Raw genomic sequence first — 102153 nt, 5'->3', positions numbered from 1 at the left:
TTGGTGAAGCCTTAGAAGCGTTTCGCACCGCCATATCTTTTCGCTTTTTTCAATGGTTAAAAGATAATATTGAGGTATTTACTAATTATAAAGCAAGTTTGGGCTTTGTTTGGGCATAATTTTTGTTTAAGTACCGTTAACCCTAAATGAACGTATTGGGTTAAAAGACTACTCGCTTCTACATTTTGACAACTATGTATTATTAAAAAACATACTCGTCAATAATGATGTAGAAAACGGAATAAAATCAGGAAGGACACCATCCAAGTTTAATGAACAATATTGGAATGGTGATTATGAATTTCTTACAATGCAGGACGTTGATAAATCTATTTACGTTCTAAGACCTGAATGTTCTGAAAAAATTACAGAATTTGCGATTGAGAGCGAAAAAACTTTATTTCAAGCATCAAAAGATGATTTGGTTTTTTCAAATGCAATGACCGTTGGTCTATCATTTCTAATTGATAGAGGCATATACATAAACCAAAATGTTTTTGCTTTAAAAATTGACGAAACAAAATATAACAAGACATTTTTAAAATGGTATTTTAATTTAATTTTTAAGCCCAACTTTGACAAAATTCACACATCTAAATATATTTCAAAGGGTGAAGTTGGCAAAATAAAAATACCAAGTTTTCAAATTGAAACGCTTCAATTAATTGCCCCTAAAATAGAAGCTATTGAAAAAGAAATTATTGCATTGCAAGCCACGCTTTTAGAGCCAACAATGGTAATCAATAAAGTTTTTGGAGAAGCATTTGAATTTGATTGGTCAGCGTTTGAGAATGTCAAGAAAGAGAAAATTTACACATCAAGCATTTCAAAATTTGCCAACAATATTGATTGCCGTATGGGTATTCGCTTTCACAACAAAGCAGGAGCTTATATCCAATCATTTTTAGAAAGTAAGACAAACAAGCGAATTAAAGATTTCATTACCGAGCCTATCGTTTTGGGTAAAAGTGTTTCGCCAAGCGACTATGACGAAGACGGAGAATATTTTTATATCGCAATGTCTAACATCAAAACTTGGGCATTTGACTCCGAAGACTGCAAAAAGGTTTCTGAAACTTATGCAGCCAGCAACCTAAACAAGACAGTTAAAAAAGGTGACATTCTTTTAGCACGTTCAGGAGAAGGAACTATCGGAAAAGTTGCACTCATTGAAGACGAAGAAATAAACGGAATTTTTGCAGACTTTACACAAAGAATAAGACTTACAGGCTTTGACCCTTTGTGTGCATACTACTATATGCGAAGCGACTTTTTCCAGTATTTGGTTTACACTCACAAAAAAGGACTTGGAAACAACACAAACATATTCCCAAGTCAAATCAAAGAGTTTCCAATTCCAGATTGGGACGAAAATCAGCAAGCCGAAATTGTTTTAGTAATCAAAAGTCAACTTGATGCTCAAAAAGAAATTGACCGCCAAATTCAGGAAAAGCAACAAGCAATAAATAAAATAATTGAAAACGCAATACAGACAGAATTTAATCAATAATTATTGGAAAAAGTGGGTTATTAACCCACTATCAAATTAATTAAAATTCAATTTATTGATTAACTTCCTCCTACTCTTGCCACATCTTGTGCATTAGCTTCAAAAGCAGCATTCAGCGCCTCATCACCGCTTAATCCAGAATTAATTGCCTCTTTTAATGCCTCTAAAACTCGTTTATAATCACGAGGCATTACTTTCACAAATTTACTGATATTTTCCTCCCAATTATCGAGCATTTTTTGGGCTTTTTTACTATTAGTAAATTGTTGATGTTTGACAATTAATTGTTTTAACTCGGCAATCTCTGAAGCATCATCAAGGGTTTCTAAACCAACCATCTCCGTATTGCAATGGTTCGCAAAATCCCCTGTTTCATCGAAGATATAGGCAACACCGCCACTCATTCCTGCCGCAAAGTTACGCCCAGTTTTACCGATGATAACCACTTTACCACCTGTCATGTATTCGCAACCATGATCGCCTACTCCTTCCACAACGGCAGTTACACCTGAGTTACGCACACAGAAACGCTCTCCTGCAACCCCTGAAATATAAGCCTCACCACTGGTTGCACCATATAAGGCTACGTTACCCACGATGATATTTTTATCAGCTTCAAAGGTGGCTTTTTTGTCGGGATAAACGATGATTTTACCCCCGCTTAACCCTTTACCGATATAGTCGTTAGCGTCTCCTTCTAACTCAAGAGTGACTCCTTTGGGTACAAAAGCACCTAAACTTTGCCCTGCACTACCGACAAAATGCAAATGCACGGTATCTTCAGGTAAGCCTTCCCAGTGTTTCTTGGTAATCTCGTTACCTAAAATTGTGCCAACCACACGGTTAATGTTTTTAATGGGTAAGGTGGCTTTGACTTTTTCGCCATGCTCGATCGCACCTTTGCATAAATCAAGTAAAGTAGTGATATCGAGGGACTGTTCTAGACCGTGATCTTGTTTGATGGTACAATGACGAGGCATATTCGGATCAACATTGGGTTGATAAAGGATAGGAGAAATATCGATACCTTTAGCTTTCCAATGATCGATTGCACTTTTAGGTTCTAATACATCAGTACGTCCTACCATCTCATCAATAGTGCGGAAGCCTAACTCTGCCATAATTTCTCGCATTTCTTCAGCGATAAACTTCATGAAATTGACGGTATAAGCAGGATCACCTGTAAATTTAGCACGAAGTTCGGGGTTTTGGGTAGCAACTCCCACAGGACAAGTGTTCATATGGCATACACGCATCATGATACAACCGAGAGTAATCAAGGGTGCAGTGGCAAAACCAAACTCTTCAGCACCAAGTAAGGCAGCAATTACCACATCTCGCCCTGTTTTCATTTGCCCGTCAGTTTCTACCACAATGCGACTGCGGAGGTTATTTAATAACAAGGTTTGGTGAGTTTCGGCTAATCCCAATTCCCAAGGTAGTCCTGCGTGTTTAATTGATGTGCGAGGAGAAGCCCCTGTGCCTCCGTCATAGCCTGAGATTAAAACAACATCGGCTTTAGCTTTAGCAACTCCAGATGCGATCGTACCTACTCCCACTTCACTAACAAGTTTCACGTTAATACGGGCTTTGCGGTTAGCGTTTTTCAAGTCGTGGATTAATTCCGCTAAGTCTTCAATGGAGTAAATATCATGGTGAGGAGGAGGAGAAATTAAACCCACGCCGGGGGTAGAGTAACGCACCTTAGCAATCCAAGGATAGACTTTTTTACCCGGTAATTGTCCACCTTCTCCCGGTTTTGCACCTTGTGCCATTTTAATTTGAATCTCTTTGGCTTGGGAAAGGTATAAACTATTAACGCCAAAACGTCCACTAGCTACTTGTTTAATGGCACTATTTTTCGAGTCTCCCTGCTCATTAGTCCAAGTATAGCGCTCTGGGTCTTCTCCTCCTTCCCCTGTGTTAGATTTGCCACCAATGCGATTCATGGCGATCGCCAAAGACTCATGGGTTTCTTGAGAAATCGAACCGTAACTCATTGCGCCTGTTTTAAAGCGCTTCATGATGTTTTCAATAGGCTCAACTTCTTCAATAGGTATAGATTCCCGTTGTTTAAACTCCAATAAGTCACGAAGACGGAAGTAATGTTTACCATGATCATTAATCATCTGGGAATACTTCTTAAATAGTTGATAATCTCCCAGTTGCACTGCTTGTTGTAAGGTGTGGATAGTTTGAGGGTTAAATAGGTGAGATTCACCATCTTTACGCCATTGATATTCACCGCCCACATCAAGGGTATGCCCGTTAACTTGTCTATTAGGGAAAGCGTGGCTATGACGCATGATCGTTTCTTGGGCGATGACTTCTAAATCAACTCCTTGTAAACGAGAAGCGGTACGAGTGAAATATTTATTTATAACACTTTGATTTAAGCCCACTGCCTCGAAAATTTGCGCACCTCGATAGCTTTGGATGGTAGAAATACCAATCTTGGCGGCGATTTTAATTACTCCTTTGGTGATAGATTTGATGTAATTATAAATAGCGGTATCATAGTCAACTCCCGTTAACAAATTCTCCTCAATCATCTGATTAATAGTTTCATAGGCGAGGTAGGGATTGATTGCACCGCAACCATAGCCTAATAACAAGGCAAAATGATGTACTTCTTTTGGCTCGGCAGATTCTAAGATTAAACCTACAAGGGTGCGTGTGCCGTTACGAATTAGATGATGATGTAACCCTGCTACGGCGAGTAATGCGGGTATAGGTGCGTTATTAAAGTCCACTCCTCGATCGCTCAAAATCAGGTGGGTACATCCTTCTTTAATTGCTTGATCAGCTTGGGAAAAAATCGCTTCTAAGGCTTCTTCTAACCCTTTTACTCCATCTTTGGGGTTAAACAGAATTGAGATAGTATGAGCTTTGAACTGGTGATTTAAACCCCCGTCTTCGACTCCCCCCTTATTAAGGGGGGTTAGGGGGGTGAGACTTTTCAGTTTTGCCAATTCTTCGTTAGTGAGAATGGGAGTTTTGAGGGCGATAAGATGACAACTTTCGGGTTGGGGATTGAGTAAGTTTCCTTCTCTACCAATAGTAGTTTCGGCGGAAGTGATAATCGCTTCCCTGATGGAGTCGATGGGAGGGTTGGTAACTTGTGCAAAAAGTTGTTTAAAATAATCATACAATAATTTTGGGCGATCGCTCAACACAGCTAGAGGAGTATCAATGCCCATTGCACCCACTGATTCAACTCCCGTTTGTGCCATCGGTAATAGTAACATCCGCAAGTCTTCAAAGGTATAACCAAAGGCTTGTTGCAAGGGCATTAGATCATTATACAGGCTAGAAGCCTTTTCTACAGAAGGGGTTGGAGGTGAGGGCAATTTATCTAAACTGTATAAATGTTCATCTAACCATTGTTGATAAGGTTTTTGGGTGATGATAGGTTGCTTGACTTCTTCATCGGCAACGATGCGCCCGGCTTCCATATCCACTAAAAACATTTCTCCGGGTTGCAGTCTTCCTTTAGATTCTACCCTTTCTGGCTCAATGGGCAAGACTCCTGCTTCTGATGCCATGATAACTAATCCATCTTTGGTGACGATGTAGCGTGATGGACGTAAACCGTTTCGATCAAGTGTAGCACCAATTTGCTTCCCGTCAGTAAATGCGATGGAAGCTGGACCATCCCAAGGCTCAATTAAACAAGAATGGTATTGATAGAATGCTTTTTTCTCTGCACTCATGGATTCATGTCCACTCCAAGGCTCAGGAATCATCATCATGACGGCATGGGGTAACGAGCGCCCACTTAATACCAACATCTCTAAGGCGTTATCGAAGATGAGGGAATCACTACCTTCCATGTTAATGATAGGCTGAATTTTTGCCATGTCATCCCCGAATAAGTCGGATTGAAATAGGGCTTGACGCGCCTGCATCCAGTTAGTATTGCCTCGTAAAGTATTGATTTCGCCGTTATGGGTGATGTAGCGGTAAGGGTGCGCTCTTTCCCAACTGGGGAATGTGTTTGTACTAAAACGAGAATGTACTAAAGACAGGGCAGTTTCCAACTCAGGGTTGCTCAAATCGAGGTAATATTTGCCTACTTGCTCAGGGCGTAACATTCCTTTATAGACAATCGTGCGACTAGAAATAGTGGCAGGATACCAATATTCATCAATTTTAGGAGCTTTAATTAATGAGTGCGATCGCTTTCTAATAACAAACAATTTACGCTCAAAGGTTAGATTATCGGTAATGTCAGGATTTTTAGCGATGAAAACCTGTTGTACAAAAGGCTCACAAATCAAGGCACTTTTACCTAAATCAGAGTTATCCGTAGGCACATCACGCCAACCTAAGACTTTTTGCCCTTCTTCCGTCACAACCTGCTCAAATAAACTTCTAGCTTTCAATCTAGCGGTTTCATCAGGGGAAGTAAAAATCATTCCTACGGCATAACTACCGACTTCGGGTAAAGTAATCCCCAATTTTTGAGCTTCCTTACTCATAAATTCGTGGGGTAACTGCATCAAAATTCCTGCACCATCCCCAGTGTTAGGCTCTGCACCACAACCGCCTCTATGATCTAAATTGATTAAAATAGTTAAGGCTTGTTGTACTATCTCATGGGATTTTTTCCCGTATTTATTCACCACGAAACCCACACCACAGGCATCGTGTTCATTTTGTGGATCGTATAATCCTTGTTTTTCTGGTATTAAACTATAAGTCATGATTGCTTCCTAAAAATGGTGTTTATGTCTGAAATATAAAGAAATTATTAAGTCTAGCTTGGTTTCTCTTTACTTGTTTATTTCACATTATAGGAAGATTTAAGGAATTAACTCGTTTTTTTTGTCAGAAAGTTAATATAAGATTAAGTTTTTTAAAGTTTGAAGAGCTGAGGTTCGATAAATTATCAATTAATAAATTCTTTTATTGTGATAATACCTGATTTTCAATAAAAAACAACTCAAAGATATATTCTACCTATTTTTTAATTTTGCCCCGACTTTGAAAACACCCTGTTATCCAATGGGTTTTTCCTACCCCAAAGTTACCCATTACCACCGTTATTATATTTTTTTTCTGAAAATTATATTTTATAAAATTACTAATTACTCATTAATTAAGCATTGTTTGAGTTTCTCTTTTAATTTATTTTCGTCCAGATTTCGCCCTATCATTACTAACTGATTTTTAGGAGGATTTTGCCATTCTTCGGTATCAATATCATAGCGTTTTCCGCTTAGTTGAAAAATATGTTTTAATTGACTTTCAGCAAACCATAATATTCCCTTTGCTCTAAATACTTGATTCATGATATTATCGGTAATAAAGTTCTGAAATTTGTCCACATGAAAGGCTCGATCAAACTCTACAGAAATAGACATAAAACCATCAACTTCTAAATGATTAGAGTGATGATGATCATGGTTATGATGGTGATCATGTTCATCATGATGGTGGTGATGATCATGAGAATTAGTAACAGATTCCGAAGGATAATTAGTGGGTTTACTTATATCAATATCCAAAATTAAAGGTAAGGGTACTTTACCATATTCAGTATGTAAAATATTAGCACCTTGTTTAATACAATAAATATCTTTTTCTAACTCTTTAATCTTCTTTTCAGTTACTAAATCAACCTTATTTAATAAAATAATATCCCCATAAATTACCTGTTTTAAAGCCGCATTACTTTCAAAATGTTCAGCCGTAAAATTTTCTGCATCAATTAAAGTTAACACAGAATCAAGACGAATTAAATCTCGTAATTCTGGACTTAAAAAAGTTAAAACTATGGGTAAAGGATCAGCTACTCCCGTAGTTTCCACAATTAAATAATCAATTTTTTTATCACTTTCTAAAACTTGATAAACTGTATCTAATAAATCATCATTAATGGTGCAACAAATACAACCATTACTAAGACTTAACATATTTTCTTCCACCGATATTAATAACTGACTATCAATATCAATATCACCAAATTCATTAACTAAAATTGCTACTTTTAAATCTTGATTATTCGTAAGAATATGATTAAGTAAAGTGGTTTTGCCACTACCTAAAAAACCCGTAATAATCGTAACTGGTAAACCCCTTTTCGGTAAAACGAAATTATCCATATATAGAATTAAGAATAAAAAATATCTCTAACACTCTCGATTATGATTCTACATTTCGACTACGCTCAATAGTGATATGGCATTACATTGAGCGTAGATACCTTAACCCTCCAACACCTTACCACAATTAATTATTAAAAGTGGGTCGATGTTGAATTAAATTCATAAATTCTTGACGAGTTTTTGCGTCATCATTAAAAATACCTCGTAACGCACTTGTAGAAGTCCAAGAGCCGGGTTTCTGTACTCCACGCATCACCATGCACATATGAGTAGCTTCGATAACTACTGCCACTCCTTGAGGTTGCAATAAACCTTGTAAAGCATCGGCAATTTGGGCAGTTAAACGTTCTTGTACTTGCAATCTTCTAGCGTACATTTCACAAATACGGGCGATTTTCGATAACCCAATGACTTTACCGTTAGGAATATAAGCCACATGGGCGCGCCCTAAAATTGGTAGTATATGATGTTCACAGGAGCTAAATAAATCAATATCTCTAACTAACACCATTTCATTGGCATTCTCATGAAAAACTGCGCCATTTAACAATTCATCGAGGGATTGATTATAACCAGAGGTAAGAAACTTTAAGGCTTTAACTACTCGTTTAGGCGTGTCTCTTAATCCTTCTCTGTCCGGATTTTCCCCTAATCCTAGTAATAATGTTCTAACAGCTTTCACCATATCTGCTTCGGTGACAGAAGGTTGAGATTCCGTCACGAGGTTAGGCAAGGAATTATTACGGTGAGTATCTTTGATGATAGAAGATTCTGTGTATGTCATATTTTTAGATGATGAGACTATTCAAAATGATAATCGTTATCATTTGTTTTGACAAGAGGTTAGTAATTATATCTTTTTCACTAATTTTCACTAAAAAGTGTTTTAATAGTTGTTGAGAAATGATGAAAAAAAATTACACTGTTGTAATAGTATTAATCACGATCTTACTTTTAATCGTCTTTTGGTATCATGTCCATAAACCTCAAGGAATTGATGATGAAAATATTAGAGAAATGGGCGTTGCTGATTTTGAGTATGATTGATATTTATTGGCGTGTAGCTTTGCTGTGCCAGAGACATCGCTAAACTATAAAATAGTAAGTATTCCAGATTGTTGAGTTTGTATTTTCATACCTTGATTCAGCAACGCCAAAAATTAAATTAATAGATTATTTAAAATAAATTTAACCCATCTTTTTATCTCAAAATTTACGAGGATTTAATAATAATGTTATCAAGGTTGTCCATGCAATTCCTAATAACCATCCTCCCAGTATGTCACTAGGAAAATGTACTCCTAAATATAATCTAGTCCATGCAATAGTAAGAATATAAAATAAGGCTAAAATAGTGAATAATAAAGTCCAGCGACTACCCCAAAAAATAATTAATAATGTTAAAGCCAAACTTATGCTACCCATAGCATGGCCACTAGGAAAAAAAAAGTCAGAAGGTTGAGTATAAAAGGATTCCCATAAGTTAGGGCGAGGGCGTTGAAAAAAGATTTTAATGATAAAATTAACTATTGCACTGGTAAAAATTGAGGTAATTAAATAAGTTAACAATCTCTTTTCTTTCTTGATAAATAAGAATAATGATATAAAAAATGAAAAGAATAAAATTAACTTCAATCCTCCAAAATTAGTTAAAATTGGAGCAAGTTTATTTAACAAAGAATTTGAGTGATTATGAATGTATAAAAGAATTAATTTATCCCATAAAAATTCTCTATGAAAATAATTAATTTCTATAGCTAAAACACTAAAGATAACTAAACAAAGTATTTTAAGAAATAATAAGATTTTTGTTTTATTCAAGTTTTGATTTAATATTAAATAACTTAGAAAAAATTTACAATTTAAGTACCACTAAAAAAAAGGTAAAAATAAATTTAATAAGTTAGTTTGCCACAGAATGACCGCCATTACCGTAAAAACATTAAAAGTAACAACTCCAACCCAAATATTTTAAGTCCAATTTTGCTACTAATTAGACATCTCCATAAATTTAAAATTAAATCAATTCTTATTTATAAATTGTCAATTTTAACCTACTATTCCCGGCTACCTGAAACCTGCCTAAATCTTATTCAAAGCATTGAACTGAGGTTTTATAAAAGGGAAATAAAACTACATGAAATAATAAAAATATAAAAAAAAGATTAGAGTTTCGGTTTAGGGTCTAAGATATACTGTGTAGGAGTTAAATAATATTAAATCCTTCAGGTATTATTTGTGAAACTTTTAATTATTAATTGTAAGCCATTGTGAGTGATCCTAATTTAGATTTAAAGCTATTTGGACTTAACGCCAAACAAGGAAGATGGTTACTTATTCCTATGGGGATGATAGTTTTGCTATGTTTGGGAAGTGTTTATTCTTGGAGTATTTTTCGCAAACCTCTGGAAACTCAATTAAATATTAGTGCTACGGAAAGTTTATTGCCCTATACCATTGGTTTGTTGTTTTATTCAATTTTCATGCCCATTGCTGGGTTTTTGATCCCGAAAATCGGTGCTAGAGTAATGACGGCTACGGGGGGATTAATAGTCGGTTTAGGTTATATTTTAGCTAGTTTTGCTCCGAATATCACTTTAATTACCCTTTCTTATGGTGTTATTGCTGGTGCTGGAGTGGGTATTGCTTATGGTGTGCCCATGGCAGTGGTGGCAAGATGGTTTCCTGATAAAAAGGGGTTAGCTGTAGGTTTAACAATTATCGGTTTTGGGCTTTCTCCTCTAATTACTGCTCCTTTAGCTAGTCAATTAATTATTTCCTACGGAATAAGTATAACCTTGAGAGTTTTAGGTATTGCTTTTATTTTGATTATTTTAGCAATGTCGATCACACTTAAGTTTCCTCCAGCCCATTGGAATCCATCCCCCCTTTCTACCCGAAAAGATTCTATCCAAGAAATCAGAAATTATACTCCCATGTTAAAAAGCCCTTCTTTCTACGGCTTATGGTTTTGTTACGCCATTGGTGCATTGGTAGGGTTAACAGCCATCGGAATTTCTAGCCCTGTGGGAGTGGAAATTATCCAGATTAATCCTGAGTTTGCGGCTCGGAGTGTTTCTTTATTTGCCCTTTTTAATGGCATTAGTCGTCCTTTATTTGGCTGGTTAACGGATCGTTTTCAACCCCGTCAAGTGGCGATCGCCTCCTACACTATCATCTTAGTTGCTTGTATTTTAATGATTTCTGCTCAAGCAAGAGAAATTTTGACTTATTTAATCGCTTTTTGCTTATTTTGGTTTTGTTTAGGGGGATGGTTAGCAATGGCGCCAACAATGACACTAAAATTTTTCAACCCTGATAACTATGCGCAAAACTACGGGATTGTTTTCACTGCCTATGGAGTGGGTGCATTAGTTGGGACAGTTTTTGTGGGGCAAATACGAGACTTGTTTGGTAGCTACACCTATGGCTTTTATATCATGGGGGTGTTAGCGATAGTTGGTATTTTTATTGCTCAATTTACCCTCAAAAATCGTAATCAGTGCTGACAACAGTTAAGTATTTTTGTTCTGATACCTGAATACCTACCTAAATCTAATTATTTTATAATGAAATTTAACCTGCTTTAAGATACATATAGAATTAAAATATATCTTATACTCAACTGTGAGATCATAGCATTAGTATAAAATAAATGACAGGACAATGACAAAGAAAAAAAATCTGAGTGAAACGAATATTATTAGTTTATTGATCGAAAATTCATATTTATTTCAAGGATTAAATCAGGAAGAATTGACTTCTTTTTTACCTCCAGAAAGTCTTATTAAGGAAAAATTATTTTCTAATCGCCCTGTATTTACTGCATTTTTACCCGATGATAGTTTAGATAGTCTCTATGTGATTTTAGAAGGTGGCCCTGTTGTTACTCTTAGTAATCCACTAGATCGCATTATCTCTATAACTTATCGTGGTGGTTGTTTTGGGATGCGCAGTTTACCTTTTAGTTATGGTTTGGCTAGTAAGAGTTTTCCTAGTTTAGTGGAGGCTTACAAAACTACTTATGTCACGAAAATTCCTCTCGATGCTTTACAACTTATTTATGATCATTTTGATATTGTACGGCTACGTTATGCTAAGTTATTTGAACTGAGAGAAAAATTTACTTATCACCTTCTTAATTGTAGTAGTTATCCACCACAAGCCGTATCATCTTTATTAAGAGGGTTAATTTATCAAGAAAGAGAATTACAAAGTCAACCTAACGATAAAGGTGTTTATATTTTTGATTTATCCGTAGAAGTTATCGCTAAAGCCTGTCAGTTAAATCAACGTACTGTTGAACAAGTTTTGAAGGGAATGCAAAAAGAAGGTTTAATCAATTTAGATAAAGATAATGACACTTCTGATGATATTATTCACATTTTAAAACCAGAAGAATTAAAAGAAGTATATAGTTCTACTAGAGATAAAGTTTCATGGTGGCCTTTAAAATGATAGATTACTATAAAATATTTACTCTTATTTTTTGATTATATTATCAACAATTTTAGATAGTTCTTCAATGTTTTTTACTTTTAAAATTTCGGGTAGAAGATTAATTTTTTGTTGAGAAGATACACCATTAATTAAATTATTAATTTCTTGATAATTTTCTGGGAAACGAGTTTCTAACATTTTACTAAAAATATCTTGAATTAATTGTTTTTTATGTTCTTCCACTGAATTTAATTGTTGTTTTGCAGTCATTAAATCTCCTTGTTGTTGATTCAATAGTTCTAACATTTGTTGTAATGTTCGTGCTAAAATACCTAAATCGTCGGGGCGATCGCAAAAATCATCAAAATCAGAAGGATGAAAGTGATTATTTTCAATGGCAGATACAGCAGTGGCAGTTATAGCGTAAAGTTCTTCCAAAGACTCTACATTTTGACGATGATTAACCTCAAGGGCATCCATAACCTGATTATAACGTTGAGCGATATGTCCAATTTCAGTAAAAGATTGTACTGGCACACGCAAGGTTAAATCATGGTTTTTTGCCTGTATATCCATCACATGGAATAGTTCATAAGTATCAGTACTAGCACCATGCTCAGAAATATTTAAACCAATTTCTTCATCTTCTAGGGATACCCGTAAAGAATAATAACGATTAATAATAGTCAGTAAGATAAAAGTTAAACCAAAAGCCCATAACAAAGCAATACTTACCCCTAATAATTGCACCATAATTTGTTGTCCTCGACTATGATTAAGTAGCTCTAAATTGCCAAATAAACCTACGCAGATTGTACCCCAAACTCCAGCCCCACCATGTACTGGCACGGCATCTACTGCATCGTCAATGCCCCATCGTTTGAGGTTGAAAGATACCAAATTAGTGACACCTGCACTGGTTATGCCTATGATTAAAGCTACAGGACTTGAGACTAAATGACAACTAGCAGTAATACCTACTAACCCCGCAAGACTACCATTGATTAATTCTTCTACTTCAATGCGCTTATTTTGAAAATGACTAAGAATCATACCGCAAATCATTCCTCCAACTCCTGAAAGGATAGTATTGAGAATAATATTTGGTACTTTCTCATTTAAAGCAAAAGTGCTACCACCATTAAAACCAATCCAACCAACCCATAAAAGTAAAGCACCTAACACCGCAAAAGGTAAATTTGAGCCTTGAATCTTGTTAATTTTTCCTCCTGAAAATCGTCCATTTCTTGAGCCAATAATAACTAAAGTTGCTAAACTTACCCACGCCCCAACACTATGAACAACAGTACTTCCAGCAAAATCAACAAAACCTATTTCTTTTAACCAACCATTTTCATTCCATGCCCAATGGCCAAATAAAGGATAAATTAAGCCAGAAACTAAAATAGTTGTGATTAAATAAGCCCAAAATTGTATTCTTTCAGCAACAGCACCAGAAATAATAGTAGTGGAAGTGCCGCAAAACATGGCTTGAAAAATAAAAAAAACGACTATTGATGATTCATTGGGAGAATTAAAGAAAAAATAATTTGTGCCAACCCAACCAGTTTGAGAAATTCCAAACATTAAAGCGTAACCAAAAGCCCAAAATAGCATCACCGATACAGCAAAATCAGCAAAATTTTTTACAGCAACATTAATACTATTTTTTGAGCGAGTTAAGCCAGATTCAAGACACATAAAACCACCTTGCATTAACAACACTAAACCAGAACAAATCAATAACCAAAGTTGATCTATCATTTAACCACTAATAAACAAATTTAATACTATATTTATGACATCTTTTTAATTAATCAATTGATAAATAAGACACTTTAACTTAAATGTTTTAACCCATTTTCCTGAATTTAGAATCAAACAATCAATATCTCCCTAGAAAGAATTGATCAAAAAGAATAAACTTATAAGGATAAATTAGATACAATAACTTAAGAAGATAACTTTTTTCTTCTGTCTCTTTATCTGTTTACAAGAGAAAAATTTTATTAAGTTAAAAATAACGAATAATTTAATTATGTTTAGTAAAAATAACCCCGATAAACCATCAAATAATCCCAAAATACAAGATTTAATTATGGAGGAATCTTCTGATTATATAACAACAGAATTAGAAGAAATTGAATTACAACCAACGGTTAAATTAGTAGAAAAAATTAGCGGTATTTTATCACCTTATTTTATCGTTATTGTCGGCTTATATTTATATGATAATAACTTTTTATTTGGTTCAATTTTAATCTTAGTAGGTATTCTTTCCTTACTTAAAATTTCCTATGAAGATATTTGGCAATGGATAGAAAAAATTAAACACCTTTTTAACCAAGATAATAAACTCGGATAAAACCATCACTGTGGGCTATTTTTTGTTATTTTCGAGAAAAAAGACGCAAATTTGCCATATAATTAAAGATGTTGAGCTTGTGAGTTGTTTTAGAGGAATAAATCAATGATCGAAATGAAGGTAGCGGCTATAGCTTTAGATGCAGTAAGTCGTACACCTATTGTACTATTGAAAGATGCTTCTGAACGTCGTGCATTACCTATATATGTCGGTCAAGATCAAGCTAGATCTATTATTGGAGTACTAGAGCAACAAGAATTTCCTCGTCCTCTTACTCATGATTTAATGGTTAATGTTTTTTCTATTTGGAATTTAAAATTAGAGAAAGTGATCATTAATTCCTTACAAGATAACACTTTTTATGCTCTTTTATGTATGAAAATGGGCAAAAAAGAGAAAAATATTGATTGTCGTCCTAGTGATGCCATAGCCATTGCAGTACGCATAGGATGTCCGATTTGGGTAATGGAAGAAGTGTTATTAGATGCTTCAATTCCTGTCGATAGAGAGGCTGATGAAGAAGAAAGAGAGGCTTTTCGAGATTTTGTCGCTAATTTAAGCCCTGATGAGTTAATTCGTCGTGCCTCCAAAGGAGGAGATAACAGTTAATAATTAACAAGTTATACATTATCAATAACAAATTATAAGTATTAATTTAGTTAAATCTTTTATCGAATAAATATCTTTCAGATATAAGTAATAAAATTGAGATGAAATATCGACGTTTTGGAAAAACAAAGTTAAATTTATCGGTATTTTCTTTTGGTTTAATGAGATGTTGTTATTCTCAATCTCAGTTACTAGAAACCGTAAAAAAGGCTTTAGAATTAGGCATAAATCACTTTGAAACCGCAAGAGGTTATGGTGAAAGTGAGACGTTTTTAGGATTAGCTTTAAAACAATTAAATATTCCTCGTGAAAAGATATTTATTACTACTAAATTTACTCCTATTAATGATGTTAAAATTATTCAAAAATGGTTAGATGAATCATTATCTCGTTTAGGAGTTAATTATATTGATTGTGTCGCAATTCATGGAGTTAATACATGGCAACATTTAGATTTATTAACCCAAGAAAATAGTTTTTTAAAAGTTTTACAACGAGCAAAAAAAGAAGATAAAATCAAACATATTGGTTTTTCAACTCATGGTAATTTAGAGTTAATTTCTGCCACTATTTCTACTGGTTTTTTTGAGTTTATTAACCTTCATTATTATTACTTTTTTCAGTATAATTACCCCATTATTGAGTTAGCAAAAAAACATGATTTAGGAATTTTTATTATTTCACCAGCCGATAAAGGAGGGCGTTTATATCAACCTTCAGCTAAATTAACCCAAATTTGTCAACCTTTTTCACCTTTACTTTTAAATTATCGTTTTCTCTTAAATAACCCTCAAATTACGACTTTAAGCCTTGGTGCAAGTGATCCTGATGAGTTAATTATGCCTTTATCAGTGAGTGATGACGATGGGAAATTAACAGTTTTAGAGAGAGAAACATTAACTAAAATAGATGACAATTTGAGAGATACTTTAAACACTGATCATTGTTCACAATGTTATCAATGTTTGCCTTGTCCTGAAAATATTAATATTCCTGAAATTTTGCGATTGCGGAATTTAGGAGTAGGTTTAGACATGAAAGAATACGCTAGTTATCGTTATCAGATGTTAGAAAATGCTGGACATTGGTTTTGGGGTAAAAAAGGCGATAAATGTACAGATTGCGGTGAATGTTTACCAAAATGCCCTGAAAATCTCGATATTCCTGATTTATTAAGAGATAGTCATACTAGGTTTAATGGTAGTGCAAGGCGACGTTTATGGGAGTAATAAACTTTATTATGCTTCAATTTGCAATTTTACCTAAAAATTTTCATAATTCAAAATTTATTACTTCAAACTTAGGTTTAATCCTAATATTTGGTTTATTATTTCATCACCAAATGTTATATTAAATTAATCTTTTAATTACTTTAATTAATTTAAAAAAAATTCCCCTTAAATCATGATTGATATTAATCAACATCGACAACAATTTCTCGGTTTAAAGAATAAGTATTATTTTAACTACGGTGGGCAAGGAATTTTACCTCAATCTGCTTTACAAAAAATTATTGAAAGTTATCAGTATATTGATCAAGTTGGCCCTTTTGGGTTAAAAATAAATAGTTGGATGTATGAAAATATTGCGGCAACGAAAAAAGCTATTGCCCAAGAAATAGGGGTAACATCAAATACTATTACTTTAACGGAAAATGTGACGGCTAGTTGTAATATTCCTCTTTGGGGTATTGATTGGCAAGAAGGGGAAGAAATTTTATTAACAGATGCAGAACATCCCGGAATTATTGCTATCGTAAAAGAAATTAGTCGCCGTTTTGGGGTTAAAATTATTCCTTGTCCTATTATCGAAACTCTTAATGACGGTAATCCCCTAGAAGTCATAAAAAATCATTTAACTTCTAATACTCGGTTGGTAATTATAAGTCACATTTTGTGGAATACGGGGCAAATTTTACCGTTAAAAGAAATTGTGTCTGTATGTCATAGCTATAGTGATAGTAAAAAACAAATTCAAGTGTTAGTGGATGGCGCACAATCTGCAGGTAGTTTACCTTTAAATTTAGTAGAGTCAAGGGTTGACTTTTATGGTTGTACAGGGCATAAATGGTTATGTGGTGCTTCTGGGGTTGGCTTTCTCTATACTAGACAAGATTTAATTACTTCTCTATTTCCTACTTTTATCGGTTGGCGTGGCTTAAATTATTCAAAAACCGATTTACCTTTCACCGATGATGGTAGTCGTTTTGAGGTGGCAACTTCTGCTTATCCTTTGTTTACTGCTTTACAAGAAGCGATCGCCATACATCAACAATGGGGTACAATAGAGCAACGTTATCACCGTATTAGTGAATTAAGTAGTTATTTATGGGAAGAATTAAGAAAAATAAAAACTATTGAATGTTTAAAAAACACTTCTCCAAAATCAGGGTTAATTTCTTTCTATTTGAGAAATGGAAAAGATGCTAATAATATGGTGAAAATCTTAGAAGAAAAAGGATTTTATTTACGCACTTTAGTTAATCCTTATTGTATTCGAGCCTGTGTTCATTATTTAACTTTAGAAACAGAAATTGAGGCATTAATTAACGTGATTAAAAGTGAAAATTAGTGTAAAAGTTAAGCCTAAATCAAAACAACAAAAAATAGAGCAAAATGTTGAAGGTATTTGGATAATTAATTTAAAATCTCCACCTATTGATGGTAAAGCTAATCAAGAATTAATAAAGATTATTGCCGAAAAATTTAAGGTAAAAAAATCTCAAGTTATCATCAAATCAGGATTATCTAGTCAAAATAAAATTATTGAAATTGAAGATTAAAAATTACTTAATCAGCTTTTAGTTACTTCAAAAAAACTAATAAATAGTTAATTAGGGATTTCTTAATCTTTCTTCTAATTCTGATTTATCCTCAATTATCTCAAAAATACTTCCCATATTGGTAAGATCAAATAACATTTTAATTTGATCATTTAAAGACATTAAAAACAGTCTTCCTCCACTATTCCGAACAGTTTTTAATATTAGTACTAATGCACCTAGTCCTGAACTATCCATAAAAGTTACTTTCTTCAAATCAATTAAAACGACATTGACACCTTCATCGATTAATTCATTAATTTGTTGACGAAATTGCGCAGATTTAGCACTATCTAAAATACCTTCAGGGCGTAAAACTTTTACTTTGGGTAACATGGATAAATAAATTATTAATTTTGACTTATATTACCTGAATTCGACATTAAAAACCTATCTAAAATTTTATGTCGAACTAAGATTATATTTGTTATTTTAGCGAAAATCTACGGTCATGAGATCTTTAATTTTTTATTCCTGTAGTGCTAACTCCTTCAATAAATTGTTTTTGTCCAATTATAAACAAAATTATCACAGGAAGAGTACTGATAACCACCGCAGCCATCAATAATGACCAATTACTGGTAAACTGTTCTTGAAATGAGGACAAGGATAATTGTACGGTGGTTAAATTTGGGTTATTAGTGAAGACAAGGGGTTTAAATAAGTCATTCCATTCCCCGATAAAGGTAAATAAAGAAAGAGTGATAACCGCAGGTTTAGCTAAAGGAAACAGAATATACCAGATTATTTGTAAAGAATTTGCACCATCCAAGGCGGCTGCTTGTTCTAATTCTAGGGGAATTGTGGTAAAATATTGACGCATTAAAAATATACCAAATCCACTTGCTGCTGTCGGTAAAATTAATGCCCAATAAGTGTTAATTAAATGTCCCCATTTTAATACTAAAAAAATCGGAATTACTAATACTTGAAATGGAATCACTAAGGTAGATAAAATTAGTAATAACACTGCATTTTTTCCTTTAAAATTTAATCTTGCTAAGGCATAACCTGCTAAAGTTGATGTTATTATTTGTAGAATTGTTACGGCGATGGCCACTAAACTAGAATTACTAAAAGCAAGAATAAAATTACCTTTTTCCCATGCTTCTTGATAATAGTGAAAAGTAAAACTATGATCAGAAGTATTAGAAAAAAAAGAGGTATATAAAACAATTATTAAGGGAGATAAAACAATAATTAAACCAATCAAAAGTATCAAAAAACTAATTATTTGAGAGCGTGAATTATTAATTTTATCCATGAATTAACAAGATTTTTTTAAATTTTAATCTAATATTTTATCAGTTATTTATTTAACTAAAAATTTTATTTATCATAAGTTACTTATTACTTACTTAACCGAAGAATTTAAAAACTCAATAAAGGCTGAAAACCATGTTTAACAGAGGCTTGACCAATTTTTTCCATTTTTTCAACAGTAATTTGATTTCTCCCCCAAGAAAAATTAGTGTGCCATTGCTCAAATTCTAAAAGCATCGCTTCAGCAAAACAAGCAAACATTTGACGAGCGGGAATATCCATATTGACAATTTCCATGATTTTCCAGTCAATATCTAAACAATGTTCGACAATACCGCCATTTAACACATAAATATCAGGGTGATTAAATTTTGTGCCTAAATTTTTAGGATAACCGCCGTCAATTAATAAACAAGGTTTTTTCAGCATTTCATTATTAATTTCAACGCCCCTAGGCATACTAGCCACCCAAACAATAATATCTGCAAGGGGTAAAGCCTCTTCTAATGCCATAATTTTCCCTCTACCTAAGTCAGATTGTAGAGCTTGTAAACGCTCACGATTACGGGCAATTAGCAATAAATCCGCTACATCGGTTTTTTGATCTAACCAACGACAAACCGCACTACCAATATCTCCTGTAGCACCACAAACTGCCACTGTAGCTTTACTTAAATCAATACCTAATTTAGCTGAAGCCTGTTCAACCTGACGACAGATTACATAAGCTGTATGAGTGTTACCTGTAGTAAAGCGTTCAAATTCTAGCTCGACATTGCGCACTTGTTTATTCTCTTTGAGATTAAATTCTTCAAAAATAATCGAAGAAAAACCACCTAATGCAGTAATATCAATTTTGGTTTTTTGTGCCAATGCCATAGCATTTAATATTTTACGGATAGCCGTTTTTATGCGACGACTACTGAGCATTTCTGGTAAGAAACAAGATTCAATATAGCGCCCGTGAATTATCGCTCCCGTGACACTGGTAACTTGAAACTCATCTACTAAAATTGGTGGTGCAGAGCACCAAAATTCAAAGCCTTCTTTAGCATATTCAGCGTAACCGAGTTTATCTGCTTCTGCTTGAGCGTGTTCTAAATTGGTTAGATGACCGATGAGACCAAACATTTAATAATTAATTTAGTTTATATAAGGGTGTTTTAAATAAGAAAGTCGATAAAAGCTAAGAATAAGTTAAGACTTTTTTACCATATTACTAAAAAATGTAACAAAAAAAAGGAATTGATACTTATTTCTAGCCTTTATTGCATAGATATTTTTTTCTTTATATATTTACTGTCTCTGTGTTTTTCATCAAAAAGCCTTATTTTGTCATTTATTCAATTCTCTTCTCTCCTTCGTTATATGTGAAAGAAACCATTGAAAGTAAAGAATGGTTGCCCTAATTAACACAAAGATGTAATGTCCACTTTCTCATGGGTTTTCTTTTTCTCTCCCAAAATTTAGTTAGATTCTAATTTTTGATGGTGATTAATTTACGAAACTTTACAAAAAAAAGAAAACATGAAAATAAATTAAAATAACTGTTTTTTACATCACAAAAGTGCTAATCTATAAAATATAGAGAAAGTTTTTAGGAGGAAAGATCTACTAAATAACATAAAACTACACTTATAATATTGTGTTATTTAGAGAATGAATAAATTGTTTTAGTTGACTAAATTCTCAAACATATTTACTCAATCTATTTTTTTAATCTTATTCAAGACAAGATACTGCTTTATAGTTAAACACACTATAAACTAATTGATTTTGAGGATTAACACTAAAACTTTGGTTAATTTAAAATAAAAAAAGGTTACTAATTACCTAAGAAATGGAGTACTAATTATGAAATTTTTAATTCAAGGAAATAATATTGAAGTTACCGAATCAATCCATGATTATGTAGAGGAAAAACTAGACAAAGCTGTTAAACATTTCCAAAATTTAGCGACTAAAGTTGATGTTCATTTATCCGTTGCTCGTAATGCTCGTATTAGTAATAAACATAAAGCCGAAGTTACTATCTATGCTAATGGTACTGTAATTCGTGCTCAAGAACATAGTGAAAGTTTATATGCTAGTATTGATCTTGTCTCTGATAAAATTGCTCGTCAACTACGCAAATATAAAGAACGACAATTAGGACAAAAAACTCGCTCTCAAGTTAAAACCGTTGACTCTGTTGATTCTGTAGAGACAATTCCTTTGGATACTAATCTCATAGGCGATCGCCAACCTGAATTACCTTCAGAAGTGATTAGAATGAAATATTTTGCTTTACCAGCTATGACTATCGATGAAGCACAAGAGCAACTACAATTTGTGGATCATGATTTTTATATGTTTACAAATCAAGAAACTGGTGATGTAAATGTGATCTATAAAAGAAATCATGGAGGCTTTGGAGTCATACAACCTCGTCATAATCAGGATAAATAGAGTCCGTAAAATTTCCTGATGGGGGAATAATTTTAAGTAATAAGTAATAATATTCTAATATTGTTTAATAAAATCAATGGCTTTTTCTAAAGGTAAAGGTTGAGAGAAGAAATATCCTTGTCCATAATTGCAACCGAGCGATCGCAAAATATCTAATTGTTGTTGATTTTCGATACCTTCGGCTACCGTTGTCATCTCTAAACCCTGAGATAAATTAATTAAAGTACGACAAATAATCTCATCTTTATCATTATTTTCTAACTCTTTAACAAAACATTGATCAATTTTCATCGTATCAAATTTAAAGTTTTTGAGATAGGATAAATTAGCATAACCTGTACCGAAATCATCGATAACTAAAGGTAAACCAAAATCACGACAATTTTTTACTAAAGATAAAGCAGTTTCACCTTCAAATAAACTTCTTTCTAAAATTTCTAATTTAATTTGTTTTGGGTTAATAGAAGAATGTTTAATTTTTTCCTTAATAATATTTAAGAAATCGGGATCATAAATCTGTTTTTGCGCAACATTAATACTTAAAAATATATCACAATTAGTTTCTTTTTTTACTTGTAAAATAGCTTCTAAACTTTTTTCTAATAACCATTCACCGATAGGAATAATTAAAGAAGTTGACTCTGCTAAAGGAATAAAAACCGATGGAGAAACATTGCCTCTAGTAGGAGAAAACCATCTTAATAAAACTTCAAAACCAACAATTAAATTACTTTTTAAGTCTATAATAGGCTGATAAAAACAAACTAATTGATTTTGTTTAAAACCACTTCTAAGATCACTTTCTAATCTGATTAACTCAATAGCTTGATAAATTTTTTCTTGATACTCTTTTTTCGTATTATCTAAAAATATTTGATCTGATTCTTCTTTTGCTGATCTTAATCTACCAGTTTCTAAGCGAAAATAGTTCATCACTACCATTAATAATAACTTTAAAATGGGATCAGCATCTTCAATTCTAGTCTTAACTTGTTCACTGGTAACAATAGTTAACACCACATTAGTTTTAGCATAAGCAGCAGCAGATCGAGGACTGCCATCAACTAAAGCTAATTCCCCAAACATATCTCCAGCTTTAAGAATATTTAAAACGGTATATTTATTATTAACTAAAGTTGAAATTTCTACCTCTCCTTCATCGATAATATAAGCAAAATTACCCGTTTCTCCTTCTCTAAAAATACACTCTCCAGCTTGTAATGTTTGATTAGGAAATTTTTGTCCAAAATCATATTTTTCTGACATAATAAATAATTAAAAATCAAGAATTAAAAATTAATTTGCTAATCAGTAACTATTCATGATAATTAATTACTCTTAGAGTTTAAACTAGAAAAATATAAATTACCCACAATACCTAAAAACAAAATATAAAAGATTAATTGTACTAGATAAAGATGATCTCGATAACCTAATAAAGTTTTTAATAATATACCTGGAAATTGATTATCAGGTAAAAAATTACTTGTATTCCAAATAGGTATTCCAAGTAAACAAGAACCTTGATTAAATAAACATAAACTCTGATAGTGTACGTTAATTTGAGCGAGAATTGTTACTGCCCCATCAAAGTTTTTTAAAGCACTAACCACTAAACCAGCGACAATTAATAACAGAAAAATACCCATAACTTGAAAGAATAAACGGATATTTATTTTCACCCCCCAATAAAACAATGACCAGCCCATTAAACCTGCTAAAATTAATCCTGTTATTGCTCCTATTGTCGGACTTAAAAAGTCAGTTTGAAATTGAGCAGCAATAAATAAAACTGTTTCAAAACCCTCTCTTAATACAGCAATAAAAATTAATAAAAAAATTCCTTTTCCTGCATTTTCATTGGTTAATACAGTATTAATAGCACCCTCAACCTCACCTTTCATAGATTTAGCCTGTTTGCTCATCCAAATCAACATCCAACTTAACATCACGATAGCAGTCAAGGCAAATAAAGTTTTTAAGACTTCTTTCAAAACAGGTGCATAAAGATATTGACTAGATTCTAGTGTTTGTAAACTACTCCAAAGAAATAAACCCACAGAAACACTAGCTAAAATTCCTGCGATAACTCCTAAATAAATCCAACGATAATATTCTTGTTTTTCTGCTTTTTTTAAACAAGCAAAGACAATTCCTACCACTAATGCGGCTTCAAAACCCTCTCTCAAGGTGACAACAAAAGTAGGTAACGCACTACTGATATTCATAATCTGAATTAAAATATCCACTAATTTTTAAAATTATATCACTACAACCTCTTGTCTTCTTCAGTTTTCTTCTGGGAAGTAAATCATTTCAGAAAAAAATAGTAAAATTAGTTGACATAAGCATCTATATTTGTATATGATTGTTATTTGGATGATTTTTGTCTTTACCTTATCTTAACCTTACTATGAACACTCAAGTTTTATTACAACTCAAGAAGAAACATAAACTAGGTTTTGGATGAGATAGCAAAAAAAGTCTGTTAAAATCAATTGTCCCTATTAGCAAACACAGTATGGAGTGAGTTGACAAGAATGAACAAAGTGGGTACACATTTAGTGGTAGATGCTTGGCAAGCACCAGCAGATCTTTTGAATAATCCAGAAAGAATCCGTCAAGGCTTGTTAGATGCTATTAAGGCTGGAAAAGCTACTTTAATAGATATGTGTGTACACCAATTTAGTCCCCATGGGGTAACAGCTACCGTTACTTTAGCGGAATCTCACATTGCAATTCATACTTGGCCCGAATATGGTTATTTTGCTGCAGATTTATTTTTCTGTGGTGCTGGACAACCTAAAGAAGCCATGAAAGTATTACAAGTTGCACTTCAAGCAAAACAGGCAACCATGAGAGAAATTGATCGAGGTTTTCCTGAAGCGTTTGTAAATCAAGAAACTATAACTATGAAAGAGGAGTATATTCCCGTTCTTCAAGGTGTAGCTTAGTGATCAAAACTTGTTTTACCCTCAAATTCTCCTAAGCGTTCTCAAAAAAATCTTATCATCTTTTTATGATCTTTAATTTCCAGAACAAACCACATTTGAGGGTTATCGAATTAGTAATTAGACATCAAGAAGCATAATTTTTTATCAATCTTATGTCTAATTCAAGGATTTTTCCATTAATATCTTTTGTCTTTTGTGTTACCCGATACAATCGGTTCTTAAATAAGACTGTAACACGTCAGGTACTTTAATTGTACCGTCAGATTGTTGATAATTTTCTAAAATAGCCGCCATAGTACGCCCTACAGCTAAACCAGAACCGTTCAAAGTGTGTACATAATCAGTACCTTTTTTACCTTTATCTTTAAAGCGAATATTTGCCCGTCTAGCTTGAAAATCATGGCAATTAGAGCAACTCGAAATTTCTCGATAAGTGTTAGCAGAAGGCAACCATACTTCCAAATCGTAACATTTTGCAGCACTAAAACCAATATCCCCCGTACATAATTCCATCACCCGATAAGGTAATTTTAGAGCTTGTAAAATCGCCTCCGCATTATTTACCATTTTCTCATGTTCTTCGGCACTTGTTTCAGGGCGAACTAATTTAATTAACTCAACTTTGTTAAACTGATGTAAGCGAATTAAACCCCGCATATCTCGCCCATAACTTCCTGCCTCTCGACGAAAACAAGGAGTATAAGCACAATGATAAATAGGTAATTTTTCCCCTTCCAAAATTTCTTGACTATACAAGTTAGTCACAGGCACTTCGGCGGTAGGAGTTAACCATAAATCATCATTTTCGCACTTAAAACTTTCTTCTGCAAACTTTGGTAACTGTCCTGTACCTTTTAACGCTTCACTATTAATTAAAATAGGAGGCATAACTTCAATATAACCTGCTTCTATTTGGTGATCGAGCATAAAATTAATTAACGCCCTTTCTAAAGCTGCACCCATGCCTATTAAAGCAACAAAACGACTTTGAGCGACTTTTACCGCCCTTTGAGAATCAATAATACCTAATTTTTCGCCAATTTCCCCATGAGGAAGAATGTGACTACCATCAGGAATAAACTCATCACCCCAGCGTCTTACTTCGATATTTTCGGTTTCATTTTTACCCATAGGAGTAGTTTCTGAGGGTAAATTAGGCAATTCTAACAATAAAGCCTCTAGTTTAGCTTTTAACTCTCTTTCTTCAGGCTCTAACTGTGCTAATTTAGCTTTAACTTGATTTCCTTCTTCTTTTAAATTTTGGATTTCTTCCCTTTGAGGATTAGCGCCAACTTGGCGCATTTTTTCCCCGATGATTTTACCAATTTCATTACTTCTAGCTTGTAATTCTGTTCTCACAGATTGCATTTCTCTTTGCTGACTATCTAAATTAAGAATAGGTTGTAATTGATAATCAGTATTGCGTTGATGTAACAATTTTAAAACTTCATCAGGATTTTCTCTGATTTTTTTTAAATCTAACATATTAATGAATAATAATATAAAAAATATAAAGTAGTAGGAAAAAGTATAATATTTATTAATTCCCCGTTTCCTTTCTAATTCCTAATTCCCTGTTTTCTTTCTAATTCCTAATTTTTTTCTAGTCTTTTTTTCTTACTTGCTTCTAAGGTGTCGGCTAACACTATAAGCATTTGAGTCATTTTTTCAATATTACTACGATATAACTCTAAGTCTTTTTTAAGTTTATCAATAGGTAAATTTAATTTATCCGTTAAAGGTTTAATTAATTCAGAAAATTTAGTTTCATCTTTGACAATTTCAGAATCACTTTTTTCGAGTAAACTATAAAAACCAATGGCAAATAAACGACTATATTTAAAATTAGGATTATCTAAAGCATAACGCCAATGATCTGCGATGGCATCCATACCATAATCATTATTAGGATATAGTAACCAGTTGATTAAATCTTGAGGAGATTTTTCTGTGGCAAAATGAAGTAAAGTCTCTGATTTTTGACGATATTCGTCTGGATTATTATTAATAGATTGACATAAAGCTCTAAAAATTGATTCTTTGTCAGATTCTGGGGTGTAACCATTCATAAATTGAGTGAAACTCTGACATACACCTAAATAATAAAGAGGATCGGAACGAAAATCAACATTAACAGATAACAAGTGCATTTCTACCATTAATTCTTCCACCACTCGGCGATAAATGGAATTAATAGGGCGATTATGATGCTGATAAAAATTTCTTTTAGTATCGGAAACAGTACGAAGTTTATCCACGAAATATAATAAGTTAGTTGATGATGATGTTAACAATTCTTAATTATCTCACATCTTTATCCTTAACTCATGACTTAATCTATTTTAAGGCACGAGACAAGACAAAATCAAAAAGTTTTGCCTTTAGCCTCATGAGGTGAAATCTCTTTCACTATTAATCAAAATAAAATCGAGTAACTAATTTTCGTTGTTCGTCTGCTTCTTCGCAAGTTTGCATTAAAGTATGACTATCATGAAAAGCGAAACAAATCAACTGTTGACAACGAGAAATAATGTCACGGTTGCAAATAGCACTAGCTTCTCCTAACGGGAGATGATCATGATCTTCATTTTCCACTAAGTGAATAACTTGATTGAGTTGATCTTGTGATTCTCTCGGTTGACGAGCAAGACTTTGGGGTAGTATTACTGTCAGTAAATTAGGATCGGCACGCATTGCTCCTCGTATGGCTGCGGAATTTGTCCCAGCCGCACCTGAAGTAATGATTCTATTGCCTTCTAACACAAGGGCATAACTCATCATTTCGATTAAGTGTTGATGAGTTATTGGAACATGGCGAGAACCTAGTAGAGCTATTTTTTTCGAGCTAGTTTGCTGGATAGCTGCTAATTCTTGCGCCAAAGTATCGAGTTTAGGAATTTTTAGTGATTGACTCAAAGACTGTTAATTTATCCTTACATTTCCATGCCATTTTAGCAAATGATCGTGAATAATCTCATCTTTTTGTGGACAAAATTTTTATTCTTAGTCAAACAAATAAAGTACCTTGCGGTATTTTACTATTGAAGATATAATAGTTTACGGCTAGGACGTATAGCTCAGTTGGTTAGAGTACATCGTTGACATCGATGGGGTCGCCTGTTCGAGTCAGGCTACGTCCATAACCTACATTCCTTACTAGATCTATATTTTCGGATTTTTTTGATTATTCCTTTCCCTTGTTATTTCTCCAAATATTTTTTAGACCAAATTTAGACCAATTACATTAAGAAGATTATAAGTGTTTACTTGGGCGTTGGTGAATTAAAGTATGAATTAGAATAATTGAAGAAATAAATTAAACTTCTCTTGCTATGGTTAATCATGCAATGCCCAGAATGTAAATGCCAACATATACGTAAAAAGGGTAAAAATAAACAACATAAACAAAAATATATTTGTGTTTCTTGTTCTCGTCAATTTATTCTCGACGATAAAACACATATGACAAGAGTAAAAGGGGAGAATACAAGATTAAGACATTATCTGGCTAGACTACACAAAAAAACTCTTTGTTACTCAAAATCCCTAGAAATGTTAGGGTACTCTATTGGTTTATTGATTCATTATCTTCATTGGGAGGATGTGCCTGTTCCCTATCTTTCATAGCTTAATTCACCAACGCCTTTTTTTAATCAGTGGTATATGCCCTGAGGGGGCGACAAAGGACTCATAATGCAGATTGGATAAGGGAAATAGCCCTCATACCTTGACGATAATAGGACTGTTTCTGAGGAAATAAAGAGGTTAACTCATCTAATTGTTCTTGGAAAAAGCAGATTTCACTTAGCCATTTTATGGCATTGAAACCAATAGAAAAATCACTATATCTTTTATATCTTCTTCCTTTTTCTGTGGGACGAACTAGATATTCACTTATTCCTTTTCTTTTAATTTCTTCTCCTATAAATGTTGAATAACTATAAGATAATGTTATCAGTATAATTAAAGAAATTAGTCGTTCATTATTAACTTTTGTACTCTCTAAATTATATCCTCCCAATTTCAAGTCTCTAAACATTTCTTCTATACCCATTCTTTTGGAATAAGCAGAGATTGTTTCTGACATACTTGCTAAATTTGTGAGAATAAACCATGGCTCTTTACTAGATCGATTACCATAGTTTTTCTTCCATTTTGCTGCTAAATTAATTCCTGAAAATCCCTTTGTTTTTGTAACTTTTATTCTGAGCTAATATACCGAGAATCCTGGGGATAAACCTAATTCACTTAATCGAAACCATATATCAGTTTCTAACTCGACATATTCAGTCTTTTTTAAACGTAGAGATAAATAAACCTGTTTCTCTACTGATAACCATTTTGCTAAATCCACGGAGCAAAATTCCCTATCTCCTAAAACGATTATTTTATATTCAATTAATAAATTAATACTTGGTTCTAATACTTGTTTTTGTTCTAATAAATTACTACTTCCTTTTTTATTTAATAAGGTAAAATATACAGGAATAGCTCGTTGATTATAAACTAAACTTACCATCAATATATTAATATTTTGCCACTGTGTTCTATCAATGACTAAATAAATCACTTTTTTTGATTCCCATTGGTTAATAATCCATGATTTTAAAATCGGAAACCAGATAGTTTCAATTTTCCAATTTCCCAGACTTAGAAATCGTTGTAACTTTTTAATTCTACTTCTTAATTTAATCGGATAAGGAAAACGTTTTACCATTTCTTCTAACCTCACCGTTTTAAGATTTTGGAGTAAGTTAACTAAAAGACAAAGACTTAAATATTGAGGTAAATTAAACTGTTTTTTTAAATGATCCTGATAAAATTGAGGAAGTTGAAACATCTTTTTCTATTATTTTTAATATAAAAACTGAAAACATCTCATCTTTATCCAGATTACCATGTTCAATCCCTTATCAAATCATCTGTTTAGCTTCATTGTCCCCCCCCTCAGGATAAATACCGACTGAGTAATACTTACTTTACACAATTTTCATAATTTTAATTATGGTAAATCAAGGTCAATTAACTATAAATAAATGCCATAATCTATAAAAAACTAACTATTGCTACATTAACATTTGAGAGCCAATCAACTTCCGATAACGTCTTTCTAATTCATCTTTTAAAGAAGGAGTATCTTTTAAATATTTGTGTTGTAACAAAATCTTTTCAGCCGCTTCCCTAGCTAATACTAACACTTCTTGATCTTCCACTAAACTCGCTAAAGCAAAATCTGGTAAACCTGATTGACGACTACCTAATACTTCACCCGGTCCACGCAACCTCAAATCCATTTCGGAAATAAAGAAACCGTCTTGTGATTGCTCTAAAACACTTAATCTCTGCATAGCATCACCAGTTTTACTGCTACTGAGTAATAAACAATAAGATTTATGACTACCACGCCCTACCCTACCCCTTAACTGATGTAATTGAGATAAGCCAAAACGTTCGGCATTTTCAATTAACATAACCGTAGCGTTAGGTACGTCAACGCCTACCTCAATAACCGTCGTCGAGACAATTATCTGAGTTTTATTATCACGAAAAGCATTTAATGCCGCTTCTTTTTCCGCCGATGATAATCGCCCATGTAACAAGCCAATGTTAAAATCAGGGAAGATTTTTTCTTTAAATTTTTCATATTCTGCCACTGCGGCTTTTACGTCTAACTTTTCTGATTCTTCAATCATGGGAAAAATCACATAAGCCTGTCTTCCTTGTGCTACTTCTCGCTTAATTAAATCATAGGCGTTTTGTCGTTGTCTTCCCGTTAATGCAGTTGTCTGAATTGCTTGTCTGCCGGGAGGTAATTCGTCAATTTGACTCACATCTAAGTCACCGTGAAGGGTTAAAGCTAGAGTGCGCGGAATTGGTGTTGCCGTCATACTCAATACATGAGGTGCTTTTCCTTTCGCTAGTAGTCTCCCCCGTTGTTGCACTCCAAATCTATGTTGCTCATCAATTACAACCAACCCAAGGTTACAAAAGTTTACGGGATCTTGAATTAAAGCATGAGTACCGATTAAAAGGGGTAATTCGCCACTTTGTAGTTGTGAATGAATCCCCCGCCGCTTAGCCATTTTTGTTGATCCTGTAAGCAATTCTACAGGTAAATACAAGAGGTTAAACCACTCTACTATCTTGCGATAGTGTTGCTCTGCTAATACTTCCGTCGGCGCCATCAAAGCAGCTTGATAACCTGATTGTAAGGCGGCTAATATAGCAAAAACCGCTACGATTGTTTTACCAGATCCCACATCTCCTTGTACTAAGCGATTCATGGGAGAATCTGACTGTAAATCTGTTTCAATTTCGTTGATAACCCTTCGTTGAGCATTGGTTAATTTAAAAGGTAAAATGTGGTTAAATTCCTCAATTAGTTTTCCTTGAGGAGTAAATATTACTGCTTTACGGCTTTCTTTTTCTTGTTGTTTACGATGTAAAAAGCCTAACTGAAGATAGAAAAATTCATCGAAAATTAGTCTGCGTCTAGCTTGGCTTAGTTTATCTTGACTTTCTGGATAATGTATTTGGGCGATCGCAGTTTGTAAGTCAATTAAATTATATTGTTGTTTAAGAATAACAGGTAAAGGATCATTAATTTCTTCTAATGCGGGGATAGCTTCCACAACACTTTTACGAATAACATCGGCGGGGATACCTTCGGTAAGAGGATAAACAGGCAATAAACGTCCAATTTTGAGGGAATTAAGATTACCACCTTGAGAGTCTAAAACCTCAAATTCAGGATTATCAAGGGTAATGCCGTATTTATTTTCCTTCACCAAGCCAGAAGCAGCCAATAACGCCCCTACAGGATACATCCGCTTCAATTTTTCCTGCCAACCTCGATTACTAGAAAAATTACCAGCGAAAAAACGACTAATTTTTAATTCCCCAGTGGTATCTTGAAGAATAATGTTGAGTATAGTCAACTTTTTATTTTTTGGACTGCTAAAACAATCACATTTTTTAACTTTACCGATAACCGTAACGGTTTCTCCTGCCTCCAAATCAGAAATATTAATTTGACGAGCATAATCAATGTGATCTCTGGGATAATAAAAAAGTAAATCTCGAACTGTATAAATACCTAACTTAGCGAATAACTCCTTTTGACGATAACTAATTGTACTTAAATCCGTGACAGGTTGATCTAAGGTGATTTTTTTCGGGGTTGTCGCAGGAATAAAAGGGGTAAGATTTGCCGTTTTTAGAGGATAACTAAGAGAATTATCTTCGGTGTCATAAAAATGGAGATTACTTGCTTGTAATTCTTGAACTTCAGTTATTAATGCTTCGGTATAGCTAATTAAATCAGTTCTTTGCTGTATATTTAACTGATGATAAATAGTATATTGTTGTGCTATTTTTTGCCAACGAAAAGCAATTAACAAATTATTGACAGGAGGAATTTTCGCAAAAGTTATACACAGAAATTCATGAAAGCGATATTGTTTCCCTTGCAAATTTGAATAACCATATTCTTTTTCTACGGTTAAGGCTTTCTCGATTCTTTGCCAATCAAAGCTATTATCCTTATTGTTATTCATTGTCTGTGATAAATAAACCCATAATAGATTAGGAGATAGGAGATAGGAGATAGGAGTTAGGAGTTAGGAGTTAGGAGTTAGGAGATAGGAGATAGGAGTTAGGAGATAGGAGATAGGAGATAGGAGTTAGGAGTTAGGAGATAAGAGATAGGAGATAGGAGATAGGAGATAGGAGTTAGGAGTTAGGAGTTAGGAGATAGGAGATAGGAGATAGGAGTTAGGAGATAGGAGATAGGAGTTAGGAGTTAGGGAAATTAGGAGTTAGGAGATAGGAGATAGGAGTTAGGGAAATTAGGAGTTAGGAGTTAGGAGATAGGAGATAGGAGTTAGGAGTTAGCAAACAGGGAAGAATATTGAATAATCTATAAACTAATTATATTAAACCTGAAAACTGATACTTTTTAGCCAAAGATTCTAAGGACAAAATCTCTCACCAAGTGCATTTGAGCAGGTATAATTTCATGGGCGATGTTAAACTCGTGATATTCAACATTAACTCCCACTGCTTCCAATTTTTGTTTAGTTTCTTGGGCAGTTTTTATCGGTACAACAGTATCTAATATACCATGAGAAATAAAAGTAGGGGGAAAAGGATTTCTTTCAGCAGTAGGTTGAAAATGTAAATAACCACTAAGACTAACCACCCCAGCCACAGGTAACTGTAAACCGACATCTAAACTCATCGCACCACCTTGAGAAAAACCACCAATAATAGTTTTAGAAAGAGGAATTTCTGTGGTGTCTTCTAAGGATAACAACCATTGATAAAGTTGATCTAAACTAGCCTCAATTCCTTCATTGTCATTTTCTAAAGCATACCATGATCTACCACCAGATACTTGATAATGAGGGTAGGGTGCATTAGGAAATAAATATAAACAAGAAGGTAAATTTAACATAGATGTAAGAGCAGTTAAATCATGATAATTTGCTCCCCAACCATGTAATAAAACAAATATAAATTCTGGTTTTTGCCCGTTAACTAAAGGGCTAGAAATTACATCTAAAGCCATTTTTTCCTCCATAAATATTAGGTTAAATAGTTGATTCAGATTATGAATTATTCATCAAAAAGATTACTAAGGCGCTCAACTTCATTTTGAGTTGTGTACATAGGTGTACCAGCTAAGATACCCGTAACATTACGGAAAGGATGTCCAATGTGCATACCATTGTGATCAATCGTAAATTCTCGAATATCTTTATCATGCATTGAGCCTCGCATTTTTAATACAGTTATACCTCGACGCATTTCGCCATACATTTCTACATAACGCAGTAAAATAATTGAGTCGGTAATAGTAGAAATATGTGCTTCTGTAATAGATGAGCCTCCTAATAAAGTAGGGGTTGTCGAAGTAAATAAACCGCCTATTTCCTGTTGTTTGATAAAGGAAGTTAAACCAATAATAAATTCTCGGAAACCCTTAAGGTTAGAAACCCTTTCCAAAGCGGAAAGACTGTCTACTGCTACTCGATTAGGTTTAAATTCTTTGATAGTTTGTTTCATGTTGATTAAATGATTTTCTAAACCAGTAGTTTCAGGATAACGACAAACAACTTTTAATTTGCCTTCTTTCTCCATTTTTTGAAAATCAACACCCCAACCGGTAGCATTTCTGAACAATTGTTCTCTACTTTCTTCAAAAGCAAACACTAAACAACGCTCATTATTTTGTACTCCTCCTGCCATAAATTCTGTTACCATCAAGGTTTTTCCTGTGCCTGTTGCACCCGATACCAAAATAATCGAATCACGGAAAAAGCCTCCACCACACATTTTATCTAATTGATCACTACCTGAAGTTATACGAATGTTAGAAGAATGTTGCTCTAATTCAATAGCCGATAAAGGTATAATTACCATACCTTGACCTGGAATAATTGTAAAAGGATATTCCCCTTTTTGATGATTAGTACCACGATATTTAAGAATTTCAATAGTGCGACGACGTTTCTCATCATTTAAGACGTTACGCAAAATAACCACATTATCAGCTACAAATTCTTCTACCCCATAACGACTAATCTCACCATATTCTTGAGTACGTTCAGCCGTCATAATCGCTGTTACACCCAACTCCCTTAACGCCGAAGCCAATCTAAATAAATCATTTCTCACCTGTGCGCTATCCGCTAAATGGCTAAAAATCGCCCCTAAAGAATCTAATGATACTCGCTTTGCAGAATATTTCCGAATGGCATATTCAATTCTCGCAATTAAAGCACCTAAGTCATATTCTCCTGTAACCATCGGTCTTTCACCCGGTTGAGGAGAAGCATCTACAAAAGCCCATTGTCTGTTTTCTTCCCATTCTCTTATTTTCCACCCAAAACCTGACATATTGCTTCTAATGGCTTTAGGTGGTTCTTCAAAAGTTACAAATACACCATTTTCTCCCCTTTTAATTCCCTCTACTAAAAATTGCGAAGCAAATACAGTTTTAGAACTTCCTGCCGTGCCTGAAACGAGAGTTGCCCTACCTTTTGGTAATCCACCTTCAGCTAAAAAGTCAAATCCGGGTATTCCCGTTTCTAGTTTTTCTATATAGTCAATATCTAATTCTGCTTCTTGACTCATTCATTTTCTCTCTATAATTCGCACCAACAATATTATATTATCTAGTGTTATTTCTGGCGATGCAAGTTTATTCTTAATTAGGAAATAGGAAACGGGGAGATAGGAGATGTAAAGGAAACGGGGAGTTAGGAATTTATTTATCTTTGCCCTTTAATAGAAATTAGAAAGAAAACGAGGAGTTATCAATTATGATGAAAAATCCCATCAAAGGACTTTTGTTAGGTACAGCCGTAGGTGATTCTGTGGGTTTACCCGCCGAAGGAATATCGAGAAGACGTAATCAAAAGATTTTTCGAGGAAAATGGCATCAAAGATTAATCTTCGGTTATGGAATGATTAGCGATGATACAGAGCATACTATCTTTGTCGCTCAATGTCTTATTGCCTGTGGTGATAGGGAAGATATTTTTGTCAAAAGATTTTCTTGGTGTCTCAAATGGTGGTTATTATCATTACCTGCTGGAGTTGGTTTAGCTACTTTAAAATCGATTATTCGATTATGGTTAGGGTTTTCTCCTGATAAAAGTGGGGTATATTCCGCAGGAAATGGTGCAGCCATGCGTTGTGCCGTTATAGGTGCTTATTTTGCCCATAATTTACCTAAATTAGACATTTTTCTCACATTATCCACTAAAATAACCCACAGTGATCCTCGTGCTTTAATTGGTGCAAAAGCGATCGCCTATATTACAGCATGGATTGTTAGAGAAGATTTAAAGGAATGTCCAGATATTGACGAATTAGAAGTAATTTTAAGATTAGTTGAGGATAAAGAAGAAGAATGGCTAAATTTAACTAATCAATTGCTTTATGCCTTAAAACAAGGGTTATCCGTAGCAGAATTTGCCGAATTAATGGGACAAGAAAAAGGTATTTCTGGTTATGTATATACAACAGTTTCTATAGCAATTTATGCTTGGTATCAACATTTTGGCAATTTTAGAGATGCTTTAGAAGCAGTTTTTAATTGTGGTGGTGATACAGATACCACAGGAGCAATTACAGGCGCTTTATGTGGTGCAACCACTGGAGAATTAAATATTCCGCAACCATGGCTCAAAAAAATCTCTGATTTTCCTCGAAATAGCGAACTATTAATCAAAATTGCCGATAAATTAACAGAAAATATTAATAATCAATATCAAAAAAACACTCCCGTTAGTTATGGTTGGTGGTGGATATTGCCAAGAAATTTCGTCTTTTTAATAGTCGTTTTAATTCATGGATTTCAGCGTTTATTACCGCCTTTTTAATCATTTTCTACAAATAAATTTTACCATCTGGCATAGTTACACCATCTAAAATAGCTTCGGATAAATTTACTCCCGATAAATCCGCATCTCGCAAACTTGCACCCGTTAAGTTTGTGTTTTTCAAAATTGCACCATTAAGACAAGCACCCCATAAATAAGCACCATGTAAGTTTGCATCGGTTAAATCCGCCCCCGTCAGATTTGCTAAATTCAAATTAGAAAAGCTCAAATCCGCTCCTCTCAAATCAGTTTCAGTTAGATTACTTTTCATGAAATTTCCTTGAATAATCTGCGCCCCTCTCATTTGTACTTGTTGTAACTGAGCATTATTCAAATTAGCTTTAGTTAAAATACTTCGACGTAATATCGCATTACTTAAATTACTCCCTGAAAGATTACTATTTTGTAATTTTGCACCGCTAATTTTAGCTTCCGTTAAATCTAAAGCACTAAAATTACAACCTTGTAAATCTAAACCGTTAAGAAATGCACCTTTCAACTTAATACCTTGTAATTTTGCCCCTTGTAAGTTTGCACCGCTTAATCTAGCATGGTTTAAATTAGTCCAGTTTAAGTTTGCACCCTGTAAATTTGCCCCTCTTAAATTGATACCGTCTAAATTTGCACCACAAAGATTAACATTGGGTAAATTCGCCATATATAAGCTAACCCATGTCAAAACTGCACCGCTTAAAGTTGCACCTTCAAGATTAACTTTATGTAATTGCGCACCATGTAAATCTGCTTTCGTTAAATCGGCTTCCATTAATAAAGATTCTTTTAACTTAACAAAACTTAAATTTGCACCATATAAAAAAGCTCCTCGTAAATCGGATTTTATCAGAAAACATCGCTCTAAATTTGACCATGCTAAATGTGCATCCGTTAGTTTAGAATCTGATAAATTTGAGTTACTTAATTTCATGCCACTTAAGTTACTTTTACTGAGATTACTATGACGAAAATCTCTATCCCCTTCTCTATATCGTTTAAGTATATCATTGATTATCATGGTCTTTAATCCTAAAAATTTATTAAAAATTAACTAATTACTATTAACAATTTATGGTTAAAAAAAATTATATTTCTATATTATATTTCTTATTTTTCTTATTTTTACTAAAACTTAATAAATTATTAATAAATGTATTTAAAGTTTATGTTTGTTCATATAAATATATATTCTTTTTTTCCTAATTACCTATGACAGATTTAGTTTTTATTGGTGGTGGTCATAGTCATGCGATCGCCTTAAAGTTATGGGGCAAAAAACCATTATTAGGTATAAATATAACCTTGATTAGTAATGTTAAAAATACTCCTTATTCGGGAATGTTACCAGCTTATTTAGCAGGTTATTATAGTTATCAAGAAAGCCATATTAATTTAGAAAAACTATGTAAATTTGCTAAAATAAATTTAATTATTGATGAAGTAATAAATATAGATTGTCAAAACAAAAAAATAATGTGTAAATCGGGAGGAAAAATTAACTTTGATTTACTCTCTATTGATATTGGTAGCAATCCTAAAATTAGTAATATTGAAGGAGCAAATTTATACGGAATACCAGCGAAACCAGTTCCGTTTTTATTAGAAAAATGGCAAGAAATTATTAAAAATAGTAAAGAAAATAATTTAGAGAATTTAATTTTAACATTTATAGGAGGAGGCGCAGGAGGAGTAGAATTAGCAATTAATACCCACAAAAGATTAACTAAGATTTTATCTCCAGAAAAATTAACTATTAATTTAATACATAAAGGAAATAGAATTTTAGGAAATCATAATGAATGGGTAAGTTATAAATTAACAGACATTCTTATAAACACAAATATTAATATTTATCTAAATTCCACAGTTAAAACTATCAAAAAAGAAGAAGTAATTTTAACATCAGGAAAACAGATTATCTCAAACTATCATTTTTTAGTCACAGAAGCCACCGCACCTTTATGGTTAAAAAATAGCTCAATTATGACAGATAAAAATGGTTTTATTTTCATTAAAAATACCTTACAAAGTATCAATTATGATTTTATTTTTGCCACTGGAGATATTGCTAATATGATTAATTATCCTCACCCAAAAGCAGGAGTTTTTGCCGTCAAACAAGGATTACCTTTATATGAAAATATCTGTAATTTATTAAACCATAAATCATTAAAATGTCATTATCCCCAAAAATATTATCTAAATCTGATTGGTATTAGTGACGAAACCGCCGTTGCTAGTTGGGGTTATTTTAGCTGGGAATCCCCATTATTATGGTACTTTAAAAAATACTTAGACACTGCATTTATGAAACAATTTACCGAACTATAAAGGTGAATTAGGAAAAAATTAAAAGATTGAATCCCCTTTAATTGAGCTAGAATTAAAACCATATATTAGCTAACTAATAATAGTCTTTAATACTAAGTAAAAATACTTAACTTAAATTTAAGCGTAAACCATCAGAGGTAAGATTAGATGACTCAGACTTCACCACAACAACCAAACCAAGAAAAAAATATCGACATTAAAAACAATAATTCATCAAGTATGAATGGAGTGGCGAATAACTCTCAAAAATCATTTCCGAATAATAACGGTAAACCATCCGTAAAAAAAGATCAAGAGACAGGTGTTATTCCTTGGTGGCAAAATAAAAGTCTGAGGTTTAAAATGACTACCACCGCCATTACTTTAGGTGTAGTACCGATTATTGTAGTAGGTACAATTATATCTATTGCCGTTAATAGTTCTTTCCGTGCCAAAATTGAAAAAAGTGAAAGAGGAGAAACAAGATTTATCTCTGACACAATGGTATCAAAACTTAATGAGACTTACTTAGATGTAAAAAGCACCGCTCAGTCTTTTCCCGAATCGGCGGATTTTGTCAATAGAAACACGGCGAAATTAAAAGAACAACTTAATATTATCAAAAATACTTATCAGTTTTATGATAGTGTAGCACTATTTGACACTCAAGGAAATGTCATTGCCCAAACAGAAGGAAAACCTTTAGAAAATCATTTAAACCGTAGTTATTTTCAAGAAGCCATCAAAAACAACGGTATTAGTATTAGTCAACCTCTTATCTCTAAAGTTGATAATGTTTTTTCTATTTATGTTGTCTCAATTATTCAAAATCCCCAGACAAAAGAAAGATTAGGTTTTTTACGTTTGCGGATACCTGTAGCTAAATTAGGGCAAGTTTTGACAGATGCTTATAAAGGGGAAGGAAAATCAGTTTATTTAACCGATGGTGACAATAAATTATTTTTTTCCACTCAAGGAGAATTTCAAAACGGAAAGTTAACCAGTGGAGAAAAAGCAAATACTGATAAATCTGTCAACATCAATGAAGTTTTTAAAAACCTAAAATGGGAAAAAGAAACAGAAGAAGCACAAAGTTTTATTGATTATAATCAAATACAGAAAAAACAACAATTAATCGCTTATCAACCAGTCAAAACCGAATTAGATAAAATTAACTTAGGTTGGAATGTACTTATATCTGAAGATGTAGATATAGCATTAGCACCCGTTAACCGCATTTTAAGTTACATTTTCTTCGGTATTGTAGTTTCAGGTGCAGTGGTAGGTTATATCGCTTATCTTTTAGCACAACAACTCATCAATCCCCTAGAAAAAACCGCTAAAACCATTAAAAAAATTAGTGAAGGAGATTTAGACGTAGAAGTAGAAGTCATTGGTAACGATGAAATTGCCGTTTTAGGTAAAAATATCAACGAAATGACAACTCAATTAAGAAGCCTTGTTATTGAGCAACAATTATTTGCCAGTCAATCTACTTTATTGAAAAATATTACCTTAGAAATGACTAAGGCTTTTAACGTCAATCAAGTATTTGAAATCGCCGTCACCGAAACTCGTCAAGCCTTACAATCAGATAGAGTCATAGTTTATAGTTTTGATGAACAATGGAAAGGTACAGTTATCGCCGAATCTGTTGATAGAAACTACCCCAAAGCCCTAGGCGCACAAATTCTTGATCCTTGTTTCGCTGGTAACTATGTCGATAAATATGTAAAAGGTAGAGTACAAGCGACTCCTGACATTTATAAAGCCGGGTTAACCGACTGTCATTTACAACAATTAGAGCCTTTTGCCGTCAAAGCGAATTTAGTTGCACCCGTTATCGTTGAAGGTAAACTACTTGGTTTATTAATCGCCCATCAATGTTCATCTCCTCGTAACTGGCAAAGTGGAGAAATTGACTTTTTCATGCAAACTGCCACCCAAATGGGACCAGCCTTAGAAAGAGTAATCTTGTTACAAAATCAGCAGTTAGATAGTTTCTTATCAGGAAAATTAAAAGATATAAGTTTCAAAATTGCCGAATCTTTAACTCAAGAGAAAATTTTTGAAATAACCACAGAAATGGCTAGGGAAGCATTAAGATCTAGTCGAGTAATCATCTATCAGTTTGACGAAGATTGGAAAGGTACTATTATTGTTGAATCTGTAGATCCTCAATATCCTAAAGCATTAGGAGCAAATATCAAAGATCCTTGTTTTGCTGATAAATATGTGGACAAATATAAACAAGGTAGAGTACAAGCGACTAATAACATTTATACCGCAGGATTAACTAGCTGTCATATACAACAATTAGAGCCTTTTGCCGTTAAAGCTAATTTAGTTACTCCCATTATTGTGGAAAATAATTTATTAGGATTACTTATCTCTCATCAATGTGACGCACCCCGACAATGGACAGAATCTGAATGTACTTTCTTATCTCAACTTGCCACCCAAATTGGCCCAGCCTTAGAAAGAATACAACTATTGAGCAAACAAAGAGCATCGGAGTTAGAGCAAAGAAAAGCAAAAGAAACCATCCAACAACGAGCGTTAGAATTATTGATGCAAGTTGATCCTGTTTCTCAAGGTGATTTAACTATTCGAGCCAGTGTAACAGAAGATGAAATAGGTACGATCGCCGACTCTTACAATGCTACTATCGAAAGTTTAAGAAAAATTGTAACCCAAGTACAAGGCGGTACAAGAGCTGTAAGTGAGGTTATTATTGAGCAAGAAGGTTTTGTCGATAATTTAGCTACAGAGGTTATTCGTCAAGCGGAAGACATCAATGTCGCCCTTGAAAAGATACAAACTTTAGCCTTTAGCGCGCGTAGTGTCTTAGATAATGCAGAACAAGCAGAACAAGCAGTAAAACGAGCTAATCAAAGTGTAGAAGAAGGAGAAGTAGCCATGAATCTTACGGTGGACGGTATTCTTGCCATTCGAGAAACCGTAGCGGAAACAGCGAAAAAAGTTAAACGATTAGGAGAATCAACTCAGAAAATTTCTAAAGTAGTTAACCTCATTGGTAGTTTTGCCGATCAAACGAACCTTTTAGCGTTAAATGCTTCTATTGAGGCAGCTCACGCAGGAGAAGAAGGACGAGGTTTTGCGGTGGTAGCCGAAGAAGTTAGATCCCTTGCCCGTCAATCAGCCGACGCAACGGCGGAAATTGAAAAAGTGGTAGCTGAAATTCAGGAAGAAACTAACGAGGTAGTTAAAGCGATGGAATCTGGTACAGAACAGGTGGTAGAAGGTACAAGATTGGTAGAAGAAACCCGCGCCTCTTTGACTAATATTACCGCCGCTTCTGCTCAAATTAACCAGTTAGTTGCAGCGATCGCCACCGCAGCCGCCGAGCAGTCTCAAACCTCTGATGACATTACTGAAACTATGTCCGATGTAGCAGGAATCTCTAACGATACTTCTAACACTGTACAAAAAGTATCTCGCAGTTTCAGAAAACTGTTAAAAGTATCCGAAAACTTAGAACAAAGTGTTAGTAAATTTAAAGTCAATTAAACATCCTTATAGCCCTCAAGTTTGGAGGAATTAAAAGGAGATTCGCCCCCCAACCCCCAATTTTGGGGGAATTAAAAGGAGATTCGCCCCCAACCCCCAATTTTGGGGAGTCAATTTTAAAGATCTCATTATTGAGGATTTAGGGACAAAATTAATCAAGTTTTTCTCACCTATAAATAACCATGACAGCAGTTATTACGAAACCAAAATTATCTTTTTCTCAATTTATTAACCAATTACCCGATGAGGAAGGTTGCTACGAGTTAGTTAATGGTGAAATTATGCGCAAACAACCCACCAGAAAACATGATGATCTTGCCGATGCCATTGCTGATATTTTTAAAGAGGAAGCCAAACGCTCTAACCTAAATTATCGTATTAGTGGACGAATTCTTATTCGCACTGAAACACAAACAGGACAAGAACAAGGGCGTTATCCTGATGTAGTAGTGGTGGATAAAGATATTTGGGAGTCTAATTTAACGGCTCAATCAGTTTTATATCAAGCTCCTGAGTTAGTGGTGGAGGTTGTTTCCACTAATTGGGAAGATGACTATATCGATAAGTTAACGGAGTATCAGTTATTAGGTATTAAGGAATATTGGTTAATTGATTATCTTGCTGTAGCTGGTCGATCATGGTTAGGTAATCCTAAACAACCGACTATTTTTGTTTGTACTTTAGATGATAATAAAACTTATCAAATTAAATCTTATCAAAATAACAACGGCATAATTTCTTCTACTTTTCCCGAATTAAAATTAACCCCTTTAGAATTATTTGAAGGATGAATAAAAATAACAATCGCCCCTAAGTTTGGGGAATTTAAAGGGAGATTCGCTCCCCATCCCGCAATTTTGAGAAATTTAAACGAGAGATTCGCCCCCCAGCCCCCAAGTTTGGGGGAGTCAGTTTTAAAGATCCCATTATTGAGGATTTAGGGACAAAATTACTAATTACTAATTATCACTTATTACCATGACACAAGCACCAGAAAAACCAAAACTAAACCTTTCGCAAAATTCTTATGTAGAACAACCTTCTCTTAATATAGAGGAAGAAAAACAGAATACTCCACAACAACTTCCAACAGTTACATGGTTTTATAACCTTTCTATACGCAAAAAACAACTCGTAGTATTATTAACGGCTCAAACTATCTCCATTGTTGCATTATTAGCCGTAGGGGTAAATCAGGTTATTCAAGGCGGTAGGGAGCAACTTATTAACCAATCGACTTCAGAATTGGAAGCTACTAAAATTAATTACAGCATCAAAGTTAATCAGATGGGTTTCGGTTTTCGTGGACAATCTGATAATATTGCCATTATCAACGCTGCCTTAACTAAATTTAATGGCGGTACTTTAACACCTCAACAACGAGGTATTGTTAGACAAATTCTGCAAAACGAAATTAAAGCCCGTGATATTGAATATTCTACTTTAGTGGGTAGAGATAAAAAAATTATTGTAAATAGTAATCGAGATCGCACAGGAGAGTCTTTTGATCCTCAAGGTTTAGTATCTGAAGTGATTAATAATCCTGAACAAATAAAAATCACAGAAATCGCTTCATGGGATGATTTAAAAAGAGAATCACCGCCGATTTTACCGAAATTACCTAAAGGACAACCTGTTCTCATTCGTTATACTTTTACTCCCGTATTTAATCCTGATACCCAAGAAGTGATCGGGGTTTTAGTCTCTGGAGATGTAGTCAATCAAAAATATACCATCGTTGAACAAACTGCTAAAGAATTTGGTGGAGGTTATACCGCTATTTATAAAGTTTTAGGAGATAAATTTATTGTCGCTTCTTCTTTACACGAGACTGACGAGGGTACTAACGAAGCCTTAACCGATGAAAATCTTTTAAAACAAGCAGTTAAAAATTCAGGGGAAATTGTTTCAGCTCGATCTCAAGTTCATGATGCTATTTATACCCTGACGGCTCAAACTATTAATAACTTTAATAACGAACCCATTGCTATTCTAGTACGAGGCACATCAGAGGCAAAACTCAATGAAATTATCTCCCGCAGTTTAACGGCTCAAGGACAAACGGCTGTTCTAGTATTGATTGTCAATATATTTCTAATTTTAGTTTTAGGGAAAGTCATTGCGACTCCCATTGAATCTTTACAAATTACCGCAGAAAAATTTGCCCAAGGAAATTATCGTCTTCGTTCTAATATTAGAGGAAAAGATGAAATTGGTAAATTAGCTGATACTTTTAACTATTTAGCCGAAAATATTGAACAAACCGAATCTATTTTAACCTTAGATTCAACTAAAATCAGTCTTTTTCAAGATATTACAAGTACAACTACTCTTGATGAGAATGATGTTAATAAAGTTTTTGATCGAGCATTACCCAAAGCTAAAGAAATTTTAGAAATTGATCGCCTTGTTATTTACCGTTTTAAACCAGACTGGAGTGGTTATATTAGCAACGAAGCAGGAGATTTAGATTTACCTAGTGCGTTGAATGAAAATATCAACGATCCCTGTATTCCTTCAGAATTAAGACAGGCTTATATTAACGGGCGAGTTGTACCCACAGAAAACGTTTATACCGCAGGATTTGCTCCCGAACATGAAGACTTAATGCACCGTTTGAAAATTAAATCCAATTTAGTCGTCCCTATTGTAACTCAAGGACAATTATTTGCATTATTAATCGCCCATCATTGCCGTCGTCATCACCAATGGGAAGAAAAAGAAATTGCCTTTTTAGGTCAAATTGCCTTACGTTTTGGGGTAATTTTAGATAGGGTAAATATCCTTAAAGAGCAAATGTCAGCGGCCACAAGGGCTGAACAACTCAAAGAAATTACTCTTTCTCTAGCAGCTAGTTTAAATCGACAACAAGTATTAGATTCCGCCGTGACAGAAATTCGTTCAGCTTTAAAATGCGATCGCACTATTGTCTATGAGTTTGATGAAAATTGGAAAGGTACTATTATTGCTGAATCTGTAGCGTTAAATTGTCCTAAAGCTATCGGTGCAACCATTGCAGATCCTTGTTTTGCTGATAGATATGTAGAAAAATATACACAAGGTAGAGTTCAAGCTACTCCCGATATTTATAAAGCTGGTTTAACCCCTTGTCATATCAAACAATTAGAACCTTTTGCCGTTAGAGCAAATTTAGTAGCACCAATTTTGGTTAACCGTAAACTTATCGGCTTGTTAATCTGTCATCAATGTTATGATGTGCGTAACTGGGACGCCAAAGAAATTGAATTATATAGTCAATTATCTACCCAAGTCGGTTTAAGTATTGAAAGGGTAAAACTTCTTGAACTACAACTAAACTCCGAACAAGTACAACGAGAAGGAAAAGAATTACTCCAAAGACGAGCATTAGAACTATTGATGCAAGTTGATCCAGTATCTAGTGGTGATTTAACCATTCGTGCTACGGTAACAGAAGATGAAATTGGTACTATTGCTGACTCTTATAATGCCACCATTGAAAGTTTAAGAAAAATTGTATCTCAAGTACAAATCGCCGCTTTAGAAGTAGCTCAAACCACCATTACTAACGAAAATGATGTCAAAGTTTTACAAGAAGAAATTCAAGAACAAGTAACTAATATTTCTGAAGCAATTTTAACTGTTAAGCAGATGAGTCGTTCTAGTAACCTTGTAGCCGAAAATGCAGAATTAGCAGAAGAAGCCCTCCAAAAAGCTCAAGAAAGCGTGGAAACAGGAGACTCAGCCATGAATCGTACCGTAAAATCCATCATGGAAATTCGTTCTACCGTACAACAAGCCTCTGGGCAAGTTAAAAAGTTAGGAGAAACGACTCAAAATATTTCCACCGTAGTGGGACTTATCAGCAGATTTGCCGCTCAAACTCACCTTTTAGCGTTAAAAGCCTCCATTGAAGCAGCACGAGCAGGAGAACAAGGTACTGGTTTTGCGGTAATTGCAGAAGAGGTAAGGGCTTTAGCAACCCAATCCGCTCAAGCAACTGGTGACATTGAAAAACTGGTTAATGAAATCTTGAACGAAACTAAAGTTGTTGTCATAGCAATGGAAGAAGGTAGCGAACAAGTAATTGAGGGTAGTAAATTAGTGGAAGAAACTCGTCAAAGTTTAAACCAAATTGCGGCAGCTACTACTCAAATTAATGAATTAGTAGAAGCCATTGCTGCAGCTGCTTTTGAGCAATCAGAAAATTCTCAAGAAGTAACGGTTAAAATGGCAGATGTAGCTAAAATTGCTGAAAAAACTACCGCCTCCGTGGCACAATTATCTGATTCTTTTGTCGAATTACAACAAGTAGCTCGTACTTTAGAATCTAACGTTGCTCAGTTTAAAGTAAGTTAGTCTCTCAATCCCCAACCTTGGGGTTTATTAGATTCCTAGAAAAAAAATCTGTACTTATCATAACTGGATATGCACAAGTTGATGAGTTTGAATGGGATGATCAAAAAAATATCAAAAATCAAGAAAAACATGGGATTAGCTTTGAGGATGTTATCGAAGTCTTTGATTATCCCATGGTTACAAGAGTTGATAACAGATTTAATTATGGAGAAATTAGGCTAATAGGAATCGGTAGAGATGAAATAGCTGTAATTTATTCGATTGTCTATACTCAAAGGGAGAAAAAAGTTAGAATAATATCAGCTAGAAAAGCAAACAAAAAAGAGAAAAATATATATGACAATTATTACCGTTAAAAGAAAAGATATTCTCCCCAAAACTCCAGAAAGAATAAAAGAGATAATGGCTATAAGAGATGAAGACATCGATTATTCTGATATACCAGAATTAGATGATAATTTCTTCAAAAATGCCCAATTAGTCAATTATTCTAAAGGTGAAAAATTGAGATTGAGATCTTGTACTAAAACTTAATTGATAATTAATCAGGTTTAACAGGATCTTTCGTGAGAAAATCATAGTTTCTGTTAAGTTACTACCCGTTAAATATCCATAACTTAAATTACTCTTTTTGGAGTTAGCATAACTTAAATTACTTTCATTTAACTAATTTGATCAATCTTCCTCCTTGGTTAAATTTTCACTCATCACAAAATAATATTTTTTCCCTAACTTAAAATTAAATATCCTAAAAATACATGGAAACTAGATTAAAATGTATAAATATAATCTTTTGCTGATCAAATAAATTGTTACAATAAAGAGTATTAAAGGCAAACTGCAATAATCTTAAACCTACCACTAACTTGAGTCATGAATCCACTAAATCAAGCATATCAACTATTTATTGACGAAGTACCTGAATTATTACAAGAAATTGAAAATGGTTTGTTGAATCTCAAACAAGCTAAAATTGATGGTATGATTCGATCTACTCACTCCATAAAAGATAGTTCCGCTAGTGTTGGTTTAAAAGGGATTAAAGATATTGCTCATCAATTAGAAGATTATTTCAAAGCACTTTATAACGAAGATTTAGTTATCGACACAGAGTTAGAAAATTTATTTTTAGAAGGTTATGATTGTTTAGCAATACCTTTAACACAACAAATAGATACGGGAAATTTTGATCGTAAAGAGTCAGAAAATAGGGCAAATAAAGTATGGGAAAAATTAGAATTCAAACTAGGTAATGCCCTTAAACAAGTACAAAATTATCTTCCTTCTTCCGAAGATTTAGGTATTGATATTGTGGCTTCTCTTTTTGAAGTTGATGTTGCAGGGGAAGTCCGCCGTTTAAAAGGTGTTGTGGCTTCTCCTGAAAGTTTCGAGCCTGAACAAGAATTACGAGAATCCGTAGATATTCTCCTCGGTTTAAGTGAATTAGTCAATCTTTCTGGTTTTTCTTTGCTCACCAGTATTACTCAACAAGCCTTACACAAACATCCAGATAAAGCTGTAACTATTGCTACTTTATTGATTCAGGATTTAGAAAATAGTAGAGAATTAGTGGCACGAGGCGATCGCAAAGAAGGAGGAAGTCCTTGCTCAGGTTTACTAACTTTAGCAGAAGATACCAGCGCACAAGTTGAACTTAATCTCATTGAACAATTAACTCAAAACTATCAGATTACCTTTAATATAGAAGATCCTAGCTATCAATTCTTTTTAGCAGAAGTACCCGATTTATTACATAACCTTGAAAGTGGTTTATTGTCAGTAAAAGAAGATAAAAGTATTTCTAGGGTAAATGATATGATGCGTTCTGCTCATTCTATCAAAGGAGGGGCGGCTAGTGTTGGTTTAGATGGAATAAAAAATATATCTCATCAATTAGAAGATTATTTAAAAGCGTTATTTGATGAGAGTGTGATTGTGGATGATGAATTAGAAACTTATTTATTAGAAGGATTTGATTGTTTAAAAAATGCCCTTAACGAACAAATTGACAGAGGAAGTTATCAAATAGTATGGGAAGAAAATGCTTCGGTTACTTGGGATAAATTAAAACAAAAATTAGGACATATTCAAAATAACGATTATTTACCATCTTCGGCGGATTTAGGCATCGATATGGTACAGTCTTTGTTTGAAATAGATATAGCTCAAATTATTGAACATCTACAAAATAGTTTAGAAAATTTACCCTCTGTAGAGTTACCATCAGAAGTTATTTTACAACTAGAAATATTAGTTGGGTTTAGTGAAATGACCGATTTAAAAGGGTTAAAAGACATTGCCGAAGCCGCTTCCTTAGCTATTAATAATTATCCCCAAGACATTCAAGAAATAACTGCTCTTATAATTCAAGACGTTACTAATGCAAGAAATTTAGTTTTAAATGGCGATCGCACTCAAGGGGGTAAACCATCACAAAGATTAAAAGAATTAGCAGACATCCCTAGGAAAGAATCAACCCTTGATTTTACACAAATAGCTCCACAAGAGCAACAGAATTTATCCCATCAAGAAATTAATCAGGAAGAAGAAACGAATCAATTACTAGAATTTGCAGATTTAATGGGAGATATTTCTTCAGAATCACAGCTATACCCAGAAAATGAAGCAGAACCCTCAGAAATCCTCGAATTTGGAGACTTAATTCAAGAAAATGCGAATTTTGACCTACGGGAAGAAACCGATGATTTTGCTGATTTAATTGGGGATATGATGAACTTAAATAATGATGCTCCAAATTCTGAATTTAGTTATTTAACCGATAAAACCGATAATTTTATCCCTGAAAATGAACAAGAAAACTCCTATCATGACTTAAATTACTTAGTAGATAACTTTATTTTAGAAGAAGATATTAACGAAGAAAATGACAGTAACTCAGCTCAACAGAAAGAGTTACAAGCCCAAGCCTATGAGTTTTTCATGGAAGAAGCAGTGGACTTAATCGCTATTATTGATAACGGTTTAGAAGGTGTTTTAATTACTAGAGATATAAATGAAATTAACGAGATAGCTCGTGCTGCCCATTCCCTTAAAGGAGGTGCAAGAAGTGCTGGTTTAGAAGATTTAGGTAATATTGCCTTACGAGTGGAAAAAAGTTTCAAAGCCTTATTTAACGAAAATATACCCCTTGACGATAACTATAAAGAATATTTACGAGAGATTTATCCTTTATTACGTCAACCTTTAATGGCTAGAAGATCAGGAGAAAATTTCGATGAAAAGTCGGCATTAGAAACCATCAACGAACTTTGGGAGATGTTTGAAGGTAAATATGGCGAAGAAATTGCACAATCTGAACAATTTTTACCCTCTTCGGCGGATTTAGGCATTGATATTGCTACCTCTATATTTGAAGTAGATGTAACAGAAGGCATTAACACTCTTCAATCAACTTTAGATAATGGTAATCAAACAGAATTAGAAGATATTTTATCAATGCAAATAGAAGTATTTTCTGGTTTTGGCGAAATGTTAGTATTACCCGGATTTACTGCTATTTGTGAAACTGCGGCTAATGCTTTTTCCCTTAATCCTAGCAACCTCAATGCTATCACTCAAGCCTTTATTAATAACCTAGAAATAGCCAAAGAGCAAGTATTACAAGGAGATCGAGCTTCTGGCGGTGAACTTAGTACAGAGCTATTATCTTTAGCAGGGAAAACAACTCAAGAAAAACCTCCTCAAGTAAATATAGAACAACCTATAGATACCACAGATCAAGCCTATCATTTCTTTGTGGAAGAAGCCCCAGAATTATTAGAAATTATTGAAAATGGCTTGTTAACCTTAAAAGAAGATCGTAGTATAGCTAAAATTCATGAAATTATGAGAGCGGCTCATTCTCTCAAAGGTGGTGCAGCTAGTGTTGGTTTAGAAGCCATTAAAACTATTTCTCACCGCTTAGAAGATGTTTTTAAAGTTCTTTATGATGTTACTATTGACCTTGATACGGAATTAGAAAGCTGGATATTAGAAGGTTTTGACTGTTTACGCAATGCTTTAACTCAACAGATAGAAACGGGTAATTATAACCCTGAATCTGCTTTAGTGGTTGCCGATGAAGTATGGAAAAAAATTCAGACTAAACTAGGTGTTGCTCTTAGTCGTGCAGATGATTATATTCCTTCCTCTACAGATTTAGGAGTGGATATTGTACAATCAATGTTTGAAGTGGATGTCGCCGAAGAAATACAAAGACTTAAAGATGTGGTAAAAAATCCCACCAATCAACCTTTAGCAGGAGAATTACGAGCAACTTTAGAAGTATTTTCTGGTTTTGGCGAAATGTTAGTTTTACCCGGATTTGCGGAAATCGCCAAATTAGGTTTAATGGCTATCGAAAACAATCCTTCAAGGAGTTTAGACATTATCAAAGTAATTATTCAAGATGCCGAAAAAGCTAGAAATTTAGTTTTAGCAGGAAATCGTAGTACAGGCGGAGAACCCAGTAATGAATTAAGACGTTTTGCTACCGCGCAAATTAGTTATGGAGAATTAGAAGAAGATAATAATAATGATTTGCCATTCTTAACAAATGTTTTTAGTAGTTTAGAATCCAACACTGACGAAAATAATAATAATGATTTGCCATTCTTAACAGATGTTTTTAGTAGTTTAGAATCCAACACTGACGAAATTTTCACCATAACTTCCGAAGATAAAGAAACGCAAACCAATACACCGTCTTTAGATGATGTCTTTAATTTTAATCTCGATGATGATCAAATAGAGGCAATTCATCAAGGGATGAAAGATGATGATAATGACGAAATTCCTAACATTGAAGATATTTTTGCTTCAGAATTTAGTGAAGAAGAAATTAATCTCCTTGCTAAAGCCTCAGAATTAGCCTTAGAAGAGGATAAACAAAATACAATTCCTTCTTTAAATGAAGTTTTTGCTTATAATGAATTACCGTTAGAAGAGGAAGACAACGAAGATAATACCTTTATCCCTTCTTTGAGTCAAGTATTTTCTGAGGTTGATATGTCCGTAATTGATGATATGGAAGAACAACAAAGAGAAGATGATGAGCAAAACAATACATTTTTACCTTCTCTGAGTCAAGTATTCTCTAGTGTAGATATGTCCATTTTTGATAAAGAGGATGAGGAAGAAAATGAAGAAAACGAAGACAATACAGCTTTACCTTCTTTAAGTCAAGTATTCTCTAGTGTAGATATGTCCATTTTTGATAAAGAGGATGAGGAAGAAAATGAAGAAAACGAAGACAATACATTTTTACCTTCTCTGAGTCAAGTATTTTCTAGTGTAGATATGTCTATCTTTGATAAAGAGGATGAGGAAGAAAATGAAGAAAACGAAGACAATACATTTTTACCTTCTCTGAGTCAAGTATTTTCTAGCGTTGATATGTCTATCTTTGATAAAGAGGAGAAAAAAGAAACCGAAAATTTACCTTCTAATGAATCATTATCAGAATCTGTGGGAATAAATGACGCTACCCCATCTTTAGAAGACGTATTTAGTAACTCTAGTGAAAATGTAGAAGAAGATAATTTAATCTCATCGACTTTTGAAACTACTGGTTTAAATCCACCAAAAACTCAAAACCCTAACATTATTGAAGATAAAATAGTGTCAGAAAATGAAGAATCTTTCTCAACTACCCTAGGTATGATTGATTTTGGTAAAGAAACTTTAATGAGTATTCAAGAAGGAATAAATACTCCACAATTTACCACCCAAGAAAATCTCAATGACATTATCACTTCTATTAATGTAGAATATCAAAATTTACCCGGTTTAAAATCTCCTGAAGACATCAAAAGTAGCTTTACTAAACGAGTCAAAAAAGTTTCTGAGAAAAAACCTCAAATTGATCCTAAAGTTACGACTACGACTACATCTACTAAAACTAATTTAAGCGTAAGAGTTGATTTAGATCGTCTTGAAAGAATGAATAATTTAATCGGGGAATTATCTATTAACCGTAATGGACTGTCTCTGCAAAATGATAAACTACAAAATTCCGTTAAAGAGTTATTAGAAAGATTTATTCGTTTTCAACAAATGGCTAATAATTTACGAGATTTATCCGATAAAATGGTGGCTTCTCCTGATAAATTTCGTTCTCGTAATGGCAAAAATAGTTCTCCATTGATTTTATCTCAAGATAGTGAGTTTAGTTTAACTTCTGCTTTTGATTCCTTAGAAATGGATAGTTACGATAATATGTACTATGTCATTGAAGGTCTAATAGAACAAATGATCCAATTAGAGGAAGCAGTGGACGATATTGCCTTATTTGCAGGACAATCAGGACAAAGTGTTGATACTCAACGTCAAATGCTTAACCGCCTTCGAGATGAGTTGATGTGGGCGAGAATGTTACCTTTAGGAGAAGTTTTAAATCGTTTTCCTCGTGTTCTTCGAGATTTATCAGTAAAATACAACAAAAAAGTTAATCTCAAATTAAACGGTACAAGCGTATTAGTTGATAAGGCGGCTTTAGAGAAATTATATGATCCTTTAGTGCATTTAATTCGTAACGCTTTTGATCATGGTATTGAGACTCCCGAAATTCGTAAACAACGGGGTAAATCAGAAACAGGCATTATCGAGGTTAAGGCTTATCATCAAGGAAATCAAACTATTATTGAAATTAAAGATGATGGCGGCGGTTTAAATCTTAATAAAATAGGACAAAAAGCCCTTGAACGTAAACTCCTCACTCCTGAACAATTAGCCGTTACTAATAAAGAGAATTTACTGGAGTTAATTTTTGAACCCGGATTTTCCACCGCTTCTTCTGTTACTGAAATTTCGGGACGTGGTGTCGGTTTAGATATTGTTCGTTCTCAATTGCGATCGCTAAAAGGGACAATTTCTGTAGATTCTGAACCGGGTATAGGTACAACTTTTACCATGGGATTGCCTTTAACTCTAACCATTGATAAGTTATTAATACTCTCAAGTGATGCTCATTTTTATGCTTTACCCTCAGATAACATCGAAGAAATTATTGTACCTGAAGAATATCAATTGAAAACTTCTGGTAATAAACGCTTCTTGCATTATGAAGATAAAGTTATACCTATTTATCCTCTCATCGATTTATTAGAATATCGTTGTTATGTAGCGGAAAATTCTTCCGTAAGTCAAGCCTTAGAAGCATTACCTACCCCTGAAGAATGGCTGAAACCTTTATTATTAATGCGTTTAGGACAAGAATTATTTGCCATAGAAGTAGATAATCTCGTTAGTGAACAAGAATTAGTCATTAAACCTTTTGGTAGTGCATTAACTGCCCCCAGTTATACTTATGGATGTACTATTTTAGGTGATGGGACATTAATTCCAGTGATTAATACCACTATTTTACTGGTTAATTTCTTTGAAGCTAGTCAACCCCGTACAACCATAAACCGTAAAGGCTTTAGTGGTGGTAATGGCAGTACTATATCTGAAACTTCTTTAAGCAATGCTTTTCAAATAGCTTCTGTTTTGGTAGTAGATGATAGTGCGGCAATGAGACGAACTCTAGCCCTTTCCTTAGAAAAAGCTGGTTATCGAGTCATTCAAGCTAAAGATGGTAAAGACGCATTAGATCAACTACAACAAAATTCTCAAGTAAGTCTAGTTATTTGTGATATTGAAATGCCTAATATGAACGGATTTGAATTTTTAGGACAAAGAAGACGTTATCCTGAATTAAATAAAGTTCCCGTGGCAATGTTAACTTCTCGCAGTAATGATAAACATCGTAAATTAGCTACTCATTTAGGTGCAAATGCTTATTTTACCAAGCCATATATCGAACAAAAATTCTTACAATCCATTAAAAGTTTAATCGATCAAAAATCTCTCGTAAATGCCTAATCAAGTAAAGGTGGGCATTGCTCACAAAGCATAGTATCAGACAGCAGTCGCTTTTTCAAGGCGAATAATTACTAATCAAGTAAAGGTGGTGTAGAGCAAAGGCAAGGGGATTAAACCTGAAACCTTGCTAAATCGGATATTCAAAGCATCGAACTGAGACAATAACGACTAATTGTCTAGTATTTTTACAAAAGTTAACAAAATATAGTAGAATTATTACACCAAAAATTAAATATTATATTGAAAGAGTATGATAGCGGATCAATTTCCTTGGCTTACCGTTATAATCGCCTTCCCCCTTGTTGCGGCACTTTTAATTCCCTTTGTGCCTGATAAAGACGGTAAAACCTTAAGATGGTATGCTTTAGGAGTCGGACTAATCGATTTTATGTTAATGTGTTATGTTTTCTGGCAACATTACGATACAACTAACGCCAGTTTACAGCTTGTCGAACAATATTCTTGGATTCCCCAATTAGGCTTAAGTTGGAGTGTTTCGGTAGATGGTTTATCCATGCCTTTAGTACTTTTAGCTGGTTTAGTTACCACTTTATCTATGTTTTCAGCGTGGCAAGTAGATCGTAAACCACGTTTATTTTATTGTTTAATGTTACTGTTATATTCAGCACAAATCGGTGTATTTGTTGCTCAAGATATTTTATTATTATTTATCATGTGGGAATTAGAATTAGTTCCCGTATATTTATTAGTATCCATTTGGGGTGGACAAAAAAGACGCTACGCTGCCACAAAATTCTTACTTTATACTGCCTTAGCTTCTATTTTCATCCTCATAGCTGGTTTAGGAATGGCATTATACGGCGGTGGAGAAATTACCTTCGATATGGTGGCTTTAGGATTAAAAGAATATCCCATCGGTTTAGAAGTTTTACTCTACGGCGGTTTATTAATTGCTTTTGGTGTCAAATTAGCGGTTTTTCCCCTTCATACATGGCTACCTGATGCCCACGGTGAAGCATCCTCCCCTGTGTCGATGATATTAGCAGGAGTTTTGCTAAAAATGGGCGGTTATGGCTTAATTCGCCTCAATTTAGGATTATTACCTGAAGCTCATGTCTATTTCGCTCCCGTGTTAGTGATTTTAGGGGTTGTAAACATAGTTTATGGCGGTTTTGCCTCTTTTGGTCAAACTAACATGAAACGTCGTTTAGCTTATTCTTCTGTGTCTCACATGGGTTTTGTCTTAATCGGTATCGCTTCTTTTACAGACTTGGGCATTAGCGGAGCAATGTTACAAATGCTTTCTCATGGTTTAATTGCCGCCTTATTATTCTTCCTTGCTGGAGTTACCTATGATCGTACTCATACCATGTTCTTAGACGAAATGGGAGACATCGGCAAAGCTATGCCTAAAGTATTCGCATTATTTACCGCCGGAGTAATGGCTTCTTTAGCGTTACCCGGTATGAGTGGTTTTGTCAGTGAATTAGCTGTATTTGTCGGTTTTAGTAATAGTGATGTTTATAATTCAACCTTCCGTACAGCAACAGTATTTCTCAGTGCCGTGGGCTTAATTGTTACCCCCATTTACTTACTCTCGATGTTAAGACAACTGTTTTACGGTACAGATAAAATTCAAATGTGTACTATTGGTACTATGGAAATCAGTGAAAACCCTGACAATGATCCTGCAGTATGTTTTGGAACTAACTGTGTTCTACCCGGAGAAGCAATTTACGAAGATGCAAAACCACGAGAAGTATTCATTGCAGCTTGTTTCTTAGCTTTAATTCTTAGCGTGGGTTTATATCCCAAACTCGCCACGCAACTTTATGATGCGAAAACGGTAGCTGTAAATGCCGAAATTCGTCAATCCTATCTCGAAATTGCACAAACAAATTCTATTTCTTTAGAGTCTAAATTGGCAATTAACAATTAACTCATTTCGATGCAGAAGATTTCAGGTTTCAGGTAGCAGGTTTCAGGTTTCAGGTTTAATACCCTCGGACATTTATTTGTCAATCAAAGAATTGAAAGTAAAAAATCAGTTAAGATATATTATTTGTCCATTCTTTAACCTAATACTCAACACCTGACACCCGACACCTCAACTGAACAATTAATTATATTTTTGCCTAACATCACCTTTTAACTTATCTTCACGGAAAATTATATATAGAACTTATTTGATATTATCCACTATTTTAATAATTAGGATATGCTATTAAAAGAACTATTTTACGCAATTTTACATTTTTGAAAAAATATATCATATAATCTAAAAAGAAAATCTTAAATAAATATTAAGAATCTCAAAGATTATCATGGTGTCATCAGGAGGAATCAATGTTTATTCGATTAGCACATCAGTATCGTGAATTTGTTAAAGATTTAGTGATGAATCTTCAAGTATTAGCCATTGTTTTGGAAAAAAGAGGTTATATTGCTTCTTGTTATACTTGTGGCACGGAGTTGACAAGTGCTTCCTTTATGGTTAGCTTGGGTGATAATCACCTTATTCGCTTTCTCGTATCTGATTATGGTATTACTTGGACTGAAATGCAAGATGATAGAGAATTAATGAAGTTAGAAGGTGCAGAAGCTATCAGTCAATTAGAAGAATTAGCTAATCTGGTAAAATATCAAGTCAAATCCGTTGACAGCAAATCTCCTAATTATGATCATAGTATGTTAGTTCACTAATTTTGAGCTATGATTGATAATTGACAATACTTTTAAGATAGTTATCTCTGATATTCATCAAAAAGTAATGAGTTTTTTTCGATAATATGAGATTATTCTCAATTGTTAATTGTTCATCGTTAATTGTATTGAGCTTTGATAGAAGAAGAAACTTTCCGCTTATTAGAATGGCAGAGATTATGTCAACATCTCTCCACTTTTGCAGCTACTAAATTGGGTGTTGTGGCATCTAGTCACTTAACCATACCTTTATCTGTAGCTGATACAGAATATTTGTTAGCACAGACTAAAGAAGTTTGTGACATCGAAATGAATATTAACTCTAATTGGTCTTTTAATGGTATTCATGATATTGGCGAATCCATTGAAAGAGCAAAAATTGGCGGATTTTTAAATGGTGATGAGTTGTTAAATTTAGCCACTACTTTGTCAGGAATAAGAAAATTAAGACGAGTAATTGAAGAACAAGAAAATGCGCCAACCCTTCAAGAATTAGTTAATGATTTAAGGACTTTTCCCGAATTAGAGCAAGAAATTCACTATTGTATAGATGATCGTGGCGAAATCACAGAAAGAGCAAGTCCTCAACTAGGTGAAATTCGTCAAAAAATAAAGGCTTTAAGAAATAAAATTCAGCAAACTTTACAAAGTATTATTCAAAGAAATAGCAACGCATTACAAGAGCCAGTGGTTACTCAAAGAGGCGATCGCTTTGTGCTGCCGCTAAAAGCTAGTCATAGTGGACAAATCCAAGGTATAGTTCATGATACCTCTACCAGTGGCGTGACGTTATATTTAGAGCCTAGAGTTATTATCGAATTAGGTAATAAGTTACAAACTAGCCGAAATCAAGAGAAACGAGAAGAAGAAAAGATTTTACGGCAGTTAACGGAGAAAGTCGCCGAAGTTTGGCAAGATTTAGAACAATTATTAGCCATCGCTACATCTCTTGATTTAGCCACCGCCAAAGCTCGTTATAGTATTTGGTTAAATGGTTATCCGCCAGAATTTGTGGATTTTGAAGACGGGGAAAGCATTTCTTTAAGACAGTTACGGCATCCTTTGTTAGTATGGCAAGAAAAACAAGAAGATGGAAAAGAAGTTATCCCCATCGATGTGTTAATTAACCCTGAAACAAGGGTTGTAGCTATTACAGGACCAAATACAGGAGGTAAAACCGTCACTTTGAAAACCATCGGTATTGTGGCACTAATGGCAAAAGTAGGTTTATATATTCCTGCTAAATATCCTGCCCAAATTCCTTGGTTTAAGAGTATTTTAGCTGATATTGGTGATGAGCAATCCCTAGAGCAAAGTTTATCTACTTTCTCAGGGCATATTCGTCGCATTATTCGCATTATTGAGGCTTTATATGATGTTAATTCCTCCCAAACTCCTTTAATAACGGAAATTGATACCACTCAACTCCCCTTTATAAGAGCCAAGTCGGGGGGATCTCTTGTATTGTTAGATGAAGTTGGTGCTGGTACAGATCCTAGTGAAGGAACGGCGATCGCCATAGCTATATTAAAATACTTAGCACAACATAATTTATTAACCATCGCAACAACTCACTACGGAGAGTTAAAGAGTCTTAAATATAATGATTCCCGTTTTGAAAATGCTTCGGTGGAATTTGATGATAGTACTTTACAGCCTACTTATAGATTATTATGGGGTATTCCGGGGCGTTCAAATGCCATTACCATTGCGCAAAGATTAGGTTTACCTTTGGCTATTGTGGCTGAATCTCAAGAATTAGTTGGAGGTTTTTCCCATGATGTTAATGATTTAATTTCAGCGCTAGAAAATCAACGTCGTGAGCAGGAAAATAAACATCAACAAGCAGAAGAATTACTCTCAAAAACGGAGTTATTTTATCAACAAGTGGAAGAAAAAGCCTTCTCTTTACAAGCTAGAGAAAGAGATTTAAAGCTAAAACAAGAACAAGAGGTACAAAAATTATTATTTGACGCTAAAAGCCAAATTGCTCAAGTTATTAAGGGTTTACAGAAAAAAGGTGAACCCACTGCTCAAGACGCACATCAAGCTACGGAAACTTTAACCAAAATTGCTGATCGTTTTTTAAATCCTGTTAAAGTAATAAAATATAAACCAAAAGTGGGGGAAAGAGTCAGAATTTTGAGTATCGGGCAAACGGCAGAAGTGTTAACAGTAGATGACGATATGGAACAATTAAGCGCTCGTTTCGGTATCATGAAAATGGTAATTCCCTTTACTGATATAGAGTCTTTAGACGGCAAACGCTTTGAAAAAGTTAAAATTATTCCAGAAAAAACGAAAGTAACGGTTAATAAACAAGCGTCTCCACAAGATAATCTAAAAAAAACTGAGTCTAAGGTTATTAATATCCGAACTTCTCAAAATACTGTCGATATTCGGGGGAAACGAGTACATTTAGCCGAACCTATGTTAGAAAAAGCGATCGCTAATGCTACCGACATAGGCTCATTATGGATTATCCACGGTAAAGGTACAGGAAGCCTACGCACAGGAGTTCATGAATTTTTAAAAAATCATCCTCAAGTCAGTAAGTTTGAACTCGCAAAGCAAAATGATGGGGGGGCAGGAGTTACTTTAGTTTTACTTAAATAGTTCAGTGAAATTTGACAGTTTGTCTTTTGACATAAAAAGCATTTAATGGGTATATTTTGGTAAATCTGAATTATCTAATCAACCTTGAATGAAATTAACTTTAAAAGACAAAAAACTGATTCAAATAGGCATTGCACCCCATGACGCTATATTTTGCATCGGTATTTCACCTCACGGCTTAATTTCTATCGGTGCAATTCCTCATGGTGTGATTTCCATCGGTTTAGTGCCTATGGGAGTTTTTTCTGTAGGATTAGTTTCTATGGGAATTTTTGCTTTTGGACAAATTACTATGGGCTTAATGACTTACGGAAAGCAAGATATGAGTTTAATTCGATTAAATGTTGAACAACAAAACTCTACTCCTATGAATCATCATAATCATCATTAATTTTATGACTTTGTCCGATTCTGGCGATCGCCCCTAACATTAATAATTCCTTCTTTTAAAATAGAATTGATCGAAAATAAATACACTCTGTAATGTAGTGTGTATAAAACTGCTCATAGTCGAGAATAAATTGACCAGAACAAGAAACACAAATATATTTTTGTTTATGTTGTTTATTTTTACCCTTTTTACGTATATGTTGGCATTTACATTCTGGGCATTGCATGATTAACCATCGCAAAAGAAGTTTAATTTATTTCTTCAATTATTCTAATTCATACTTTAATTCACCAACGCCCCATAAACTTTATAAAATTCACACTATAAAAATTATAAGAATTAACCATTAAATTTGTTAGAGATTCATAGTTTGCATTTCACCTGATACCTAATATCTTGTCAATTATTTTAATCCTCCAGATCTGATAATACTTACAATTAACCATAATCCTAGTAAACTGGCAACGGCAAAAAGAATGTTACTTAATAGGATCAATTGTCCTGTAGTTGCACCTGTAGAGATAATGGCTGCACCAATAGTTAATGAACCGACTACAATACTAAAAGATAATCGATTAGCTGAGTCGTTTAAACTACGCCTTAATCCTTCCAATTCTTTGATGCGTATATTCCACAAAAATGTCTCTGAGCTTAAACGATCTAAGATTACATCTATTTGACGGGGCGATCGCAAAGAAATAGATTTTAAGTCTAAAACAGTCCTAAAAAGAGTTTGAAAAGGAGTATCTCCAAGAAATTGACGACGAAAAAGATCCGTTATAAGAGGTTTTATTTCTTCAAGGAGGTTAATATTAGGGTTAAATTGACGAGCAACACCTTCTAAATTAGCTAAACTTTTGGCAAATAATCCCATATTACCGGGGAGTTTAATTTTATTATTACGAGCAACTTCTAAGACTTCGTAAAAAACTTCACTAAAATTTAATTGAGAAAGACTGAGATTATAATATTTTCTCAACATTCTCTGATAATCATTTTCTAGTTGAGATAAGTTAGTGTTAGCTGTGTTACTATCTGATAATTCAAGGGTAAGTTGTGCGCATCTTTGGGCATCAATATCAACGATAGCTAGTAACATTTCTGTTAATAATTGTTGAGTACGAGGATCAAGTCTGCCAATCATGCCACAATCAATAATACCTAATTTATCGTCATCTAGGTAGAAAATATTACCCGGATGAGGATCAGCATGAAAGAAACCATCGATAAATATTTGTTGAAAAAAAGATCTAAATAAGAGAGTACTTACTTCTTGACGTTTATTACTAGCATCAGGAATATTAGCGGATAAAATTGGTTTACCGTCTAACCACTCCATAAATAAAACTTTATTAGTGGTATATTGCCAGTATATTTGAGGAATTACTAATTGTTCAGTATCAAACCAACTACTTTGACTTAGATTCAAGCGTAATTTTTCCGTGAAATTTCCCTCTTGACGAAAATCTAACTCAGCTAATACCGCTTTAGTGAAATCATCGGCTAGATTAATAAAATCATAATCGTTACCAAAATCCGTTAACGCAATAATTTCCGCAATACCTTTAATTAAAATAACATCTTGATTGACGATGCGATCAATATTTGGGCGTTGAACTTTGATGGCTACTTCTTCCCCCGTAATCAATGTACCACGATGGATTTGAGCAATTGATCCTGCTGCAATGGGATTTCGATCAATAATGGTAAAAATCTTATCTAAAGGTTGATTAAGTTCTTCTTTTAAAGTCTGTTCAATTAATCCCCATGCTACAGGAGGAACTTGAGCTTGTAAAGCCGTTAATGCTTCAATATATTGTGGTGGTAATAAATCAGGACGAGTACTTAATAATTGACCAAATTTAACGTAAAAAGGGCCTAACTGTACCAAAATTTTACGAAATACTTCAGGGGGAGGAAGTTGTGGTTTATCAGATTTACCAACGGTAAGAATGCCTCGCATATAATCCCAACCGTTGCCTAAAACTATTTCGATGATTTCTCTTTGTCGTGAGCTGGTTTTAGTTAATGAAAACATAGTTCAACAATTAATGATTAATTCTTCTTTATGTTAGTTGCTTATGTAATTAATTTCTAAGATTTCTGAGAATTAAACGCCACAATTTTTTGCCAATTAATTAACCCGTCATCACAAAATTCTTGCATAAAATTTAGGGTAAATTTATTAATAACTTTAGCGTAAGCAATTAAAAAGGCTTCATTTTTTTCTTTTGCTTTATATCCTAAAGGTTCAATAATATCAATATATAAATTTTCATTATTAGAAATAAATTCCCAAAATTCTTCTCCACAATATTTTAAATATTCACCTTTATCTGGGTTATTTTCTATACCATAACAACAACCATTAATAGCGATTACTTTAATCTCTTTATTTTCTGATTCTAAAATATTTTTTGCTGATTTAAAGTTATCTTTCATCTTTTTGATTTGGCTACATCTTTAGCTGTTAAAATATTTTTTGCTTTGTATAAATAGGAATTTTTTCTTTTTAAAATCGTTTTAAGATTAAGCTGTTCTAGTTTTTCAATTCTTTTTTGATGAAACTTATCTATATTTTTTTCAACATAATTAATAATGTCTTCTTTATTTAATAAATTAGTCATAATAATAAATAACTAACGGGGATAATTTCTTCTTTAATCATTTCATAATATTCTGGCAAAATTTCAATACCGATGGAATTTCTTTTCAATTTTTGTGATACCATTAGAGTAGTTCCTGAACCTGCAAAAGGATCTAAAACTGTATCACCTTCTTCGGTAAAAAGTTTAATAAACCACTCTGGCAAACTCTCAGGAAAAGCCGCACTATGATTTTTATTACTGCATTCTGTAGCTAAATGAATAACATTCGTGGGATAAACGGTTTCTTTTCCTACCCAATTAGAGACATTTTTGCCAAATCCACTACCATTTTTTGCATTATCACGAATTTTATCGGTTTCACTCAGGTTTTTTAAACGCCCTGTCGCCCAATCACCAATGGGGACTTTTACCGCATCCTGATACATATTAAATTTTTTTTGCTTGTTAAATTGTAGCAATCTTTCCCACGCATCTCGAAAACGATTTGACCATTTTCCGGGAAAACAATTCTTTTTATGCCATACAAATTCTTCTGTCCATAACCAACCTTGTTTTTTTAATTCTAAAATTAATTCTAAAACATAAGTGCTTCTTTCTCCGTCAACAATTTTCTCTTTTATGTTTAAAATAAATGTACCGCTAGGATGCAAAACACGCAATAATTCCTCACTTATAGGCAAAAACCAATCAACATAATCTTTGGGATGAATACCACCATAAGTATTTTTACGTTGATCTGCATAGGGAGGAGAAGTTATAATTAAATTGATCGAATTATCAGGTAATTGTTTTAAAATATCTTTGCAATCTCCCAAGAAAATATCAGTTTTTACCTCTAACATATTTTAATTTAATTACTTAATTGATTATTAATATAAACAGTGTTATTAGACAATTTATTAATACTGAAAACAACTATGATATTGATTAATATTATCATTTTCGATCATAATAAAAACAGAAGTCCTAGTAAAATGTTGTCATAATGAGCGAGATTGTCACCCAAAAAGCCACGAGAAACGCCCCCCATGAGGATTATCGCCCCATAAATCGAGAAGATTTAACTCCCATGTATAAGCATTATGTGGAAGTAAAAGAGCAATATCCCAATTCTCTACTACTTTATCGGGTAGGTGACTTTTTCGAGTGCTTTTTTCAGGATGCGGTGACGATTTCTCAAGAGTTAGAATTAGTCATCACCAGTAAGGAAGCTGGGCAAAATATCGGTAGAATTGCCATGACAGGTGTACCTCACCACGCCCTTGACAGATATGCTCGACAATTGGTAGAAAAAGGTTATGCAGTGATAATCTGTGATCAAGTGGAGGATGCGGCTACGGCGGCAGCGGAGAAAAGAATCGTAAAACGGGCGATAACAAAGTTATTAACGCCGGGTACAATTACCGATGATGAGATGTTACCCTCAAAACGTAACAACTTTTTAGCGGCGGTGGTAGTAGCAAAAGAATATTGGGGTTTGGCTTATGCAGACATCTCCACTGGGGAATTTTTTACCACTCAAAGTAAGGATTTAACCACTTTATCGACTGAATTACTGCGTTTACAACCTGCTGAGATACTTTTTCCTGTTAATGCTCCTGATATTAATAGTTTACTCCGTCCGGGTCAAAAATCTGACAGTTTGCCTGAGTTTCTTCCTGATTGCTTTTGTTACTCTTTGCGATCGCAAAAACCTTTTGACATCAACGAAGCCAAGCCGAAATTATTGATTGAATTTAATCTAAAATCCTTAGAAGGAGTCGGTTGTGAGCATTTACCCTTAGCCATTCGTGCGGCAGGAGGATTGTTAGAATATGTGCAAGATACCCAAAAAGCGAATCAAGTACCATTACAACTTATTCGTACTTATAATATTAGCGATTATTTAGTCTTAGATAGCACCACACGGCGAAACCTCGAAATCACAACTACAGTGCGAGATAACACCTTTCATGGCTCTTTATTGTGGGCTTTGGATAGAACTTGTACTGCTATGGGGGCAAGAGCTTTGAGACGGTGGTTATTGCAACCACTACTCAGTAAACAGGGAATTATTGTCCGTCAAGATACCATCGCCGAATTGATAGAAAATCTGCCGTTAAGAGAAGAAATTAGGCAATTATTTAAGAGTATCTACGATTTAGAAAGAATAACGGGGAGAGTGGGTGCTGGAACGGCAAATCCGAAGGAATTACTCAATTTAGGGGATTCTTTAGGGAAATTAACCTATTTAGCGGAGTTAGCAAAGGAAGGTAAATCGCCCTATTTTCAGGCTTTGCAAAATGTACCTTCGGAGTTAGAGGAGTTAGGGAAAAAAGTTTTAGATACTATTGTGGAATTTCCACCCCAACACGTCAAGGAAGGAGGAATTATTCGAGAAGCAGTCAATCAGCAGTTAGACGATATGCGCAAACTCATTGATGGTGATAGAGAATGGTTGGCAAATCTTGAAGTGACGGAAAGACAACGCACGGGTATTAGTAATTTAAAGGTGGGTTATAACAAAACCTTCGGTTATTATATCAGTATGCCTCGCTCAAAAGCTGAATTTGCTCCTGAAAATTATCAACGTAAACAAACATTATTAAATGAAGAAAGATATATTACTGCTGAGTTAAAAGAAAAAGAAAATCGTATTTTAAATGCTAAAGATGACTTAGCCAAATTTGAATATGAAATCTTTGTTAATTTACGCTCTTTATTAGCAGAAAAAACTGAAGAAATTAGAAAAGTTGCACGAGCTATTGCGGCGATGGATGTGTTAAGTGGATTAGCAGAATTATCAGTCTATCAAGATTATAACCGACCAGAGATTAGTAATGATCGAGTTATTAACATAAAAAATGGAAGGCATCCTGTGGTAGAAAAATTATTAGGTTTTGGGATGTTTGTTCCCAACTCAACTAATTTGGGTTCGGAAAAAATGCCTGATTTAATAGTATTAACAGGACCAAATGCTAGTGGTAAAAGTTGTTATTTGCGTCAAGTGGGATTGATTCAATTAATGGCACAAATAGGGAGTTTTATTCCAGCCCAAAGTGCTAAATTAAGTATTTGCGATCGCATATTTACGAGAGTAGGAGCGGTGGATGATATTGGTACAGGGCAATCAACTTTTATGGTAGAAATGAATGAGACTGCAAATATTTTGAATCACGGCACAAATAAATCTTTAGTGTTGCTAGACGAAATAGGTAGAGGTACAGCAACTTTTGATGGACTTTCTATTGCTTGGGCGGTTGCAGAGTATTTGGCTATTGAAATACAAAGTCGTACAATTTTCGCTACTCATTACCATGAATTAAACGAATTAGCCTCTATTCTCGACAACGTTGCTAACTATCAAGTAACCGTGAAAGAATTAGAAAATGATATTGTCTTTCTCCATGAAGTGAAACCCGGAGGCGCTGATAAATCTTATGGCATCGAAGCAGGAAGATTAGCTGGTTTACCAAAAGTAGTAATAAACCGTGCAAAACAAGTAATGAGTCAAATTGAAAAACATAGTAAAATTGCCATCGGATTAAGGAAAAATATCAAAAAATTAACCCCTTCTCATGAAGAAAATACAAAAGAAATAATGAGCCAATTAGACATATTTGAATAAATGAGTAAGTAGGCAAAATTAATTGTATTTATTAGTCAAAAACAAAGGGCAACAAAGATTATTAATTATTTTATTAATTTTAAAATAGACTAAGTTCAAGGTATTGGGGCAATGCAGTTAAAATCTGAGTTTGTTAAAAAATCTTAACACGGAAAATTATGGGCGGTGTATCGCCCTACATTAAAATCTTAATCAGTTAAGCCTAAAAGACAAGCCATTAAAGCCTTTTGTGCGTGCATTCTATTCTCAGCTTCATCCCATATACGAGATTGTTTACCTTCCATTACTTCTGCTGTAATCTCTTTTTCTCGATAAGCAGGAAGACAATGTAAAATAATCGCTTCTTTATCTGCCAGATTTACTAATTCTTGGTTAATTTGATAAGGCTGAAAAATAGGGATTCTTGCCGCAGTTTCTTCTTCTTGTCCCATACTTGCCCATACATCTGTATATAAAACATGAGCATTTTCAACGGCTGCTTGAGCGTCATCAGTAATTATAACTTGTTCAGGCTTCGTTGCTAAGGCTTGAGCTTGTTTGACTATATCAGGATTTGGTAAATAACCTTCAGGAGTAGCAATGCGTACATTCATCCCCATTAATACACCGCCTAATAACAGAGAATGTGCCACATTATTGCCATCTCCTAAATAAGTCATAGTAATACCGTCTAAAGTGCCAAAAGATTCTTTGATAGTTTGTAAATCCGCTAAAATTTGACAGGGATGCTCTAAATCTGTTAAGGCATTGATAATGGGAATAGTACTAAAATCTGCAAAAGTTTGTATATCTTCTTGTGCAAAAGTACGAATTGCGAGTATATCTAAATAACGATCTAAAACTCTGGCAGTATCTTCTATAGGTTCTCCTCTGCCTACTTGAGTGCGACTAGGATTTAAGTCAATAACATTGCCACCGAGTTGATACATTGCCACGCTAAAAGATACACGGGTGCGAGTTGAGGCTTTATAAAATAATAATCCTAAAGTTTTATTGGAATTAAATTGTTGTTTGCCACTTTTCAAATCAGCAGCTAAATTTAAAACCGTGTTGATTTCTTCTTTGTTTAAATCGGCAATACCTAATAAATCTCTACCTGTTAAACTACTCATAAATGAAAGATCATTTCTAAAATAATTTTCATATATTAACTTAACCTGAGTCACATCAAATCTATTGATGAGGAATAATTAACAAAGGAGAAAAGAGGTGCATCATTATTAATTGTCAATTGTTAATTGATTAAGACATTTTCGTAAAAATTTAATAGAATTATTGTACCGTAATAGTACCATTCATTCCAGCACCACGATGAGGCTCACAGTAGTAAGGATATTCTCCCGGTTCGGTAAATGTAACCTCAAAAGATTCTCCAGCAGCGAAAGCTAAACCTTTATGACTTAATTTATCGGCATTTTTTGCAGAGCTATCAAAAACTACGTTATGAGGTGCTAATTTATTATTTACCCATTTTACGGTATCTCCTGCTTGAATAGTTACCTTCGCTGGTTGAAATGCTAACATTCCACTATCTGCACCCATTTTTATTTCTACAGTTTCAGCATAAGCTGGATTTACAGCAGAGAAAATCATCGTAACAGCTAACAGTAAAGAGGATAACAGTAAACCTAATTTTTTAGACATGATTTTAATTAATTTTTTCTATTTTTTCTATCACCTATTTTACTACTAACTTTGACCAGTTGTCATTTTTCGGGGTAAAATTTTTTTTTGCTCTTAATCTTGTATTGATCTAGTTTTATCTGTTATAATTGATAATGACTTCGGACTTATGCAATCGTGACGCTCAAACCTTGTCAGGACTGGAAGGTAGCAGCAATAAGAGATGCTTATGATGGGCGTAGGCTTCGGGGTCACACAAAATTTACACTTCGTTGTTACTTTACTATCTCTACGGGTAAATTTCGGTAAACACTAGAGCCTCCCACTTGTCTTATATCGACTTCCAAAACTGAATTTCGAGCATTAACAGGCATAAAACTCCCTAATTCTATAACTATTAACACTAAACACACTGCAATAATCGTTAATATCGTATTTGTATAGTTAGTTATTTTCATAATCTGTTTCATTTGAAAAAGAAGAAAAATCTCTTTAAAACCAGTTTAAGTTAATTTTTCTAGTCTTTTTCTTTTATATTTTAGTTTTTACCTTAAGAAAATTTAATCAGTTGTTTAACGATTTCTTTAGCTGAATCTATGTTTAAGGGTTTATTACCGTTAGTGATAATTTGTCTTCCAATTACGTTCATACCGATATATGATAATTGATTCCGCATTGCTAGTAAAACATATTGCCCACCACCACCGCTATAGGTAGCGATTATTGCAGGTTTACCGTTAAAACATCCTCGCCAATCATCACCACTAACACTTAACCAAGCGATGGCATTATTTAAGGTGGGCGGAATACTGCCGTTGTATTCTGGTGCAACAAAAATCATTCCTTCAGTGTCGATGATAGTTTTTGCTAATAGTTTTATTTTTTCTGGAATACCATATTCTGCTTGAAATTTAGGAGTATAAAGAGGTAAATCTTCTTCTACTAAATCAATAATTTGACTGTTTTGTCCCATATCTGAGACAATTTGATTGAGTTGTTGTGCTAGTTTGAGATTATGATTATTACTAGCGACAAGGATAGAAATTTTCATGGTAGCAATTAATGGTTTTTTTGATGAGACTTAAATTATAATTGATCTTTCGTAACCCGTTTTTCTTAATTATTGTGTCTGTCAACAATCCTAATTTATTAATCGCCGCCAGTGGCACAGGAGGGCATTTATTTCCTGCTTTAGCTGTGGCTCAACAATTACCAGATTATAACATCTCGTGGTTAGGTGTCCCTCATCGTCTCGAAACTTCTTTAGTGCCTCAATCTTTCCCTTTATTTACCGTTGATATTGATGGTTTTCAAACTAGCTTCGGTGTTAAAACTATCTTTGTAATGTTTAAAATGATTACGGCGATCGCCAAAACTTATCAACTAATAAAATCAAAGAAAATTGACATAGTTTTTACTACGGGAGGATATATCGCTGCCCCTGCCATAATTGGAGCAAAATTAGCCAAAATTCCCGTTATTTTACATGAATCTAACTATATACCGGGGAAAGTGACTAAATTGTTTGGCAGTTGGTGTGAAGTTGTGGGTATTGGTTTTACAGGCACAAGTAAATATTTACCAAAAGTTAAAACTCAGTGGATAAGCACTCCTGTGAGGGAAGAATTTTTATCAGCACAAACATTAGAATTAGGTATCCCCGATGATATGCCTTTAATTGTAGCTGTAGGGGGTTCACAAGGGGCATTAGGGCTTAATAAATTAGTAAGACAGTCTGCACCTCTTTTACTGGAAGCGGGGGCTTATATAGTTCATTTAACGGGAAAACAAGACGAAGAAGTTGGGACATTTCACCATGATCATTATTTGGAAATGCCTTTTTATGATAACATGGCAGGGTTGCTACAAAGGGCAAATCTAGCTATAAGTAGATCTGGTGCTGGTACATTAACAGAATTAGCCATCACAAAAACTCCTTCTATATTAATACCTTATCCTTTTGCCGCCGAAGATCATCAATTTTATAACGGGCAAGAGTTTGTCAATGGCGGGGCTTCATTGCTTTTTAGACAAGATAAATTAACGGCAGATTTATTAACAAAAACAGTATTAGATTTATTAAATAATTCCGATAAATTAAAAAATATGGGGGAAAAAGCTGGGGATTTAGCATTAAAAGATAGTGCGAAAATTTTAGCAGATATTATTAAAAAATTATCAAGATAACTGATATATATTATTTTAAATTATTAGATTTTGACTTAATTAAATAATGAGTTAAAGATCCTAAAATTTGATATTCCCAACAAAAAATAGAATAACCATAACCGAATTTTTCGGCTACTGCTATTTGTTTTTGTATTTCTTCAGGATGTAAGAAATTATCGAAATTTCCTGCAAAAATACCGATACCAACGGGAATATTATCCGGTAAATAATTAATTTTTGATGTAGTAATTGCTTGTTTTACTTGAGCAGAATTAGGGCGATAAATTTGGATAACAACTTCATCAATATAACCTTTTTTTGCCCACTTTAACCAGTCTTGATTATACTTATTTAATGAAAAATTATAAGGATTTGGAGATAAACTTAAGATCATTTTTGGGTTAATTTCCTTGAGATGTTGCCTTACTTTTGCTGTAAGTTTTGTCATGGCTTGAGTTTTATTCCCAAATTCCGAAGGTGTTGACCAATGATCATCTAACTGAATCCCTGTTATATTATATTGAGCCACTTCTGAAATTATAGCTAAAATATATTTTTGTACTTCTGGATGTTCAGGATTTAGCCAAACAAAACCATTAATGATAGTTTTCCCTGAATCAGTTTTTACTAAGTATTCTGGATGTTTTAAGGCAATTTCATCTTGAGGAGATAGCATCAAACCGTATTCTAACCAAGCATATAATTTTAAATCTTGTCTTTTAGCTTCTTTTTCTGAGGCTTTTAAAACATTAGTAAAAGGTGGTACAAAAAAGAGAATACTTTTAACTTGTTTTGATGGATAAATTGTCCCTCCAAAGCCATAAGTACTTACATAAATTCGATTATATCCTGATAAAGCTAAATGATTAAAAACATTGTCTAATAAGCTAGTATGATGGAGAAAAGAAACTCCAGCATTTGTCATCCAAACTCCTCTAATTTCGTCATTTTTGTCACCATTATTTTTAAAACTAGAAACAGGTTTAAATATCAATAATAAAAATAAACTAAAAAAAGTTATAAATATATTTCTTTTATGGGAAAAAAGTTTTTTCCTTCCGCCACCACTCTTAATTGATAATTTTTTCTGCGCAGAAATTGCGTTTTTTTTATTCATATTAATTTTTATGGCATTTTCCATTAGTTGCTTTAACTGTGGGTAAGTAATACCAATTATTCTTTTCGTTTATTTTGGATTATTATGGATATATTCTAGAGTTTTATTCATTTAGAGCTATCACCCTATAAACTTAATTATTTCAGCTTATTTTCTATTTTGAGAAGTCTAATCAACTGATGGAAAAGAATTTGTCAATTTTTGGAGATGTCTAATTGTCTATTTTATTTCTTTGAGTCGTTATTGTTACTTTAGTTTTAGGATTTAAGTTCTAAGATAACACACAGTTATTACTTTTCTTGTCTTTTCCACAGGCACAAATAAAGTGTAAATGATTCAAGAAAATGAGCAAATTCCGATAAAATGGAGAGTTGTTAATTAAATAAATATTAGAAATTACCATGGAAGTAGGACAAAAAGTTAAAATTTGTCGTTTAAAAGAGAAAGTATCGCCTGAAATTATAGAAAAAGCACAACAAGGACAACAAGGTGTAATTAAATCTTTCAAAATGACTGATGGTAGCGGTATCGGTGTATTTGTACAATTTTCTGATGCTACCACTAACTGGTTTTTTGAAGATGAAATCCAAGTTGTAAGTTAGAAATTTGCAATCTGTCGGGGTGAATTGGTTTCACCCAAATAATAGTTATTAGAAATCACGGACACTTTAACTCTTTATTTTTGATACATTGATACCGTCAATTAACTATTGTTACCTTTAAAACTTATAAAAATAAATAATTTTTTCTTAAAATTTCTGAATTTTTGCATAAAATCTTAAAACGAGACTGATAAATAAATAAGGAGATTTTTGCAAAGCAGATTAGTTAATAAAATAATCTAAATTTGAAAAACTTATCTCTTGCAAATTTTACCTTCATTAAATTTACTTCGGAGTTGTTAATGAAAGAATCTCATGATTTAGATAAAGCACGTCAGGCGATCGCATGGATCATCAGTACTCGACCAGATTTAGTTCAAAAAGCCAAAGAAATAGGAGAGGGAAAAGTTCACCAATCTTCAGAAATAGAAAATCCTCCCTTGTGGAAAAAGGCGATTACAAAAATTAAAGAAATATGTGTAGTCGATCCGAAAGATTTACATGGACACGTTTACGTTACTAAAGGTTTACAAAAAAATTCAAAAATTACTGCTAATACAATCACCTTAAGTAATGTTTTAGACGCAGGATTTAACTTTCCTCTTTTTTACTTCTGTTTTCAAGGAATGAATCCTGTAATTGCTTTCATTATCGCTTTAACCTCCACTGGGTTTGTGTTTGCTTCAGGGAATGAATTAGGTGCAGCAGTAGCCAGAAATAAGCCAAGTAACCGTAGTTGGTCAATTTGGGCTTGTTTGGGCTTAATTAGTCTTAATGTATTGCAAACGGGTGCAACGGGAGTCGGTATCGAATTAATTAATAATCGGGCAGAATTAGAAGAAATTTACAGCTCAAAAATAGCTAATCAATATTTAGAAAAAAAACAGCGAAAAATAGCAGATTTATCAACCATTAAAGATCCGATATATCAAACAGTACAACAAAAATGCCAAGAAGGAGAAGCAAAATTAAATAGTTTATCTCGGAGTAATCCCCTTTGGAATACCTATTATGTTCGTTTGTATGGTTTATTTGACGAAAGAAGTAGCAACTGGGAAAAAATGCCCTATCAACAATTACCAGTATGTCGGCAAGTTACCCGTCTTGAAGATGAAAATAACCTAAAATATCAAAAAGCCTTTAACGAATATCAATTTTTATTAACGGCGCGTACCGATGGAGGATCTGATTTACAATTCTTGAAAAATCATGCCCAGAGTGCATTTGAGCAACATTTTAATAGTGAAGGGCAAATGAAATCAGGACCAATTTTAGTAGGTTTAGCTACCACTCAAGTATATACTAAATTATTTAATGGTAAATGGTCAGAATTAGGATTATCTTTATTTATCTTTGCTATCTCTGGAATTACTAGCATTGCAGCTTGTACTATGGCTATTACTCACGCTTTAAATAAAGACATCAAATTATCCTATGACGAAGAGTTAGAAAAAGAGATACATAATTATTTTTATAGTTTACGCCTTGCTTTAATGGAAGCACAAAAACAAGATACCTCTTTTTTCCCCAACCTTGACACAGACTTAGAAACCACAAAAACTATATTAGAAGAAACCCTAGAAAATGAAACCTCTGAAACTGACAGCTTTGGAAAACCTTATTCTGTTGAATCTTTACCAACATACGATGAAGAATACAGGATTGATTGATTTACATGATATTGATGTGTTAGTTAATCGTTATAAGGCAGGAGAAAGAAATTTAACGGTGATTCCTTCTTTTAAAGAAAATAAACCTTCCGTATCTTTATCATCTAGTGATACTCTTATCAAATCTAATGACGAGGAAAATAATGTTTTATCAGAAAATAATCAAAATTTAAACCCTGAAATTACACCCGAAAATAATCATCAAAATTTGAGTCAGCATAATCATCTTGAAACTTCAACTAACTATCAAAATTTTAGCCAAGATAATGATACTCAAAATCTCAACGTTAATTTTATTGATGAATCACAAAATATTGTTCTTGACAAAGAAATACCTCTGAATAAATCAGAAAAAATTAATGAGAATCAGATAGAAAAATATTCAGAAAAAATAACTTTTGATTTGGCAAGAATAATTTTAGAATTGCATTTAGAAGAAATAGCAGAAAACTTAGTAAATCCATCTAATAAAGCCTTAAATCCTGCTTTACAACCTAATTTTAAAATGTTTAAAAAATAATAAATATAAGATATTAACTAACTTTAATAATTTGTCAATAATTATAATATTTCTGATAAAGTGGTTAAGATTATGTTAAACTAATTTTATTTAAAATTCTATTAATCATTACCGTAAATTAATTATAAAAATGGCTTTTATACTCACATTCTTAGGCAAAGGTGGCATTGGTTGCACTACAACAGCCATAGCATCGGCAAAAAAATACGCTAATCTAGGCAAAAAAGTCTTATTAGTAATCCAAGATTCTACACCCTCAATTCTTTTGCAAATAGGAGTTGAATTAAAATCTACTATCACAGAAATAAGCTCAAATTTAGACGCAATTCAGTTACAAAGCAGTCAATTATTAGAAAATAGTTGGGAAGAATTGAAAAAACTTGAAGCTAAATATTTGCGATCACCCGTACTAAATAATATATTTGCCCAAGAATTAGCATTATTACCCGGTATGGATGATGCTTTAGCTTTAAATTATCTCAGAGAACAAGACGAAACAGGAAAATATGACGTTATCATTTATGACGGAAAAAGTAGTCTTAACGTGATAAGAATGTTCGGCATTCCTGAAACTCTAAGTTGGTATATCAGAAGAATGCGAAATTTATTAGAAAATTCAGACATCGTTAAAACTTTATCCCCTTTCATCCAACCTGTCACTAGCGCTGTTTTAAATGTTTCTTGGAGTGCAGATAATTTTGCACAGCAACCTAGTAATGAAGCTAATCAAATATTAGATCAAGGAAAAAATGCTGTCAATGATCCTAGTCGAGTTGCGGCTTTTGTGATTACTAACTCTACTCCAGAAGCCATAGCAACGGCGCGATATTGGTGGGGAAGTGCGCAACAAGTGGGTTTAACCGTTGGCGGTGTGTTACTCAATCAAAGAGAAATCACCCCAGAAATTGAAACCGCCTTTAATCTTTTAACCATTAATTCGATTCCTAATATAGAATCTAATAACTTAGAAGAATTATCTGCCTCTTTACCTGATTTTCAAAAACAAGCCTTAAAAGCACCAAAACCCCTAACTATTGACACGAATAACCGAGAAGTTAGGCTCTTTTTGCCCGGATTTGACAAAAGACAGGTAAAATTAAGTCAATCTGGACCAGAATTAACTATAGCCGCTGGTGATCAAAGACGTAATATATTCTTACCATCGCCATTAAAAGGGCAATCCGTCAAAGGTGCAAAATTTCAAGACGCTTATTTAATTGTATCTTTGTAAAGTAGGGTGGGCATTGCCCACAAGGCATAATCTGTAAAGGTTTTAGGATTTATTAATATAATAATTATCTCGTTTTTTGCTATAAGTATTAAAGCATTTAGGAATTATATATTTTAAAATTAATAAAAATAATTAATAACCTTTGTTGCATGAGTGCCTTTGATAAAGTAAACATACAATTAATTTTATTTACTTACTTATTAACAATTATTTTGCCCTTTTATAATTAATAATTATTTTTGCAATTCTTCTAACTTAGCTAAAACTTCTGAAGAATGAATTGCAGGGCGCACCCCTAAAAATTGAGCCACTAAAACGCCATCAGGGTTAATAATATAACTATGACGCATCGATCTTCCACTTAACCACGAACCATAAGCCTTACTAACTTTACCATCGGTATCGGCTAACAGTGGAAATCTTAACCCTTCTTCATCGCAAAATTCTTGATGAGAATTAACATCATCGACGCTTATGCCAATAATTTCTGTATTGATAGCTTGATACTTAGGTAAATCTTGTTGAAATCTTTGGGCTTCGAGGGTGCATCCGGGAGTAAAATCTTGAGGATAAAAGTATAAAACAAGCCATTTACCTTGATAATCAGTCAAAGAAATATCACCATCTCCTGTATTTGTGGATAAAGTAAATTGTGGTGCTAGTTCATTTAAGGAAGGTTGTACACCTCCTAAAGCGAAAACAGGATTAATAAAATTAGAAGAAATCGTCATAATTATACTGAAGATAATTACAATTTTTACTAAATATTTAGACATTTTTATAATTAGTAATTAAATAATTTTTGCTGAAGATAAGTAACTATTTTATTCCATATTTATCAATAATTGTTAATTGTTAATTGTTAATTGTTGGTTCTTATTTATTCAACTATCCAAGGTTTACTAACATTTTCCCATGAAACTAATTCATCTTCTTTAAACCATAAAGCAATTTCTCTCTGTGCAGTTTCAATGGCATCTGAACCATGAATCAGATTTCTACCGATATTTACCCCATAATCACCTCTAATCGTACCGGGTTCTGCCGCTAAAGGATCAGTTGCACCGATAATTTTACGAGCAGAAGCCACAACTCCTTCTCCTTGCCATACCATCGCTACCACAGGAGAAGAAACGATAAAGTCAACTAAGCCACTGAAAAAAGGTCTTTCTTTATGTACATCATAATGTTGCTCTGCTAATTCCCGAGACACCGCCATTAATTTTAAGCCAACAAGAGTAAAACCTTTCGCCTCTAACCGTTTGATAACTTCGCCTACGAGGTTTCTTTGTACCCCATCAGGTTTCACCATTAAAAAAGTACGTTCCATATTTTTTGTTTATAAATGTTAAATTTTTGTTCCCTAAAAAAGATTAACCTAAGATGTGACTTTCAACAATTAGTATTTGCTTTATTCTTGCTCTAAAATTCTTTAACGATACCATTGACTATAAGGATTTTTCGCTAAATTAGAATTATAATAACGTCCATCGTCAGTAACTTCTTTTCCTATCCATTCAGGTAAAGTAACTTCTTGATTTTCTTTCTCTAACTCCACTTCCGCTAAAATTAAACCCTGATTCTCTCCTAAAAAATTATCAACTTCCCAAGTTAATTCATCTATTTTTACCTTATATCTGACTTTTTCAATTAATGGGCGATCACATAAAATATCTAACATTTCTGTTGCTTCATTGAAGGGTATTTTATATTCAAATTCAGATCTAACATTGCCTTTAGTTTTACCTTTTAAAGTCAAATAACCCTGATTACCCGCGATTCTAAGTCTAACAGTATTACCATTTTGAGTATAAATATAACCTTGACGATACAAAACACCATTATCAGGCCATGTCCATAAAGAATCATTAACTAAAAATTTACGTTCAATTTCTAAACCCATAATATTTAACTTGCCAAAAAATATTTTTTTACGTTATTATGAAATAGTGTGAAAAAATGGCGGCGTAGCCAAGTGGTAAGGCAAGGGTCTGCAAAACCTTCATCCCCCAGTTCAAATCTGGGCGTCGCCTTTTAAAAACTATACCTTATTTATTAGTCAGAGAGAAGTTGAAAGTAAAGATTTTAGTCTTTTTTCTTCTCCTGTTATAGTGTAATTAATTAACTATCATAATTAACTATTCTGTAATAATAATATAATGATCAATGAAAATACAACAAATAACAGAGAAAGTGATTGGTATTTAGGATTAACTTATTTGTTAGAAGGAGATGAATCATCTGCGGAAAATATTTGGATGTCTTTAATTTTTGATGATTTAGAAAATAGTGATAATTTAATCCAAGATTTACTATTATTTTTAGATACTAATGGTGTTAAACAATTAACTGAAAATAATATTGATAATGCCATTAAAATTTATCAAAAAATCAAAGAAATTAATCCTAATTGTTATCCTGTATCTTTGCAACTTAATATAATTATTAATCAATGGATAAATGAAGCGATCAATTTATCAAAAAAAATCAGTTTAACGAAGCAAAAAATAAATATAACTTAATTCTTAAATTGGATTATAGTAATAGTAATTTATGGCAAAATTTAGCCTTAGTTAATTATCACTTATTAGACTATAAAAATGCTTATGAAAATATTGTCAATAATAAATATCTAAAATAGTATTCTTTTTTGATAGTTTTTCAATTAATTATTAACTATAAATTTAATTTATTCATCTTCATAAATAACTCTCTCACATTGCATACTTTAGTTAAATGTAACAAAATATTACCAAACTCTAGGGGAAAAGTCGGCGATCGCCGTAAACTAAAAGAAAAGTAATTATTAAATCGAATTATAATATTAAACTATGTTTCCCATTAATCGTCCTCGTCGTTTGCGTCAAAATTCCCAACTTAGACGTATGGTACAAGAAACCGTATTAACTGCCAATGATTTAATTTATCCTCTTTTTGCTGTACCCGGAAATGCCATCGCCAAAGAAGTTAAATCCATGCCAGGGGTATATCAATTATCTGTCGATAAAATCGTTGAAGAAGCCAAAGAAGTTTATGATTTAGGTATTCCAGCTATTATTTTATTTGGGATTCCCACCGATAAAGATAACGATGCTACGGGTGCATGGCATGATTGCGGAATAGTACAAAAAGCAGCCACCGCCGTTAAACAAGCTGTACCAGATTTGATTGTGATTGCCGATACTTGTCTTTGTGAATATACTCCCCATGGACATTGTGGCTACTTAGAAGTAGGAGATTTAACTGGAAGAGTTTTAAATGATCCTACCCTAGAATTACTCAAAAAAACCGCTGTTTCTCAAGCCAACGCTGGTGCAGATATTATCGCTCCTTCAGGTATGATGGATGGTTTTGTTACCTCCATTCGTCAGGCTTTAGACGAGGCCGGTTTTGAAAATACCCCCATTCTTTCCTATGCCGCTAAATATGCTTCTGCCTATTATGGCCCTTTTCGTGATGCCGCCGAATCTGCTCCTAGTCATGGCGATCGCCGTACTTACCAGATGAACCCTGGAAATGTGATAGAAGCCTTAAAAGAAGTAGAATTAGACATAGCAGAAGGTGCAGATATGTTAATGGTGAAACCTGCTTTATCTTATATGGATGTAATTTGGCGAGTGAAAGAAATGACCAACTTACCCGTAGCAGCCTATAACGTCTCAGGAGAATATTCTATGGTAAAAGCCGCCGCCCTTAACGGTTGGATAGACGAAAAAAAAGTAACCATCGAAACCTTAACCAGTTTTAAACGTGCTGGGGCGGACTTAATCTTAACCTATCACGCAAAAGATGCAGTACGTTGGCTTAATCAAGTTAGTTTTTAAAAATTCAAGAATAATGGACAATTAAAAATTTTCCTCCTATCTCCTAACTTTAGACAGTATTAAAAAACACAAAAAGAAATTGTAACAAATTTTAACAAACTAACTATGAAACCCCAAAAAGATTTAATCTATAACCAATGAATTAATAATGAAACTCGGTTTAAAAATAAAAATAATCAATGAGTATAAAAGCAAGTGGCGGTAGTTCTTTAGCAAAACCGCAATTATACCAAACCGTTGCTGTCTCAACTATTATTCAAGCTGAACAGCAAGATCGCTTTCTCGATAACAACGAGTTAGGTGAATTAGACAACTATTTTAAATCTGGAGCAAAAAGACTAGAAATTGCTCAAGTTTTGACCGACAACTCAGATCTAATCGTCTCTCGTGCGGCTAATCGCATTTTCACGGGGGGATCTCCCATGTCTTTCTTGGAAAAACCCCCCGTAGAAGAACCAGCCTTAGTTGGAGTTGGTGGCGGTGGTTTTGGATTACCAGCAGATATAAAAGCAGCACAACAATCAATCCAAACTTTTGTGGATGCTGGAAAAGGTAGCAATGAAGGAGGCGGTTTATTAGGCGGTATATTATCAGTATTTACTAACCCCGGTATTGGTAAAATTCCTGCTGGTTTCCGTACCATCAATATCGCTCGGTATGGTCCTAGTAACATGGCGAAATCCTTACGGGATATGTCATGGTTTTTACGTTATGTTAGCTATGCTGTAGTGGCTGGTGATCCTAACATTCTAGTGGTTAATACCAGAGGATTAAGAGAAGTTTTAGAAAATGCTTGTTCTATTGACGCTACTATTGTAGCTTTACTAGAAATGCGAGTAGCTTCTATTAGTTACTTTAAAAACGATCTCGAAGCCAAAGAAATTTTAACTCAATATTTTGAAATTCTTACTAATGAGTTAAAAGCACCTACTCCTGCGACAAAAGTACGTCAACGTCCTTCTGATGATGCTCAAGGTTTAGAATTACCTCAAAGCTACTTTAATGCTTCTGAGCGTCGTCCTAAATTTGTGATGAAACCAGGATTATCGGCTTCGGAGAAAATTTCTGTAGTCAAAGCCGCTTATCGTCAAATTTTCGAGCGAGATATTACCCGTGCCTACTCTCAATCTATTTCTTACCTTGAGTCTCAGGTGAAAAATGGGGATATTTCCATGAAGGAATTTGTTCGCCGTTTAGCAAAATCTCCTTTATATCGTCAGCAATTTTTTGAGCCTTTCATTAATTCTCGTGCATTAGAATTGGCTTTCCGTCACATTTTAGGGCGTGGACCATCTTCTCGAGAAGAAGTACAAAAATACTTTTCTATTGTATCTAATGGTGGCTTAAATGCCTTAGTTGATGCTTTAGTTGATTCTCAAGAATATTCCGATTACTTTGGTGAAGAAACTGTACCCTACCTTCGTGGTTTGGGAGTTGAAGCTCAAGAATGTCGTAACTGGGGTATGCAACAAGATCTGTTTAGCTACAGCGCACCCTTCCGCAAAGTACCTCAATTTGTGACTACTTTTGCGAAATACGATCGCCCCTTACCAGATCAGCACGTTTATGGTTCAGGAAATGATCCTTTAGAAATCCAATTTGGAGCGATTTTCCCGAAAGAAACTCGTAATCCTAGCAGTGCTCCTGCACCTTTTAGCAAAGATACTAAACGGATTTTAATTCATCGTGGACCGGGTATTAACAATCAAAATAGTAATCCTAAAGCAGTGGGAACTTATCCCGGCACATTGGGGGCAAAAGTAGTTCGTTTAAATAACCAGTTACCCGGTGCTAGTAACGGTTTAGGAGTTAAATTCGGTGAAAGTTCTACTCAAGCGGTAATTCGTGCGGCTTATCGTCAAGTTTTCGGCCGTGATGTTTATGAAGGACAAAGATTAAAAGTAGCAGAAATTAAACTCGAAAATGGTGACATCAGTCTTCGTGACTTTATCCGTATGTTAGCCAAATCTGAGATTTTCTTAAAAACTTACTGGACTCCTTTCTATGTTTGTAAAGCCATCGAATTCATTCACCGTCGTTTATTAGGTCGCCCAACCTACGGACGTAGTGAAATGAATAAATACTTTGATCTTGCATCCAAAAAAGGTTTCTATGCTTTAGTTGATGCCTTTATCGATAGCCCTGAATATAATCAAGCCTTTGGGGAAGATACTGTACCTTACGAGCGTTATGTTACCCCTAACGGGCTACAAATGCGCAATGCAAGAGTCGGTACATTAAGAGAAGACATCGGGCAAAGAGTTGATGTAGAAACTACTCCAAGATTTATTGAATTAGGACAAGTTTCTTCCTCTCGTGGTGAACATGAAGTTAAAAACCGTGTAAATCAAGGGGTTACAGTTCAAAGAGAGCAAACTAAAGTCTTTAAACTCACCAATAACTATGACAAAGTAGCAGTTAAAAACCTTATTCGTGCCGCTTATCGTCAAGTTTTCGAGCGTGATGTTGAACCTTATACCATTAGTGCTAACTTTACTAATCTTGAAAGTAAACTCAGCAACGGTGAAATTAGCGTTAAAGAGTTTATTGAAGGTTTAGGTACTTCTGAATTATATTTGAAAGAGTTTTATGCACCTTTCCCTAATACTAAAGTAATTGAATTAGGTACAAAACATTTCTTAGGCAGAGCGCCTGTTAATCAGAAAGAAATTCAGCACTATAACCGCATTTTGGCAAGTCAAGGTATTCGTGCCTTTATCAGCGCCTTAGTGGGTAGTATGGAATATGCTCAAGTATTTGGTGAAGATACCGTGCCTTATCGCCGTTTCCCCACCTTACCTGCTGCTAACTTCCCCAATACTGAAAGACTTTATAACAAGTTAACTAAACAGGATAACGAGTTAGTTGTGCCTAGTTTTAAACCCGTTGTTTAATTAATTTACTTTTTCCTAATCCCAATTCTGGGGAATCAGAATAAATACTTAAAATAAAGAGAAGTCGGGACATTATATCTCGGCTTCTTTTTTTTGATGTAAGCACTCAGCAATTTAATACAATTAAAGTTTATAATGATAGATTATGGCTATAAATTGACGAAAATACTCACATAGAAAAAATAATAAATCTTATGCAAAAACAAGATTTGACAAATAGAGAATTAGCCGAATATTTAAAAGAAAAATATCAAATTAATTTTAATATTTCACAGGAGTTGTCTTAATCAGAAAAAGAAGAAATAATAAAGTTAATTAAAGAAAATGAGTGCATAGAAAAATTGATAAATACTTTCGTTATTAAAAATAAAGATTTAGGTAATAATAATCGCCAATTCGGAAGACAAAGAGAACAAGCTAAAAGAGATTTAGTAGAAACAGCAGAAAAAAATGATGAATTAAATAATGAGTTATCTTTAATACGCTTTGAGTTAAAAGAAATGAGAAAAATGTTAACTAATGTACTAGAAATAACCTTAGAAAAATTAATGAAAAATATGTTTACTAGAAGTGAAATTATTATCATTTTTAAAGAACTAATTAATGCCGTAAATATCAAAGAAAAAGTTAAATAAAATGAATATAAATAATTTTAAAAAGTTTGTTTATCAATTCATAAATACTAAAAATACAAAAGAACTAAAAAAAGTAAAACCTGACTTAGTAAAAGGTAAAGACTTGAGAAAAAAATCTAGTTGGATTTCTATTTATAACGCTCTTAAATTAATTAATGATTTTCAAGAAGAACAAATTACTAATAATATTAGAGATAACTATGGTTTTCAAGAATTAAATATCAATTCTTCTTTATCTGAAATCTTAAATAGTATTAAAGCCGTTAGTAAATTAAATGAAGACATAGAAGAAAGTCTTATTCTCCTTGAACAAAAATCTCTAAAAAATAAGATATAACATCATGGAAGATGATTTACAGAATTTAATCAATGATATAAAAAATACTGGGAAAAAAATCAAGCAAGTTAACAAAAAAATTAATTCTTTATATCAAATTCAACGAATAGAAAAAGTTACTAACGGTTATGAAGTTTGGAGATTTCAGGAGAATGGAGGAGTAAAATTAGTAAAAGAACAATTAATTATATTAAATTTTGAATGTTCTGTTTGTGGTGTTAAATTGACAGAAAAAGAGACTACAATAGATCATTTAAAACCTAAATATAAGTATTTAGGAAATGCACTTTCTACCGATAATATGTTAATAATGTGCCGTTCTTGTAATGGAGGAAAAGCAACTAAAGAATTAAAATCTTGGTATCAAAATTTACCTTCTACTTGGCAAAAACGATTATATGAAGCAATTAAAAAAATTCATGGTTATAGTAAATTAATCGAATTAGGATTACAAAATATTAAATCAAAATAACAAACTATTTTTAATTTATACTCATAAAAATGTCTAAATATTCTTCTTCTGTTAACCTTGTTTCTTCTAAGGTTTTTTTCATAATTAAATCCATTTTTTCTTTTGCTTTTTTCACCTTATCATAATCAATCATAGGATAATATATACCTAAAATTTTTCCTTTTACTCCGATAACCATTTCCAAATTTTATATGCACCAAAACCAATTGCCCCAGCAGTGACGGCAGGTGCAGCAACAGTCACAGCAACCCCCGCTACCATACCACCACCAATAACACTTCCCACTGCCGCTAATCCGGAGGTAATTCCTGCGGCACTTAATCCAGCAACACTTCCACTAGCAGCGATCGCACCGACAGCTCCAGCCGTTCCAGCTACTGCACCCACTGTTGTTATATCTCGCCCTCTTTTACGAGCTTCTCTTTCTTTTGGTGGTAAAGTTTCATCATCTTTTAAAACTTGATCCATTGCGACTTTTGCTATTGCCGCAGGTGCAGCACCTAATACTCCAACACCTGCAACTGCACCTCCTCCAACAACTCCTCCGACAGTAGCCAGTCCAGACATAATACCAGCACCACTAAATCCTGCGGCAGCACCGGTACCCGCAACTACTCCAATACCAGTAGCAACGGCAACACCACTAGCTGAAGCGCCAGATCCGACTGCCTTGACATTTTTCACTTGTTCACTATGTTTTATTCCTGTCTTACAATAAGTCGCTAAATGTTCACAGTTATTAGTAAATAAATTGTAATTTTCTTGACCGAGCATTTTTCTAGCTCTATCAATTACAATATTCGCACAATCACATTTTCCATATGGCTTAACAGATACTTTTCTATTGGCATAAAAATCATTTAATGTAGTAATTGTCACAATACATTTATCTTTGCTACCTTGTTTTTTCCCAAACTCAATAACTAAGGCGTTTCCACAATCAATACCATGATGAGTGATAGGAAAACCATTGAAGAAAAAACTATAATATAAATGATCGCCCTTTGCCATATCTTTTTCCCTAAATTTATATTCTAATAATTATTGTATTCTTATTTTTATTAAATTTTATCAAAAGTTGATTACTTATTACTTATTGTATTCTATTTAATTCGCACAAGCCGTACATTCTTCCTTAAAAGAATCTCGTTGCACAATACGCACATAGTAAACTGCTTTACAACCTTTTTCCCATGAAAGCAATAATGTATCATAAATGTCTTTAGCTTTTAACGCTCTTTCAGGTTCGTCAGTGAAATATACTCCTTCATTGAGATTAAAAAGTAACTCCATTGAAATTCCTGTATCTATCCATTTTTGAATGACAGCGATCGCCTTTACCACTTCATCCTGATTGAGGTGCTTATTTTCCTGATAAAACCACTGTTTATCACTAATAAAAGGAGGTGCAATGGGTACAGTACCTTTAGCCCATTTATCATAGAAAAAACGACTATAAACAGGCAATACACTAGCGGTACAACCTTGTACTAAAGATGATGAAGTATTAGGAGCTATAGCAGTAATATGAGAGTTACGAATACCGAATTTTTGAATATCTTGGGATAATTGTTGCCAACGGGGTTTATTATAAGCATTTTCCTCAAACCATTCTACGGGTTGACAACCGATTAATAAGCCTTTACTCCAATCGCTACCATCAAAGGCTGGATAAGCACCCCTCTCCCTAGATAATTCCATAGAAGCATGAGTACAATAATAACCAATATCTTCAAATAAATTACTGATGTGGGAGAGATTACTATATCTTAGATTTCGTTTTGCTAACCAATCAGCCAGTCCCATTGCACCGACTCCGATGGTGCGATAGCGATTATTATGGGCTGCCGCATCGACAAAAGGCGGTAAAGTAATTTCGATGGTATTATCTAAAATTCTTACAGCTAAAGTGCAAGTCGTCTCCATTTCTTCTTCTTCTAAATTAGCAAGGTTAAGAGAGACTAAATTACAGCAGTGAGCATATTTATCAGGCGTAACATTCGAGAATGACTCTGTACATAAATTTACTCCCGGTATATAACCATCATGTTTATTGGGATTAGCTTTGTTGATAGTATCTTTAAAGGCAAGATAAGGCATTCCTGTTTCTACTTGCGCCCTCATGATATGTTTGAATAATTCTCTGGCGTTGACTTTTTTATAGATTTTTATTTTCGTGTCAAGATTTGCTTCAATAATACTATAGGCTTTTTCAAATTCTGCTCCCCATAACGGTGGTAAATCAATATTTAAAGCATTTTTAACTTCATAAGGATCAATTAAAGTCCATTCTTGCTTATGCTTAACTCGGCGCATAAATTCATCAACTAAAATAAGCTGAGGAAATACATCATAAGCCTTACGACGTTGATCACCATTTTCTGTTTGCATCTCCAAAAATTCTGGTACATCGAGATGCCATATATCTAAACCTACAGTCACAGCACCTGCTCGTCTTCCTCCCTGATTTACGGCTATAGCGGTATCATTAAGGAGTTTGATCCAAGGTATCACCCCCCCTGATGCGTTCTTTTTACCCATAACGGAGCTTCCTGTAGCCCTAATTCTGGAGACATTTACCCCTACTCCTCCCCCGTTTTTAGAAATTCTAGCAGTATTAGTAATTTCTTGAAAAATACTTTCTAAGTTATCATCAATACTCACAATAAAACAGCTAGTTAATGAGCCGTTTGGCACTCTTAAATTTGCTAAAATAGGTGTTGCTAAAGAAATACGACGGGATGCGATCGCCTGATAAAATTGACGAGCGTAAGTTAATCTCACCTCTGGAGTTTCCACCATCGCTAATAATAAACTACAGGTAAGAAAGGCTTCTTGAGGTAATTCTTGAGGCAAAAGATAACGACTGCTTAACAAGACGACTCCAGCATAATCATAATCTAAATCCCAGTCTGGATTAATCCAACTATTGGCAATTTCTAATTCTTCTGGGGAATAGGTTAAGATTCGAGCATCGTATTTACCTTCTTTAACAAAATTAGCCACTGTTTGAGGGTAGTTACCATAGTTATAACCCCTCGTGGCTAGGGTATCTTTCCATAAACTCCAAGTATGTAATCGCCCTGCTACATAACGCCAGTCAGGTTCTTCTAAGTTACACATTTCTAAGGCACAATTGATTAAATTGTCTTGAATATCTCTAGTAGTGATACCGTCACGCAGACGAGTTTTTAAACCAGATTCTAAGGCAATAGAATTGACATCTTTTCCATTACAAGCCCAGTTGACTACTTTTCTGATTTTACTAATATCAAGAGGTGCTGATTTTCCATTGCGCTTTATTACTTCGATACTCTTTGTAGAGCTACTAAAATGCTCATTATAAGTCGTTGATGAATGGCTAGAGATCGTATTTTCTTGCATATCCAATAACATTGCTTCTGCCTCGCTTACTTTAAGTATTTCTACTCAAAAAAAATTTACTGCTGTTTAGTTCTTCTCTTTTATACCATACATATGGGGTAGTCTGCTCTCTCCATACACCATATATAAAATTTAGTCAATAAAGTTAAATGCTTATTTCAATAAATAATGATAAATACTACTATTTTTCAGGTTTCAGGTTTCAGGTTTCAGGTTTCAGGTTTTAAAGAATGAGTTTATAGACATCAAATTAGATAGTTTTTATTCTAGTTAAATTATTAGACTATTCCCCGTTTCCTTTCTTACTCCTTACTCCTTACTCCTTACTCCTTACTCCTTACTCCTTACTCCTTACTCCTTACTCCTTACTCCTTACTCCTTACTCCTTACTCCTTACTCCTTACTCCTTACTCCTTATTATTCCACTGGTTAGCAGCATCGGTAACGGCTTGTTCTACTGTCTTCTGTTTTAACATAGCACTTTGTAGATTTTCGTGAATAATTTTTTTCAATTCGTTAATATTTTTCACAGGAGGAATTAATATTTGTGCATCTTTTAGCTGTGTCGCACTAATTCTTCTAGCTTCGGTGACAATATCTTTATTACCATCTTTCTCTAAATTACTAATATAGTTTGCGATCGCCTGATTATGAGAAGGTAAGACATTGGCTTCTTGGGCAAATTTTAATTGATTATCACCGTTAGTAACAAATAAAGCATAATTAATCGCCTCTTTTGATTTAGTGGTATCTTTAGGAATAACTAAATTCATTACGGATACATTTTGTTTATTGGTTTTTCCTGTAATTTGAGAAGACACAGCAGATTGCTCATAAACAGTAGGCGCATTAGTGGCAATAGTTTTCAAAAATTCTGCACCAGTACCAATTAAAGCTAACTCCCCAGCCTGATATAATTCAATACCATGACGATGACCTTGAGTCATAATTTCTGGGGGTAATAAATCTTTTTGGTATAAATCTGTCCAATAACGAAAAACTGCAATACCTTCGGGAGTATTAAAACCAGCTTTACCTTCATTGTCTAATAAATTAGCTCCCATTTTCACAAAAGACTGTAAAATTTCGTTAGAGTCATTTGTCACTAAAGGTACAAAAAAAGCATATTTCCCTGTTTTACTTTTAATTTTCTCGGCGACGATGGCTAAATCTTCATAATTAGTAGGCGGTTGAGTAATACCAGCTTGTTTAAATAATTCTTGATTATAAACAGTAACGGTAGTAGTTAAATACCAAGGAATACCAAAAGTCATGGTTGTACATTTATCCTTTTCTTGACAAACTTCCATTTGATTCCCCTCCCAAATTTTTTCTAAATATTCACTTTTTACTTGGGGAGAAATTTCTGTATCTAAATTTAACCATGCGTTTCGACTAGCTAATTGAGAAGCAAAATCAGGATTCAGATTAACCACATCAGGCGCACTTTTAGCTGATACTGCCGTTAAAATTTTACTCTCCATGGCACTCCAAGGCACATCTACCCAACGAATTTGAGAAGGGGAATTGTCTTTTTCAAAACTTTGATTTAACTGGGTAAAATAAGCGGTAAACTGAGGCTGTAACTGCATTGTCCAAAACTCAATCTCGTTAGTCACAGACTTAGGGGTTGTACAACTAACTAATAATGTAATTAATAATCCTGAAATAAACCAACCAATATAGACAATGAAATTATGTTTATAGCTATGAGATGAGAAAAAAAACATTTATACTAATCCTAAATAATAGTCAATTTTTATCTGAGTAAACCATAAAATTATCAGTCAAGAGAGGAGACAGGAGATAGGAAGAGTATTGAATAATCTATCAACTCATTATTAAAAACCTGAAACTCGCACCCGACACCTGAAATCTGAAACCTAAAACCTGAAATCCAAAACCTGAAATCCAAAACTCTAAATTTCAATGCTGACAACTAAACTTTCGCAATATTTTGTAACAATATTAAATTAATAAGCAATACGAATTTTTTTATCAGTTCTTGAGTATGATTTAGATTAAATAATATTAGATTATAGTTTGTTTGTTTATCCTGTCAAAAAGTAAATAATGATCCGTTGTTTTAGATAGGGTAAGATATGTTTATTAAATCTTTATCTTATATCCGTAAATATACGGAAAAGGAGCTAAGAAAATGTTAGATTTTTTAACTAATTTGATCGGGGGAAAAAGTAGTGGCGTAGGAATAGAAATTAATCCTGACAAAATTACTTTAACTCAACTAACCAAAAAAGGACAGCAATATAAACTGTTAAAATACCACTCGATTGATGTCCCTGAAGACATTTTTCAAGAAGGACAAATCGTTGATTCTTCAGCATTAGCCGAATTAATTGATCAATTACTCAAAGAAGCGAAAGTTAAACCAAAACAAATCGCTACGGCAGTACCCATGAAAGAGTCTATTATTCGCATTATTCCTATTCCTGCGGAGTTAAATGATCAAGAATTGCGAGATATGGTATTAAATCATGAAGCGAGTCTTTATCTTCCTTATCCTAGAGAAGAAGTTGATATAGACTTTCAGAAATTAGGTTATTTTGTTGATGATGACGGTATTGAAAAAGTACAGGTTTTATTGGTAGCTACTCGCCGAGAAGTAACAGATTTATATCTTGAGACTTTTCAACAAGCTGGTTTAAAAATCAATGTCTTAGAAATTAATAGTTTTGCTTTAATTAGAACCATAAAAAAGCAGTTAAAACAATTTTCTTCCAGTGAAGCTGTGGTTTTAGTGGATATTGAATTTGATACTACCGAAATAGCTATTATTGTGGAAGGAGTACCTCAATTTTCTCGTACTATTCCCATTGGTACATATCAAATGCAAACCGCTTTAGCTCAAGCCATGAATTTACCAACATCTAAAAATACTGAATTACTACAAGAAATCACTATCCCCAATAATCCCGAACAAAGTACAACGAATACCACCAGTAGTCAAACATGGATTAATCCGGGTATGGACTCTTTATTAAGGGTTTTAGGTGAATTAGTGGATGAATTACGTCGTTCAATTAATTTTTATCTTAATCAAAGTGGTGACGTTGAAGTAGTACAATTACTGTTAGCAGGGCCAGGCTCTGGTTTATCTCAAATTGATGAGTTTTTCACCAAAAAATTAAGTCTTCCCGCCATGCAAATTGATCCTGTTTCTGCACTATCTTTAACTTTTAAAGAAGATTTATCGGTGATGCAAAGAGCTGGATTAGGTACAGTAATCGGTTTAGGTATGAGGATGATCTAATTATGTATAAAATTGATATTAATTTTTTAAAAGATCGTAAACTAGATACTTCTACTGTTGGTACTACTGCTTTTAGGAAAAAAACTGATACTCCTCTCATTGAAAAACTACCCATTTTGATTGGTGCTGGTGTTGCTGTCGCTTTTATTGCGGCTACTGGAGGCGCTTTATTTTTCTTAAATAATCAAAAAACTACCACCGCTAGTGCGATCGCCCAGTTAGATGCAGAAATTCAGCGTTTACAAGGACAAAATGCCCAAGTTAATGCTATTAAAACAGAAATCGATGGTGTTAATCGAGAAATTGGCATCCTTGCTAGTGTTTTTAATCAAATTAAACCTTGGTCAGCGATGTTGTCAGAAATTGGCAGTGTTACACCTCCTTCGGTTCAAATTCAGTCTATTTCGCAATCAGAAAATAAGATCTTAACCATTGCTGGTTATGCTGATTCCTATGACAATGTTAACGACTTTGTTTTAACTCTCAAAAATTCTCGTTTTCTCGATGGCGAACAAACTAAACTGACAACTACCAGTCTTGCAGATAATCCTAGTCAAATAATTTCCAATCGACAACAATTAATTGACGAAGTAAATGGTAATACCCCAACAGAAGGAGGAACGACAAATTCAGATCTCATAACATTACCTCAAGTAGTTTCTTATAGTATTACCGCTCAAATTAACGATAAACCATCGGAAGAATTACTTAATGTGCTTAATAGTAGAGGTGCTATTGGTCTTGTGTCAAGATTAACCAACTTACAGCGAAAAGGAGCGTTAAAATTAGAAGAAATAGCTAATACAACACCAACACCAACACCACCAACACCAACACCAGAAGGAGAAACTAAACCATGACAACATCTTTTACTACTTCCGATGAATTCGATCCCCAAGATGGTGATTTTGGCGATGATGGAGACTCTCCCAAAGCCTTTGGTATAACTTTTACCCCCAAAGTAACAGGCATTGCTATTGGCGTAGGTGGTTTTCTTATCGCAGGTTACTTGTTTTATAGTCAAGTACTTCCTGTATGGACGGAATTATCGGACTTAAACAAACAAAAACAGGAAAAACAAGCTCAATTAGAGCAAATTAATTCAGGGGAATTAGATCAAATTATTGCCAGTAAACAAAATGAATTAGATCAAGCTAAAATTCTCAAAGAAGATGTACTTAAACTTTTTGCCACAGATCAAAACTTAGAAACTTTATTGTTAGATGTTAATAACTTTACTAACTTTAATAATATTAAAATGACAAGTTATGTTCCTTCCGCAGAAAAAGAAAAAGTTGCTGATGATTCTTTAGGTTCTTTAGCTACTAATAATTTTCAAGTTAAAACTTATAATCTTGATTTAGAGGGTAACTTTACGCAATTACAGTTATTTTTACAAGATCTTGAAAGGTTACAACCTTTATTAGTTGTGCAAAATCTTAACACATCCACCATAGATCCAGCCAAATATTTACTAGAAAATAACCAATTAGTAACAGTAGGAAATCCTAAATTAAAAACAACTATCACTGTTAAGGCAGTCTTTCCTGACTTACAACCAGCAGCTCCACCACCACCAGCAGAAGGAGAAGCTAAAGGTAAAGACAAAGCACCTCCTGCCAAGTAAAAATAATAACCTTTGTGGTTATCCTTTGTTTTGTCAAACTATTTCATAATCAGACTATAAAAAAATTAAGTGTGTGTAGGAACAAATCCATGATCAAATTTTCTGTTAATCAAATCAAGTTTTTAAGTAGTACTGCTATTGTTCTTCTTTCTTCTCAGTCTTTAGCATTAGCAAATCCTAGTTTACATAAAAAACTAACTTTCAAAAAACAACCTCAATCTATTGCTCAATCTTTTCCTCCTAATCAAGATGTCTTATTTCCGAATCCGGGGATTAAAATTGATGGCAAACCCGTAGAAAATTCTCAACCTACACCTCCGCCTTTTTTACCCAGAGCCGTAGCTCCACCTGTAGGTGATATGTCAGTGTCCAATGTAAATAGTAGTACTCCTACGATCAACTTAGGTACAAATATTACTGTACCTCGTTTAGTTTTGAGAGATGCACCAGCTACCGAGGTATTAGCCTTATTAAGTCGTGCCGCAGGATATAACATTATCTTTACTGATAAAAGTACCGATGAAAAAACCACAAATACTGTATCTTTAGATTTAGAAAATGAACCAGTACAAGATGTTTTTAATAGTGTTTTGATGATTTCTGGTTTAAAAGCTAGTGTTCAAGGTAAAACTATTTTTGTAGGTAGTAAGTTACCTCCTTCGGTGAGAAATACCATTACTCGTAGTATTCGTTTAAATCAATATAGTGCGGTAGGAGCTGCTAGTTTTTTAAATAGTCAAGGGGCTCAAGGTAACATTGTTGAAGTTAAAGACGAAGAAAAAGATGGTAAAGTTACCAGAACTTTTGAAGTTAAAAAATTAGAAAGTGCGGAAAAAGATAACGAATATTTGGTATTAAAAGGTTTGACAGTTCATGCAGATCCTATTAATGATACTGTTACCCTTGTGGGTGATGCTAATTTAGTGCAAATGGCTACTTCTTTCTTAACTCAGTTAGATGTTCGTCGTCGTCAAGTAGCGGTTAACGTGAAAGTTGTTGACGTACAACTAGATCAAAGTGATAGTTTTGGATCTAGTTTCTCTTTTGGGATTAATGATACTGGAGTAGTTCAAGATGGCGGTGTGGGAGTAATTAACTTTGGTACAAATAATAGTAACGTAAGTTCCCAACAATTCAGAATTGATCCTGATGGTAATTTAACTCCTGCTTTTCAGGAAAATCGTAGTATTATAGACTCATTCAACAGAGATCTAGTTCAATCGATACAAAATGGGACAACTGAGTTAACCAGAGAGGTTATAAATAGTTTACTTTTACGATCTCCAGATGTCGATACCCTACCGTTAGGAACCCCCAATTCTGGACGTATTTCTCCCTTTGGTTCGACAGCAGATCCTACTCAACCGGGTAATGCCGCTCGTGTTACTCCGGGTAGTAATTTTAATGTCCCTCAAGCATTTTTAGCCCAAATTAGAGCTAATGTATCTTCAGGAAATGCCAAAATTTTAACTGATCCTACTTTAGTGGTACAAGAAGGTCAAGTAGGATCGGTAGAATTAATCCAAAACGTTGTAACTAGCATAAATACTTCCATTGATCAATTAAGTGGTGTCAGAACGACAACTCCCGTTATTGAACCAGCTGGATTAGTATTAGGGGTACGCATTGACAAAATCGATGATAATGGTTTTATTAATTTACAAGTAAATCCTTCCATTAGCGCCCCTGGCCCCGCACAAGTTTTCAGTAGTGGTGACGGTGCAGATAACGTCATTACTCCCTTACAAAAAAGAACGGTATCTTCTGGTTTGATTCGTTTACGGGATGGACAAACTTTAATTTTATCAGGAATTATCTCTGATGGTGAAAGAACAAATATTTCTAAAGTGCCGATTTTAGGAGATTTACCCATTATTGGTAGTTTATTCCGCTCGACTATTAAAGATAAAGCTCGTTCAGAAGTAATTGTTATGCTTACACCTCAAGTTCTTAATGATTCCGAAGGTTCTAGTGGATTAGGTTATAATTACACTCCTTCTCGTGAAACAGGGAAATATTTGCGCGATCGTGGTTTAAATATACCTACTACTCCATACTAATTTATGCCTCTAAATCTGAGGCAGGAAACTTTTTTTGTAATACGCCCCTAAATCCCCAAATATGGGGACTTTTTTTCTGGAGGCGGTAATCAATTTATCTCTCTAAATCTAAAGGGGGAAGGCTTAGTTATTTCTAGCTTTATCGCAGACTAATAATGTTCCTGCACAAACACAAATAGGAATTACAATTAAATTAAATAAAGGAATACTAATCAAGGTTAAACAAATTAACCCAAATCCTGCGGTAGTGGGAAAACCTTGCCAAACAAATTTTAATTTTTCTCGAAAATGTAGGCGTTTTCTTTCTAAAATTGCGTCACAAAAATCTAAGCAAATAATAGTAGTAGTTAAAGTAAATCCGATGGTTAAAGAAACTAAGTTACCTATACTGGGAATTAAGTTAAACAGAAAAAAAGGAAGACTAACTATCACTATTAACAATAGTTTTTTTAGTTCAAATAAAATTGCTCTAAATATATCTTGGAATATACTTACTTCTATTATTTCTAGCTTTCCCGTGCGGAAAATTTCTAATTGTTCTGATAATTTACCATACCAAGGTGAGCCTAAAATTGAACCAAATTGGACAATAATAAAACCGATTATTATTAGTAATAAAATAAATAGAAATGCCTTTAATAAAAAACTAATAAAAAGTATTATATAAACTAAAAAATGTGACCATTCAGGTAGTTTATCTATGACTTTATCTACCCATAAAATTACATTATTAGTAATAGTATCAAAAAGTTTTAAACTAGGATTTAATAATAAAATATAAGTAGTTATTCCTGCCAAAAAATTGATGAGAATAGGAATAATTAAATATTTCCATAGTTTACGATTTTGTCCTAAAATTCTTATGGCTTGAAAAGGATAACTTACTCCCGTAAAAAAACCAAATCCTGTTAAAATCTGTTTACTCATAAATAAAAAAAGACTAAATCTTAATATAGAAATATATTTTATTACTTCAATAAATCATAGTGTGGTTATCACTATTTACTTTGAAGATATAATAATCAAAAGTTACATTATATTAAAGTTGAAGATATTTTTTTGAATACGGAGTAAATTAATCATAATGGAAAACAATACTTTATTTAGTATAATTCAAGAAGGGTTTAGAACTGCTATTGGTGCGACAACTTCGGCGGTGGAAACTTTACAAGATAATCAAAAACGTAGTCAAGTTTTATCAGATTTGAATGCACAATGGCAACAAAAATCAAAAGAATGGGAAGAAAAAGGTACTATAACTGAACAAGAAGCTAAAAAAATCATCGAACAATTTTTTAACGGTGTTAAATTTGATAGTAATAAATCTTATCAAGATATAGAGATTAATTCTGGGAATAAGAAAAATGATGACATTCAAGAACTTACAAAAGAAGTTATTAGTTTAAGAGAAGAATTAGAAAAACTAAATTTATCTCGTTAAAGATAATTGAGTGTTAAATATTTATTTTTGGGAGGGTTAATCATATTAACCCCTATATTTTAATCATTATCCCAGTTTTCTACTCCTAATAAATCCCCTATGCGATCGCGCAATAAATAATCTTTTTCTTCTAGTTGTTTTTCAATGGATAACCATTCTCTAGGGGGAATATAATTAGCAAGGCTGTAAATCCTTTGATTACGGCTAATTGTACCTCTTTCTAATAAGGCACGGATTTCGTCTCGAATCAACTCAATAGTGTTGCCATAATTGTAACCTGACAAAAAAGTATAAGTACTCATGTTTTTTTATAAATATTCACTCTGGTAAAAGAGCAACTAAAGTTTGTATCTTAAAATAATAGATTCTTCAGTTAAATTCTATACTGTTTGATTAAGAAACCGCAACAATTCCTTGACAAATACTTTCTAATAATAGTGATCGACACTGAATACAGGTTAAATCATTGCGTAATCTTAATAAATCTTCCTGTGTAAGAGAATAAAATATACCTTCTCCTACATTAATTTCAGACTTAATTTGACTATAAAAACCCCATAATTTTTGATTATTAAAAGCACTATTAATTATCCAAGGTTTTTGATTAATTGGAATTAAGTTTTTAAGATCTTTTTTTTCAAGATTTAACTCTCTTTCTAAAATTAAAAAAGCATTCTCTTCTAAAGTTATTTGAGGGTTAACTCTACCACCAGCAAAATCGAGAGTAACTTGATTAATACCATGACGATAAACGCAAGGAGGAAAAAATAATTGATTTTTATATTCAGTAATAATAATTAAAGAATCATCTTTTTCTACTCGCCAATAATCTAATATTTGTTCTTTATTATCCTTAACTTTTTCCCCAATTAATTTTAACCAAGGTGATTTTATTTCCACAAATTGACTGATAACTTCCCAATAATTATTGCTCATTTTATGTAGTAATTAAATTATCATATTTATTTTCTAGTAAATCTAAAACAACTATAGCAATCTTTAATTTATTGATAAGAAATAAAATAATCAGAAAACCTTTCCTATTTGTTTCTTTGTCTAAATCGGAAATCTTCGTTATAATATTATTGTTAATTTGTGCTACCTTAGCTCAATTGGCAGAGCAATTCATTCGTAATGAATAGGTTGTCGGTTCAATTCCGATAGGTAGCTTACATTAAAAATCTTTACTAGAATTAATTTCTCTATTGATTCTGAGATAATAATAATTCAGGTTTTTTAAAATTTTGTCACTGGGATAAATTTATAAAAATAGTACCTTTTCTGATGTCATTTTCCACTGAATCCATAGTAATAGTTAAAGATTTTAGATTATCAAATAATGGTTTAAAGGCTAATTCAGCAATTTTTATCACAGGAAATCTTTTAGTTATATAAGGTTTTAAAGGTTGCCATTGTAGATATAAATAACCATCATTATTGTTAGGTAAGGCTTGAATTATTGATTGAAAATTAGATGTTTCTAATAAATTATTTTCAGGATGATTTAAAGTATTACTTAAAACGTTGACTGAATTAGTTAAAATTTCGTAGGAATCTTTTTCAATATAGACTCCTTTCACTTGGGTTTCCACATTAGAAAAATTATTTTTAGAAGTTGTAACTAATTGTGTCCAAGCAGTAATTGTATTGTTATTTAAAGGTAATTTACCAACACTTAAGCCTCTATTTTTAGCAATATTATCTAAACTTTTGGTTAATGAATTTTCTTGAGTTTCATTGACAAATAACCAGTCTAATTCTTTAGTTGTTTCATTGATAGATAAAGATAACCCATATTCTTGGGTAACATAGGGAAAAATATTTTCAGCAAAATCAATTTTTAATGAGTCTTCTAAAGGATGAATGCCTTGATAAATTAATTGACATAAGGGGTTATTTTCTTTTAATCCTTGTTGGATAGATAGCCAAAATTTCTCTAAGTTTACTCCTGCCACTGCAAAAATACTATTATCAGAAATATAAGCTAGAGTTTGAGGAGGTTTTGTTAAACTCGGAAGTTGATTTTCTTCTTCATTAACTCCAAATAACGCTGTATGAGTTATTAATCCTTGAGGATTTAAACTTAGTGATAAAGTAAGACTTTGATTAATTAAAGAATTCTCTATATCTGGTTTATTCCCAATCCATGCGGAAGTCGAAGGTAAATTGACATAGGCAACGCTGACTTTTTCTTCTGTTAAAGAGGCGATCGCTTTCTGGTATGCTAAATTATGAGCTAAATTAAGATTAATAGCTTGAGCATTATTAATAGACTCTTTTAATACTTGTATATCATTAGCGAATAAGACGAAATCTCCTACTACGGCGGCGGCTACCTGTTTAATTGACGTATTAGCAACCGTTGGTTGTTGAAAAACTAAATTTACTCCTTTGTATTTATCAAAAATTAATTGTGCATTATTAGAAACAGCTTGTTTACCATAATAAGTTTGTAAAAATTCTCTTGCTAACTGAGGGGATTTATTTTTAGCAACTAATAAATATCCTGGAATTATGCCATTATCATTATTATGATCATAATCTAAAGAGGTTACGGCTAAAGTAATTTCATCTCCTAACCAGTTTTGTAAATCTTCCTTAGAATCCACTTGAGCTTGAGATAGTAAATTAGTTCTAAGTTGTTCAATAGCTTTTAAAATTCTTTTTTGTTCATCATTAGAAGGAAATAACTTAGTTATGATGCCTAATTCATTAGGATTAATCAATAAAGATACCATTAATGGCGCTTGTTTGGGAATAAATACCACCCCTTGAGGATTATTTTTAACTCCTCCCTTGACAATGTAATTGGGATATTTACCCATAAAAAACCATAAACCAAAAAAGGTAACAAGAATCACTCCTAATGCTACAATAAGGATCTTAGGTACAAAAGAATGAGATTTCATGGCAATATCAACACTAATTACTTTTGTTAATATATCACATGAGCAATTTTAAAATAGATAATTTTTTACCCTTAAGTAGTTAGATATTGCAACAACTCCAATTAAGATAAAATAAATTTGATCTCAATCATGACTATTCTTTCTTATGGAATCAATTATTTCCGTCTGTTTGCCTGAAAACTCTTATTCTATCTGCGTTACTAATAATGGATTATCGACTATCGGGGAGAAAGCAAAAACCTTAAATCTAGGTAAAAAAATCTTAATCATTTCCAATGCAGAAATTTTTGATTATTACGGTAACATAACGGTTAATTCACTAGAAAAAGCTGGTTTTACCGTCAATTATCATTTAATTCCTGCTGGAGAAAGTTATAAAACTCTTGATTCTATCTCCAAAATCTATGATACTGCACTTCAATTTAGATTAGAACGTAACTCAACAATGTTAGCATTAGGCGGTGGTGTTGTAGGGGATATGACGGGATTTGCTGCGGCGACTTGGTTAAGAGGGATTAATTTTATTCAAATTCCTACTTCTTTGTTAGGGATGGTGGATGCTTCTGTAGGGGGAAAAACAGGGGTTAATCATCCTCAAGGAAAAAATCTTATTGGCGCTTTTTATCAACCGAAATTAGTTTTAATCGATTCTAGTGTTTTAAAAACATTGCCTGATAGAGAGTTTAAGGCTGGAATGGCGGAGGTTATTAAATATGGAGTGATTTGGGATAAAACTCTTTTTGAGCGTTTAGAATTAGCAAATAACCTTAATAGCTTAAATAATTTAGAGGATGATCTATTAACTGAAATTTTAACTCGTTCTTGTCAAGCAAAAGCGGATGTTGTTTCTCAAGATGAAAAAGAAGGAGGATTACGCGCTATTCTCAATTATGGTCACACTATTGGTCATGTCGTAGAAAGTTTAACTAATTATAATACTTTTGTTCACGGAGAAGCGGTGGCAATTGGGATGGTGGCGGCTGGTAAAATTGCTTTAGAGATGAATTTATGGACATCAGAAGAAAGTCAAAGACAGTATAATTTAATTGAAAAAGCTGGATTACCCACGAAAATCCCCGATTATCTTGATGTAGATATGGCGATTGCATCTTTACAAATGGATAAGAAAGTGAAAGGAGGAAAAGTTCGTTTTATTTTACCTGAAAAAATTGGTAAGGTAATAATTACAGATCAAGTTGATAGTAATTTATTACAGAAAGTTTTAATAAATAATTAGTAAATTATTCCATGGAATTAATTTTTTCTAATTAATGTTTATAAGCACCAACTTCAGGGAAAAAAGGGGTTATTTCTTGGTGAATATTTAACCCTAATTTAACAATCATAGATTCCAAGACATAATCAGGAGAAAAACGTAGATAATCTTCCCCTATTTCTAAACTAACATGACGATTTCCTAAATGATAAGCTGCTTTTAATAAACTTAATTTAGAGTTAGATTTAACCGTAATAACTACTTCTGATTTAGCTTGAATTTCTACAAAAAAATCTTCTTTATCATTAGTTAATATATCACCTGATTTTAAAATATTTCCCCTATTCAAATTTAATTTAAGTAGTTTAATATCTTGATTATTAGACTCTTTAATAGAAATTGTATGTTTGATTTTTAGTCTTTCTTCCGCCGTCAAAAAAATAGTTAAATTAGGTTTATTATTTGGGGAAAAAGTCAATTTTTTAGTAAGAATAATCATAGTCAATATTAACGAATAGGATTATGTACTGTAACTAATTTTGTGCCATCGGGAAAAGTTGCTTCTACTTGCACGTCTTCAATCATCTCTGGAATACCCGACATAACATCATTTCTGGTTAATAAAGTTGTGCCATAATTCATTAAATCCGCTACAGTTTGCCCCTCCCTCGCACCTTCTAAAATGGCTGCAGAAATATAAGCAATAGCTTCAGGATAATTCAGTTTTAAACCTTTTTCTTTGCGTCTTTCGGCTAATAAACCAGCAGTAAAAATTAATAATTTATCTTTTTCTTGGGGGGATAGTTGCATTTTTTTAAAAGTACCTAAATTTTCTTAAAATATTTATTTGATCAATCAAAAATTTATTCTTTCTTTGATGTCATTAAGTTATTTTATTATATAATTAGATTATTAGTTTTATTTTTATTTATTAATTATGATACCCGGAGAATTTTTTACCCAAGAGGGTGTAATTGAATTAAATCAAGGAAGGGAAACTTTACAAATTACTGTAGCTAATACAGGCGATCGCCCTATTCAAATTGGTTCACATTTTCCCTTTTCAAAAGTTAACAAATCATTACATTTTAACCGAGAAAAAACTATCAATATGAGGTTAAATATCCCAGCAGGTACAGCTATTCGTTTTGAACCGGGAGACGAAAAAGAGATAGAATTAGTCAAGATAAAACCCACAATTAATTAGCCGTTATCTTACTTAAAAATTGGGAATTTTCCTCCCGAAAACAAATAGCGCAACAACCCCAACGTTTTAATTCTCCTTCAGGACAAGAAGTTTCACAACGAGGACAAGTTTTCCAAGTTAATGCTCTTTTTTTGATAGTTTCTAACCATGACTGTAATACTTCTTGAGAGTTATCTACGGTAGAGATATTGACAGAAGACTCAGAAATTATGGTGCTAGGATGTATTTTATTATCATCTTCCTCCTCCATGAAAATGAGATGATTTTGATACCACTGCGCCGAAGCAAAACGTAAATCTTTAATGGGTGATTCCACACGACGATTAATTTTAGTAAGTAAACTACGTCTTTGTAAGTTTAAATCCTGTGCCCAAGCTGAACTAGATGTAGCAATATTTAATACTTCATCTCGAAAATAAATAGGACGAGTATGTTTTATTACTCTAGGATTATTTATTTGATGCCAACATTTCGCTAATTCATGGTATCTTCTTTGTTTATCCCATTGTGGTTGAGATAAAATTTGCTTTAATAAGTTATCTAAACAATAAAGTGTCATTAATTTATGAGTCAAATAGTAACATCAGTTCATCCGCAAATAAAAAAAATTATTCAAAACCTTGATTTAGACTTAGGTTTAGAGTTGAATAGATATGAAAAAAGTCATAAGGAAGAATCTGTATTAATTCCTGATTTAATTATAGAACAACCTATCACAACACCAAAATATCAAGAATATAATTCTGCTTTAGTTTATAACCCTGATATTTTTCAACCTGAAGAAACTATTTCTGTAGCTTCTCGTTTGATTGGCGATGACACAATATCGGATTCAAAATCTCTGTTAGATGTTATCTTAACTCCTTGGGGCATTTTCGGTATTATTTTATTTTTTGGTGCGAATTTATTTATTTTTTTTAGTCAAGATAAAGAAATTTTAGTTAATAATCCTACTGAAAATCAACCTCTAATTAATACACCTGAAAATCAAAATCAAGAAACTAATTTAACAGAAAATGATTCTAATATGGAGAATCAAAATATTAATATAAATACTATTCAAAAACCATCTTTACCTAATCCATTATTAGAAAATCAAAATAATTCTATTATTGTTAATAAATCTCCTGTTTATCCTGACTTAAAAACTGCTTTATTTGCGGAAATAAAAAAAAATCAATCACCTTTATCTCTTTCTATACCTACCAATAATTCTCCTGAAAATCTTTTAATCCCAAAAGTAAATCAAAAATATTATCTATTAAGTAATTATCAAAATATGGATAACTTTAACCTTATTAAAAAAGTTATACCTAATGCACAAATAGTAAAAATAAATCAACAAGCCAAAATTCAATTAGGAATATTTAATAGCGAAATTGAAGCTCAAAATCAAGGACAAAAATTACAGAGTCAAGGTATTAAAATTTACATTCAACCTATTAATAATTAATGATTGTTACAATAGCTCGATGTATTTTTGTTCATTATCAACTTAAATTAATTAGGAAAATTGATGTTAAAATTAATATACATTAAAAGTGCGGAACTCGGGACTTGAACCCGAAAGTCTTTACAAACACTAGAATCTGAATCTAGCGCGTCTACCAATTCCGCCAGTCCCGCATTAGTTATTTAGTAATTTTAGCGTACTTAATCACTATTTTGCACCATATTGATGAATCTTTTGTACAAAATTTACTAATAAATTGATTTGAGCATAACTAAAAATGGATAATTAAGAATGTTAAAAGTAAGGGAAAAAATTTTTTTTGCCTAAGAGAAATATATTTATAATTTTTTTAGTTTATTTTTATTATTGATATTTAAACCTGCTTCTAGTTTTAAAAATAATGGTGACAAAAATGAGGAAATTAGTGCTTAGCAGTTTTATCTTACCCATAACCTAACAAAAAGTGATTAATTGAATGACTTATACTCCCCTCCTAATCCTTCCACCATTGCCTTAGTAACCCTCTTTTGTCAAACTCCGAATCAACTATTAATAAATAAAAAAATTATCCCGTAGGAAAATATAATTTATCCACATGAGCTATGGATAGTAAATTATTGAATCCTTCTAATAATAGAGATGAATTTACCACTTTTAA

General features: G+C 33.4%; 83 protein-coding genes, 4 tRNA genes, 1 other RNA gene and 2 pseudogenes. 48 read left to right on the top strand and 42 right to left on the bottom strand.

The window, feature by feature from the left end:
* Positions 1 to 310 precede the first annotated feature (310 nt).
* On the top strand, positions 311 to 1510 hold the full coding sequence (locus ACEW8E_RS13965) for a hypothetical protein (RefSeq protein WP_373480964.1): 1200 nt from the start codon (positions 311 to 313) through the stop codon (positions 1508 to 1510).
* A gap of 59 nt (positions 1511 to 1569) precedes the next feature.
* Here ACEW8E_RS13965 and gltB read toward each other — a convergent pair whose 3' ends face one another.
* From gltB to folE, 3 genes are all read right to left on the bottom strand, one after another.
* Positions 1570 to 6216 (bottom strand): glutamate synthase large subunit, encoded by a 4647-nt coding sequence (gene gltB, locus ACEW8E_RS13960; protein ID WP_373480963.1) that lies wholly within the window; start codon positions 6214 to 6216, stop codon positions 1570 to 1572.
* Between the two features lie 384 nt (positions 6217 to 6600).
* Positions 6601 to 7617, bottom strand: coding sequence for a GTP-binding protein (locus ACEW8E_RS13955; RefSeq protein WP_373480962.1), 1017 nt, complete (start codon positions 7615 to 7617; stop codon positions 6601 to 6603).
* Between the two features lie 127 nt (positions 7618 to 7744).
* On the bottom strand, positions 7745 to 8404 hold the full coding sequence (gene folE, locus ACEW8E_RS13950; protein ID WP_373480961.1) for a GTP cyclohydrolase I FolE: 660 nt from the start codon (positions 8402 to 8404) through the stop codon (positions 7745 to 7747).
* 119 nt (positions 8405 to 8523) lie between these two features.
* Between folE and ACEW8E_RS13945 the strand changes: the two genes are divergently transcribed.
* The gene (locus tag ACEW8E_RS13945) at positions 8524 to 8667 is read left to right on the top strand and encodes a hypothetical protein (RefSeq protein WP_373480960.1); all 144 of its coding nucleotides are present in this window, start codon (positions 8524 to 8526) and stop codon (positions 8665 to 8667) included.
* 159 nt (positions 8668 to 8826) lie between these two features.
* On the opposite strand, the gene ACEW8E_RS13940 is transcribed toward ACEW8E_RS13945, so the two are convergent.
* Positions 8827 to 9189, bottom strand: a complete 363-nt coding sequence (locus ACEW8E_RS13940; RefSeq protein WP_373480959.1) for a phosphatase PAP2 family protein — start codon at positions 9187 to 9189, stop codon at positions 8827 to 8829.
* Positions 9190 to 9890: 701 nt separating this feature from the next.
* Here ACEW8E_RS13940 and ACEW8E_RS13935 point away from each other — a divergent pair.
* A complete protein-coding gene (locus tag ACEW8E_RS13935) occupies positions 9891 to 11129 on the top strand; it encodes an OFA family MFS transporter (protein ID WP_373480958.1) in 1239 nt (412 codons plus the stop codon).
* Between the two features lie 157 nt (positions 11130 to 11286).
* Positions 11287 to 12078: a Crp/Fnr family transcriptional regulator gene (locus tag ACEW8E_RS13930; protein ID WP_373480957.1), complete on the top strand. Its 792-nt coding sequence runs from the start codon at positions 11287 to 11289 to the stop codon at positions 12076 to 12078.
* Positions 12079 to 12102: 24 nt separating this feature from the next.
* Here the strand turns inward: ACEW8E_RS13930 and amt are convergent, their stop codons facing one another.
* Positions 12103 to 13824: an ammonium transporter gene (gene amt, locus ACEW8E_RS13925; RefSeq protein WP_373480956.1), complete on the bottom strand. Its 1722-nt coding sequence runs from the start codon at positions 13822 to 13824 to the stop codon at positions 12103 to 12105.
* Positions 13825 to 14098: 274 nt separating this feature from the next.
* Here amt and ACEW8E_RS13920 point away from each other — a divergent pair, with 274 nt between their 5' ends.
* The 5 genes from ACEW8E_RS13920 (at position 14099) to ACEW8E_RS13900 (ending at position 17816) form a co-directional block, all read left to right on the top strand.
* A complete protein-coding gene (locus tag ACEW8E_RS13920) occupies positions 14099 to 14425 on the top strand; it encodes a hypothetical protein (protein ID WP_373480955.1) in 327 nt (108 codons plus the stop codon).
* Between the two features lie 105 nt (positions 14426 to 14530).
* Positions 14531 to 15034, top strand: a complete 504-nt coding sequence (locus tag ACEW8E_RS13915; protein ID WP_373480954.1) for a bifunctional nuclease family protein — start codon at positions 14531 to 14533, stop codon at positions 15032 to 15034.
* 101 nt (positions 15035 to 15135) lie between these two features.
* Complete coding sequence (locus ACEW8E_RS13910) at positions 15136 to 16263, top strand: aldo/keto reductase (RefSeq protein ID WP_373480953.1); 1128 nt, start codon at positions 15136 to 15138, stop codon at positions 16261 to 16263.
* Positions 16264 to 16438: 175 nt separating this feature from the next.
* Positions 16439 to 17605, top strand: coding sequence for an aminotransferase class V-fold PLP-dependent enzyme (locus tag ACEW8E_RS13905; RefSeq protein ID WP_373480952.1), 1167 nt, complete (start codon positions 16439 to 16441; stop codon positions 17603 to 17605).
* Complete coding sequence (locus ACEW8E_RS13900; protein WP_373480951.1) at positions 17595 to 17816, top strand: DUF167 domain-containing protein; 222 nt, start codon at positions 17595 to 17597, stop codon at positions 17814 to 17816. Before ACEW8E_RS13905 ends, ACEW8E_RS13900 begins: the two co-directional genes overlap by 11 nt.
* 51 nt (positions 17817 to 17867) lie before the next feature.
* On the opposite strand, the gene ACEW8E_RS13895 is transcribed toward ACEW8E_RS13900, so the two are convergent.
* The 3 genes from ACEW8E_RS13895 to ACEW8E_RS13885 form a co-directional block, all read right to left on the bottom strand.
* Complete coding sequence (locus tag ACEW8E_RS13895; protein ID WP_373480950.1) at positions 17868 to 18191, bottom strand: STAS domain-containing protein; 324 nt, start codon at positions 18189 to 18191, stop codon at positions 17868 to 17870.
* A 124-nt stretch (positions 18192 to 18315) separates the two neighbouring features.
* Positions 18316 to 19119, bottom strand: coding sequence for a carbohydrate ABC transporter permease (locus tag ACEW8E_RS13890; RefSeq protein ID WP_373480949.1), 804 nt, complete (start codon positions 19117 to 19119; stop codon positions 18316 to 18318).
* Between the two features lie 107 nt (positions 19120 to 19226).
* Positions 19227 to 20249 (bottom strand): long-chain acyl-[acyl-carrier-protein] reductase, encoded by a 1023-nt coding sequence (locus tag ACEW8E_RS13885; RefSeq protein ID WP_373480948.1) that lies wholly within the window; start codon positions 20247 to 20249, stop codon positions 19227 to 19229.
* A gap of 723 nt (positions 20250 to 20972) precedes the next feature.
* On the opposite strand from ACEW8E_RS13885, the gene hpf reads away from it, so the two are divergent.
* Positions 20973 to 21566, top strand: a complete 594-nt coding sequence (gene hpf / locus ACEW8E_RS13880; protein WP_373480947.1) for a ribosome hibernation-promoting factor, HPF/YfiA family — start codon at positions 20973 to 20975, stop codon at positions 21564 to 21566.
* Between the two features lie 54 nt (positions 21567 to 21620).
* Here hpf and ACEW8E_RS13875 read toward each other — a convergent pair whose 3' ends face one another.
* On the bottom strand, positions 21621 to 22832 hold the full coding sequence (locus ACEW8E_RS13875; RefSeq protein ID WP_373480946.1) for an EAL domain-containing protein: 1212 nt from the start codon (positions 22830 to 22832) through the stop codon (positions 21621 to 21623).
* 62 nt (positions 22833 to 22894) lie between these two features.
* Positions 22895 to 23794, bottom strand: coding sequence for an FTR1 family protein (locus ACEW8E_RS13870; RefSeq protein ID WP_373480945.1), 900 nt, complete (start codon positions 23792 to 23794; stop codon positions 22895 to 22897).
* A 312-nt stretch (positions 23795 to 24106) separates the two neighbouring features.
* Here ACEW8E_RS13870 and speD point away from each other — a divergent pair, with 312 nt between their 5' ends.
* Positions 24107 to 24520, top strand: a complete 414-nt coding sequence (speD, locus tag ACEW8E_RS13865; RefSeq protein WP_373480944.1) for an adenosylmethionine decarboxylase — start codon at positions 24107 to 24109, stop codon at positions 24518 to 24520.
* Between the two features lie 198 nt (positions 24521 to 24718).
* On the opposite strand, the gene serS is transcribed toward speD, so the two are convergent.
* From serS to ACEW8E_RS13850, 3 genes are all read right to left on the bottom strand, one after another.
* Positions 24719 to 26005 carry a serine--tRNA ligase gene (gene serS, locus ACEW8E_RS13860; protein ID WP_373480943.1) on the bottom strand — a complete coding sequence of 429 codons (1287 nt, stop codon included), beginning with the start codon at positions 26003 to 26005 and terminating at the stop codon, positions 24719 to 24721.
* A gap of 107 nt (positions 26006 to 26112) precedes the next feature.
* Positions 26113 to 26778 (bottom strand): photosystem II biogenesis protein Psp29, encoded by a 666-nt coding sequence (psb29, locus tag ACEW8E_RS13855; RefSeq protein ID WP_373480942.1) that lies wholly within the window; start codon positions 26776 to 26778, stop codon positions 26113 to 26115.
* Positions 26779 to 26932: 154 nt separating this feature from the next.
* Positions 26933 to 27436, bottom strand: a complete 504-nt coding sequence (locus ACEW8E_RS13850; protein ID WP_373480941.1) for a DNA recombination-mediator protein A — start codon at positions 27434 to 27436, stop codon at positions 26933 to 26935.
* Between the two features lie 150 nt (positions 27437 to 27586).
* Between ACEW8E_RS13850 and ACEW8E_RS13845 the strand changes: the two genes are divergently transcribed.
* Both ACEW8E_RS13845 and ACEW8E_RS13840 read left to right on the top strand, forming a co-directional pair.
* Positions 27587 to 27660, top strand: a tRNA-Val gene (locus ACEW8E_RS13845).
* 313 nt (positions 27661 to 27973) lie between these two features.
* Positions 27974 to 28147, top strand: a pseudogene (locus tag ACEW8E_RS13840) (IS1 family transposase); the annotation flags it as partial.
* Between the two features lie 61 nt (positions 28148 to 28208).
* Here the strand turns inward: ACEW8E_RS13840 and ACEW8E_RS13835 are convergent.
* The 4 genes and pseudogenes from ACEW8E_RS13835 to kaiC form a co-directional block, all read right to left on the bottom strand.
* Positions 28209 to 29360, bottom strand: a pseudogene (locus tag ACEW8E_RS13835) (IS4 family transposase).
* A gap of 226 nt (positions 29361 to 29586) precedes the next feature.
* Complete coding sequence (gene recG, locus ACEW8E_RS13830; RefSeq protein WP_373480940.1) at positions 29587 to 32076, bottom strand: ATP-dependent DNA helicase RecG; 2490 nt, start codon at positions 32074 to 32076, stop codon at positions 29587 to 29589.
* A 401-nt stretch (positions 32077 to 32477) separates the two neighbouring features.
* Positions 32478 to 33089 (bottom strand): alpha/beta hydrolase, encoded by a 612-nt coding sequence (locus ACEW8E_RS13825; RefSeq protein WP_373480939.1) that lies wholly within the window; start codon positions 33087 to 33089, stop codon positions 32478 to 32480.
* A 47-nt stretch (positions 33090 to 33136) separates the two neighbouring features.
* Positions 33137 to 34657, bottom strand: coding sequence for a circadian clock protein KaiC (gene kaiC, locus ACEW8E_RS13820; RefSeq protein ID WP_373480938.1), 1521 nt, complete (start codon positions 34655 to 34657; stop codon positions 33137 to 33139).
* 188 nt (positions 34658 to 34845) lie between these two features.
* On the opposite strand from kaiC, the gene ACEW8E_RS13815 reads away from it, so the two are divergent.
* Positions 34846 to 35910 carry an ADP-ribosylglycohydrolase family protein gene (locus tag ACEW8E_RS13815; protein ID WP_373480937.1) on the top strand — a complete coding sequence of 355 codons (1065 nt, stop codon included), beginning with the start codon at positions 34846 to 34848 and terminating at the stop codon, positions 35908 to 35910.
* Positions 35911 to 35917: 7 nt separating this feature from the next.
* Here ACEW8E_RS13815 and ACEW8E_RS13810 read toward each other — a convergent pair whose 3' ends face one another.
* Positions 35918 to 36922 carry a pentapeptide repeat-containing protein gene (locus ACEW8E_RS13810; RefSeq protein WP_373480936.1) on the bottom strand — a complete coding sequence of 335 codons (1005 nt, stop codon included), beginning with the start codon at positions 36920 to 36922 and terminating at the stop codon, positions 35918 to 35920.
* 191 nt (positions 36923 to 37113) lie between these two features.
* On the opposite strand from ACEW8E_RS13810, the gene ACEW8E_RS13805 reads away from it, so the two are divergent.
* The 11 genes from ACEW8E_RS13805 to ACEW8E_RS13755 all read left to right on the top strand — a co-directional run bounded on the left by ACEW8E_RS13805 (position 37114) and on the right by ACEW8E_RS13755 (position 59617).
* Positions 37114 to 38235: an FAD-dependent oxidoreductase gene (locus ACEW8E_RS13805; RefSeq protein WP_373480935.1), complete on the top strand. Its 1122-nt coding sequence runs from the start codon at positions 37114 to 37116 to the stop codon at positions 38233 to 38235.
* 147 nt (positions 38236 to 38382) lie between these two features.
* Positions 38383 to 41745, top strand: a complete 3363-nt coding sequence (locus ACEW8E_RS13800; RefSeq protein WP_373480934.1) for a methyl-accepting chemotaxis protein — start codon at positions 38383 to 38385, stop codon at positions 41743 to 41745.
* A 182-nt stretch (positions 41746 to 41927) separates the two neighbouring features.
* Positions 41928 to 42536, top strand: coding sequence for a Uma2 family endonuclease (locus ACEW8E_RS13795; RefSeq protein WP_373480933.1), 609 nt, complete (start codon positions 41928 to 41930; stop codon positions 42534 to 42536).
* 187 nt (positions 42537 to 42723) lie between these two features.
* Entirely contained in the window at positions 42724 to 46083 is a 3360-nt protein-coding gene (locus ACEW8E_RS13790) for a methyl-accepting chemotaxis protein (protein ID WP_373480932.1), read from the top strand.
* Positions 46084 to 46100: 17 nt separating this feature from the next.
* Positions 46101 to 46439 (top strand): BrnT family toxin, encoded by a 339-nt coding sequence (locus ACEW8E_RS13785; RefSeq protein ID WP_373480931.1) that lies wholly within the window; start codon positions 46101 to 46103, stop codon positions 46437 to 46439.
* Entirely contained in the window at positions 46420 to 46617 is a 198-nt protein-coding gene (locus tag ACEW8E_RS13780) for a hypothetical protein (RefSeq protein ID WP_373480930.1), read from the top strand. The genes ACEW8E_RS13785 and ACEW8E_RS13780 overlap by 20 nt, the downstream gene beginning before the upstream one ends.
* A 339-nt stretch (positions 46618 to 46956) precedes the next feature.
* Positions 46957 to 53946: an Hpt domain-containing protein gene (locus tag ACEW8E_RS13775; protein WP_373480929.1), complete on the top strand. Its 6990-nt coding sequence runs from the start codon at positions 46957 to 46959 to the stop codon at positions 53944 to 53946.
* Positions 53947 to 54196: 250 nt separating this feature from the next.
* Positions 54197 to 55846 (top strand): NAD(P)H-quinone oxidoreductase subunit 4, encoded by a 1650-nt coding sequence (locus ACEW8E_RS13770; RefSeq protein ID WP_373480928.1) that lies wholly within the window; start codon positions 54197 to 54199, stop codon positions 55844 to 55846.
* A 407-nt stretch (positions 55847 to 56253) separates the two neighbouring features.
* Entirely contained in the window at positions 56254 to 56610 is a 357-nt protein-coding gene (locus ACEW8E_RS13765) for a DUF1815 family protein (protein WP_373480927.1), read from the top strand.
* Positions 56611 to 56745: 135 nt separating this feature from the next.
* Positions 56746 to 59226, top strand: a complete 2481-nt coding sequence (locus ACEW8E_RS13760; protein WP_373480926.1) for an endonuclease MutS2 — start codon at positions 56746 to 56748, stop codon at positions 59224 to 59226.
* A gap of 88 nt (positions 59227 to 59314) precedes the next feature.
* Positions 59315 to 59617, top strand: coding sequence for a hypothetical protein (locus ACEW8E_RS13755; protein WP_373480925.1), 303 nt, complete (start codon positions 59315 to 59317; stop codon positions 59615 to 59617).
* Between the two features lie 403 nt (positions 59618 to 60020).
* On the opposite strand, the gene ACEW8E_RS13750 is transcribed toward ACEW8E_RS13755, so the two are convergent.
* Genes ACEW8E_RS13750 through ACEW8E_RS13735 form a run of 4 tightly spaced genes read right to left on the bottom strand, consistent with a single transcriptional unit; the run spans position 60021 to position 63068 of the window.
* A complete protein-coding gene (locus tag ACEW8E_RS13750; protein ID WP_373480924.1) occupies positions 60021 to 61655 on the bottom strand; it encodes an ABC1 kinase family protein in 1635 nt (544 codons plus the stop codon).
* A gap of 56 nt (positions 61656 to 61711) precedes the next feature.
* Positions 61712 to 62059 carry a PmeII family type II restriction endonuclease gene (locus ACEW8E_RS13745; protein ID WP_373480923.1) on the bottom strand — a complete coding sequence of 116 codons (348 nt, stop codon included), beginning with the start codon at positions 62057 to 62059 and terminating at the stop codon, positions 61712 to 61714.
* Entirely contained in the window at positions 62056 to 62244 is a 189-nt protein-coding gene (locus ACEW8E_RS13740) for a PmeII family type II restriction endonuclease (RefSeq protein ID WP_373480922.1), read from the bottom strand. Before ACEW8E_RS13740 ends, ACEW8E_RS13745 begins: the two co-directional genes overlap by 4 nt.
* Positions 62241 to 63068, bottom strand: a complete 828-nt coding sequence (locus ACEW8E_RS13735) for a site-specific DNA-methyltransferase (RefSeq protein ID WP_373480921.1) — start codon at positions 63066 to 63068, stop codon at positions 62241 to 62243. Before ACEW8E_RS13735 ends, ACEW8E_RS13740 begins: the two co-directional genes overlap by 4 nt.
* 143 nt (positions 63069 to 63211) lie before the next feature.
* On the opposite strand from ACEW8E_RS13735, the gene mutS reads away from it, so the two are divergent.
* Positions 63212 to 65833 (top strand): DNA mismatch repair protein MutS, encoded by a 2622-nt coding sequence (mutS, locus tag ACEW8E_RS13730; protein WP_373480920.1) that lies wholly within the window; start codon positions 63212 to 63214, stop codon positions 65831 to 65833.
* Between the two features lie 188 nt (positions 65834 to 66021).
* Here mutS and argF read toward each other — a convergent pair whose 3' ends face one another.
* Entirely contained in the window at positions 66022 to 66945 is a 924-nt protein-coding gene (argF, locus tag ACEW8E_RS13725) for an ornithine carbamoyltransferase (RefSeq protein ID WP_373480919.1), read from the bottom strand.
* Positions 66946 to 67105: 160 nt separating this feature from the next.
* Complete coding sequence (gene petE / locus ACEW8E_RS13720) at positions 67106 to 67477, bottom strand: plastocyanin (RefSeq protein ID WP_373480918.1); 372 nt, start codon at positions 67475 to 67477, stop codon at positions 67106 to 67108.
* A 137-nt stretch (positions 67478 to 67614) separates the two neighbouring features.
* Here petE and ffs point away from each other — a divergent pair.
* An RNA gene (gene ffs / locus ACEW8E_RS13715) (signal recognition particle sRNA small type) lies at positions 67615 to 67712 on the top strand.
* Positions 67713 to 67731: 19 nt separating this feature from the next.
* Here the strand turns inward: ffs and ACEW8E_RS13710 are convergent.
* Both ACEW8E_RS13710 and ACEW8E_RS13705 read right to left on the bottom strand, forming a co-directional pair.
* Positions 67732 to 67914, bottom strand: a complete 183-nt coding sequence (locus ACEW8E_RS13710) for a hypothetical protein (protein ID WP_373480917.1) — start codon at positions 67912 to 67914, stop codon at positions 67732 to 67734.
* A gap of 92 nt (positions 67915 to 68006) precedes the next feature.
* Positions 68007 to 68507, bottom strand: coding sequence for an NADPH-dependent FMN reductase (locus ACEW8E_RS13705; protein WP_373480916.1), 501 nt, complete (start codon positions 68505 to 68507; stop codon positions 68007 to 68009).
* Positions 68508 to 68581: 74 nt separating this feature from the next.
* On the opposite strand from ACEW8E_RS13705, the gene murG reads away from it, so the two are divergent.
* The gene (gene murG, locus ACEW8E_RS13700; RefSeq protein ID WP_373480915.1) at positions 68582 to 69643 is read left to right on the top strand and encodes an undecaprenyldiphospho-muramoylpentapeptide beta-N-acetylglucosaminyltransferase; all 1062 of its coding nucleotides are present in this window, start codon (positions 68582 to 68584) and stop codon (positions 69641 to 69643) included.
* A 10-nt stretch (positions 69644 to 69653) separates the two neighbouring features.
* On the opposite strand, the gene ACEW8E_RS13695 is transcribed toward murG, so the two are convergent.
* A complete protein-coding gene (locus ACEW8E_RS13695; RefSeq protein WP_373480914.1) occupies positions 69654 to 70742 on the bottom strand; it encodes a glycoside hydrolase family 10 protein in 1089 nt (362 codons plus the stop codon).
* Positions 70743 to 71143: 401 nt separating this feature from the next.
* Here ACEW8E_RS13695 and ACEW8E_RS13690 point away from each other — a divergent pair, with 401 nt between their 5' ends.
* The 4 genes from ACEW8E_RS13690 to ACEW8E_RS13675 all read left to right on the top strand — a co-directional run bounded on the left by ACEW8E_RS13690 (position 71144) and on the right by ACEW8E_RS13675 (position 74765).
* Positions 71144 to 71344, top strand: coding sequence for a DUF2862 domain-containing protein (locus tag ACEW8E_RS13690; RefSeq protein WP_373480913.1), 201 nt, complete (start codon positions 71144 to 71146; stop codon positions 71342 to 71344).
* A gap of 302 nt (positions 71345 to 71646) precedes the next feature.
* Complete coding sequence (locus ACEW8E_RS13685) at positions 71647 to 73014, top strand: hypothetical protein (protein ID WP_373480912.1); 1368 nt, start codon at positions 71647 to 71649, stop codon at positions 73012 to 73014.
* Entirely contained in the window at positions 72992 to 73534 is a 543-nt protein-coding gene (locus ACEW8E_RS13680; protein WP_373480911.1) for a hypothetical protein, read from the top strand. Before ACEW8E_RS13685 ends, ACEW8E_RS13680 begins: the two co-directional genes overlap by 23 nt.
* Positions 73535 to 73664: 130 nt before the next feature.
* On the top strand, positions 73665 to 74765 hold the full coding sequence (locus ACEW8E_RS13675) for an ArsA family ATPase (protein WP_373480910.1): 1101 nt from the start codon (positions 73665 to 73667) through the stop codon (positions 74763 to 74765).
* Between the two features lie 233 nt (positions 74766 to 74998).
* On the opposite strand, the gene ACEW8E_RS13670 is transcribed toward ACEW8E_RS13675, so the two are convergent.
* From ACEW8E_RS13670 to ACEW8E_RS13660, 3 genes are all read right to left on the bottom strand, one after another.
* Positions 74999 to 75496 (bottom strand): peroxiredoxin, encoded by a 498-nt coding sequence (locus ACEW8E_RS13670; protein WP_373480965.1) that lies wholly within the window; start codon positions 75494 to 75496, stop codon positions 74999 to 75001.
* A 149-nt stretch (positions 75497 to 75645) separates the two neighbouring features.
* Complete coding sequence (gene ndk, locus ACEW8E_RS13665) at positions 75646 to 76095, bottom strand: nucleoside-diphosphate kinase (RefSeq protein ID WP_373480909.1); 450 nt, start codon at positions 76093 to 76095, stop codon at positions 75646 to 75648.
* A 102-nt stretch (positions 76096 to 76197) separates the two neighbouring features.
* Positions 76198 to 76668, bottom strand: a complete 471-nt coding sequence (locus ACEW8E_RS13660; RefSeq protein ID WP_373480908.1) for a CYTH domain-containing protein — start codon at positions 76666 to 76668, stop codon at positions 76198 to 76200.
* A 58-nt stretch (positions 76669 to 76726) separates the two neighbouring features.
* Between ACEW8E_RS13660 and ACEW8E_RS13655 the strand changes: the two genes are divergently transcribed.
* The 7 genes from ACEW8E_RS13655 (at position 76727) to ACEW8E_RS13625 (ending at position 82927) form a co-directional block, all read left to right on the top strand.
* A tRNA-Cys gene (locus ACEW8E_RS13655) sits at positions 76727 to 76798 on the top strand.
* Between the two features lie 126 nt (positions 76799 to 76924).
* Positions 76925 to 77287, top strand: a complete 363-nt coding sequence (locus ACEW8E_RS13650; protein WP_373480907.1) for a hypothetical protein — start codon at positions 76925 to 76927, stop codon at positions 77285 to 77287.
* 309 nt (positions 77288 to 77596) lie between these two features.
* The gene (gene hemB, locus ACEW8E_RS13645; protein WP_373480906.1) at positions 77597 to 78589 is read left to right on the top strand and encodes a porphobilinogen synthase; all 993 of its coding nucleotides are present in this window, start codon (positions 77597 to 77599) and stop codon (positions 78587 to 78589) included.
* Between the two features lie 179 nt (positions 78590 to 78768).
* A complete protein-coding gene (locus ACEW8E_RS13640; RefSeq protein WP_373480905.1) occupies positions 78769 to 81483 on the top strand; it encodes a phycobilisome rod-core linker polypeptide in 2715 nt (904 codons plus the stop codon).
* A gap of 341 nt (positions 81484 to 81824) precedes the next feature.
* Complete coding sequence (locus tag ACEW8E_RS13635; protein ID WP_373480904.1) at positions 81825 to 82118, top strand: hypothetical protein; 294 nt, start codon at positions 81825 to 81827, stop codon at positions 82116 to 82118.
* A 1-nt stretch (position 82119) separates the two neighbouring features.
* Positions 82120 to 82455 carry a hypothetical protein gene (locus tag ACEW8E_RS13630; RefSeq protein WP_373480903.1) on the top strand — a complete coding sequence of 112 codons (336 nt, stop codon included), beginning with the start codon at positions 82120 to 82122 and terminating at the stop codon, positions 82453 to 82455.
* Between the two features lie 4 nt (positions 82456 to 82459).
* Positions 82460 to 82927, top strand: coding sequence for an HNH endonuclease (locus tag ACEW8E_RS13625; RefSeq protein WP_373480902.1), 468 nt, complete (start codon positions 82460 to 82462; stop codon positions 82925 to 82927).
* Between the two features lie 10 nt (positions 82928 to 82937).
* Here ACEW8E_RS13625 and ACEW8E_RS13620 read toward each other — a convergent pair whose 3' ends face one another.
* The 4 genes from ACEW8E_RS13620 to ACEW8E_RS13605 form a co-directional block, all read right to left on the bottom strand.
* On the bottom strand, positions 82938 to 83105 hold the full coding sequence (locus tag ACEW8E_RS13620; RefSeq protein ID WP_373480901.1) for a hypothetical protein: 168 nt from the start codon (positions 83103 to 83105) through the stop codon (positions 82938 to 82940).
* Positions 83090 to 83938, bottom strand: a complete 849-nt coding sequence (locus ACEW8E_RS13615; RefSeq protein WP_373480900.1) for a lecithin retinol acyltransferase family protein — start codon at positions 83936 to 83938, stop codon at positions 83090 to 83092. Before ACEW8E_RS13615 ends, ACEW8E_RS13620 begins: the two co-directional genes overlap by 16 nt.
* Before the next feature lie 96 nt (positions 83939 to 84034).
* Entirely contained in the window at positions 84035 to 86311 is a 2277-nt protein-coding gene (locus tag ACEW8E_RS13610; protein WP_373480899.1) for a ribonucleoside-diphosphate reductase subunit alpha, read from the bottom strand.
* 407 nt (positions 86312 to 86718) lie between these two features.
* A complete protein-coding gene (locus tag ACEW8E_RS13605) occupies positions 86719 to 88041 on the bottom strand; it encodes a sugar ABC transporter substrate-binding protein (RefSeq protein ID WP_373480898.1) in 1323 nt (440 codons plus the stop codon).
* Positions 88042 to 88469: 428 nt separating this feature from the next.
* Between ACEW8E_RS13605 and pilM the strand changes: the two genes are divergently transcribed.
* From pilM to ACEW8E_RS13585, 4 genes are all read left to right on the top strand, one after another.
* Positions 88470 to 89582: a type IV pilus assembly protein PilM gene (gene pilM, locus ACEW8E_RS13600; protein ID WP_373480897.1), complete on the top strand. Its 1113-nt coding sequence runs from the start codon at positions 88470 to 88472 to the stop codon at positions 89580 to 89582.
* Positions 89583 to 89584: 2 nt separating this feature from the next.
* A complete protein-coding gene (locus ACEW8E_RS13595; RefSeq protein WP_373480896.1) occupies positions 89585 to 90442 on the top strand; it encodes a PilN domain-containing protein in 858 nt (285 codons plus the stop codon).
* Positions 90439 to 91209 carry a type II and III secretion system protein gene (locus ACEW8E_RS13590; protein ID WP_373480895.1) on the top strand — a complete coding sequence of 257 codons (771 nt, stop codon included), beginning with the start codon at positions 90439 to 90441 and terminating at the stop codon, positions 91207 to 91209. The genes ACEW8E_RS13595 and ACEW8E_RS13590 overlap by 4 nt, the downstream gene beginning before the upstream one ends.
* Before the next feature lie 89 nt (positions 91210 to 91298).
* Positions 91299 to 93269 carry a secretin and TonB N-terminal domain-containing protein gene (locus tag ACEW8E_RS13585; protein ID WP_373480894.1) on the top strand — a complete coding sequence of 657 codons (1971 nt, stop codon included), beginning with the start codon at positions 91299 to 91301 and terminating at the stop codon, positions 93267 to 93269.
* Positions 93270 to 93392: 123 nt separating this feature from the next.
* Here ACEW8E_RS13585 and ACEW8E_RS13580 read toward each other — a convergent pair whose 3' ends face one another.
* The gene (locus tag ACEW8E_RS13580) at positions 93393 to 94196 is read right to left on the bottom strand and encodes an EI24 domain-containing protein (RefSeq protein ID WP_373480893.1); all 804 of its coding nucleotides are present in this window, start codon (positions 94194 to 94196) and stop codon (positions 93393 to 93395) included.
* 157 nt (positions 94197 to 94353) lie between these two features.
* Here ACEW8E_RS13580 and ACEW8E_RS13575 point away from each other — a divergent pair, with 157 nt between their 5' ends.
* Entirely contained in the window at positions 94354 to 94710 is a 357-nt protein-coding gene (locus tag ACEW8E_RS13575; protein WP_373480892.1) for a hypothetical protein, read from the top strand.
* A gap of 59 nt (positions 94711 to 94769) precedes the next feature.
* On the opposite strand, the gene ACEW8E_RS13570 is transcribed toward ACEW8E_RS13575, so the two are convergent.
* Positions 94770 to 95012 carry a DUF4327 family protein gene (locus ACEW8E_RS13570; RefSeq protein ID WP_373480891.1) on the bottom strand — a complete coding sequence of 81 codons (243 nt, stop codon included), beginning with the start codon at positions 95010 to 95012 and terminating at the stop codon, positions 94770 to 94772.
* A gap of 91 nt (positions 95013 to 95103) precedes the next feature.
* Positions 95104 to 95646: a hypothetical protein gene (locus tag ACEW8E_RS13565; protein WP_373480890.1), complete on the bottom strand. Its 543-nt coding sequence runs from the start codon at positions 95644 to 95646 to the stop codon at positions 95104 to 95106.
* A gap of 161 nt (positions 95647 to 95807) precedes the next feature.
* On the opposite strand from ACEW8E_RS13565, the gene ACEW8E_RS13560 reads away from it, so the two are divergent.
* Positions 95808 to 95880 (top strand) — tRNA-Thr (locus ACEW8E_RS13560).
* A gap of 77 nt (positions 95881 to 95957) precedes the next feature.
* Here ACEW8E_RS13560 and ACEW8E_RS13555 read toward each other — a convergent pair.
* Positions 95958 to 97619 carry a DUF3352 domain-containing protein gene (locus tag ACEW8E_RS13555; RefSeq protein WP_373480889.1) on the bottom strand — a complete coding sequence of 554 codons (1662 nt, stop codon included), beginning with the start codon at positions 97617 to 97619 and terminating at the stop codon, positions 95958 to 95960.
* A gap of 145 nt (positions 97620 to 97764) precedes the next feature.
* Here ACEW8E_RS13555 and aroB point away from each other — a divergent pair, with 145 nt between their 5' ends.
* Entirely contained in the window at positions 97765 to 98856 is a 1092-nt protein-coding gene (gene aroB / locus ACEW8E_RS13550) for a 3-dehydroquinate synthase (RefSeq protein WP_373480888.1), read from the top strand.
* 31 nt (positions 98857 to 98887) lie between these two features.
* Here aroB and ureE read toward each other — a convergent pair whose 3' ends face one another.
* Together ureE and ureA are read right to left on the bottom strand one after the other, a co-directional pair.
* Positions 98888 to 99334 (bottom strand): urease accessory protein UreE, encoded by a 447-nt coding sequence (gene ureE, locus ACEW8E_RS13545; protein WP_373480887.1) that lies wholly within the window; start codon positions 99332 to 99334, stop codon positions 98888 to 98890.
* Between the two features lie 8 nt (positions 99335 to 99342).
* Positions 99343 to 99645 carry an urease subunit gamma gene (ureA, locus tag ACEW8E_RS13540; RefSeq protein WP_373480886.1) on the bottom strand — a complete coding sequence of 101 codons (303 nt, stop codon included), beginning with the start codon at positions 99643 to 99645 and terminating at the stop codon, positions 99343 to 99345.
* Positions 99646 to 99772: 127 nt separating this feature from the next.
* On the opposite strand from ureA, the gene ACEW8E_RS13535 reads away from it, so the two are divergent.
* Positions 99773 to 100042, top strand: coding sequence for an urease subunit beta (locus ACEW8E_RS13535; RefSeq protein WP_373480885.1), 270 nt, complete (start codon positions 99773 to 99775; stop codon positions 100040 to 100042).
* On the opposite strand, the gene ACEW8E_RS13530 is transcribed toward ACEW8E_RS13535, so the two are convergent.
* Positions 100035 to 100601 carry a DUF721 domain-containing protein gene (locus ACEW8E_RS13530; protein ID WP_373480884.1) on the bottom strand — a complete coding sequence of 189 codons (567 nt, stop codon included), beginning with the start codon at positions 100599 to 100601 and terminating at the stop codon, positions 100035 to 100037. The two genes, ACEW8E_RS13535 and ACEW8E_RS13530, sit on opposite strands and share 8 nt — an antisense overlap.
* Positions 100602 to 100607: 6 nt before the next feature.
* Between ACEW8E_RS13530 and ACEW8E_RS13525 the strand changes: the two genes are divergently transcribed.
* Positions 100608 to 101495 carry a hypothetical protein gene (locus ACEW8E_RS13525; protein WP_373480883.1) on the top strand — a complete coding sequence of 296 codons (888 nt, stop codon included), beginning with the start codon at positions 100608 to 100610 and terminating at the stop codon, positions 101493 to 101495.
* A gap of 89 nt (positions 101496 to 101584) precedes the next feature.
* On the opposite strand, the gene ACEW8E_RS13520 is transcribed toward ACEW8E_RS13525, so the two are convergent.
* A tRNA-Leu gene (locus ACEW8E_RS13520) sits at positions 101585 to 101668 on the bottom strand.
* Positions 101669 to 102153 lie beyond the last annotated feature (485 nt).

It is taken from the genome of Geminocystis sp. (genome assembly GCF_041753295.1).
Classification (GTDB): Bacteria; Cyanobacteriota; Cyanobacteriia; order Cyanobacteriales; family Cyanobacteriaceae; genus Geminocystis.
The sequence above is the reverse complement of the archived record's forward strand: the minus strand, read 5'-3'. Positions and strand labels throughout refer to the sequence as shown.

Excerpts from the sequence above, each read along its gene's own strand:
- ACEW8E_RS13965 (WP_373480964.1), top strand. The coding sequence starts at position 311 with ATGCAGGACGTTGATAAATCTATTTACGTTCTAAGACCTGAATGTTCT.
- gltB (WP_373480963.1), bottom strand. The coding sequence starts at position 6,216 with ATGACTTATAGTTTAATACCAGAAAAACAAGGATTATACGATCCACAA.
- ACEW8E_RS13955 (WP_373480962.1), bottom strand. The coding sequence starts at position 7,617 with ATGGATAATTTCGTTTTACCGAAAAGGGGTTTACCAGTTACGATTATT.
- folE (WP_373480961.1), bottom strand. The coding sequence starts at position 8,404 with ATGACATACACAGAATCTTCTATCATCAAAGATACTCACCGTAATAAT.
- ACEW8E_RS13945 (WP_373480960.1), top strand. The coding sequence starts at position 8,524 with ATGATGAAAAAAAATTACACTGTTGTAATAGTATTAATCACGATCTTA.
- ACEW8E_RS13930 (WP_373480957.1), top strand. The coding sequence starts at position 11,287 with ATGACAAAGAAAAAAAATCTGAGTGAAACGAATATTATTAGTTTATTG.
- amt (WP_373480956.1), bottom strand. The coding sequence starts at position 13,824 with ATGATAGATCAACTTTGGTTATTGATTTGTTCTGGTTTAGTGTTGTTA.
- ACEW8E_RS13920 (WP_373480955.1), top strand. The coding sequence starts at position 14,099 with ATGTTTAGTAAAAATAACCCCGATAAACCATCAAATAATCCCAAAATA.
- ACEW8E_RS13915 (WP_373480954.1), top strand. The coding sequence starts at position 14,531 with ATGATCGAAATGAAGGTAGCGGCTATAGCTTTAGATGCAGTAAGTCGT.
- ACEW8E_RS13910 (WP_373480953.1), top strand. The coding sequence starts at position 15,136 with ATGAAATATCGACGTTTTGGAAAAACAAAGTTAAATTTATCGGTATTT.
- ACEW8E_RS13905 (WP_373480952.1), top strand. The coding sequence starts at position 16,439 with ATGATTGATATTAATCAACATCGACAACAATTTCTCGGTTTAAAGAAT.
- ACEW8E_RS13895 (WP_373480950.1), bottom strand. The coding sequence starts at position 18,191 with ATGTTACCCAAAGTAAAAGTTTTACGCCCTGAAGGTATTTTAGATAGT.
- ACEW8E_RS13890 (WP_373480949.1), bottom strand. The coding sequence starts at position 19,119 with ATGGATAAAATTAATAATTCACGCTCTCAAATAATTAGTTTTTTGATA.
- ACEW8E_RS13885 (WP_373480948.1), bottom strand. The coding sequence starts at position 20,249 with ATGTTTGGTCTCATCGGTCATCTAACCAATTTAGAACACGCTCAAGCA.
- hpf (WP_373480947.1), top strand. The coding sequence starts at position 20,973 with ATGAAATTTTTAATTCAAGGAAATAATATTGAAGTTACCGAATCAATC.
- ACEW8E_RS13875 (WP_373480946.1), bottom strand. The coding sequence starts at position 22,832 with ATGTCAGAAAAATATGATTTTGGACAAAAATTTCCTAATCAAACATTA.
- ACEW8E_RS13870 (WP_373480945.1), bottom strand. The coding sequence starts at position 23,794 with ATGAATATCAGTAGTGCGTTACCTACTTTTGTTGTCACCTTGAGAGAG.
- speD (WP_373480944.1), top strand. The coding sequence starts at position 24,107 with ATGAACAAAGTGGGTACACATTTAGTGGTAGATGCTTGGCAAGCACCA.
- serS (WP_373480943.1), bottom strand. The coding sequence starts at position 26,005 with ATGTTAGATTTAAAAAAAATCAGAGAAAATCCTGATGAAGTTTTAAAA.
- recG (WP_373480940.1), bottom strand. The coding sequence starts at position 32,076 with ATGAATAACAATAAGGATAATAGCTTTGATTGGCAAAGAATCGAGAAA.
- ACEW8E_RS13825 (WP_373480939.1), bottom strand. The coding sequence starts at position 33,089 with ATGGCTTTAGATGTAATTTCTAGCCCTTTAGTTAACGGGCAAAAACCA.
- kaiC (WP_373480938.1), bottom strand. The coding sequence starts at position 34,657 with ATGAGTCAAGAAGCAGAATTAGATATTGACTATATAGAAAAACTAGAA.
- ACEW8E_RS13815 (WP_373480937.1), top strand. The coding sequence starts at position 34,846 with ATGATGAAAAATCCCATCAAAGGACTTTTGTTAGGTACAGCCGTAGGT.
- ACEW8E_RS13810 (WP_373480936.1), bottom strand. The coding sequence starts at position 36,922 with ATGATAATCAATGATATACTTAAACGATATAGAGAAGGGGATAGAGAT.
- ACEW8E_RS13805 (WP_373480935.1), top strand. The coding sequence starts at position 37,114 with ATGACAGATTTAGTTTTTATTGGTGGTGGTCATAGTCATGCGATCGCC.
- ACEW8E_RS13800 (WP_373480934.1), top strand. The coding sequence starts at position 38,383 with ATGACTCAGACTTCACCACAACAACCAAACCAAGAAAAAAATATCGAC.
- ACEW8E_RS13795 (WP_373480933.1), top strand. The coding sequence starts at position 41,928 with ATGACAGCAGTTATTACGAAACCAAAATTATCTTTTTCTCAATTTATT.
- ACEW8E_RS13790 (WP_373480932.1), top strand. The coding sequence starts at position 42,724 with ATGACACAAGCACCAGAAAAACCAAAACTAAACCTTTCGCAAAATTCT.
- ACEW8E_RS13780 (WP_373480930.1), top strand. The coding sequence starts at position 46,420 with ATGACAATTATTACCGTTAAAAGAAAAGATATTCTCCCCAAAACTCCA.
- ACEW8E_RS13775 (WP_373480929.1), top strand. The coding sequence starts at position 46,957 with ATGAATCCACTAAATCAAGCATATCAACTATTTATTGACGAAGTACCT.
- ACEW8E_RS13770 (WP_373480928.1), top strand. The coding sequence starts at position 54,197 with ATGATAGCGGATCAATTTCCTTGGCTTACCGTTATAATCGCCTTCCCC.
- ACEW8E_RS13765 (WP_373480927.1), top strand. The coding sequence starts at position 56,254 with ATGTTTATTCGATTAGCACATCAGTATCGTGAATTTGTTAAAGATTTA.
- ACEW8E_RS13755 (WP_373480925.1), top strand. The coding sequence starts at position 59,315 with ATGAAATTAACTTTAAAAGACAAAAAACTGATTCAAATAGGCATTGCA.
- ACEW8E_RS13750 (WP_373480924.1), bottom strand. The coding sequence starts at position 61,655 with ATGTTTTCATTAACTAAAACCAGCTCACGACAAAGAGAAATCATCGAA.
- ACEW8E_RS13745 (WP_373480923.1), bottom strand. The coding sequence starts at position 62,059 with ATGAAAGATAACTTTAAATCAGCAAAAAATATTTTAGAATCAGAAAAT.
- ACEW8E_RS13740 (WP_373480922.1), bottom strand. The coding sequence starts at position 62,244 with ATGACTAATTTATTAAATAAAGAAGACATTATTAATTATGTTGAAAAA.
- ACEW8E_RS13735 (WP_373480921.1), bottom strand. The coding sequence starts at position 63,068 with ATGTTAGAGGTAAAAACTGATATTTTCTTGGGAGATTGCAAAGATATT.
- mutS (WP_373480920.1), top strand. The coding sequence starts at position 63,212 with ATGAGCGAGATTGTCACCCAAAAAGCCACGAGAAACGCCCCCCATGAG.
- argF (WP_373480919.1), bottom strand. The coding sequence starts at position 66,945 with ATGAGTAGTTTAACAGGTAGAGATTTATTAGGTATTGCCGATTTAAAC.
- petE (WP_373480918.1), bottom strand. The coding sequence starts at position 67,477 with ATGTCTAAAAAATTAGGTTTACTGTTATCCTCTTTACTGTTAGCTGTT.
- ACEW8E_RS13710 (WP_373480917.1), bottom strand. The coding sequence starts at position 67,914 with ATGAAAATAACTAACTATACAAATACGATATTAACGATTATTGCAGTG.
- ACEW8E_RS13705 (WP_373480916.1), bottom strand. The coding sequence starts at position 68,507 with ATGAAAATTTCTATCCTTGTCGCTAGTAATAATCATAATCTCAAACTA.
- ACEW8E_RS13695 (WP_373480914.1), bottom strand. The coding sequence starts at position 70,742 with ATGAATAAAAAAAACGCAATTTCTGCGCAGAAAAAATTATCAATTAAG.
- ACEW8E_RS13690 (WP_373480913.1), top strand. The coding sequence starts at position 71,144 with ATGGAAGTAGGACAAAAAGTTAAAATTTGTCGTTTAAAAGAGAAAGTA.
- ACEW8E_RS13685 (WP_373480912.1), top strand. The coding sequence starts at position 71,647 with ATGAAAGAATCTCATGATTTAGATAAAGCACGTCAGGCGATCGCATGG.
- ACEW8E_RS13680 (WP_373480911.1), top strand. The coding sequence starts at position 72,992 with ATGAAGAATACAGGATTGATTGATTTACATGATATTGATGTGTTAGTT.
- ACEW8E_RS13675 (WP_373480910.1), top strand. The coding sequence starts at position 73,665 with ATGGCTTTTATACTCACATTCTTAGGCAAAGGTGGCATTGGTTGCACT.
- ACEW8E_RS13670 (WP_373480965.1), bottom strand. The coding sequence starts at position 75,496 with ATGACGATTTCTTCTAATTTTATTAATCCTGTTTTCGCTTTAGGAGGT.
- ndk (WP_373480909.1), bottom strand. The coding sequence starts at position 76,095 with ATGGAACGTACTTTTTTAATGGTGAAACCTGATGGGGTACAAAGAAAC.
- ACEW8E_RS13660 (WP_373480908.1), bottom strand. The coding sequence starts at position 76,668 with ATGGGTTTAGAAATTGAACGTAAATTTTTAGTTAATGATTCTTTATGG.
- ACEW8E_RS13650 (WP_373480907.1), top strand. The coding sequence starts at position 76,925 with ATGATCAATGAAAATACAACAAATAACAGAGAAAGTGATTGGTATTTA.
- hemB (WP_373480906.1), top strand. The coding sequence starts at position 77,597 with ATGTTTCCCATTAATCGTCCTCGTCGTTTGCGTCAAAATTCCCAACTT.
- ACEW8E_RS13640 (WP_373480905.1), top strand. The coding sequence starts at position 78,769 with ATGAGTATAAAAGCAAGTGGCGGTAGTTCTTTAGCAAAACCGCAATTA.
- ACEW8E_RS13630 (WP_373480903.1), top strand. The coding sequence starts at position 82,120 with ATGAATATAAATAATTTTAAAAAGTTTGTTTATCAATTCATAAATACT.
- ACEW8E_RS13625 (WP_373480902.1), top strand. The coding sequence starts at position 82,460 with ATGGAAGATGATTTACAGAATTTAATCAATGATATAAAAAATACTGGG.
- ACEW8E_RS13620 (WP_373480901.1), bottom strand. The coding sequence starts at position 83,105 with ATGGTTATCGGAGTAAAAGGAAAAATTTTAGGTATATATTATCCTATG.
- ACEW8E_RS13615 (WP_373480900.1), bottom strand. The coding sequence starts at position 83,938 with ATGGCAAAGGGCGATCATTTATATTATAGTTTTTTCTTCAATGGTTTT.
- ACEW8E_RS13610 (WP_373480899.1), bottom strand. The coding sequence starts at position 86,311 with ATGCAAGAAAATACGATCTCTAGCCATTCATCAACGACTTATAATGAG.
- ACEW8E_RS13605 (WP_373480898.1), bottom strand. The coding sequence starts at position 88,041 with ATGTTTTTTTTCTCATCTCATAGCTATAAACATAATTTCATTGTCTAT.
- pilM (WP_373480897.1), top strand. The coding sequence starts at position 88,470 with ATGTTAGATTTTTTAACTAATTTGATCGGGGGAAAAAGTAGTGGCGTA.
- ACEW8E_RS13595 (WP_373480896.1), top strand. The coding sequence starts at position 89,585 with ATGTATAAAATTGATATTAATTTTTTAAAAGATCGTAAACTAGATACT.
- ACEW8E_RS13590 (WP_373480895.1), top strand. The coding sequence starts at position 90,439 with ATGACAACATCTTTTACTACTTCCGATGAATTCGATCCCCAAGATGGT.
- ACEW8E_RS13585 (WP_373480894.1), top strand. The coding sequence starts at position 91,299 with ATGATCAAATTTTCTGTTAATCAAATCAAGTTTTTAAGTAGTACTGCT.
- ACEW8E_RS13580 (WP_373480893.1), bottom strand. The coding sequence starts at position 94,196 with ATGAGTAAACAGATTTTAACAGGATTTGGTTTTTTTACGGGAGTAAGT.
- ACEW8E_RS13575 (WP_373480892.1), top strand. The coding sequence starts at position 94,354 with ATGGAAAACAATACTTTATTTAGTATAATTCAAGAAGGGTTTAGAACT.
- ACEW8E_RS13570 (WP_373480891.1), bottom strand. The coding sequence starts at position 95,012 with ATGAGTACTTATACTTTTTTGTCAGGTTACAATTATGGCAACACTATT.
- ACEW8E_RS13565 (WP_373480890.1), bottom strand. The coding sequence starts at position 95,646 with ATGAGCAATAATTATTGGGAAGTTATCAGTCAATTTGTGGAAATAAAA.
- ACEW8E_RS13555 (WP_373480889.1), bottom strand. The coding sequence starts at position 97,619 with ATGAAATCTCATTCTTTTGTACCTAAGATCCTTATTGTAGCATTAGGA.
- aroB (WP_373480888.1), top strand. The coding sequence starts at position 97,765 with ATGGAATCAATTATTTCCGTCTGTTTGCCTGAAAACTCTTATTCTATC.
- ureE (WP_373480887.1), bottom strand. The coding sequence starts at position 99,334 with ATGATTATTCTTACTAAAAAATTGACTTTTTCCCCAAATAATAAACCT.
- ureA (WP_373480886.1), bottom strand. The coding sequence starts at position 99,645 with ATGCAACTATCCCCCCAAGAAAAAGATAAATTATTAATTTTTACTGCT.
- ACEW8E_RS13535 (WP_373480885.1), top strand. The coding sequence starts at position 99,773 with ATGATACCCGGAGAATTTTTTACCCAAGAGGGTGTAATTGAATTAAAT.
- ACEW8E_RS13530 (WP_373480884.1), bottom strand. The coding sequence starts at position 100,601 with ATGACACTTTATTGTTTAGATAACTTATTAAAGCAAATTTTATCTCAA.
- ACEW8E_RS13525 (WP_373480883.1), top strand. The coding sequence starts at position 100,608 with ATGAGTCAAATAGTAACATCAGTTCATCCGCAAATAAAAAAAATTATT.